At 45.9% G+C, this 114,479-nt stretch carries 125 protein-coding genes (1 of these 125 running past the window's edge); 73 read left to right on the top strand and 52 right to left on the bottom strand.

Features of this window, described 5'->3' with window-relative positions; genetic code table 11:
- On the bottom strand, positions 1-667 hold the 5' portion of the coding sequence (locus tag DB398_RS16740; protein WP_108425604.1) for an ABC transporter ATP-binding protein. 2 nt of this gene lie to the left of the window's left edge; 667 of the gene's 669 nt are visible here — the first part of the coding sequence; the start codon lies at positions 665-667; its stop codon straddles the left edge of the window (only 1 of its three bases is visible, at position 1).
- Between the two features lie 159 nt (positions 668-826).
- Here DB398_RS16740 and msrA point away from each other — a divergent pair, with 159 nt between their 5' ends.
- The 3 genes from msrA to DB398_RS16725 are packed head-to-tail and all read left to right on the top strand — an operon-like array spanning position 827 to position 2,325.
- Positions 827-1,378 (top strand): peptide-methionine (S)-S-oxide reductase MsrA, encoded by a 552-nt coding sequence (msrA, locus tag DB398_RS16735; protein WP_108425603.1) that lies wholly within the window; start codon positions 827-829, stop codon positions 1,376-1,378.
- Positions 1,378-1,977, top strand: a complete 600-nt coding sequence (folE, locus tag DB398_RS16730; protein ID WP_108425602.1) for a GTP cyclohydrolase I FolE — start codon at positions 1,378-1,380, stop codon at positions 1,975-1,977. The genes msrA and folE overlap by 1 nt, the downstream gene beginning before the upstream one ends.
- 42 nt (positions 1,978-2,019) lie before the next feature.
- Positions 2,020-2,325 (top strand): hypothetical protein, encoded by a 306-nt coding sequence (locus DB398_RS16725; RefSeq protein WP_072882028.1) that lies wholly within the window; start codon positions 2,020-2,022, stop codon positions 2,323-2,325.
- 29 nt (positions 2,326-2,354) lie between these two features.
- On the opposite strand, the gene DB398_RS16720 is transcribed toward DB398_RS16725, so the two are convergent.
- The 9 genes from DB398_RS16720 to DB398_RS16680 form a co-directional block, all read right to left on the bottom strand.
- Positions 2,355-4,610, bottom strand: coding sequence for a TonB-dependent receptor (locus tag DB398_RS16720; RefSeq protein WP_234416361.1), 2,256 nt, complete (start codon positions 4,608-4,610; stop codon positions 2,355-2,357).
- A 44-nt stretch (positions 4,611-4,654) separates the two neighbouring features.
- Positions 4,655-4,990 carry a hypothetical protein gene (locus DB398_RS16715; RefSeq protein ID WP_159076482.1) on the bottom strand — a complete coding sequence of 112 codons (336 nt, stop codon included), beginning with the start codon at positions 4,988-4,990 and terminating at the stop codon, positions 4,655-4,657.
- Between the two features lie 53 nt (positions 4,991-5,043).
- Positions 5,044-5,559 carry a DUF6787 family protein gene (locus tag DB398_RS16710; protein ID WP_108425599.1) on the bottom strand — a complete coding sequence of 172 codons (516 nt, stop codon included), beginning with the start codon at positions 5,557-5,559 and terminating at the stop codon, positions 5,044-5,046.
- A 32-nt stretch (positions 5,560-5,591) separates the two neighbouring features.
- Positions 5,592-6,050 (bottom strand): DUF6146 family protein, encoded by a 459-nt coding sequence (locus DB398_RS16705; RefSeq protein ID WP_108425598.1) that lies wholly within the window; start codon positions 6,048-6,050, stop codon positions 5,592-5,594.
- A 68-nt stretch (positions 6,051-6,118) separates the two neighbouring features.
- Complete coding sequence (locus DB398_RS16700; protein WP_108425597.1) at positions 6,119-6,760, bottom strand: DUF937 domain-containing protein; 642 nt, start codon at positions 6,758-6,760, stop codon at positions 6,119-6,121.
- Between the two features lie 77 nt (positions 6,761-6,837).
- Positions 6,838-7,791 (bottom strand): D-2-hydroxyacid dehydrogenase, encoded by a 954-nt coding sequence (locus DB398_RS16695; protein WP_108425596.1) that lies wholly within the window; start codon positions 7,789-7,791, stop codon positions 6,838-6,840.
- A gap of 25 nt (positions 7,792-7,816) precedes the next feature.
- The gene (locus DB398_RS16690) at positions 7,817-8,152 is read right to left on the bottom strand and encodes a four helix bundle protein (protein WP_108425595.1); all 336 of its coding nucleotides are present in this window, start codon (positions 8,150-8,152) and stop codon (positions 7,817-7,819) included.
- 37 nt (positions 8,153-8,189) lie between these two features.
- On the bottom strand, positions 8,190-9,254 hold the full coding sequence (serC, locus tag DB398_RS16685) for a 3-phosphoserine/phosphohydroxythreonine transaminase (RefSeq protein ID WP_108425594.1): 1,065 nt from the start codon (positions 9,252-9,254) through the stop codon (positions 8,190-8,192).
- 70 nt (positions 9,255-9,324) lie between these two features.
- Positions 9,325-10,350 carry an acyl-CoA reductase gene (locus DB398_RS16680; protein WP_234416360.1) on the bottom strand — a complete coding sequence of 342 codons (1,026 nt, stop codon included), beginning with the start codon at positions 10,348-10,350 and terminating at the stop codon, positions 9,325-9,327.
- Between the two features lie 97 nt (positions 10,351-10,447).
- Here DB398_RS16680 and DB398_RS16675 point away from each other — a divergent pair, with 97 nt between their 5' ends.
- From DB398_RS16675 to DB398_RS16650, 7 genes are all read left to right on the top strand, one after another.
- Positions 10,448-10,801 (top strand): 4Fe-4S dicluster domain-containing protein, encoded by a 354-nt coding sequence (locus tag DB398_RS16675; protein ID WP_108425592.1) that lies wholly within the window; start codon positions 10,448-10,450, stop codon positions 10,799-10,801.
- Between the two features lie 50 nt (positions 10,802-10,851).
- The gene (locus tag DB398_RS18640; RefSeq protein ID WP_256621109.1) at positions 10,852-10,980 is read left to right on the top strand and encodes a hypothetical protein; all 129 of its coding nucleotides are present in this window, start codon (positions 10,852-10,854) and stop codon (positions 10,978-10,980) included.
- A gap of 55 nt (positions 10,981-11,035) precedes the next feature.
- Entirely contained in the window at positions 11,036-12,130 is a 1,095-nt protein-coding gene (ychF, locus tag DB398_RS16670; RefSeq protein WP_108425591.1) for a redox-regulated ATPase YchF, read from the top strand.
- Positions 12,131-12,198: 68 nt separating this feature from the next.
- A complete protein-coding gene (locus tag DB398_RS16665; protein WP_108425590.1) occupies positions 12,199-13,101 on the top strand; it encodes a DMT family transporter in 903 nt (300 codons plus the stop codon).
- Between the two features lie 106 nt (positions 13,102-13,207).
- Entirely contained in the window at positions 13,208-15,067 is a 1,860-nt protein-coding gene (locus DB398_RS16660; RefSeq protein ID WP_108425589.1) for a DNA topoisomerase IV subunit B, read from the top strand.
- 25 nt (positions 15,068-15,092) lie between these two features.
- The gene (locus DB398_RS16655; RefSeq protein ID WP_108425588.1) at positions 15,093-17,720 is read left to right on the top strand and encodes a DNA gyrase/topoisomerase IV subunit A; all 2,628 of its coding nucleotides are present in this window, start codon (positions 15,093-15,095) and stop codon (positions 17,718-17,720) included.
- Between the two features lie 68 nt (positions 17,721-17,788).
- Positions 17,789-18,745: a sterol desaturase family protein gene (locus DB398_RS16650; protein WP_108425587.1), complete on the top strand. Its 957-nt coding sequence runs from the start codon at positions 17,789-17,791 to the stop codon at positions 18,743-18,745.
- 13 nt (positions 18,746-18,758) lie between these two features.
- Here DB398_RS16650 and DB398_RS16645 read toward each other — a convergent pair whose 3' ends face one another.
- Positions 18,759-19,136, bottom strand: coding sequence for a DNA topoisomerase IV (locus DB398_RS16645; RefSeq protein ID WP_108425586.1), 378 nt, complete (start codon positions 19,134-19,136; stop codon positions 18,759-18,761).
- A 31-nt stretch (positions 19,137-19,167) separates the two neighbouring features.
- The gene (locus tag DB398_RS16640; protein ID WP_108425585.1) at positions 19,168-19,563 is read right to left on the bottom strand and encodes a helix-turn-helix domain-containing protein; all 396 of its coding nucleotides are present in this window, start codon (positions 19,561-19,563) and stop codon (positions 19,168-19,170) included.
- Positions 19,564-19,843: 280 nt separating this feature from the next.
- On the opposite strand from DB398_RS16640, the gene DB398_RS16635 reads away from it, so the two are divergent.
- The 3 genes from DB398_RS16635 (at position 19,844) to DB398_RS16625 (ending at position 22,061) form a co-directional block, all read left to right on the top strand.
- Positions 19,844-20,947: a M14 family metallopeptidase gene (locus DB398_RS16635; RefSeq protein WP_108425584.1), complete on the top strand. Its 1,104-nt coding sequence runs from the start codon at positions 19,844-19,846 to the stop codon at positions 20,945-20,947.
- 100 nt (positions 20,948-21,047) lie between these two features.
- Positions 21,048-21,527 carry an Lrp/AsnC family transcriptional regulator gene (locus tag DB398_RS16630; protein ID WP_108425583.1) on the top strand — a complete coding sequence of 160 codons (480 nt, stop codon included), beginning with the start codon at positions 21,048-21,050 and terminating at the stop codon, positions 21,525-21,527.
- 18 nt (positions 21,528-21,545) lie between these two features.
- Positions 21,546-22,061 carry a DinB family protein gene (locus DB398_RS16625; RefSeq protein ID WP_108425582.1) on the top strand — a complete coding sequence of 172 codons (516 nt, stop codon included), beginning with the start codon at positions 21,546-21,548 and terminating at the stop codon, positions 22,059-22,061.
- Between the two features lie 19 nt (positions 22,062-22,080).
- Here the strand turns inward: DB398_RS16625 and aroB are convergent, their stop codons facing one another.
- Complete coding sequence (aroB, locus tag DB398_RS16620) at positions 22,081-23,136, bottom strand: 3-dehydroquinate synthase (RefSeq protein ID WP_108425581.1); 1,056 nt, start codon at positions 23,134-23,136, stop codon at positions 22,081-22,083.
- Positions 23,137-23,227: 91 nt separating this feature from the next.
- Here aroB and DB398_RS16615 point away from each other — a divergent pair, with 91 nt between their 5' ends.
- Positions 23,228-24,400 carry a proline dehydrogenase family protein gene (locus DB398_RS16615; protein WP_108425580.1) on the top strand — a complete coding sequence of 391 codons (1,173 nt, stop codon included), beginning with the start codon at positions 23,228-23,230 and terminating at the stop codon, positions 24,398-24,400.
- Here DB398_RS16615 and DB398_RS16610 read toward each other — a convergent pair.
- The 5 genes from DB398_RS16610 to porX form a co-directional block, all read right to left on the bottom strand.
- On the bottom strand, positions 24,397-24,771 hold the full coding sequence (locus DB398_RS16610; RefSeq protein WP_108425579.1) for a hypothetical protein: 375 nt from the start codon (positions 24,769-24,771) through the stop codon (positions 24,397-24,399). The genes DB398_RS16615 and DB398_RS16610 overlap by 4 nt on opposite strands.
- A gap of 6 nt (positions 24,772-24,777) precedes the next feature.
- Positions 24,778-25,977 carry an alanine dehydrogenase gene (locus DB398_RS16605; protein ID WP_108425578.1) on the bottom strand — a complete coding sequence of 400 codons (1,200 nt, stop codon included), beginning with the start codon at positions 25,975-25,977 and terminating at the stop codon, positions 24,778-24,780.
- 42 nt (positions 25,978-26,019) lie between these two features.
- The gene (locus DB398_RS16600; RefSeq protein ID WP_234416359.1) at positions 26,020-26,514 is read right to left on the bottom strand and encodes a hypothetical protein; all 495 of its coding nucleotides are present in this window, start codon (positions 26,512-26,514) and stop codon (positions 26,020-26,022) included.
- 446 nt (positions 26,515-26,960) lie between these two features.
- A complete protein-coding gene (gene tsaE / locus DB398_RS16595; RefSeq protein WP_108425577.1) occupies positions 26,961-27,377 on the bottom strand; it encodes a tRNA (adenosine(37)-N6)-threonylcarbamoyltransferase complex ATPase subunit type 1 TsaE in 417 nt (138 codons plus the stop codon).
- Between the two features lie 7 nt (positions 27,378-27,384).
- Positions 27,385-28,929, bottom strand: coding sequence for a T9SS response regulator signal transducer PorX (porX, locus tag DB398_RS16590; protein WP_108425576.1), 1,545 nt, complete (start codon positions 28,927-28,929; stop codon positions 27,385-27,387).
- A gap of 36 nt (positions 28,930-28,965) precedes the next feature.
- Between porX and DB398_RS16585 the strand changes: the two genes are divergently transcribed.
- The 22 genes from DB398_RS16585 (at position 28,966) to hisIE (ending at position 49,027) form a co-directional block, all read left to right on the top strand.
- Complete coding sequence (locus DB398_RS16585) at positions 28,966-30,192, top strand: HD domain-containing protein (protein ID WP_108425575.1); 1,227 nt, start codon at positions 28,966-28,968, stop codon at positions 30,190-30,192.
- Positions 30,193-30,215: 23 nt separating this feature from the next.
- Positions 30,216-31,256, top strand: coding sequence for a UDP-3-O-(3-hydroxymyristoyl)glucosamine N-acyltransferase (gene lpxD / locus DB398_RS16580; protein WP_108425574.1), 1,041 nt, complete (start codon positions 30,216-30,218; stop codon positions 31,254-31,256).
- Entirely contained in the window at positions 31,237-32,649 is a 1,413-nt protein-coding gene (locus DB398_RS16575; protein WP_108425622.1) for a bifunctional UDP-3-O-[3-hydroxymyristoyl] N-acetylglucosamine deacetylase/3-hydroxyacyl-ACP dehydratase, read from the top strand. Before lpxD ends, DB398_RS16575 begins: the two co-directional genes overlap by 20 nt.
- A complete protein-coding gene (gene lpxA, locus DB398_RS16570) occupies positions 32,650-33,435 on the top strand; it encodes an acyl-ACP--UDP-N-acetylglucosamine O-acyltransferase (protein WP_108425573.1) in 786 nt (261 codons plus the stop codon).
- Positions 33,436-33,439: 4 nt separating this feature from the next.
- The gene (gene efp, locus DB398_RS16565) at positions 33,440-34,006 is read left to right on the top strand and encodes an elongation factor P (RefSeq protein ID WP_108425572.1); all 567 of its coding nucleotides are present in this window, start codon (positions 33,440-33,442) and stop codon (positions 34,004-34,006) included.
- Between the two features lie 3 nt (positions 34,007-34,009).
- Complete coding sequence (locus tag DB398_RS16560) at positions 34,010-34,945, top strand: UDP-3-O-(3-hydroxymyristoyl)glucosamine N-acyltransferase (RefSeq protein WP_108425571.1); 936 nt, start codon at positions 34,010-34,012, stop codon at positions 34,943-34,945.
- A 60-nt stretch (positions 34,946-35,005) separates the two neighbouring features.
- Positions 35,006-35,878, top strand: coding sequence for a succinate--CoA ligase subunit alpha (gene sucD, locus DB398_RS16555; RefSeq protein WP_108425570.1), 873 nt, complete (start codon positions 35,006-35,008; stop codon positions 35,876-35,878).
- Between the two features lie 198 nt (positions 35,879-36,076).
- Positions 36,077-36,826 (top strand): 3-oxoacyl-[acyl-carrier-protein] reductase, encoded by a 750-nt coding sequence (fabG, locus tag DB398_RS16550; RefSeq protein ID WP_108425569.1) that lies wholly within the window; start codon positions 36,077-36,079, stop codon positions 36,824-36,826.
- 5 nt (positions 36,827-36,831) lie between these two features.
- Positions 36,832-38,862: a vWA domain-containing protein gene (locus tag DB398_RS16545; RefSeq protein ID WP_108425568.1), complete on the top strand. Its 2,031-nt coding sequence runs from the start codon at positions 36,832-36,834 to the stop codon at positions 38,860-38,862.
- An 11-nt stretch (positions 38,863-38,873) separates the two neighbouring features.
- Positions 38,874-39,689 carry a prohibitin family protein gene (locus tag DB398_RS16540; RefSeq protein ID WP_108425621.1) on the top strand — a complete coding sequence of 272 codons (816 nt, stop codon included), beginning with the start codon at positions 38,874-38,876 and terminating at the stop codon, positions 39,687-39,689.
- 203 nt (positions 39,690-39,892) lie between these two features.
- Positions 39,893-40,750 (top strand): ATP phosphoribosyltransferase, encoded by an 858-nt coding sequence (gene hisG, locus DB398_RS16535; protein WP_108425567.1) that lies wholly within the window; start codon positions 39,893-39,895, stop codon positions 40,748-40,750.
- Between the two features lie 9 nt (positions 40,751-40,759).
- Positions 40,760-41,209 carry a GNAT family N-acetyltransferase gene (locus tag DB398_RS16530; RefSeq protein WP_108425566.1) on the top strand — a complete coding sequence of 150 codons (450 nt, stop codon included), beginning with the start codon at positions 40,760-40,762 and terminating at the stop codon, positions 41,207-41,209.
- On the top strand, positions 41,193-42,482 hold the full coding sequence (gene hisD / locus DB398_RS16525) for a histidinol dehydrogenase (RefSeq protein WP_108425565.1): 1,290 nt from the start codon (positions 41,193-41,195) through the stop codon (positions 42,480-42,482). Before DB398_RS16530 ends, hisD begins: the two co-directional genes overlap by 17 nt.
- 34 nt (positions 42,483-42,516) lie before the next feature.
- Positions 42,517-43,563, top strand: a complete 1,047-nt coding sequence (hisC, locus tag DB398_RS16520) for a histidinol-phosphate transaminase (RefSeq protein WP_108425564.1) — start codon at positions 42,517-42,519, stop codon at positions 43,561-43,563.
- A gap of 2 nt (positions 43,564-43,565) precedes the next feature.
- Complete coding sequence (gene hisB, locus DB398_RS16515; protein WP_108425563.1) at positions 43,566-44,702, top strand: bifunctional histidinol-phosphatase/imidazoleglycerol-phosphate dehydratase HisB; 1,137 nt, start codon at positions 43,566-43,568, stop codon at positions 44,700-44,702.
- Positions 44,703-44,868: 166 nt separating this feature from the next.
- Positions 44,869-45,453, top strand: coding sequence for an imidazole glycerol phosphate synthase subunit HisH (hisH, locus tag DB398_RS16510; RefSeq protein WP_108425562.1), 585 nt, complete (start codon positions 44,869-44,871; stop codon positions 45,451-45,453).
- Positions 45,454-45,870, top strand: coding sequence for a GNAT family N-acetyltransferase (locus DB398_RS16505; protein WP_108425561.1), 417 nt, complete (start codon positions 45,454-45,456; stop codon positions 45,868-45,870).
- A 3-nt stretch (positions 45,871-45,873) separates the two neighbouring features.
- Positions 45,874-46,605, top strand: a complete 732-nt coding sequence (gene hisA, locus DB398_RS16500; RefSeq protein WP_108425560.1) for a 1-(5-phosphoribosyl)-5-[(5-phosphoribosylamino)methylideneamino]imidazole-4-carboxamide isomerase — start codon at positions 45,874-45,876, stop codon at positions 46,603-46,605.
- A complete protein-coding gene (locus DB398_RS16495) occupies positions 46,598-47,113 on the top strand; it encodes a DinB family protein (RefSeq protein WP_108425559.1) in 516 nt (171 codons plus the stop codon). The genes hisA and DB398_RS16495 overlap by 8 nt, the downstream gene beginning before the upstream one ends.
- 4 nt (positions 47,114-47,117) lie before the next feature.
- Positions 47,118-47,426 (top strand): GIY-YIG nuclease family protein, encoded by a 309-nt coding sequence (locus DB398_RS16490; protein ID WP_234416358.1) that lies wholly within the window; start codon positions 47,118-47,120, stop codon positions 47,424-47,426.
- A gap of 147 nt (positions 47,427-47,573) precedes the next feature.
- Complete coding sequence (gene hisF / locus DB398_RS16485) at positions 47,574-48,329, top strand: imidazole glycerol phosphate synthase subunit HisF (RefSeq protein ID WP_108425557.1); 756 nt, start codon at positions 47,574-47,576, stop codon at positions 48,327-48,329.
- A 101-nt stretch (positions 48,330-48,430) separates the two neighbouring features.
- The gene (gene hisIE, locus DB398_RS16480) at positions 48,431-49,027 is read left to right on the top strand and encodes a bifunctional phosphoribosyl-AMP cyclohydrolase/phosphoribosyl-ATP diphosphatase HisIE (RefSeq protein WP_108425556.1); all 597 of its coding nucleotides are present in this window, start codon (positions 48,431-48,433) and stop codon (positions 49,025-49,027) included.
- A gap of 13 nt (positions 49,028-49,040) precedes the next feature.
- Here hisIE and DB398_RS16475 read toward each other — a convergent pair whose 3' ends face one another.
- The 5 genes from DB398_RS16475 to DB398_RS16455 all read right to left on the bottom strand — a co-directional run bounded on the left by DB398_RS16475 (position 49,041) and on the right by DB398_RS16455 (position 52,835).
- Positions 49,041-49,763 (bottom strand): head GIN domain-containing protein, encoded by a 723-nt coding sequence (locus DB398_RS16475; protein ID WP_159076481.1) that lies wholly within the window; start codon positions 49,761-49,763, stop codon positions 49,041-49,043.
- Positions 49,764-49,947: 184 nt separating this feature from the next.
- Positions 49,948-50,613 carry a hypothetical protein gene (locus DB398_RS16470; protein ID WP_159076480.1) on the bottom strand — a complete coding sequence of 222 codons (666 nt, stop codon included), beginning with the start codon at positions 50,611-50,613 and terminating at the stop codon, positions 49,948-49,950.
- Between the two features lie 74 nt (positions 50,614-50,687).
- Entirely contained in the window at positions 50,688-51,773 is a 1,086-nt protein-coding gene (locus DB398_RS16465) for a DUF4097 family beta strand repeat-containing protein (RefSeq protein ID WP_159076479.1), read from the bottom strand.
- A complete protein-coding gene (locus DB398_RS16460) occupies positions 51,757-52,296 on the bottom strand; it encodes a hypothetical protein (RefSeq protein WP_108425552.1) in 540 nt (179 codons plus the stop codon). The genes DB398_RS16465 and DB398_RS16460 overlap by 17 nt, the downstream gene beginning before the upstream one ends.
- On the bottom strand, positions 52,296-52,835 hold the full coding sequence (locus DB398_RS16455; protein ID WP_234416357.1) for an RNA polymerase sigma factor: 540 nt from the start codon (positions 52,833-52,835) through the stop codon (positions 52,296-52,298). Before DB398_RS16455 ends, DB398_RS16460 begins: the two co-directional genes overlap by 1 nt.
- Positions 52,836-53,019: 184 nt before the next feature.
- On the opposite strand from DB398_RS16455, the gene DB398_RS16450 reads away from it, so the two are divergent.
- From DB398_RS16450 to DB398_RS16435, 4 genes are all read left to right on the top strand, one after another.
- Complete coding sequence (locus DB398_RS16450; RefSeq protein ID WP_108425550.1) at positions 53,020-55,425, top strand: TonB-dependent receptor; 2,406 nt, start codon at positions 53,020-53,022, stop codon at positions 55,423-55,425.
- A gap of 3 nt (positions 55,426-55,428) precedes the next feature.
- Positions 55,429-56,277, top strand: coding sequence for a DUF4249 domain-containing protein (locus DB398_RS16445; protein WP_108425549.1), 849 nt, complete (start codon positions 55,429-55,431; stop codon positions 56,275-56,277).
- Positions 56,278-56,394: 117 nt separating this feature from the next.
- Positions 56,395-57,558, top strand: coding sequence for a vWA domain-containing protein (locus tag DB398_RS16440; protein ID WP_108425548.1), 1,164 nt, complete (start codon positions 56,395-56,397; stop codon positions 57,556-57,558).
- Positions 57,559-57,565: 7 nt separating this feature from the next.
- On the top strand, positions 57,566-59,035 hold the full coding sequence (locus DB398_RS16435) for a MoxR family ATPase (protein WP_108425620.1): 1,470 nt from the start codon (positions 57,566-57,568) through the stop codon (positions 59,033-59,035).
- Between the two features lie 9 nt (positions 59,036-59,044).
- On the opposite strand, the gene DB398_RS16430 is transcribed toward DB398_RS16435, so the two are convergent.
- From DB398_RS16430 to epsC, 3 genes are all read right to left on the bottom strand, one after another.
- Positions 59,045-59,527, bottom strand: coding sequence for a hypothetical protein (locus DB398_RS16430; protein WP_108425547.1), 483 nt, complete (start codon positions 59,525-59,527; stop codon positions 59,045-59,047).
- A 153-nt stretch (positions 59,528-59,680) separates the two neighbouring features.
- Entirely contained in the window at positions 59,681-60,565 is an 885-nt protein-coding gene (gene cysM, locus DB398_RS16425) for a cysteine synthase CysM (RefSeq protein WP_108425546.1), read from the bottom strand.
- On the bottom strand, positions 60,558-61,349 hold the full coding sequence (gene epsC / locus DB398_RS16420) for a serine O-acetyltransferase EpsC (protein WP_108425545.1): 792 nt from the start codon (positions 61,347-61,349) through the stop codon (positions 60,558-60,560). The genes cysM and epsC overlap by 8 nt, the downstream gene beginning before the upstream one ends.
- A 92-nt stretch (positions 61,350-61,441) precedes the next feature.
- Here epsC and DB398_RS16415 point away from each other — a divergent pair, with 92 nt between their 5' ends.
- Positions 61,442-62,122, top strand: coding sequence for a DUF2461 domain-containing protein (locus DB398_RS16415; protein WP_108425544.1), 681 nt, complete (start codon positions 61,442-61,444; stop codon positions 62,120-62,122).
- On the opposite strand, the gene DB398_RS16410 is transcribed toward DB398_RS16415, so the two are convergent.
- Positions 62,111-62,524, bottom strand: coding sequence for a glyoxalase (locus tag DB398_RS16410; RefSeq protein ID WP_108425543.1), 414 nt, complete (start codon positions 62,522-62,524; stop codon positions 62,111-62,113). The genes DB398_RS16415 and DB398_RS16410 overlap by 12 nt on opposite strands.
- Before the next feature lie 165 nt (positions 62,525-62,689).
- Here DB398_RS16410 and DB398_RS16405 point away from each other — a divergent pair, with 165 nt between their 5' ends.
- The 4 genes from DB398_RS16405 to DB398_RS16390 all read left to right on the top strand — a co-directional run bounded on the left by DB398_RS16405 (position 62,690) and on the right by DB398_RS16390 (position 65,734).
- Positions 62,690-63,454 (top strand): 3-keto-disaccharide hydrolase, encoded by a 765-nt coding sequence (locus DB398_RS16405; protein WP_108425542.1) that lies wholly within the window; start codon positions 62,690-62,692, stop codon positions 63,452-63,454.
- A gap of 67 nt (positions 63,455-63,521) precedes the next feature.
- On the top strand, positions 63,522-63,860 hold the full coding sequence (locus tag DB398_RS16400) for a hypothetical protein (protein ID WP_108425541.1): 339 nt from the start codon (positions 63,522-63,524) through the stop codon (positions 63,858-63,860).
- Between the two features lie 220 nt (positions 63,861-64,080).
- Positions 64,081-64,980, top strand: a complete 900-nt coding sequence (locus DB398_RS16395) for a DUF72 domain-containing protein (protein WP_108425540.1) — start codon at positions 64,081-64,083, stop codon at positions 64,978-64,980.
- 343 nt (positions 64,981-65,323) lie between these two features.
- The gene (locus DB398_RS16390; protein ID WP_072881906.1) at positions 65,324-65,734 is read left to right on the top strand and encodes an acyl-CoA thioesterase; all 411 of its coding nucleotides are present in this window, start codon (positions 65,324-65,326) and stop codon (positions 65,732-65,734) included.
- Between the two features lie 3 nt (positions 65,735-65,737).
- Here DB398_RS16390 and DB398_RS16385 read toward each other — a convergent pair whose 3' ends face one another.
- Entirely contained in the window at positions 65,738-67,021 is a 1,284-nt protein-coding gene (locus DB398_RS16385; RefSeq protein ID WP_108425539.1) for a dipeptidase, read from the bottom strand.
- A 128-nt stretch (positions 67,022-67,149) separates the two neighbouring features.
- Between DB398_RS16385 and DB398_RS16380 the strand changes: the two genes are divergently transcribed.
- The gene (locus DB398_RS16380; protein WP_159076478.1) at positions 67,150-67,926 is read left to right on the top strand and encodes a hypothetical protein; all 777 of its coding nucleotides are present in this window, start codon (positions 67,150-67,152) and stop codon (positions 67,924-67,926) included.
- Positions 67,927-67,938: 12 nt separating this feature from the next.
- Positions 67,939-68,292 (top strand): hypothetical protein, encoded by a 354-nt coding sequence (locus DB398_RS16375; protein ID WP_159076477.1) that lies wholly within the window; start codon positions 67,939-67,941, stop codon positions 68,290-68,292.
- Positions 68,293-68,685: 393 nt separating this feature from the next.
- On the opposite strand, the gene DB398_RS16370 is transcribed toward DB398_RS16375, so the two are convergent.
- The gene (locus DB398_RS16370) at positions 68,686-69,549 is read right to left on the bottom strand and encodes a sigma-70 family RNA polymerase sigma factor (protein WP_108425536.1); all 864 of its coding nucleotides are present in this window, start codon (positions 69,547-69,549) and stop codon (positions 68,686-68,688) included.
- Positions 69,550-69,794: 245 nt separating this feature from the next.
- Between DB398_RS16370 and DB398_RS16365 the strand changes: the two genes are divergently transcribed.
- Positions 69,795-71,306: a DEAD/DEAH box helicase gene (locus DB398_RS16365; RefSeq protein ID WP_108425535.1), complete on the top strand. Its 1,512-nt coding sequence runs from the start codon at positions 69,795-69,797 to the stop codon at positions 71,304-71,306.
- 139 nt (positions 71,307-71,445) lie between these two features.
- Positions 71,446-72,684, top strand: a complete 1,239-nt coding sequence (locus DB398_RS16360) for a glycosyltransferase (protein WP_108425534.1) — start codon at positions 71,446-71,448, stop codon at positions 72,682-72,684.
- A 36-nt stretch (positions 72,685-72,720) separates the two neighbouring features.
- On the opposite strand, the gene DB398_RS16355 is transcribed toward DB398_RS16360, so the two are convergent.
- The 7 genes from DB398_RS16355 to DB398_RS16325 all read right to left on the bottom strand — a co-directional run bounded on the left by DB398_RS16355 (position 72,721) and on the right by DB398_RS16325 (position 79,662).
- Positions 72,721-73,761, bottom strand: a complete 1,041-nt coding sequence (locus DB398_RS16355) for an agmatine deiminase family protein (RefSeq protein ID WP_108425533.1) — start codon at positions 73,759-73,761, stop codon at positions 72,721-72,723.
- Positions 73,761-74,648 carry a carbon-nitrogen hydrolase gene (locus DB398_RS16350; RefSeq protein ID WP_108425532.1) on the bottom strand — a complete coding sequence of 296 codons (888 nt, stop codon included), beginning with the start codon at positions 74,646-74,648 and terminating at the stop codon, positions 73,761-73,763. Before DB398_RS16350 ends, DB398_RS16355 begins: the two co-directional genes overlap by 1 nt.
- A gap of 68 nt (positions 74,649-74,716) precedes the next feature.
- Positions 74,717-76,471 (bottom strand): serine hydrolase, encoded by a 1,755-nt coding sequence (locus tag DB398_RS16345; RefSeq protein ID WP_108425531.1) that lies wholly within the window; start codon positions 76,469-76,471, stop codon positions 74,717-74,719.
- 114 nt (positions 76,472-76,585) lie between these two features.
- The gene (locus tag DB398_RS16340; RefSeq protein WP_108425619.1) at positions 76,586-77,200 is read right to left on the bottom strand and encodes an arsenate reductase/protein-tyrosine-phosphatase family protein; all 615 of its coding nucleotides are present in this window, start codon (positions 77,198-77,200) and stop codon (positions 76,586-76,588) included.
- An 87-nt stretch (positions 77,201-77,287) separates the two neighbouring features.
- Complete coding sequence (locus DB398_RS16335; protein ID WP_199913430.1) at positions 77,288-77,887, bottom strand: putative antibiotic biosynthesis monooxygenase; 600 nt, start codon at positions 77,885-77,887, stop codon at positions 77,288-77,290.
- Between the two features lie 129 nt (positions 77,888-78,016).
- Positions 78,017-78,598, bottom strand: a complete 582-nt coding sequence (locus tag DB398_RS16330; RefSeq protein ID WP_108425530.1) for a porin family protein — start codon at positions 78,596-78,598, stop codon at positions 78,017-78,019.
- 176 nt (positions 78,599-78,774) lie between these two features.
- Positions 78,775-79,662 carry an SDR family oxidoreductase gene (locus DB398_RS16325; RefSeq protein ID WP_108425529.1) on the bottom strand — a complete coding sequence of 296 codons (888 nt, stop codon included), beginning with the start codon at positions 79,660-79,662 and terminating at the stop codon, positions 78,775-78,777.
- 131 nt (positions 79,663-79,793) lie between these two features.
- Between DB398_RS16325 and DB398_RS16320 the strand changes: the two genes are divergently transcribed.
- Positions 79,794-80,156 carry a winged helix-turn-helix transcriptional regulator gene (locus DB398_RS16320; RefSeq protein ID WP_108425528.1) on the top strand — a complete coding sequence of 121 codons (363 nt, stop codon included), beginning with the start codon at positions 79,794-79,796 and terminating at the stop codon, positions 80,154-80,156.
- Positions 80,157-80,167: 11 nt separating this feature from the next.
- Here the strand turns inward: DB398_RS16320 and DB398_RS16315 are convergent, their stop codons facing one another.
- The 7 genes from DB398_RS16315 to DB398_RS16285 form a co-directional block, all read right to left on the bottom strand.
- Complete coding sequence (locus tag DB398_RS16315) at positions 80,168-80,410, bottom strand: YgjV family protein (RefSeq protein WP_108425527.1); 243 nt, start codon at positions 80,408-80,410, stop codon at positions 80,168-80,170.
- A complete protein-coding gene (locus DB398_RS16310) occupies positions 80,407-80,886 on the bottom strand; it encodes a MarR family winged helix-turn-helix transcriptional regulator (RefSeq protein ID WP_108425526.1) in 480 nt (159 codons plus the stop codon). The genes DB398_RS16315 and DB398_RS16310 overlap by 4 nt, the downstream gene beginning before the upstream one ends.
- 132 nt (positions 80,887-81,018) lie before the next feature.
- Complete coding sequence (locus DB398_RS16305) at positions 81,019-81,228, bottom strand: helix-turn-helix domain-containing protein (RefSeq protein WP_108425525.1); 210 nt, start codon at positions 81,226-81,228, stop codon at positions 81,019-81,021.
- A 2-nt stretch (positions 81,229-81,230) separates the two neighbouring features.
- Entirely contained in the window at positions 81,231-81,719 is a 489-nt protein-coding gene (locus tag DB398_RS16300) for a DUF2975 domain-containing protein (RefSeq protein ID WP_199913429.1), read from the bottom strand.
- A gap of 204 nt (positions 81,720-81,923) precedes the next feature.
- Entirely contained in the window at positions 81,924-83,378 is a 1,455-nt protein-coding gene (locus DB398_RS16295) for a Gfo/Idh/MocA family protein (RefSeq protein WP_108425524.1), read from the bottom strand.
- Between the two features lie 227 nt (positions 83,379-83,605).
- The gene (locus DB398_RS16290) at positions 83,606-84,211 is read right to left on the bottom strand and encodes a hypothetical protein (protein ID WP_108425523.1); all 606 of its coding nucleotides are present in this window, start codon (positions 84,209-84,211) and stop codon (positions 83,606-83,608) included.
- Positions 84,212-84,388: 177 nt separating this feature from the next.
- Positions 84,389-86,560 carry an endonuclease MutS2 gene (locus DB398_RS16285; RefSeq protein WP_108425522.1) on the bottom strand — a complete coding sequence of 724 codons (2,172 nt, stop codon included), beginning with the start codon at positions 86,558-86,560 and terminating at the stop codon, positions 84,389-84,391.
- A gap of 227 nt (positions 86,561-86,787) precedes the next feature.
- Here DB398_RS16285 and DB398_RS16280 point away from each other — a divergent pair, with 227 nt between their 5' ends.
- Positions 86,788-87,453, top strand: coding sequence for a uracil-DNA glycosylase (locus DB398_RS16280; RefSeq protein ID WP_108425521.1), 666 nt, complete (start codon positions 86,788-86,790; stop codon positions 87,451-87,453).
- A 324-nt stretch (positions 87,454-87,777) separates the two neighbouring features.
- On the opposite strand, the gene DB398_RS16275 is transcribed toward DB398_RS16280, so the two are convergent.
- The 5 genes from DB398_RS16275 to DB398_RS16255 form a co-directional block, all read right to left on the bottom strand.
- Positions 87,778-88,626: a substrate-binding domain-containing protein gene (locus DB398_RS16275; RefSeq protein WP_108425520.1), complete on the bottom strand. Its 849-nt coding sequence runs from the start codon at positions 88,624-88,626 to the stop codon at positions 87,778-87,780.
- Between the two features lie 44 nt (positions 88,627-88,670).
- Complete coding sequence (locus tag DB398_RS16270) at positions 88,671-89,555, bottom strand: nucleoside phosphorylase (protein WP_108425519.1); 885 nt, start codon at positions 89,553-89,555, stop codon at positions 88,671-88,673.
- 3 nt (positions 89,556-89,558) lie between these two features.
- On the bottom strand, positions 89,559-90,491 hold the full coding sequence (locus tag DB398_RS16265; RefSeq protein ID WP_108425518.1) for a DUF1835 domain-containing protein: 933 nt from the start codon (positions 90,489-90,491) through the stop codon (positions 89,559-89,561).
- Between the two features lie 144 nt (positions 90,492-90,635).
- Positions 90,636-90,965, bottom strand: a complete 330-nt coding sequence (locus DB398_RS16260; RefSeq protein ID WP_108425517.1) for a translation initiation factor — start codon at positions 90,963-90,965, stop codon at positions 90,636-90,638.
- A gap of 5 nt (positions 90,966-90,970) precedes the next feature.
- A complete protein-coding gene (locus tag DB398_RS16255) occupies positions 90,971-91,921 on the bottom strand; it encodes an isopenicillin N synthase family dioxygenase (protein WP_108425516.1) in 951 nt (316 codons plus the stop codon).
- Positions 91,922-92,031: 110 nt separating this feature from the next.
- Between DB398_RS16255 and DB398_RS16250 the strand changes: the two genes are divergently transcribed.
- From DB398_RS16250 to DB398_RS16220, 7 genes are all read left to right on the top strand, one after another.
- Positions 92,032-94,008 carry an alpha-ketoacid dehydrogenase subunit alpha/beta gene (locus DB398_RS16250; protein WP_108425515.1) on the top strand — a complete coding sequence of 659 codons (1,977 nt, stop codon included), beginning with the start codon at positions 92,032-92,034 and terminating at the stop codon, positions 94,006-94,008.
- A 133-nt stretch (positions 94,009-94,141) separates the two neighbouring features.
- Positions 94,142-94,585 (top strand): lipocalin-like domain-containing protein, encoded by a 444-nt coding sequence (locus tag DB398_RS16245; protein ID WP_234416356.1) that lies wholly within the window; start codon positions 94,142-94,144, stop codon positions 94,583-94,585.
- A gap of 6 nt (positions 94,586-94,591) precedes the next feature.
- Positions 94,592-95,284 carry a YiaD family glycine zipper/OmpA-like lipoprotein gene (locus DB398_RS16240; RefSeq protein WP_108425513.1) on the top strand — a complete coding sequence of 231 codons (693 nt, stop codon included), beginning with the start codon at positions 94,592-94,594 and terminating at the stop codon, positions 95,282-95,284.
- A gap of 176 nt (positions 95,285-95,460) precedes the next feature.
- Positions 95,461-95,793: a hypothetical protein gene (locus DB398_RS16235; protein WP_159076476.1), complete on the top strand. Its 333-nt coding sequence runs from the start codon at positions 95,461-95,463 to the stop codon at positions 95,791-95,793.
- A gap of 115 nt (positions 95,794-95,908) precedes the next feature.
- Complete coding sequence (locus DB398_RS16230; protein ID WP_108425511.1) at positions 95,909-96,826, top strand: EamA family transporter; 918 nt, start codon at positions 95,909-95,911, stop codon at positions 96,824-96,826.
- Positions 96,827-96,890: 64 nt separating this feature from the next.
- Positions 96,891-97,454, top strand: a complete 564-nt coding sequence (locus DB398_RS16225) for a DUF4251 domain-containing protein (protein WP_159076475.1) — start codon at positions 96,891-96,893, stop codon at positions 97,452-97,454.
- 335 nt (positions 97,455-97,789) lie between these two features.
- Positions 97,790-98,989 (top strand): PQQ-dependent sugar dehydrogenase, encoded by a 1,200-nt coding sequence (locus tag DB398_RS16220; RefSeq protein ID WP_108425509.1) that lies wholly within the window; start codon positions 97,790-97,792, stop codon positions 98,987-98,989.
- 5 nt (positions 98,990-98,994) lie between these two features.
- Here DB398_RS16220 and DB398_RS16215 read toward each other — a convergent pair whose 3' ends face one another.
- Positions 98,995-99,291, bottom strand: a complete 297-nt coding sequence (locus DB398_RS16215; RefSeq protein ID WP_108425508.1) for a hypothetical protein — start codon at positions 99,289-99,291, stop codon at positions 98,995-98,997.
- 462 nt (positions 99,292-99,753) lie between these two features.
- On the opposite strand from DB398_RS16215, the gene DB398_RS16210 reads away from it, so the two are divergent.
- The 3 genes from DB398_RS16210 (at position 99,754) to DB398_RS16200 (ending at position 102,155) form a co-directional block, all read left to right on the top strand.
- The gene (locus DB398_RS16210) at positions 99,754-100,131 is read left to right on the top strand and encodes a hypothetical protein (RefSeq protein WP_108425507.1); all 378 of its coding nucleotides are present in this window, start codon (positions 99,754-99,756) and stop codon (positions 100,129-100,131) included.
- Between the two features lie 21 nt (positions 100,132-100,152).
- Positions 100,153-100,602, top strand: a complete 450-nt coding sequence (locus tag DB398_RS16205; RefSeq protein ID WP_108425506.1) for an HAD domain-containing protein — start codon at positions 100,153-100,155, stop codon at positions 100,600-100,602.
- Positions 100,603-101,234: 632 nt separating this feature from the next.
- Entirely contained in the window at positions 101,235-102,155 is a 921-nt protein-coding gene (locus DB398_RS16200; RefSeq protein WP_108425505.1) for a hypothetical protein, read from the top strand.
- A gap of 50 nt (positions 102,156-102,205) precedes the next feature.
- On the opposite strand, the gene DB398_RS16195 is transcribed toward DB398_RS16200, so the two are convergent.
- Both DB398_RS16195 and DB398_RS16190 read right to left on the bottom strand, forming a co-directional pair.
- Positions 102,206-102,826, bottom strand: a complete 621-nt coding sequence (locus DB398_RS16195; protein WP_108425616.1) for a JAB domain-containing protein — start codon at positions 102,824-102,826, stop codon at positions 102,206-102,208.
- A gap of 131 nt (positions 102,827-102,957) precedes the next feature.
- The gene (locus tag DB398_RS16190) at positions 102,958-105,156 is read right to left on the bottom strand and encodes a transferrin receptor-like dimerization domain-containing protein (RefSeq protein ID WP_108425504.1); all 2,199 of its coding nucleotides are present in this window, start codon (positions 105,154-105,156) and stop codon (positions 102,958-102,960) included.
- A 405-nt stretch (positions 105,157-105,561) separates the two neighbouring features.
- Between DB398_RS16190 and DB398_RS16185 the strand changes: the two genes are divergently transcribed.
- The 10 genes from DB398_RS16185 to DB398_RS16140 all read left to right on the top strand — a co-directional run bounded on the left by DB398_RS16185 (position 105,562) and on the right by DB398_RS16140 (position 113,048).
- Positions 105,562-105,885 (top strand): ArsR/SmtB family transcription factor, encoded by a 324-nt coding sequence (locus tag DB398_RS16185; protein ID WP_108425503.1) that lies wholly within the window; start codon positions 105,562-105,564, stop codon positions 105,883-105,885.
- 2 nt (positions 105,886-105,887) lie between these two features.
- On the top strand, positions 105,888-106,352 hold the full coding sequence (locus tag DB398_RS16180; protein WP_108425502.1) for an SRPBCC family protein: 465 nt from the start codon (positions 105,888-105,890) through the stop codon (positions 106,350-106,352).
- 17 nt (positions 106,353-106,369) lie between these two features.
- Complete coding sequence (locus DB398_RS16175) at positions 106,370-106,756, top strand: DoxX family protein (RefSeq protein WP_108425501.1); 387 nt, start codon at positions 106,370-106,372, stop codon at positions 106,754-106,756.
- A 2-nt stretch (positions 106,757-106,758) separates the two neighbouring features.
- Entirely contained in the window at positions 106,759-107,340 is a 582-nt protein-coding gene (locus DB398_RS16170; protein WP_108425500.1) for a YdeI/OmpD-associated family protein, read from the top strand.
- Between the two features lie 20 nt (positions 107,341-107,360).
- Entirely contained in the window at positions 107,361-107,714 is a 354-nt protein-coding gene (locus DB398_RS16165; protein ID WP_108425499.1) for a VOC family protein, read from the top strand.
- A complete protein-coding gene (locus tag DB398_RS16160) occupies positions 107,711-108,334 on the top strand; it encodes a YdeI/OmpD-associated family protein (protein WP_108425498.1) in 624 nt (207 codons plus the stop codon). The genes DB398_RS16165 and DB398_RS16160 overlap by 4 nt, the downstream gene beginning before the upstream one ends.
- Before the next feature lie 62 nt (positions 108,335-108,396).
- The gene (locus tag DB398_RS16155; RefSeq protein WP_108425497.1) at positions 108,397-109,674 is read left to right on the top strand and encodes an aminotransferase class V-fold PLP-dependent enzyme; all 1,278 of its coding nucleotides are present in this window, start codon (positions 108,397-108,399) and stop codon (positions 109,672-109,674) included.
- Between the two features lie 51 nt (positions 109,675-109,725).
- Positions 109,726-111,738, top strand: coding sequence for a M13 family metallopeptidase (locus tag DB398_RS16150; RefSeq protein WP_108425496.1), 2,013 nt, complete (start codon positions 109,726-109,728; stop codon positions 111,736-111,738).
- A 131-nt stretch (positions 111,739-111,869) separates the two neighbouring features.
- Positions 111,870-112,472, top strand: coding sequence for a YkgJ family cysteine cluster protein (locus DB398_RS16145; protein ID WP_108425495.1), 603 nt, complete (start codon positions 111,870-111,872; stop codon positions 112,470-112,472).
- A gap of 147 nt (positions 112,473-112,619) precedes the next feature.
- Positions 112,620-113,048 carry an FKBP-type peptidyl-prolyl cis-trans isomerase gene (locus DB398_RS16140; RefSeq protein WP_108425494.1) on the top strand — a complete coding sequence of 143 codons (429 nt, stop codon included), beginning with the start codon at positions 112,620-112,622 and terminating at the stop codon, positions 113,046-113,048.
- Positions 113,049-113,115: 67 nt separating this feature from the next.
- Here the strand turns inward: DB398_RS16140 and DB398_RS16135 are convergent, their stop codons facing one another.
- Positions 113,116-113,352, bottom strand: coding sequence for a hypothetical protein (locus DB398_RS16135; protein WP_108425493.1), 237 nt, complete (start codon positions 113,350-113,352; stop codon positions 113,116-113,118).
- Between the two features lie 200 nt (positions 113,353-113,552).
- Between DB398_RS16135 and DB398_RS16130 the strand changes: the two genes are divergently transcribed.
- Both DB398_RS16130 and DB398_RS16125 read left to right on the top strand, forming a co-directional pair.
- The gene (locus tag DB398_RS16130; RefSeq protein ID WP_108425492.1) at positions 113,553-113,759 is read left to right on the top strand and encodes a helix-turn-helix transcriptional regulator; all 207 of its coding nucleotides are present in this window, start codon (positions 113,553-113,555) and stop codon (positions 113,757-113,759) included.
- A 19-nt stretch (positions 113,760-113,778) separates the two neighbouring features.
- A complete protein-coding gene (locus tag DB398_RS16125; RefSeq protein WP_108425491.1) occupies positions 113,779-114,342 on the top strand; it encodes an HNH endonuclease in 564 nt (187 codons plus the stop codon).
- Positions 114,343-114,479 lie beyond the last annotated feature (137 nt).

The following is a 114,479-nucleotide window of genomic DNA, read 5'->3' as shown; positions in this document are numbered from 1 at the left end:
AGTCTTTGGAAACGATCAGACCATCCACCATGGTGAGCTTACGGTCGGCCATATCTGCCAATTCAAGGTTATGGGTCACCAGAACAAAGGTCTGCCCAAATTCATCCCGAAGCTGAAAAAACAGTTTGTGCAGGTTGTCCGCACTTTCAGAGTCCAAATTTCCACTGGGTTCATCCGCAAATACCACGGAAGGACTGTTCATCAAAGACCGTGCGACGGCAACACGTTGCTGTTCCCCCCCGGAGAGTGCATTGGGCTTATGGTCATAGCGATTTTTCAACCCCAAAAAGTCCAATAGCTCTTTGGCCCGCTTTTCGGCCTCTGGTCTCGCTGTTTTTTTGATAAAGGCAGGAATGCAGACATTTTCCAACGCAGTGAACTCCGGTAACAGTTGGTGGAACTGAAAAATAAACCCGATATGCTCATTGCGGAATTGGGCCAGGTTTTTATCGTTCAATCGGTTCACATCGGTATTGTTGATTAACAAGGAGCTTTCCCCTTTGTTGGTAGGGGAGTCCAAAGTACCCAAAATCTGCAATAGAGTGGTTTTTCCTGCACCGGAAGCCCCCACAATGGAAACCACTTCCCCTTTTTGGATTTCAATATCGACCCCCTTCAATACCTTGAGATCGCCGTAACTTTTCTGGATATTTGTAGCCTTGATCATGAAAAACTGCTTCGCTGGGTGAAAGTAAGGATTACTGCTGATTGGACAAAGATTACGTTTTCATAAATAAAGTTTTTCGCCAGTACAACGACTAAGGAGAAAACAATTAATTTCCAAAATAGATCTTTAATTGACTATTTTGTTTAACTTTGGTTAATAATGAATGAACAAAAAGAGGATTCCGTCGAGACCGCCATTTTTGCTGGCGGTTGTTTTTGGTGTACCGAAGCTGTGTTTCAACGACTCAACGGTGTAACAGCAATAATCCCCGGCTACACAGGCGGAAATATCAAAAATCCGGCCTACCGGGAAATCTGTACGGGCAGGACAGGCCATGCCGAAGCGATAAAGATCACTTTTGATCCTTCCCAAGTCTCTTTTGCTACACTTTTGGAGGTCTTTTTTGCCACGCACGACCCTACCACGCTGAATCGGCAGGGGAACGATGTGGGCACCCAATACCGCAGCGAGATTTTCTACACCACCGCGGAACAAAAGCAACTTGCGGAAGAATTCATTGCCCTTTTGGAAAAAGTAGGCATCTTTGCATCACCGATCGTGACCGCCGTATCCGAGGAAAAGCCATTTTATCTGGCCGAGGAGGAGCATCATAACTATTATAACGATCACAGGCAGCAGCCGTATTGCCAGTTCATCATCGATCCAAAGATCAAAAAACTGAATGCCCTACTAGCACAAAAAAGCACCTAATGGCACCATACAGAAACCTTGAAGAATACAACATGGAAGTCACCAATGAGGTAAAGGACCACTTTGCCAAGATCATGGACGATCTTGGGGAGGACGTTACCCGTGAAGGTTTGCTGAAAACGCCAGAACGTGCCGCCAAGGCCATGCTGTTCCTTACCCAAGGCTATAAACAGGATGCCACAGAGATCCTGAAAGGGGCCATGTTCGCGGAAAAGTATGATGACATGGTCATCATAAAGGACATTGAGGTCTATTCCCTTTGTGAACACCACATGCTTCCCTTCTTCGGAAAGGCCCATGTGGCCTACATTCCCAACGGACATATTGTGGGACTGAGCAAGATTCCCCGTGTGGTGGATGTGTTTGCCCGTAGGCTCCAGGTCCAGGAACGATTGACGCATGATATCTTGGAATGCATCAACACTACATTAAAACCCAAAGGTGTTGCCGTGGTGATAGAAGCCTCGCACATGTGCATGATGATGCGTGGGGTGCAAAAACAAAACTCTGTTACGACAACCTCTGGATTTAGGGGCCAGTTCGAGAAAATAGAGACGCGCAACGAGTTCTTGAAGTTGATCAGTGCCGATTTGTCCTAATTTGGATTTTTACAATTCATGGGGAATTCCTATTTTTCCTTTATGGCAGAAGAAAAAGACAACAAGTACCGCAACCTTCTTCTAGGGTTGTTGTTTGATGGTATTGGGATGATATCCTACGCAATACCGGGCATTGGGGAGTTTTCCGATGTGATTTGGGCTCCCGTGGCCGGATGGCTCATGACACGGTTGTACAAGGGCAGGGTAGGACAGGCTGCTGGTTTGATCACCTTTGCCGAGGAACTTATCCCCGGTCTGGATGTGATTCCCACCTTCACGTTGACATGGATCTACACTTATCTCTTGGCTTCAAAGAAAAAAGGCCAACCTAAAAAGATCGACCTTTAATTTCACTATAATTCCCGTTTTGGATTTGTTTACAGCGGAATGCTTAGGTTAAAAGCAATGTTCCTGCCCATGTTGGCAATGCCGTCCGTCTTCAAACGGGACAAATGGGAGATGTAGTTTTTATCAAAAAGGTTGTTTGCACTGATTTTATACCCAATTTTTTGATCAAAAATCCTCACGTCCCCACCAATGCCCATATTGAATAGGTTGTATCGGGATGTTGGTGTTTCAAAATCGGCCACCTTGTTCTGGTCAAAATGGGTCTGAAGGGTCACGAATGCATAGCATCGGTACTGCGAGGCCCTTTTTTTCCATTCCACCCGGAAGGTATTGGTCCATCGGTTGGCAGGAATCAAGGGAAGGTTGGATTTGTCCTCCAATTGCCCATAAACAATATCGTAACTGCTCTCCAAATGGAGCCAATCCAAAGGATGTGGATGCAAATGGAACCCAAATTCCCCTCCATATAAGGTTGCATTCTGTTGCTGAAAGTCATAGATCGGATCTTCCTCCCTAAACTCTCCCGTAGGTTGCAAGTAGATATAATCGTTCACGCCATTGTAAAAGGCATTGACATAGGCCTCAAAATGTTTGTTGTTGTATTCCAGCGCTATATCCACCTGAAAATTTTGCTCACTTTTTAGGTCAGGATTGCCAATCTCCACACGGTTGGCACCACTGTGCAAGCCGTTGGACGTCAATTCTGATAGGTTAGGGGCCCTGAACCCAGTTGCAAGATTGAATCGGCCTATGATATTTGGCGTAAGATCCATACGAATCCCAGCCGATGCATTGAAACTGTTGAAATTCCTGTCGAGTGCACCAATGTAGGTTTCTTCACCGACCAAGCCACTTTCTTCCCCATTGATGGAACGGAGGTCATATCGTATCCCCAATTGCAGGTCACTTCGGTCAAAATGGATGTGAGAGGTGGCCAAAATTCCAAAGTCGTTGGTAATGGCATTCGGAATCAATACTTCTTCCCCAAAGTTTTCATTCTTTTGGTGCATGCCCTGAATTCCAAAAATGGTGGTCATTTTGCCCCAATGTGGATTGAATTGGATGTTGTAATTGAAGGTGCTGAGTTCCATATGCAGTGCGGGGCCTTCCTCTCCATGTTCCTCTTCTTCGTGCTCTTCTCCTTCCTCTTCATGATGATGTTCCTCAAATTCCTTCCTATCATTGAACGTGTATCCGAAGGTGGCCTCCAAACTCGATTTTTTAAAGAAGAAGTTATTCTTGGAGCTAATGATGTGTGTGGAGAGCTCTTGATTGGGCAAAAGTGGGTCCCTGTCGTTATCCTGTACACCGATTTCTTCAGGAATCCCCAAATTGGAAGCATTGTAGTTGTAGCGGAGCTCCGATTTGAATTGTGTGGCTTGATAGGCCAGCCCCGTTTTGAAATCCGTTTCATTGAACCTTGAATTGGTCACACCAGTTCCATCTCCAGTTTCATAATCGGCATTGGAAGTATAGGCCCCACGCGCCAAAAATTTGAATCTCTCCCCTGAAGTCTTGAAACCGGCATTGGCACCATAGCCTAGGGTATTGGTGAAATAGTTCAGGTTGACATCCCCTGAGGTGTTCCCTGGCAGTTCAAAACTTTCCGGATTCAGATACAGAACGCCTCCCAAGGCATCCGAACCGTACAAAAGCGAGGCTGGCCCCTTGATGACTTCCACGCTCGATATCCCGGCATCGTTGATGCCCAGACCGTGCTCACCACCAAACTGTTGATTTTCCAAACGCACCCCTTGGGTATAGACCAACACCCGGTTAAAGCTCAAACCCCGGATGACGGGCTTTCCAATACCCATACCTGTGGAAACGGAAGAAACCCCGGGAATATTGGTGATCCCATCGGCAAGGGTGATGGCACCATTGCTTTTCAGCTCCGCAATGGATTTTTGTTCCACTTTCATCACATTCTCACGTTCCAATTTATGAAAGGGCGTGGAAAGGACCACTTCATCGATCTCAATGGCCGATGCCACCATTTGATACTCAAATTGATTTGCCCCGGAACCGATTTGAAAAGAAGTGGAAAAGGTTTCATAGCCCAGATAAGCAATTACCAATTTGTAGGATCCTTGCGGAAGTCCCTTCAGGGTAAATTCTCCGTTTGCATCGGTCACCGTTCCCTTCTCCAATTGGGGAAAATAAACGGATACCTGCTCCAGAGGACCATTATTTTCGGAGTCCGTTATCTTGCCCGTCAATGTGTTTTGGGCACATATAAATAGAGGTGTCAATGCCAAAAGCATTGAAATATAAAATTGTTTCATTCGAGGATGCTATAGTTTTTGAAATTCAGTAAGGGTATAGGTGGTTATACCATTGGGGGTGCTCTTGAAGCGGAGTGCTTCGCTGAACATGATTCAAAAACTTTGGAAAGGTAAGTGCTGGAATACACAATTTTTGGAACCTCCACAGGGGTGTACACAAAATGGGAGGAAAACAATACTTTGGATGCCAGCGTAAAATCGTGGAAATCACAATCTAAATCTGAACTGTGGATATGGTTTGTTCCGTAGGACACGCATTTCTTCTCCGAATTGTGCCCATGCAAGGCATGTCCCAATTTTATCATGGAAGGGGCCAAAATGGCTACAATCATGACTAGGGAAACAAAGATGCCAATGCGTTTTTGGAGGAACGAGGTCATACCCAACAAAGTAACCAAGCACTTGGCACAATCCATGTTAAAAAAAACATAAACTATGGCAGCAGAAAGCCCAGACCCATTCGTCTGAGCATTTTTTTCTCAAATTCCCAGAAGAATCGGAACTGACCAAAAAGCCAACCCACAATGACCAAGATGATTTTATAAATGGGAAGAATAAGGACAATCCGTGCTGTCCAATACAAAACAGGATGGGTCATTTCACGACCCAGACCCAACAATTCCACCAGTGGACCGGCCAATTTGCCGGAGAGGGAACCGGTAATGGCAAAAACAATGAAAATGGCGATCATTTCCCATTTATAGGTCACTTTCCACTTGTGCTCCAATTTTTGGAAACACCAAAGGAAAAAACGGACCAAGCAATAGGACAATAGGGCGCAAAGAGCAATGATGACAAACCATTCTGTTGTGGTGTTTTCCACACCAAACCATTGGGGAGAGTCCTTGGCAATGAGAAAAGCGACGAAAACGGTCAGCAGAACGCCAAGAACAGGGAAAAGCAACTGCCAGTTTTTCTGGATTTCCCAACGCTTTTTCAATTTTTCCATTGCCTAGAGATAGTTGTCACAAAAATAAGACATTATATCCTAGGAAAGAAAGGGCCTAAGCGTTGGTTATATTTTCGTTGGAAATAGACAAAGTAGTTGTAGAGCTTGTAGTTGACATCATAGCCATAATCGATATTGGGGTCGTAATTGATCTGCATTTCGTACAGATTGGGATTGTACATGGAGGGCTGTAAAACCCGTTGGTTCCAATTGATGACCATAATGGCGTTACGGCTTTCCAAAAAGCTCTGGGAATAGTAGCCTTCCGGTCTTGCAATGGACTGGAGCCATGTGTAAAACCCGGGTTCAATGATAATGATCTCATATTCCGTTTCCTCATCCTTGATCTCCACAGGTTCCTCCTCGGCAGAGTCGAACATGGCCTGCTCTTCATTGGAAATGTTAAGTGCTTCCTTTTGGGCCGTACAGGATATCAGCAGAAATACTCCGGCCACCACGGCCATAAAATGGGATAAAATTCTCTTTTTCATAAGATTAAGATACAAAAAAAGCCATTTGAAAACTCAAATGGCCTTATTAAATCTTCGCTAAAAAAGGCTTACTTTCCAAAGAAACCGCCCAGTAGGCCGCCTAATCCACCCTTTTTAGATCCTCCGCTGTTCAGGACCATTCCGGCCAAATCGTCTATGACGCTGCCATCACCATCGGAATCCAAAAAAGTCTCAATGAGGGATTGCTGTTTTGCAGCCTTTTTGTTTCCGCCCATCAAACCTCCCAAGAGACCATTGAGGCCATCGGGGCTGTTCACTTTTTGTTGGCGGGTCTGTTGGCCCAAATACCCCAATAGGATAGGGGCCGCAATCTTTAAAATCTGGGATATGGTACCTGCATCCAGTCCGGATTTGCTGCTCAGGGCATTTTCCACTTGTGGTTGTTTTGAACCGAGTACATGGCCAAGGATGCCTGCACCATCGTTCACCACACTTTGGTCCACACCGCCCCCGAAAAGTCCACCAAGGTCGCTCAAGATACTCCCGTCATGTTTGGAAGAAAGGGCATCCATCAATCCCTGCGCTCCGCCAGGGGTTGTCGTGTTCTTTTTCATGGCGCCCATCAAAAGTGGTACGGCCATGCTCAAAACGTCGGCGGTCTTGCTTTCCGACTGTCCTGTTTGGTTGGCAACCCCGCTGATCATTTGTCTGCCCACGGGGCTGTTCAATAAATCCAATAATCCTGACATCTTTTAATATGTTAAGGTTAGGCGGACAATGTACAAAAAACTGGGTTTTGGAGTTTCAATCGGACTGTAAAAAGCTACTATTTTAGCAATTTGATCACCTGTTGGGCCAGTTCCACCCCAATTCGCTCCTGGGCCTCAATGGTAGAGGCACCGATATGGGGGGAAAGGGATATTTTTGGATTCATCAAGATTTTGATCTCCGGCTTCGGTTCGGATTCGTACACATCCAATCCGGCAAAGGATAGGTGTCCACTGTCCAAGGCATCCACCAGGGCCACTTCGTCCAGCACGCCGCCCCTCGAGGTATTGATGATTCCTGCCCCATGTTTCATTTTTGCAAGCTCCTTTTTTCCAATGAGGTATTTTTCCTGTGCGGGCACGTGCAGGCTCACAAAATCGGATTGTTTCAGCACGACGTCCAAATCCATCGCTTGCAGTTCAAATTTTACGGATCGTCCATCATGAAAAGGGATTTCCACTGTGGTCTTTGTTACATGATGATCGGTGAAAATGACCCTCATGCCCAGTGCCAATGCCATCTTTGCCGTGGCCTGACCAATTTTGCCAAAACCGATAATACCCAAGGTTTTGCCCCGTAGTTCAATTCCTCCTGCATAGCTTTTTTTCATCTGCTTGAACATGCTGTCCCCATCCAAGGGCATATTCCGGTTGGAATCGTGAAGGAAACGGACCCCGTTGAACAGGTGTCCAAAGACCAGTTCGGCCACAGATTCTGAAGAAGCTTCGGGGGTATTGATGACATGGATTCCCTTGGACTCGGCATGCTTCACATCAATATTGTCCATACCCGCACCACCACGGCCGATCAACTTCAAGCCAGGGCAGGCATTTATGGTTTTTTTATCGACCTCTGTGGCACTGCGCACCAAAAGACCGGTGATTTGATTCTTGTTGATAAAGTTGGCCAGTTGTTCTTGGGCCACCCTTGTGGTGAGGATATCAAAACCTTCGCTTTTCAGTAAATCGATTCCCGATTGGGCCAAGCCGTCATTAGCCAATATGACTTTCATAGTGCTAAATTATAAGATTTAAATTCTAAATGTTTTCTTGACTGGTTTTTACAATTTTGGTCAGAATTTTAATGATTTGGTCAATCTCATCCAAGTAGCTGTTCAGGTCCATGTTTGATAAATTTGCCCGGTCAATCAACCTTAGCCAATATCTGGTTTCTCTGGCTTCCTTCGAAGCAATGGACATCTTGGCTATGAAATCTTTTTTGGATTGTCCTGCACCAGCCTCAACTACATTGGCGCCAATGCTTGTGGACGAACGCAATAATTGATCAGCGAAAACATATTCATTGTTACTTTTCAAGTCTTTGACCAACTTGATGATATTCAAGGAAAACTCAAAACTCCTTTCTTCAATCAAACCTTAAAATTTATAACTGAACATTGAAAATGGATGTTTATCCTTTCTTTTCCAGTTCGCTCATGATATCCACCAAGACCCCTACACTTTCCATGGGAAGGGCATTGTACATGGAAGCCCTGTAACCACCCACAGACCGATGTCCGTTGATTCCACTGATTCCAGCGTCTTTACACATGGTATCAAAAGTATCTTTCAACGCGTCGTCCGTAATGTTGAAGGTGGCGTTCATCAGGGAACGGTCTTCTTTGGCCGCATATCCAGAGAATACGGGGTTGAGTTCAATCTCCGAATAGATCAGGTTGGCCTTGCGCTCATTGATTTCCTCAATGGCAGCAATTCCACCGAGATCCTTGAGCCATTGCATGGTCAGCATGGACACATAAACTGCAAAAACGGGAGGGGTGTTGAACATGCTCTCTTGCTTCACATGGATGGAATAATCCAACATGGAAGGTATTTTTCGGGATACCTTGCCCAGAATATCTTCCTTCACCACGACCAAAGTGGCCCCTGCTGGACCCATATTCTTTTGGGCCCCGGCATAGATCAGGTCAAATTTGGAAAAATCGAGCTGACGCGAAAAAATATCCGAACTCATGTCGCAGACCAATGGCACATTGGTTTCGGGAAATTCCTTTATCTGTGTACCAAAAATGGTATTGTTGGAGGTCAAATGCAAATAGTCTAGGTCCGAAGGCACGGAATATCCCTTTGGGATATAGTTGAAATTTTGTTCTTGGGAAGAAGCGACTTCCACCACATCGCCCAGCAAACGTGCCTCTTTGATGGCCTTTTGGCTCCACGTACCCGTGTTCACATAGCCTGCTTTTTTGTCCAAAAGATTGTAGGCCGTCATCAAAAACTGTAGGCTGGCGCCTCCATGTAGGAAGAGGGCCTGATACCCTTTTCCCTCAAGACCCATTAGCTCCAATGCCAAGGAACGGGCCTTGTCCATTATGTCCACAAATTCCTTACTGCGGTGCGAGATCTCAATGAGTGAAAGACCGATGCCATCCAGTTCCAGAACGGCATCGGATGCCTTTTGCATTACCTCTTTGGGCAAAATGCAAGGGCCTGCGCTAAAGTTGTGCTTTTTCATTTCCTTGGTTTAAGGGGTAAAGGTCTAAAAAAAACTTGGATCAGAAAACGAATCCTGTGGTTAGGATTTCCTAAAGTTTCAAAAGAAAATCCATGGTGTCCACACCATCGGCATAGTCGTGGAGGGCAGGCTTTTGGGTGTCGCCAAAACCGATATCTCCTTTTCCCGAAACAATGCACTGGATCTGTTCTTCCTGTGCGGTCAACTCCTGTTCCAATGTTTCATCCGAATCATAATACGCATAAAAAAGTACCGAAATAGGGGAGGCCTGTCCATCATCTTCCTTCAATATCAAAAAGCCATTGTCTAGGATCTTGAAATCGCTCATTAGGTATACCGCCTTGTTGTAATCGTAATTATTGGCATACTTATGCTGGTCAATGATGTCTTTATACGAGAAAATGGCATTGAAAAAAGGTTCAAAATCATATCCCTTCGGCACATAGATCTTGGACACGTTTCTACATCCCAGACCGTAGTACCTGAAAATATCCTCGCCCAAAGCAGTCAGTTCTTCGGCAGATTCCTTTCCCGTCAATATGGCGACCGAGTTACGGTTCTTTCGGATGATGTTCGGTTTGTTCCCAAAATAATATTCAAAATAGCGGCTGGTATTGTTGCTCCCTGTGGCTATGACGGCATCAAAACCTTCCATTTTGCCTTCCGTAAACTTAATTCGAGTGGCCAGCGAGGGTTCTTGTTGTATCAAATGGTGTGCGAGGTAGGGCAACAACACCTTATCGTTGGACGACAGTTTGGCCAATACGTTGTTTCCAGAAAGCAGTACACACAGAAAATCATGGAACCCTACCAGTGGGATGTTTCCTGCCATTACAATGCCCACCGTTTTCGGAGAAGTGGTTTCCTGAATAGGGTAGCGGGACAGCCAATCCGTAAGGTTTTCTTCAGTCAACAAGGCTCCCCACTGCGCCAGTGCATGTAGGATATTATCTTTGGTGAACCACCCGTTCATATGTCCGGCCCTAATCATGACTTCGTTGAAATCGGCATCCAACGCTATATCATTGTGATAACATTTTTCACAAAAATCCGTTAGGTGTTTTCCGAGTTTAACAAAAGCTTGGATGGTTTCCATATACGGTGTCATTATATTTGTACACTAAATTAGTAGGGTTTATTTTTGTCAAATGTAAGCATGCTGAAAAGAATCAACCCAAAAGGAAAAGAAAATTATGGCAATAATTATAACAGATGAATGTATCAATTGCGGTGCCTGCGAGCCGGAATGCCCCAATACCGCAATATACGAGGGAGCTGACGAATGGAGGTACGGCGATGGAACTTCCTTGGAAGGGGATGTCGTCCTGCCCAATGGAAAAGCAGTGAACGCCGAAGATGTGCAAGAGCCCGTCAGTGACGAAATATATTATATTGTTCCCGATAAATGCACGGAGTGCAAGGGCTTCCACGAGGAACCCCAATGTGCGGCGGTCTGCCCAGTGGACTGTTGTGTGCCAGATGATGACCATGTGGAAAGCGAAGAAGTGTTGCTAGGTAAGCAGCGTTTTATGCATCCGAACGGATAAGCAATAAAAAACTTGTAATTTAGCCCCGAACCTTAGTTCGGGGTTTTTTTATGGAAGAAACAGAAAAAGAATACGGCGGAATTTGGAAACAGGCAGGGTGCATCCTGTCCTTGGTGGCCATTCTGGGGATCATTGCCCTGTTCGGTATCGGCATCTATCTTTTACTGAAAGGATTTTAAGTCCCTATACCAAAACTTCAACTTATATTTGCAGCCTCAAAATAGATAGTATTCAATGAAAGCCGGTATTGTAGGATTGCCCAACGTAGGAAAATCAACTTTGTTCAATTGCCTTTCCAATGCAAAAGCACAAAGTGCCAACTTCCCATTTTGTACCATAGAACCCAACATTGGCGTGGTGAACGTGCCCGACCAGCGTTTGGAAAAATTGGAATCTATGGTCAATCCAGAGCGTGTGGTACCTGCAACGGTAGAAATTGTGGACATTGCCGGTTTGGTAAAAGGAGCCAGCAAGGGTGAAGGTTTGGGCAACCAGTTTTTGGGAAATATCCGCGAAACCGATGCTATCCTACATGTTTTGCGCTGTTTTGACAATGACAATATCGTACACGTGGATGGTTCCGTTAACCCTATCCGTGACAAAGAGACCATCGACATGGAGCTCCAGTTGAAGGATTTGGAAAGTGTGGACAAAAAGCTTGAAAAAGTAAAAAGAGCCGCCAAAACCGGAAACAAGGAAGCCCAAAAGGAAGAAGCCATACTCAACGCCATCAAACAAGGACTGGAAGCTGGAACTTCGGTCCGTGCCATCGAGATCAGTGAAGAAGATCGTGACGAATACGTCAGACCCATGCAATTGATCACCGACAAACCCGTAATGTATGTCTGCAATGTGGACGAAGGTTCGGCCACTACGGGGAATGCGTATGTGGAAAAAGTAAGGGAAGCCGTGGCCAATGAAAATGCGGAAGTGATTTTCTTGGCCGTAGGTACCGAAGCCGATATCACCGAATTGGAAACCTATGAAGAACGCCAGATGTTCTTGGAAGATTTGGGCCTTTCCGAGCCAGGTTCGGCCAAACTGATCCGCGGTGCCTATACATTATTGGATCTTGAAACGTATTTCACTGCAGGTGTCAAAGAGGTGAGGGCGTGGACCATTCCTGTCGGGGCAACTGCTCCCCAGGCTGCCGGGGTGATCCATACCGATTTTGAAAAAGGCTTTATCCGAGCTGAGGTCATTTCGTATGATGACTATATCAAATACGGCAGCGAATCCAAAGTAAAGGAAGCTGGCCGTATGCGGGTAGAAGGCAAGGAATACATTGTGAAAGATGGTGATATCATGCACTTTAGGTTCAATGTGTAAGCACTGACCGTTGTAATTCCATCCATTTCCATTCGCTAAAAAATTTGAACCAAGCATAGCTTTGATACATGTCAAACAAAGGCTTGGGTATTCTCTATGGGATTTTTGGGGTGATTCTCTTTTCCTCAAAGGCCGTCATGGTGAAACTGGCCTACGAATACCATGTGGACACCTTGGATCTGCTCTTGTTCCGGATGCTCTTTTCGCTCCCATTTTATATTTTAATCCTTTTTCTGATCCAGAAGAAAAAACCATCCGTCCAAATCAAACCAAAAGATTATGCTTGGTTGTTCCTTTTCGGGTTTGTGGGCTATTACTTGGCCAGCTATTTTGATTTTTTGGGGCTGAATTACATCAAGGCCGGATTGGAACGGATCATTTTGTTTGTATATCCTACCATTGTCGTATTTCTTTCTTGGCTATTTTTCAAACAGAAAATCACTAGAATCCAAACCATTGCGATCATCATCACCTACCTAGGAGTGGTCATCACCTTTTGGAGTGAATTGGACATCAGCGGGAACGGAGTGCTATGGGGTGGCTTTTTGGTACTGCTGAGCGCCATCACCTACGCTTCCTATTTGGTGGGCAGTGGTTGGCTGATTCCCAAATTTGGGATGTTGCGGTTTACGTGCTTCGCCATGATCGTTTCCACGGGATGCATCTTTCTGCATTACCTCATTGCGGGAAACTGGCAACTTTGGGAATATCCCTTGCCTGTATATCTTTACGGCATTGCCATGGCCATTTTGGCCACTTTGATCCCTTCTTTTCTGGTCTCGGCATCCATTGAACGCTTGGGGGCCTCCAATTTTTCCATATTGGGAAGTTTGGGTCCGGTTTCCACCATACTCTTGGCTTTTGTATTTTTGGACGAAAGATTGACGTATTGGCAATTACTTGGAATGATGGTGGTGATTTTTGGGGTCACCTACCTCTCCATACAGCAAAAAAAGAGGGCTAAGGCTTGATGTATATTAACAATCGAAGGTTTTCATTGTTGATTACTTTCTTGGTTCCAGGCCTTAATTTTTGCCCCTAAATTTTATATTAGCAAGGATTAACCCTTATTGATTCATGGCAGAAACCCAGTATACAGAGGATAATATTCGTTCCCTGGATTGGAAGGAGCATATTCGCATGCGTCCAGGGATGTACATTGGTAAATTGGGCGATGGGTCGTCCGCCGATGATGGCATCTACATATTGCTCAAAGAAGTGATAGACAACTGTATCGATGAATTTGTCATGGGTGCAGGGAAAACCATCGAGATCACCATAAAGGACAATTTGGTGAACGTGCGGGACTATGGCCGTGGCATTCCTTTGGGAAAAGTTGTCGATGTGGTCTCCAAAATGAATACCGGGGGCAAGTACGACACGCGTGCCTTCAAAAAATCCGTCGGATTGAACGGGGTAGGGACCAAGGCGGTCAACGCCCTTTCCACATTTTTTAAGGTGGAATCGAACAGGGATGGACAATCCAAATCCGCTGAATTCCATATTGGAAACCTCGTCAATGAAGAGCTTTTGGACGAAACCTCCCGAAGAAGGGGCACCAAGATCAGTTTTACGCCTGACGATACCATTTTCAAAAATTACAAATACCGGAACGAGTATGTGGAACGCATGCTCAAAAATTACGTATACCTCAATCCCGGACTCACCATTGTTTTCAATGGCGAAAAATACCAGTCCGAAAATGGGTTGAAGGACCTGTTGGAGGACAACAACAACGAGGACGATTTCCTCTACCCGATCATCCACCTGAAAGGAGAGGATATCGAAGTGGCCATGACCCACAGCAAGACCCAGTACAGCGAGGAGTATCATTCCTTTGTGAACGGACAGCACACCACCCAGGGCGGAACGCACCAGGCAGCCTTCCGGGAAGCAGTTGTGAAGACCATCCGCGATTTTTATGGCAAGAACTATGATGCTTCGGATATTCGGAAGTCAATCATTTCGGCCATTTCCATTAAAGTGATGGAGCCCGTGTTCGAAAGTCAGACCAAGACCAAACTCGGTTCCACTGACATGGGAGGCGAACTGCCCACGGTCCGTACCTATATCAATGACTTTTTGGGCACCTATCTGGACAACTACCTGCACAAGAATCAACACACAGCGGAAGCACTTCAGCGTAAAATCGTTCAAGCGGAGCGGGAGCGAAAAGAACTGTCCGGAATTCGGAAATTGGCAAGGGAGCGCGCCAAAAAAGCAAGTCTTCACAATAAAAAATTACGCGATTGCCGTGTCCATCTTCAGGATATGAAAAGCGACCGTCGATTGGAGAGCACCCTTTTCATCACAGAAGGGGATTCCGCTTCAGGATCCATCACCAAATCAAGGGACGTGAACACCCAAGCCGTGTTCAGTCTTCGTGGAAAACCGTTGAATTCCTACGGCATGTCCAAAAAGATTGTGTACGAGAATGAGGAGTTCAATCTGCTGCAAGCCGCATTGAACATCGAAGAATCCATGGAAGATTTGCGATACAACAATATCGTGATCGCTACCGATGCCGATGTGGACGGGATGCACATCCGTTTGTTGTTGATCACCTTCTTTCTGCAGTTCTTTCCAGAATTGATCAAGGAAAACCACCTCTACATTTTGCAGACCCCACTTTTTAGGGTGAGGAACAAAAAGGAGACCATCTATTGCTACAGCGAAGAGGAGAAAAGGAACGCCATCGTAAAATTGACAGGAAAACCCGAAATCACAAGGTTCAAGGGACTGGGCGAGATTTCTCCTGATGAGTTCAAGCATTTTATTGGTGACAATATCCGTCTGGAACCTGTAATGCTAGACAAAGCGATGAGCATAGATAACCTCTTGGAGTTCTACATGGGGAAAAACACTCCGGACAGGCAGGAATTCATCATAAACAACCTTAAAGTGGAACTTGATCTGATTGAAGAAAACCAACTATAGAACAAATAAATGCACACCCTTCTAAATGGAAGAGAACGAAGAATTGAACGATGAAGGCTTAGGGAGCCCCGATAATTCCCAGGACAGCTTGGTGAAGGTAACGGGCATGTACAAAGACTGGTTCTTGGACTATGCCTCCTATGTGATTTTGGAGCGTGCAGTGCCCGCCATCGAGGACGGTTTCAAACCAGTGCAACGAAGGATCATGCACTCCCTAAAGGAATTGGACGACGGGAGGTACAACAAAGTGGCCAATGTGGTAGGCCATACCATGCAGTACCACCCCCATGGTGACGCCAGTATTGCTGATGCCATGGTGCAGATCGGCCAAAAGGACCTGCTGATCGATACCCAAGGAAACTGGGGGAATATCCTGACCGGGGACGGGGCAGCAGCACCTCGTTATATCGAGGCAAGGCTTTCCAAATTTGCCCTGGAGGTCATCTACAGTCCAAAGATCACAGAATGGCAACTTTCTTACGATGGCAGAAAAAAAGAACCCGTCAACCTTCCCGTAAAATTTCCATTGCTGTTAGCGCAAGGAGCCGAGGGAATAGCCGTGGGACTTTCCACCAAAATATTGCCCCACAACTTCATCGAACTCATTGACGCATCCATAAAACACCTAAAAGGACAACGGTTCACCCTTTATCCTGATTTCCCGACTGCGGGAATCATCGATGTCACCAACTACAACGAAGGATTGAGGGGCGGAAAGGTACGCGTCCGGGCCAAAATATCGACCTTGGACAAGAACACCTTGGTCATCAACGAGATTCCCTTTGGGACCAACACCTCCAGTTTGATCGATTCCATACTGAAGGCCAACGAAAAAGGAAAGATCAAGATCAAAAAAATAGAGGACAACACCGCGGCAGAAGTGGAAATATTGGTCCATCTTCCCCCAGGATTGTCCCCGGACAAGACCATTGATGCCCTCTATGCCTTTACGGCATGTGAGTCTTCCATCTCACCGTTGGGCTGTATCATCGAGGACAACAAACCTTTGTTCATCGGGGTCAAGGAAATGCTGGAACGCTCCACCGATAATACCGTAGAGCTACTTAAAGCAGAGCTTGAAATACAGTTGGGTGAACTGGAAGAACAGTGGCACTTTGCGTCCCTCGAACGCATATTCATCGAGAACAGGATCTATCGGGACATTGAAGAAGAAGAGACCTGGGAAGGCGTGATCGCCGCCATTGACAAAGGTCTGAAACCACACACCACACACCTTAAAAGGGCTGTGACCGAAGAAGATATTGTTCGGCTGACCGAGATTCGGATCAAGCGGATTTCCAAATTCGATTTGGAAAAGGCCCAGCAACTCATCGAAAGCCTTGATGAAAAAATAGCCCAGACCAAACACCATTTGGAACATTTAGTGGAGTTTGCGATCGATTACTTCAAGGAACTCAAGAAGAAATACGGTGATGGCAGGGAGCGTAAATCAGAGATCAGGATCTTTGATGACATCGAGGCCACCAAAGTCGTCATCCGCAATACCAAACTCTATGTGAACCGTGAGGAAGGTTTTATAGGTACCTCTTTGAAACGGGACGAATATGTGGCGGATTGCAGCGACATTGACGACGTGATCGTCTTTACCGAAAAAGGGGAGATGATGGTCACTAAAGTGGACTCCAAGGTCTTTGTGGGCAAGAACATCATCCATGTGGCCGTGTTCAAGAAAAAGGACAAGCGCACGGTGTACAATATGATCTACAAAGAGGGCAAAGGCGGCCCCAGCTACATCAAGCGGTTCAATGTCACCAGCATCACCCGCGACAAAATGTATCCTTTGGCCAGCGAAAATGCTTCTTCGGAAGTACTCTATTTTTCCGCAAACCCCAATGGAGAGGCCGAAGTGGTCACCGTGTTGCTTCGCCAATCCGGCAGTATCAAAAAACTGAAATGGGATCTAGATTTTGCCGATGTACTCATCAAAGGAAGAGCATCCAAGGGAAATTTGGTCACCAAGTACCCGGTCAAGCGCATCGAACTGAAGGAAAAAGGCGTATCCACCCTCAAACCCAGAAAGATTTGGTTCGATGACATTGTCAGCCGATTGAACGTGGATGGAAGAGGCGAACTCCTTGGGGAGTTCAAGGGCGATGATCTTTTACTGGTCATTGATCAAAAAGGAACGGTGAAGACCATTCCACCCGACCTGCTCACCCGTTTCAGCGATACTATGGTGGTCCTGGAAAAGTGGAATCCCGACAAACCTATTTCCGTTGTCCATTACGATGGGGAAAAAGAACGCTATTATCTCAAACGCTTTTTAGTGGAAAGCCCGAACAAGGAAGAACAGGTCATCTCCGAAAACCCAAAATCCTTTATGGAAATGGTGACCACGGACTGGAGACCCGTTCTGGAGGTTGAGTTTGTGAAACCGCGTGGGAAAGATGCCAAACCCAATCTGGAAGTGAATGTGGAAGACTTCATATCCATTAAGGGAATCAAGGCTTTGGGCAATCAATTGACCGCGGAAAAAGTAAAGGGCATCAACGTTTTGGATCCATTGCCATTTGAAGAGCCGGAAGAGGTGAGTGCAGAGGACATGGAAGTAGTGGACGAGGAACCAATAGACAATTCTGATGACGATATAACCACAAAGAATGACGGTTCTGACCAAACCTCTTTGTTTTGACGCTTTTTCTGCCTATTTTGTCGCAAGAGTTACACACACATCTAAAACAGACAGTTTAAAACCTCTTTATGGACTTCACTAACCCGCTGGTTTACGGCGTACCCGTTTTTATTGCCTTTATTTTACTGGAATTGACATATAGCAAGGCGCATGGGGACGATCACATTTACAATTGGAAAGATTTGGCCGCCAGTGGTTTCATGGGAGTAGGGTCCGCCATTTTGGGCCCGCTCTTCAAAGTGGCCTTCGCCATAGTCCTGTTCGAAGGGGTTTACGAACTCTGCAATCCTATGGTGAATGGGGTCAGGACCAATTTTTTGGGTTACGAATCCTTTGGTTATGTCTGGTATATTTGGATCATCTGCCAACTGGCCGATGATTTCACTTATTATTGGTTCCACAGGGCCAATCACGAGATCAGGATTCTCTGGGCGGCGCACATCGTACACCATTCCTCTGACAACTTCAATTTAGGGACCGCCGTTCGGAACGGATGGTTCACCATTCTCTACAAACCTTTTTTCTATGCATGGCTGCCTGCTATCGGCTTCCCACCGGAAATGGTAGTGGTCTGTTTGGGTATCGAAGCCTTGTGGCAGTTCCAGCTACATTCCGTCTACGTGCCCAAATTGGGCTTTTTGGAAAAGTTCATGAACACACACACCATGCATCAGGTTCACCATGCCCAAAATGTGGAATACCTGGACAAAAACCACGGTGGGTTCCTCAGTATTTTTGACAAGATGTTCGGTACGTGGAAAGAACTGGATGACGATATCGATGTGAAATATGGCGTGATCCATTCCCCTGACTCCTACAATCCCGTGGTCATCTTGACCCATGAATTCAAGGATATCTGGAACGATGTGAAGAAAGTGGACAAGCTATCCCATAAATTCATGTACATTTTTGGCCCTCCGGGCTGGAGCCATGATGGCAGCACCCTCACCGTGAAACAGCAACAACGGATGTGCAAAAAGCACAAAGAAGCCAACCCTGAACTTTTGTTCCAGCGGCCAAATTAGATCCATTTAAACCTTATTGGGTTTTGTGGGCCGTGCCCTTGAATTTTTTTGTGTCCCCAACAACACCGTATTCAAAAGTATAGGAAGACTCTGTGGTGCTCAAGATTTTGATGTGGATGGATTTTTCCTCCGCCTTGTTCTTTGGGTTCAAATTCTTCAGGACATACTCGCAATCGTTGATCCATCGGATGGAAGATGAGTCCTTTTTTCCTTCAAACTCATCCACTTCAATATCCATGGTCCTATGAAAAGTGGTCGTTTTTTCCTCCCCGTTGATGGTGGCGGTAAAGGTGAACGTGCCTGTTTTAAAATCGGTACAGTTGCGCTGGGGAGCTTCTCCGCAAGCTAAAAAGAAGGTCAGGACGAGTCCAGAAAAGAAATATTTTACCATAACACAAAGAAACGGAAAGAACTCGAACGGGTCAATCTTTTTTGTCCCGATAGGTTTGAAATGTCCCGTCCTCAAACAACAGCACAACGCGATGGGGCGCATTAGGGGTGATTTCCTTCTTAGCTGGTGGTGGAACTTCAACCGGCTGATCAGCCACTTTTTCCTTAGGGAAGACCATTTGATTGCTTTCCGGTTTTACTGAAGTACTTTCAGGAAAGCTGCCCTCGCCCTTTAATAGCCAATACAGGTTTACCTCGGGGTAGGCACCGACCAGTTTCATCACAAAATCCAAACTAGGCTTGTTCCTGCCGCTGAGCAAGTGTGAAATGCTGGAACGTTGCACTCCGATCTCATCAGCAAAAGCAGAGACCGACAAGCCATAGTGGGCGATCACAGCCTGAATCCGGGAAATTATTTCCTCATCCACAAATGTAAATTTTCATTCTTCAAATGTACAAACCAGATTTCAAAAGCGAGAAGAGAATCCTTGATTTATTTTCAATAATTCAAATAAATACATCACATAAGCCAACTTATACTACTGATATTTAATTCATTAAATGAATAACCATTTAAATAATTTACAAATGTGCCCGAATTATAGATTTCACTCCTCAATTGACACACAATTGTAAACTTTTGCAACATCTAATAATTACAATTGTAAAATAATACATGGTTATTTTTGTGGACAAATAACACAAGTAGTGATTGATCATTCAGTATATAAAGAGCTATCGATAAGCGATAGGTACATTACCCAAGAAATGTTGGAAGAAACCTGTTTTTCCAAATTACCCCTTCCTTTAAGGGAAATTGGAAACTCCGTGGCCGGAAAAACCCTTTATGCATTCACTATGGGAAATGGCAGCAAAAAGGTTTTGATGTGGTCCCAAATGCACGGGAATGAATCCACGACCACAAAAGCGGTTTGGGACTTGGTCAATTACCTACAATCCAAGGACCCTATCGCTGAACAGATATTGGAGCGCTGTACACTGATGATTGTCCCCATGCTCAATCCGGATGGTGCCAAGGCGTACACCCGAGTAAATAAGAACGATGTTGACCTTAATAGGGACGCCAAGATGCTCACCCAACCCGAAAGTGTGGCATTGCGACAACTCTTTGAGGAGTTCCAACCTGATTTTTGTTTCAATCTACACGATCAACGAACCCTTTTCAGTGCAGGTACCACGGACAAGCCTGCCACAGTTTCCTTTTTGTCCCCTGCCAGCAATGAAGCTCGGGATGTGACCCCTACGCGTGAGACGGCCATGAAGATCATTGTGTCCATGGACACCTTGCTCCAAAAGCTCATTCCAGGGCAGGTGGGAAGGTACGATGACGGGTTTAACGACAACTGTGTGGGCGACGCCTTCCAGATGACAGGCACACCAACTATTCTGTTCGAGTCCGGACATTTTCCCGGGGATTATGAAAGGGAAAGAACCCGGGAATATATTTTTCACGCCCTCGTCGAGGCATTGCGAACCATTGCTTTGGACCAAATAGAACATTTCAGTTCCGAAGATTATTTCAAAATCCCGGAGAATGATAAACTTTTCTTTGATGTTCTGGTGAAGAATGCTGGCATCCTGAACCCGGAATTTGACGGTGAATTGGTCGGAATTCGCTATAAAGAAGTGTTGGAAGGGAAAAAAATCATTTTTGAACCCGAAATTGTTGAAAGCGGGCCGCTTGAAGGGTTTTACGGACACAAAACCCTAGAATGTGTTGATTCCAAGGATTTTGCTACAGGAATTTCGGACACCAAAATTGTTAATTTACTGCTCCAAACCAAGAAATAAGCAACTATTCATCGAGCATTCTTGCATTTTATTTAAAAAAGCACCATTTTTATTACGTAAATTTCCTCATTTCATTAATTTTGCTGAAAATTTCAAGATAATGAACAAAGTTAAGCTAGACGAAGTCGACCACCAGATATTGGACATGTTGATAGACAACACCCGTACACCCTTTACTGATATTGCCAAGAAATTGTTGATTTCAGCAGGTACGGTCCACGTCAGGGTCAAAAAAATGGAAGAAGCAGGAATCATCCGAGGCTCTTCGCTAACCCTGGACTATGTGAAACTGGGCTATTCCTTTATAGCGTATGTGGGCATTTTTCTAGAGAAGACCCACCAGACGAAATTTGTGTTGGAAAGACTCAATCAGATTCCCTACGTAACCGTTGCACATATCACCACAGGAAAATTCAATATTTTCTGCAAGATCAGGGCCAAGGATACCACCCATGCCAAGAACATCATCTTCAAGATCGATGACATTGACGGTATCAGCAGAACGGAAACCATGATTTCGTTGGAAGAGAGCATCAACGATAAAAAACGTTTGATGCACACCATCTTCAACGAGATGTAATCTACTTGCCAAAGGACCATGTTTCTTTCAGAGTTGCCCACTTCTGATTATAATCCGTATTACCATACCTACATCATGGCATTGGGAGAGGTTTCCCTAATGGATGCTTTGTTGGTAGGTAAGGAGGGTTTTTTGTCCCTTTTGGAGAAAATACCAGAAAGTAAGCTCTCTTTTGCCTACGCCGAAGAAAAATGGTCCTTGGCTGAAGCCTTGGTACATATGATAGACACTGAAAGGATCTTTCAGTACCGGGCGCTCCGCTTTGCCCGAAACGACAAGGTTGATTTGCCTGGATTCGATCAAGATCTGTATGTACCTTATTCCAATGCCGGTTCCAGGACCGTTCAGGATTTGATGGCTGAATACAGGGCCGTTCGGGATTCCACCATCACCCTTTTCAAGTCTTTTGATGATGAGGCGCTCAAGCGGAAAGGGGTTGCCAGTGGGTCCCCTATGAGTGTCAGGGCAATGGGATTCATCATCAGTGGCCATCAGGCACACCATGTCCGGATCATAAAGGAGCGCTACTTGTAAGATCAGGACGTGTTATCCATCATTCTGCGTAGTAGTCGAACGCCTTATGGAAGAGTTCCTCGGGCACTTTGATGTCCGTGACCGCATCACCGATGGATTGAAGGAGTACAAAATTGACATCGCCGTGGGAATTCTTCTTGTCGTATTTCAGGAGTTTCAATATGGCATCGATATCATCCCCATTGAAGTCCACTTTTTCAAAATAGTGCAAAAATGTTTCCTTGATCTCTTCCAATGACAATTTGGGCAATCCCTTGAGCTCATGGGATATGTAACCCTCCAAGATCATTCCGATAGCGATGGCCTCTCCATGAAGAAGGGTTTTCTTCATGGGATTCTCAAGGCAATAGGATTCAATCGCGTGCCCCAAGGTGTGCCCATAATTCAAGATCTTGCGCAATCCTTTTTCTGTAGGGTCTATCAGCACCACATCGTTCTTGATGGCGATGGACTTTTGAATGCTGGAAGCTTCCGAAAAGTTGCTTTTTTGTTTCAAATCGGCCCAGTAGGCTGCATCCCTGATAAGTCCATGCTTTAGCATTTCCGCATACCCGCTGATCACTTGTCTTTTCTCCAGTGTTTTTAGAAATTCTGGGAACACCAGCACCATTTGGGGTTGGTTGATGACTCCGACCTGGTTCTTCAAGACACCAAGGTCAACACCGTTTTTCCCGCCAATGGATGCATCCACCATGGAAAGTAGGGTAGTGGGAATGTTGATGAAATCAATGCCCCGCTTGAATGTGGAGGCCACAAACCCACCAAGATCGGTGAGCACCCCACCTCCAAGATTGATCAAGAGACTCCTACGGTCCCCGTCAAAATTGGACAGAGATTCCCAGACCTGAAGACAAGTGTGGATGTGCTTGTTCTCTTCCCCGGGTTCAATCTCAAAAATGGAATCAATGGGCGCTGTGAACATTTCCTTGAACGCTGGCAGGCAATGTTTCTTGGTATTGGTATCGACCAAGAGAAATATTTTGGAGTAATTCTTTTTGGCAATATGTTGGTTCAGGGCCGCTTGCGCCAACTCCCCGATATGTACTTCGTAACTTTGTGATTTGACCGATTCCATAATTTCAATTTCACCACTAAATAAAGACTATTTTTATAGAAAAGGTTATTGATTCCGTACTTATATTTGGATCTTAAATAGATTACAAATAATGTTGCCGAATTTTGAGAATACCGCAATAGCTTTTGAGCTAAAGACCGACTCCCAATTGGAGCGTGCCTACTTCCTTTTTAAGATGATTGCCAACGAGCCCCTAGTGCGTATAGGTACTGCGGTGACCAACTTTGCCATAAAGGCCCATCTGCCTGTGGAAGGTCTGATACGGGCCACTGTCTTTGACCATTTTTGTGGCGGGGTGAACGAAGAAGATTGTCTTCCCATCATTGATAAAATGTATGAAAAGGGGGTTTGTTCCATTCTCGATTATTCGGCTGAAGGCAAGGAGGTGGACAACCAGTTCGATTTTGCCATGGAAAAGACCTTGGAAGTACTTGATTTTGTCAAGGAAAAGGATGCCATCCCTTTTGCGGTGTTCAAGCCTACCGGTTTTGGTCGATTCAAACTGTTTGAAAAAGTAAGTGCCGGGGATGTGCTGACCGATGGCGAAAAAGCGGAATGGGGCAGGTTGGTGAACCGGTTTGATAAAGTTTGCAAGAAAGCCCATGACCTGGACGTTTCCTTGCTCATTGATGCGGAAGAAAGTTGGATGCAGGATGCTGCCGATGACTTGGTGCTGGAAATGATGCGCAAATACAACAAAGAAAAAGCCATTGTCTTCAATACCTTCCAAATGTACCGCTGGGACCGATTGGGTTATATCCAAAAGCTGAGGGACATTGCCGCTACGGAACAATTCTGTGTAGGAGCCAAAGTGGTGAGAGGAGCCTATATGGAAAAAGAGAACGACAGGGCCAAGGAGAAAGAATACCCGACCCCCATCTGTGCCTCCAAAAAGCAGACGGATGAAAACTTTGATGCCGCCATTGATTATATGATGGAAAATTTGGACCGGTTTGTACTCTTTGCCGGAACCCACAACGAGCAGAGCTGTCTCAAATTGATTTCAAAAATGCAGGAGAAGGGCATAGCGCCTTCGGATAGCAATGTTTGGTTTGGTCAACTCTTCGGGATGAGTGACCACATCACCTATAATCTCGCCGCATTGGGATACAATGCGGTAAAATATGTGCCCTACGGCCCTGTGCGTGATGTAATGCCCTATCTGATCAGAAGGGCAGAGGAAAACACCTCGGTCGCCGGACAGACTTCAAGGGAATTGGCCTTATTGCAAAAAGAACGGAAGCGCAGGAAGTTGGATGTTTAGTCCAATAGGGCTGTATTTTGAATGATCAGTCCTTCTTGACAGTTTCTGATCTGCAGTTCCATATTCCGGTCCGCAATCTTTTTTGAAACATAGTAGACCTTACAGGGTTCTGCCTTGGTGTCACTTTTCCTAAAATCCACATTCCCATCGGCCAAAATGGATTTGACCATCAGGGTGTCCCTATATGCTTCTGGAACGGCATCTCCAAAGGAGATGGGTTTGGAGCGCATGTCCTTCAATACCCTGCAATTGGGAAAATAACAGAAGTCCATGCCTTCTCCCCCGGATTTTTTCTTCAAGAAGAACACCAAAAATACAATTCCAATGGAGAGTCCTACCAAGTACCATCCCAATCGCCTTAAAAATCCCATGCGTGTTTAAAAAATAAGAAAGTTAATATCGTTATAGCTCAGCCCAAACCATTCACCCACCGATTTGTTGGTCAGGATGCCGTGGTACATATAAAGGCCACTGCGAAGGCCCTTATCGAACCGTAGCGAATGTTCCAAGCCGCCATCTTCGCCAATTTTGAGCAGGTAAGGTGTAAAAATATTGCTAATGGATATGGAAGAGGTCCGTGGATAACGGGACGGTATATTGGGCACCCCGTAATGGATGACCCCGTATTTTTCAAAAGTGGGCTTGGTGTGCGTGGTCACTTCCGAGGTTTCAAAGCACCCGCCCATATCTATGCTCACATCAATGATCACCGCGCCTTTTTTCATGTTCTCCACCATGGATTTGCCCACTACGATCGGGGAGCGGTCCTTGCCTCGTGTAGCGCCAATGGCCACATCACAGCGCTTCAAGGACTTTATCAGGTTCTTGGGCTGGATGGTGGAGGTATAGACAGTTCGGTTCAGGTTGGTCTGTAGGTTTCGCAGCTTGCTGATGGAATTGTCGAACACCTTAATGTTGGCGCCAAGACCCAAAGCCGACCGTGCCGCAAACTCCCCAACAGTCCCTGCGCCAATGATCACCACTTCCACAGGAGGCACACCGCTGATGTTCCCGAACATCAACCCATTGCCCTTGCCAGTGGCGGCCATCAATTCCGAGGCAATGAGGATGGAGGAAATACCCGCAATCTCGCTCAGGGAACGCACGGCGGGATAGTTTCCATCGTCGTCCTTGATAAATTCAAAGGCGATTGCCGTAAGCCTTTTTTTGGCCAGCACTTCAAAATATTCTTTTCGTTGGGTCTTTATCTGGAGGGCAGAAATGATGATGGTCTGGGGGTTCATCAAATCGATTTCCGACAGGGTAGGAGGCTCCACTTTTAGGAGGATGGGGCACGAAAATACTTTTTTCACATCCCTTGTGATCTCTGCTCCGGCATTGGTGTAGTCGATGTCCGAAAAATTGGCACCATCCCCGGCCCCTGATTCCATGAGCACCCGATGTCCATGTGCCGTGATGGCATTTACGGCATCGGGGGTAAGGCAGACCCTTTTCTCCTGATATTGGTTTTCCCTGGGGATTCCTATAAAAAGTTCGCCCTTTTGTTTGAGGACCTCTAAAGTTTCTTCTTGGGGCAGCAATTGCTGTTTGCTAAAAGGGGAAGAAGGCTGGTTCATAAGCAGTAAATCTGTTCTTCATACCAAAGGTATTTAACAAATTTACATTTTTTTTGAAAGGGTCTTTTGTCGTAGTTCGAGTTTCTCCCTTTCCTTTCGCAATTCCTCTTTTTCCTTCAGTATTTGAAGTTCGGTGTCCATGGCATCCAAATCAATGCCGTGCACGTGTTTGTCCACCAGTTTCAACCTGATGAAATACACGACAGGGACCACGACCATGGTAACGGCAATCACATAAAGGATTTCATTTTCATCCACTTTTTTAGAAGCAAAGTTCAACGCGCTATAAAGTTGGAAACTATACATCGCAATGGGAATGAGTATGGCATGGTACCACCAGTTCTTTGACGTTACGAACCAAATGACCAACAAGAGCAACGGGACCAGCTTGCTGAAATAATAATAAAATGCGGTACTGACCAGTTGAAATCCATTCTCACCAAACTCAATGCCTAAAAATGTCCAAGAAGTGGCGTTTGGGGGAAGGTATTTGTAGCAATAGAACAGCAAAGGGGTAATAGCAATAAACAATGCCAAAACTCCTTCAATTATAAAGCGTTTTCTGACTGTAGACTTCTCATTCATCATGTTGATAACTGGAAAAGCCTGAATTTATTGTAAAAAAAATCCCTTTTCGAAAAAAGGGATTAATTTTTACTGGAGACCAGAACGATTATAGTTTTATAATCTTGTCCTTGTCGATGCTTGCTGTTTGGTTGCTGTCAGACTTAACAACGTTAGTAGAAACAGCGGTCATTGCCAAAAAAGCAACAGCTAGCAATCCAAAAAAAACTTTTTTAGTGTTCATCGTAAAAGAGTTTTTGGTTAATAAATGAATTCATTCACAGAACAAATGTAGGAAAATATTTCAACCTGACCTACGTTTCATCGATAAAATTGGGTTTTTAACCTAAAAAACATTCCTTTTATCGAATAGTACTTGTTCTGTACAATAATTTCGTTGAAGATAGGTCAATCGAGTTTTAAGAAATATTTAACTCGATTGAGCGCGTGCTTTCATCGATAAAGTGCAAGAATACACCCACAGCGTCTTCAGGAATCAACGACTCGATTTTTTCCGGCCACTCAATGAACACCCAGACACCTTGGGCGAGGTAATCCTCAAATCCCATGTCCAGCGCCTCGCTTTCATCGTTCAATCTGTAAAAATCAAAATGATAGGCGATGAGTTTGTCATTTCCACCTCGATACTCGTTGACCAATCCAAAAGTGGGGCTATTGGCCTCGTCCACAGCACCGAGTTCTTTCATCATGGCCTTGACCAACGTGGTTTTTCCAACACCCATTTCCCCATGAAAGCAAAGGACATTTCCCGGGGCGGTCCCAATGATTTCTTTGGCCACGTCACGGATTTCGTTCAATTGAAAAGTTTTCTTCACTGTTCCATCATTTTGCTTCCAAAACTACAAAAGGAACAATCATTTCTTCCAAGGAAACCCCTCCATGTTGATATGTATTTCGATAATAGCCCACATAATGGTTGAAGTTGTTGGGGTAGGCAAAGAAAAGATCATTTTTTGCAAAGATGAAACTACTGCTCAGGTTGATGTTGGGCAGGTGAATTTCCTGCGGATTTTTGGTAGCCAGCACTTCTTTGTCCTCGTAGGTGAGGCTCTTTCCTGTTTTATAGCGGAGGTTCAGACTGGTTTCCCGATCACCGATCACTTTTGAGGGCTGCTTCACGTTGATGGTGCCATGGTCCGTGGTCAAAATGAGCTTCATGCCCAAGGCCTGTGCCTGTTGGATGATTTCGAGCAAAGGGGAGTTCTTGAACCAACTCAACGTAAGGGAGCGATAGGCCTTGTCATTGGAGGCCAATTCCTTCACCACCTCCATTTCGGTCTTGGAATGGGACAGCATGTCCACAAAATTATAGACCACCACCGTGAGGTCGTTTTCCTTTTGGGATTTGAAGTTCTGGGCCAGTTGCTTGCCCTGTTTCAGGTTGTTGATCTTATGGTATTCCCATTTCAGGTCCAGTCCCAATCGCTTCAGTTGCGCCCCAAGGAACTCGGCCTCAAAAAGGTTCTTGCCCCCATCATCCGTATCATTTTTCCACCAATTGGGATACTGTTTTTCCATGTCCAAGGGCATCAATCCGGAGAAGAGTGCATTTCGGGCATATTGCGTAGCGGTCGGGAGAATACTGAAATAAGCACATTCCTGTTTCTTTTTATAATGTGCGGAAAGAATCTCTTCAAAAGCCATCCATTGGTCGTACCGAAGATTATCGATCACCACCATCAAGGTTTTGCCTTCTTTCAGTTCGGGCTGCACCTTGTTCCGGAACAGGGTATGCGACATGATGGGGGCATTCCCCTCCTTGAACCAGCTTTTGTAGTTTTTGTCCACAAACTTGCCAAACTGCGAATTGGCCTCCACTTTTTGGGACTCCAAGATTTCGAACATCCCGGTATCCTCTATATGTTCCAATTGAAGTTCCCAATAGATCAATTTTTTGTACAGATCTACCCATTCCTCATGGGAGTTGACCATGGAGAGGTCCATGGCTATCTTTCGGAATTCCTGTTGATAATTGGAGGTTGTCTTTTCCGAGATCAATCGGGAGTTGTCCAAACTTTTCTTTAGAGAGAGTAGTATCTGGTTGGGGTTCACGGGCTTGATCAGGTAATCCGCGATCTTGGAACCAATGGCCTCATCCATGATGTATTCCTCTTCACTCTTGGTGATCATGACCACTGGAATGGAAACGTCGTACTTTTTGATTTCTGTCAAAGTTTCCAGACCGGATATGCCCGGCATGTTCTCATCCAGAAAAACAATATCGAAAAATTGTTCCCTGAGTTCCTCCAGGGCATCCTGTCCGCTTTGGCTGGTGACCACTTCGTAGCCCTTGCCTTCCAAAAAAAGTATATGTGGTTTGAGCAGATCTATCTCATCATCTACCCAAAGAATTGTAATCTTGTTCATATAGTGATTATCTTTGTGGGATAAAAACAAAAATCCTTGGTAAAAACCAATAAGCTTAACGTTTTTAACGATCCAATTTACGGTTTTATTGGAACTCCCAACGAACTAATTTTTAGACTCATCTCCCATCCTTATTTCCAAAGGTTGCGGAGAATATCCCAAATGGGCCTTTCCTATTTGGTGTATCCAGGGGCCCATCATACCCGATTTCACCATGCTTTGGGGAGCATGCATTTGATGACAAGGGCGATACAGGTCCTGAAGATGAAAAATGTTGAGATCACGGACGAGGAAGAAAACGGGTTGCTCTGCGCCATATTGCTGCACGACATGGGCCACGGTCCATTTTCCCATGCATTGGAAGGCGTCGTGGCGAAGGACCTGAGCCATGAAAAGCTATCGTTGCAATTCATGAAAGCCCTCAATGATGAATTCGACGGTCAACTGGAAACCGCCATTTCCATCTTTAAGGGCGATTATCCCAAGCCTTATATGAACCAACTGGTGTCCAGCCAATTGGACATGGACCGTTTGGATTACCTGAAGAGGGACAGCTTCTATTCAGGGGTCACCGAAGGCAACATCAATTCCGAGCGACTCATTTCCATGCTCAATGTGGTCGATGGCAATCTGGTGGTAGAGGAGAAGGGCATCTATGCCGTGGAGAAGTTCCTCATGGCCCGAAGGTTCATGTACTGGCAGGTATATCTCCACAAAACAGGTTTGGCTGCCGAACAATTGTTGATACGGGTAATGCAGCGTGCCAAATTATTGCTTGCCAAGGGAGAGGAACTGTCAGCAAGCCAATCGTTGTTGTTTTTCCTGAAACAGGAAGGGGCGATTGTCTTCAACACGGAGATTCTTGAAAAATTTGCCCAGTTGGACGATGTGGACATACTGAGCGCCATAAAATCATGGCAGTTACATGATGATTTTGTGCTTTCCAGAATGTGCCAGATGCTGCTCAACCGGAAATTATTGCACATCAAAATCAAAAAGCGCCCCACCGATCCAGAAAAAATGAACGGAAAATTGGAAAGAATCATGCAAAAACACGATCTTTCACTCGAAGAAGCCTCCAACTTTGTATTTGAGGGAGAAATATCGAACAAGGCCTATAGTATGGAACAACAGGCCATTTACATTCTCAAAAAGAGTGGAAGAATAACCGATGTGCTCAAAGAATCCGATCAGCTCAGTTTGAAGGCACTTTCCAAAACCGTTACCAAATATTACAGCTGCTACCCGAAGGAAGCTGTTTGACAAATTTTGTTACTTTTGCACAAATGAAATTTACAGCTACCCAAATTGCCGGAATCCTAGAGGGGGAAGTTGAGGGAAATCCTCAAATCGCTGTCCATAAATTATCCAAGATCGAAGAAGGGGAGAAAGGGTCGCTGACCTTTTTGGCCAATCCAAAGTACACCTCTTATATCTATTCCACAAAGGCCTCCATAACCATTGTGAACAAAGACTTTGTCCCAGAACAGACCTTGTCCACCACATTGATCAAAGTGGAAGATGCCTACAAGTCGTTCTCCAAACTATTGGAATATTACAACCAAGTGAAGAAGAACAACAAAGTTGGAGTGGAAAACCCTGCTTTCGTATCTGAAAGCGCGGTTTATGGTGAAGGTTTTTACTTGGGTGCCTTTTCCTATTTGGGCGACAATGTGAAGATCGGTGACAATGTGAAGATATACCCCAATGTATATATAGGAGACAATGTGACCATAGGCAACAACGTCGTGGTCTTTGCCGGGGCCAAGATCTATTCGGAATCCTTGATCGGCAACCATTGTGTCATCCATAGTGGAGTCATTATCGGGGCCGATGGTTTTGGATTTACCCCCAATGCCGATGGAGAATATAGCAAGGTTCCCCAGACCGGGAACGTGATCCTGGAGGACAATGTTGATGTAGGCGCAGGAACCACCATAGATAGGGCCACATTGGGCTCCACCATATTGCGAAGAGGCGTAAAGCTGGACAACCAGATACAAATAGCCCACAATGTGGAAATAGGGGAGCACACGGCCATTGCCGCACAGACCGGTATAGCAGGTTCCGCCAAAATCGGCAAACACTGCCTCATTGGTGGTCAAGTGGGCATTGTTGGCCACATCACCATAGGTGATAGGGTGAAAATACAGGCCCAATCGGGAATAGGAAGAAACGTGAAGGACGATGAAGTGCTCCAAGGGTCACCGGCCCTTAATTATGGGGACTTCAATAAGTCATATGTACATTTTAAGAATTTGCCCAAGCTGGTAAATCAAATCTCCAACATAGAAAAAAAGGTTGAAGGTGAGCAAAATAAGCAATAAACAACGCACCATTGCAAAAAAGGTGACCCTACAGGGCGTAGGCTTGCATACTGGGGAGAATGTGACCATGAGTTTTTTACCTGCAAAGGAAAACCATGGATTTGCATTCAAGAGGATAGATCTGGAAGGAGAACCCATCATTGAGGCCGACGCCAATTATGTGGTAAATACACAGCGGGGGACCAATTTGGAAAAAAATGGGGTGAAGATCCACACTTCGGAGCATGTACTCGCTGCATTGGTGGGATTGGACATAGACAACGTCCTTATCGAACTGGACGCACCAGAACCCCCGATCATGGACGGTTCCTCAAAATTCTTTGTGAAGGCGTTGGAAGAGGCCGGTATCGTTGAACTGGAAGAAGAAAGGGAAGAATACATCGTGAAAGATGTCATCTCTTACAAGGACGAAGCTACGGGCAGCGAAATTACGGTTATCCCATCCGATGAGTACCAGATAACCACAATGGTCGATTTTGGGACCAAAGTATTGGGCACCCAGAATGCGACATTGGAAAAAATGAGCGACTTTAAGGAGGAAATATCCGAAGCTAGAACCTTTAGCTTTTTGCATGAGCTGGAAATGCTACTGGAGCATGGCCTTATCAAAGGAGGTGACCTCAATAACGCCATCGTATATGTGGACAAGGAAATATCCGAATCCACCATGAAAAAATTGGAAAAGGCCTTTGACAAGAAAAAACTGTCCGTAAAGCCCAATGGCATATTGGACAACCTTACCCTCCATTACCCCAACGAGGCCGCACGCCACAAGCTGTTGGATGTTGTGGGCGATTTGGCCTTGATAGGTTCGCGGATCAGGGGAAAAGTGATTGCCAACAAGCCGGGACACTTTGTGAACACCCAGTTTGCCAAAAAACTGTCCAAGATCATCAAGATTGAAAAAAGAAACAAAGTACCCACCTACGATCTGAACCAGACCCCATTGATGGATGTCACCCAGATCATGAACATGTTGCCGCACCGGCCTCCGTTCCTATTGGTGGATAAGATATTGGAGCTTTCGGACTCCCATGTAGTGGGGGTGAAGAACGTGACCATGAACGAACCTTTCTTCGTAGGACACTTTCCCGGAGCACCAGTAATGCCCGGCGTCCTTCAAGTGGAAGCCATGGCGCAGACCGGGGGTATCCTAGTGCTGAGCACAGTGCCGGACCCAGAAAACTACTTGACCTTCTTCATGAAGATTGACAATGTGAAGTTCAAGCAACAAGTAGTTCCCGGAGATACCTTAATATTTAAATGCGATTTGATTTCCCCTATCCGTAGGGGCATCTGCCACATGCAGGCCTATGCCTATGCCAATGGCAGATTGGTATCTGAGGCCGAACTGATGGCCCAGATCGTAAAAACAAAAAACACAGACTCGTAGATGAACCAACCTTTAGCATACGTTCACCCAGGGGCCAAGATTGCCAAAAACGTGGTCATTGAGCCCTTTACCACAATCCATAACAACGTGACCATTGGAGAGGGGACTTGGATCGGTTCCAACGTAACCATCATGGAAGGCGCACGGATCGGCAAAAACTGCAACATTTTTCCGGGAGCCATTATATCTGCCATGCCGCAAGACCTCAAATATCAAGGAGAGGAGACCACCGTACATATTGGCGACAACACCACGATCAGGGAATGCGCCACCATTAACAAAGGCACTTCGGACCGTATGAAAACCGTGATAGGCAACAATTGTCTCATCATGGCCTATTGTCACGTGGCCCATGACTGCGTAGTGGGCGATGGTTGTATTTTCAGCAACAACTCCACTTTGGCAGGACATGTCACGATCGGCACCAACGTAGTGTTGGCCGGAATGGTGGCCGTACATCAATTCGTATCCATTGGTAACCATGCCTTTGTGACCGGGGGATCCTTGGTCCGAAAAGATGTGCCTCCCTATGTGAAGGCAGCAAGGGAACCTTTATCCTATGTGGGGATCAACTCCATTGGGTTGCGAAGAAGAGGTTTTGAAGCGGACAAGATCCGGGAAATCCAGAATATCTACCGAATCCTTTATCAAAAAAACTACAACAATTCACAAGCGGCATCCATTATAGAAGCAGAAATGGAAGCCACCCCGGAGCGTGATGAGATCTTACAGTTCATCAAAGACTCGCAAAGGGGTATCATGAAAGGCTATTTCAGTACAAATTAAATATATGGCAAATACTTCTGATATACGAAAAGGGTTGTGCATCCGATACAACCACGATATCTTCAAGATTATCGAGTTTCTTCATGTGAAACCAGGCAAAGGCCCGGCCTTTGTGCGTACAAAACTAAAAAGTGTGACCACGGGAAAAGTCATTGACAATACCTTTTCCGCAGGACATAAAATAGAGGATGTAAGGGTAGAGACACGTACCTACCAATACTTATATCCAGAGGGTGAAACCTTCCATTTCATGAATACGGAGGACTACAATCAAATCTCCTTGCCAAAGGATTCCCTTGATGCACCTGACCTGCTGAAAGAAGGAGAGGTCGTTACCATAATCTTCAATGCCGAGGATAATAGTCCACTGTCCGTGGAAATGCCAGCCAGCGTTATTCTGGAAGTGATCCATGCCGAACCAGGTGTGAAGGGTAATACAGCGACCAATGCCACAAAACCTGCCACAGTGGAGACCGGGGCCAGAATCAATGTGCCGCTTTTCATCAACGAAGGGGACAAGATAAAGATCGACACCGAAAAAGGTGCCTATCTGGAACGTGCTAAAGAGTAGGGGATGAAATTTCCCAGGACCCATTCATTAAAGGAGATTGCCGAAATCATCGGTTCCGAATTTGTCGGGGACGAAACATTTCCGGTTTTGGGGATGAACGAAATCCATGTGGTGGAAGAAGGAGACATTGTGTTTGTGGACCATCCCAAATACTATGACAAAGCTTTGCAGTCCAGAGCCACCGTGGTGCTCATCAACAAAGAGGTGGAATGTCCCGAAGGCAAAGCACTCTTGGTCTCCGATGACCCCTTTAGGGATTTCAATACATTGACCAAGCACTTCAAACCTTTCGAAAGGGCGAACAGTAACGTTTCGGAAAGTGCGGAAATTGGCGAGGGCACCATCATCCAACCAGGCGCCTTTATTGGCAATCATGTCAAAATTGGTAAGAATTGCGTCGTCCATCCCAACGTCACCATTTATGATGGTTGTGTGATCGGGGACTATGTCACCATTCATGCCAATACCGTTTTGGGGGCAGATGCCTTTTACTATAAAAATCGCCCTGAGGGATTTGACAAATTGTTGTCAGGCGGGAACGTTGTCATTGAAAACAACGTGGATATTGGGGCATCTTGTACCATAGACAGGGGCGTGACCGCAGCAACGACCATCAAGGAAGGGTCCAAACTGGACAATCAGATCCAAGTGGGCCATGATACCATTATCGGAAAAAAATGCCTGATTGCATCCCATGTGGGTATTGCAGGTTGTGTGGTGATCGAGGACGAGGTTACCCTTTGGGGACAGGTCGGGATCACCAGTGGGGCTACCATTGGGAAAAAAGCCGTCATCTTGGCCCAAACAGGAGTAGCCAAATCCTTGGAGGGCGGTAAAACCTATTTCGGAAGTCCAGCCGAGGAAGCACGTGAAAAGCTCAAGCAAATGGCCTCGGTGAAAATGATTCCGGAAATCCTTCAAAAACTCAAAAAGAATTAAAAAATCGATAGATTAAAACCATAGCAAACCGTATTTTTGCACCTATTATAAGTTAAACCTATGAGCGTCTTAGTAAACAAAGATTCAAAAATAATTGTACAAGGATTCACCGGTAGTGAAGGAACCTTTCACGCCGAGCAAATGATCGAATATGGAACCAACGTGGTCGGCGGTGTCACCCCAGGAAAAGGTGGCCAAGAACACTTGGGCAAACCCGTTTTCGACACTGTGGAACAAGCCGTTAAGGAAGTAGGTGCCGACACCACAATTATTTTTGTACCACCAGCGTTTGCTGCGGACGCCATCATGGAAGCTGCCAGTGCAGGTATCAAAGTGATCATTACCATTACGGAAGGTATCCCTGTTGCGGACATGGTAAAGGCCAATGACTATATCAAGGGTATGGACTGTACCTTGATCGGTCCCAACTGCCCAGGTGTTATTACCCCAGGAGAGGCCAAAGTAGGTATCATGCCCGGATTTGTATTCAAAAAAGGAAAAGTGGGCATTGTATCCAAGTCAGGGACCCTTACCTACGAAGCTGCGGACCAAGTAGTGCGCCAAGGTTTGGGGATTACCACCGCCATTGGTATCGGAGGAGATCCCATCATCGGCACCACGACCAAAAAAGCAGTGGAGCTTTTGATCAACGATCCTGAGACCGAATGTGTGGTCATGATCGGGGAAATTGGAGGTCAACTGGAAGCCGAAGCTGCAAGATGGTACAAAGAAAGTGGCAGCAAGAAGCCCATTGTTGGTTTTATTGCAGGGGAAACTGCCCCAGCCGGACGTACCATGGGACACGCCGGAGCCATTGTTGGAGGAAGCGACGACACTGCACAGGCCAAAAAAAGGATTATGCGTGAATGTGGCATCCATGTTGTGGATTCACCCGCAGAAATCGGAGCCAAAGTAAAAGAAGTGGTTGGATAACCAACCGTTAAATCCTATACAAATCCCGTTCAATGCGGGATTTTTTTTCGTCTAAACGTAAAACAACCATTATATTTGGCGGACAACCATTCTAACACAAGGGTTGCATAAAACAAGCCATGACCATTGCGGACAGAAACCAAAATAGTTGATAGGCAAATAGCATCTGACCATTTAAAAACAACTAAATAGCAAGAGATGAAACTTTTGGAAGGGAAAAATGTAATCGTTACCGGGGCAAGCCGGGGAATTGGAAAAGGAATTGCCGAAGTCTTTGCAAAGCACGGGGCCAATGTGGCCTTCACCTATAGTTCCAGCGAGGCACCCGCCTTGGAATTGGAAAAAGAACTCACGGCCATGGGCGTAAAAGCCAAGGCCTACAAGAGCAATGCTGCCAACTATGCAGATTCCGAAGCCCTCGTGGCCCAAGTTCTGGAAGATTTTGACGGCCGTATCGATGTACTGATCAACAATGCGGGCATCACCAAGGACAATTTGTTGATGCGCATGGGCGAAGAGGATTTTGATTCGGTGATCGAAATCAACCTGAAATCCGTTTTCAATATGACCAAGGCCGTTCAGCGTACCATGCTGAAACAGCGCAAGGGATCTATCATCAACATGAGCAGTGTGGTAGGGGTGAAGGGCAACGCCGGACAGACCAACTACGCCGCTTCCAAAGCTGGTATGATCGGGTTCACCAAATCTGTGGCACTCGAACTCGGATCTAGGAACATCCGTTGCAATGCGATTGCCCCCGGTTTTATAGAGACCGAGATGACCGATAAATTGGACGAGAAAACAGTTCAGGGCTGGAGGGATGCCATTCCGTTGAAAAGAGGTGGATCTCCCGAAGATGTGGCGAATGCCTGTCTGTACTTGGCGTCCGATCTTTCCGACTATGTTACCGGACAGGTGCTGAACGTGGATGGAGGTATGCTAACCTAGAATGAATGGAGCTATACACGGTGTTCCTTATTGTTCTTGCCGCGATCATCGCGCTAGGCGTCGTATTTTTTCAATACTACTATAGGAACCCCAAAAAAGGTCCACTTAAGATCATATTGGCCGCATTGAGGTTCATTGCCTTGTTTTGCGGCCTTTTACTTTTGATCAATCCCAAATTCGTGGACAATGATTACTATCTGGAGAAAGCGAACCTGATCCTGATGGTGGACCATTCCACTTCCATGAAAGAGGCCACAACGGAGGGAAATCTTTCTGAGGTCTTGGATAAGATCAAGGATAATTCACAGCTTCAAGATCGTTTTTCCATTCATGGGTTTGGTTTTGGCAGTACAGTTGACCAAACCGACTCCATTGTCTTCAACCAACGGAATACCGATATTTCCAAAGCCCTTTCCACGGCCAATGAGCTTTTTTTGAACGGCACCAATGCAGTCGTCTTGATCACGGACGGCAACCAGACGCTGGGAAGGGATTATGAATACCTTAATTTGGGCGAAAACTTATCCGTAAACCCCATTGTGGTCGGTGACACCACCCAGCATGCGGATATTTCCGTAGGGCTCATCAACAGTAATACCTATGCGTTCCTGAAAAATAAGTTCCCTGTTGAAACCACCATTCGCTACCAAGGTTCTGCAGCGGTCTCCAAAACAGTGACCATTTCCATTAATGGAAACAAGGTCCATCAGCAACGCGTGGAACTGGATGCCCTTAAGAACAGCCAGACCCTGAATACACTCATCGAGGCCCAAAGCGTGGGGATAAAGACCATCAAGGTGGAGGTGGGGGCTTTGGAAAATGAAAAGAACACGGCCAACAACGCAAAGGAAACCGCCATTGAGGTGATTGATGAAAAAACCAACGTGGTGATTGTTTCGGATATGCTCCATCCGGACATTGGAGCACTTAAAAAATCCATTGAGGCCAATGAGCAACGATCCGTCTCCATCACCAAACCCACTGGAACCACCCAAAATTTGGAAGAAGCGGATATTCTGATCTTGTACCAACCCAATAGGAACTTCCGTCAGGTATATGATTTTCTACAAAAATCGAAAACCAATTATTTTACCATAACGGGCAGCAAAACGGATTGGAACTTTTTGAACGGGGTCCAGCAAAGCTTTTCGGTGGATAACAGCCAATCCGAGGAAATCCTGCCCATTTTGAACAATGCCTTCGGAATTTTCGGCCTTGGGGATTTCAATGTGGACGGTTTCCCGCCTCTGGTGGGCAATCTGGGAGATATTGAATTGAAAAAAAGTGGGGAAGTCATTTTGTCCCAACAAATCCGAGGGGTGGAACTGGACAAGCCCTTGTTTTCCATCCTTACCGAAGGAAAGCAGCGAGAGGCAGTGTTGTTCGGGGAAAATAGTTGGCGGTGGCGGGCCCAAACCTATCGGAACGATCAGAGTTTTCAAAAGTTTGATGACTTTATGGGAACCCTGATGGTCTATTTGACCTCCAACGACCAGCGAAGCAGATTGGATGTGGACTATGCACTCGTGTTTGAAAATGCCAGCATGGCCAAGATCAGGGCCACTTATTTTGATGAAGGCTATCAGTTTGACCCCAATGCACGCATTTCCATCCAGATTGAGGGATTGGACAACGATTTCACCCGTGAATCGCCCATGTTGTTGAAAAGCAGCTATTACGAAGTGGACCTTAGCGACCTTGCGTCTGGTGAATACCGATTTACCGTTTCCGTGGAAAGCGAAAATCACAAACGTTCCGGGGTTTTCCGAATTTTGGACTTTGATCCCGAAAAGCAACTTACCTCCTCGGACCATATGAAATTGGGACGCTTGGCTGAAAAAAACAGTGGAGAATTGTACTATTTGGACAATGTGGACGCCTTGGTGAACGACCTAGCATCATCCCAGCGGTTTCTCCCTGTCCAAAAGAGCAGGGAGAATGTGGTATCTTTAATAGATTTCCGTATTTTACTCGGACTGATGGTACTCGTCCTCGCAGCGGAATGGTTCATCAGGAAGTACAATGGATTAATGTAAACAACAAACTCATGGATAAATTACCAAAGATTGCATTGCCTGCCATTGCAGGTGTCATTATTCTCATCATATTCATTTCAAAATCGGCAGTGACCATCGGTTCCGGTGAAGCTGGGGTTTTGTACAAGACCTTTGCCGGAGGTGTCGTCACCGATGAGCCGCCACTGGACGAAGGTTTTCATATTGTGGCCCCTTGGAACAAAGTGTTCATTTATGAGGCCCGTCAGCAGGAAAGGCTGGAAAAAATGAACGTGCTGTCCTCCAACGGATTGGACATCAAACTGGAAGCTTCGGTATGGTTTCAGCCCAGATACAACGAATTGGGCAAATTGCACCAGGAAAAAAGCGAACAATATGTAGATCGTGTGCTGTTGCCCGCTATCCGATCCGCTGCCCGTAGCGTGGTGGGACGATACACCCCGGAACAACTCTATTCCAGCAAGCGGGATGCCATTCAACAGGAAATTTTTGAGGAGACCCAGAAAATAGTGGAGGACCAATACATCCAGCTCAACGAAGTGTTGGTAAGGGACGTGACCCTGCCGCCAACCATCAAGGACGCCATTGAACGTAAATTGAAACAGGAACAGGAATCCTTGGAATACGAATTCCGGTTGGTGACCGCCCAAAAGGAAGCCGAAAAGGTACGGATTGAAGCCCAAGGTAAGGCGGACGCCAATCAAATATTGAGCGCATCCCTGACGGATAAAATATTAAAGGACAAGGGAATTGAAGCAACTTTGAAACTTGCCCAGTCGCCAAATGCCAAAGTGGTCGTAGTGGGATCGGGCGATGATGGGCTCCCCCTTATTTTGGGAAATAACTAAATTCCCCTTTTTTGATAAAAAAATATGTTCTACATTTGACACGTAATGAGAAATAACACTGTACATCATCACCATTTTTATACTTGCCCTCAAGCGAGATAGAAGTGTATTGTTGTAACTAAAATATATTCTAACCCGTTTGAGAAATCAAGCGGGTTTTGTTTTTATGCCCATTTGGTTTCTTGAACATAACAGTTGAACTAATGACAAAAATTCGGATTGCTGTACAAAAAAGCGGTCGCTTGAACGAGGATTCCCTTCAGATCTTGAAGGATTGTGGTATTTCCATCGATAATGGAAAGGACCAATTAAAGGCCACCGCCAGAAACTTTCCTTTGGAAGTCTTCTATCTGCGGAACGGGGACATTCCCCAATATTTAAGGGATGGGGTAGTGGACATTGCCATCATCGGGGAAAATGTATTGGTGGAAAAAGGCAATGACATTGCCGTGGCGGAAAAACTGAATTTTTCCAAATGTCGCGTATCCCTTGCAGTACCCAAAGGGGTCAAGTACAATTCGGTCAAGGATTTTGAAGGAAAGAAGGTCGCCACCTCATACCCGCACACGGTGAACGAATACCTCAAATCCAAAGGGATCACTGCCGACCTGCACCTGATCAATGGATCGGTGGAAATAGCCCCCAACATTGGTTTGGCCTATGGTATTTGTGATATCGTGTCCAGTGGCAGTACCCTGTTCAAGAACAATTTGAAGGAAGTAGAGGTGATTTTGCAAAGTGAGGCCGTACTGGCCGTTTCACCCAAAATATCCGAGGAGCGCAAAGAAATCCTGAAAAAAATGCAGTTCAGGATCCAATCCGTGCTCCAGGCCAGACAGAACAAATACATTCTGCTGAACGCCCCAAACGACAAACTGGACGAAATCATTTCCATTTTGCCCGGAATGCGTAGCCCCACAGTATTGCCCCTGGCAGAAGAGGGTTGGAGCTCCGTTCACTCCGTGATCACCCGGGATACTTTCTGGGAGGTCATTGATGAACTGAAGCAAGCCGGTGCCGAGGGTATCTTGGTCTGTCCTATCGAAAAAATGGTCCTTTAGTTTTTGAAGATGGAAACACCCTACACCATACAATGGATTCCGCAGGAAAAACTCAAGGACATTTTGCCCTTGGCGTATATCCTCAATAGAGAAAAAATTCCCCTGGCGGTGTTGGAAAATCGATTAACTGAAATGATCCCGATGGGCTATAAATGCATTGGGGTGTATGACCAAGAGGAATTGATCGGCATTTGTGGGGTATGGGTATTGAACAAACTCTATGCAGGCAAGCATGTGGAACCAGACAATGTAATGATTGCACCAAACTATCAAGGAAAGGGTATCGGTCAGCTTATGATGGACTTTTTGTTCGTCTATGCCAAAGAGATCGATTGTGAAACGGCAGAGGTGAACTGCTATGCAGAGAACACCAGAGGAAAGAAGTTTTGGGAGACCCATGGATATGTCCCCTTAGGCTATCACATGATAAAAAAATTGAAAAATGAACAGAGTCAATAACCCCAAAAGAGAAGACTGGCCCGAGATACTCAGACGGCCAACCCAAACGGTGGCCGATATTGAGAAGATCGTAGAGTCCATTTTTGAGGAGGTGCAAACAAATGGTGATGGGGCCATCAAAAAGTATACAGACCAGTTTGACCGGGTCCAATTAGATACCTTTTTGGTGACAACAGCGGAAATCGAAACGGCAATCGAATCGGTTCCATCCGAATTGAAAAAAGCCATTTCCTTGGCAAAATCCAACATAGAAAAATTCCATGCCGACCAAAGAACAACCAAGGTGGAAATGGAAACCATGCCCGGGGTAAGGTGTTGGCAAGAAAAGAGACCCATCCAAAAAGTGGGGCTATACATTCCCGGTGGCACAGCACCCCTGTTCTCGACCATTTTGATGTTGGCTGTTCCCGCAAAATTGGCGGGTTGTGGAGAAATCATTTTGTGTACGCCGCCGGACAAAAAGGGAAACATAAACCCGACCATCCTCTACGCTGCACAACTGTGTGGAGTGACAAAAATATTTAAAGTAGGTGGTATTCAGGCTATTGCAGGGATGGCGTTCGGAACGGAAACCATTCCCAATGTGTTCAAAATATTTGGCCCTGGGAACCAGTTTGTAACGGTGGCAAAACAATTGGCCACTAAATATGGAGTTGCCATCGATATGCCAGCCGGACCGAGCGAGCTTTTGGTTGTAGCAGATAATTCTGCCAACCCTGCCTTTGTGGCTTCGGATTTGTTGAGCCAAGCAGAGCATGGGACCGATAGTCAAGTCATGCTGGTTTCCACGTCGAAAAAGTTGATTAATGCCGTGGAACAAGAAATTGAATCGCAGATCAAAGAATTACCCAGAGTAGCTATTGCAGAAAAATCGATTGCGAACAGCAAGCTCATCTTGGTGCAGAATGATGAAACAGCCATCGATTTGATCAATGACTACGGCCCGGAACATTTTATTGTCTGTGTTGAAAATGAGGATTTTTACCTCCAGAACATCCAAAATGCCGGTTCCGTTTTCATCGGTAATTATACTCCAGAAAGTGCTGGTGATTATGCTTCTGGGACGAACCATACGCTGCCTACGAACGGCTATGCCAAACAATACAGTGGGGTAAATCTGGACAGTTTTATGAAAAGCATGACCTTTCAAAAAATATCCAAAGAAGGAATGGAAGCCATAGGTCCTTCCATTGAATTGATGGCGGATGCCGAAGGATTACAGGCCCATAAAAATGCGGTGACGCTTCGCTTAAATGCAATAAAACCAAACTAAATATAAGGTCGAAAACAGTCGCGACCTCAAGAATATGACTAAAACCTTCAATATAAATAACATCGTCAGGGAATCTGTAAAGGCCCTAAAACCGTACTCTTCGGCACGGGATGAGTATGTTTCCGATGGATCTACCATGATTTTTTTGGATGCCAATGAAAATCCATTCGAAAATGGGGTCAACCGCTATCCCGATCCGTACCAAAGGAGCTTAAAAGCGGTGCTTGCCGAACAAAAAGGGGTGTCCGAAAGCAACATGCTTTTGGGCAATGGCAGCGACGAAGTGTTGGATTTAATCTACAGGGCCTTCTGTGAGCCCAACCAAGACAATATCATCACCTTGCCGCCAACATATGGCATGTACAAAGTACTTGCAGGGATCAATGCCGTGGAAAACAGGGAAGTGTTGTTGAACAAGGATTTTGAACCCGATGTTCTAGCCATTTTATCGGCTGTGGATAAAAACACCAAACTGATTTTCATTTGTTCTCCCAACAATCCAACCGGTAATTCCTTTAAAAAGGAATATGTGGAAGAACTATTGGAATCCTTCAACGGGCTGGTAGTTATTGACGAAGCGTATATCGATTTTTCAGAGCAGGAAAGTTGGTTGAACAGTTTGAACAACTATCCCAACCTGATCGTAACCCAAACTTTGTCCAAAGCCTATGGCCTGGCTGGAATTCGATTGGGCATTTGCTACGCTTCGGAAGAGATCATTGCCATTCTGAACAAGATTAAACCACCTTACAATGTCAACCAATTGACCCAGCAAAAAGCGTTGCAACGTGTTCTGAATGAAGATGCCGTGCAACAGGAAGTGGTTCAAATTTTGGAGGAACGGGCAAATCTGGAAAAGGCTTTACAGGAATTGGACTTTGTGGAGCAATTATATCCCTCCGATGCCAATTTTGTGCTGGCCAAGGTCGATGATGCCGACAAGCGATATCGGCAATTGCTCGAGAAACATGTGGTGGTGCGAAACCGCAGCACCCAACCCCTGTGCGAAAACACATTACGGTTTACAGTGGGGACACCAACCGAAAACAAAGCATTGATAGCCATTTTAAAGCAACTATAACCATGGGTAAAAAAGTATTATTCATCGATCGTGATGGGACCATCATCAAGGAAACCGTTGATGAGCAGATAGATTCCTTTGAAAAATTGATCTTTTATCCGAAGGCATTCACCTATTTGGGGAAAATCGCCAAGGAACTGGATTATGAACTGGTCATGATTACCAATCAAGATGGTTTGGGTACCGACATTTTCCCAGAGAACACCTTTTGGCCCGTACAGAATTTCATCGTCAACTCCTTTGAAGCGGAAGGGGTGGTTTTCGATAATGTCTTTATCGACAAAACCTTCGCAAAAGACAATGCCCCAACACGTAAACCAGGAACCGGAATGCTCACAGCTTACTTTTCGGAAGACTACGACCTAGCCAATTCCTTTGTGATCGGGGATCGTTTGACCGATGTGGAATTGGCCAAAAACCTTGGGGCCAAAGGTATCTACATCAATGACGAAACCCATTTAGGAACCGGGGAGATCACCGTAAAACGGGAAGAATTAGATTCCTACATCGCCTTGGAGAGCAACGATTGGGAAAAGATCTATGAGTTCCTGAAACTGGAGAACCGCGTTGCCGAGATCAGTAGAAAAACCAACGAAACGGACATTCAAATCAAGTTAAACTTGGATGGTACTGGTAAAAGTGACATCAAGACCGGATTGGCCTTTTTTGATCATATGTTGGACCAATTGGCACGCCACGGACAAATGGATTTGACCATTAAGGTAGATGGAGATCTGGAGGTGGACGAACACCACACCATTGAAGATACTGCCATTGCTTTGGGCGAAGTGTTTGCCAAAGCGTTGGGCAACAAATTGGGCATTGAACGCTATGGGTTTTGTCTGCCCATGGATGATTGCCTGGCACAGGTCGCCATAGATTTTGGAGGAAGGAACTGGCTGATTTGGGATGCCGACTTCAATAGGGAAATGATTGGTGAAATGCCCACGGAAATGTTTTATCATTTCTTCAAATCGTTCACGGACGGAGCCAAAGCCAATTTGAATGTAAGAGCAGAAGGTACCAATGAGCATCATAAAATCGAAGCCATATTCAAGGCCTTTGCGAAATCCATCAAAATGGCAGTAAAACGGGATGTGGAGAAAATGGTATTGCCATCAACAAAAGGAATGCTCTAAAAGTTGGAAGTACCAAACTCGAAGTACGAAGGTCGATGAAAAAAGATTTAAAAGATAGGAGCAGAGCATTTAGCGTAAATTTTCTTCTATAAAAACAGCAAGAACCAATGGTAAGTAATAGTATAGGTAAACAAGTTCGTACTTCGTACATCAAACTTTGTACTTTATGAAGATAGTCATCATCGATTACGGCGCAGGAAACATCCAAAGCATCATCTTTGCCATGAAGCGGTTGGGGTATGATGCGGTGTTGTCCCATGATGCCGAGGAAATCCAAGAAGCGGACAAGGTAATCTTTCCGGGAGTGGGAGAGGCCAGTTCGGCCATGGCAAAATTAAGATCCAGTGGATTGGATACCATCATCCCGACATTAAAACAACCCGTTTTGGGCATTTGTTTGGGCATGCAGCTCATGTGCCGTTCCTCCGAGGAAGGAAACACAGAGGGGCTTGGCATTTTTGACCTTGATGTGAAGAAATTCTCGAATAACGTAAAGGTACCACAGATCGGTTGGAACCAAATCACCAATCTGAAAACCGATTTGTTCAAGGGGATTCCTGAAAAATCCTACATCTATCTGGTACATAGTTTTTACGCCCCATTGGACAAGGAAACCATTGCCAGTGCTGAATACGGATTGGAATATAGCGCCGCCCTTCAAAAAGACAATTTTTATGGGGTACAGTTTCACCCCGAAAAGAGTAGTGACATAGGCAGTACCATTTTAAACAATTTTCTAACGTTTATTTAGATGGAATTCTACATTTCTGAGAATAAGGATAGGTTGGACATCGAAAAAGTCCATAAAGAAATCAAGGCCACCTATTGGGGCGGATACAGAAGTCCGGAAGAAACCAAGCGAACCATTGATAACAGCATTTGCTTTGGACTTTTCAATTCTGATGACGAACAGATAGGTTTTGCCCGATTGTTGACCGATTCCGTGGTATTCGCGTACATCATGGACGTGGTGATATTTGACCCCTACAAAGGTCGGGGATTGGGTAAAATGCTGATCAAGCACATCATGGACAGACCCGATGTACAAACTGTAAAAACGGTTGCGCTAAAAACGAAGGATGCCCACACCTTATATGAGGCATTCGGTTTTGAAAGAGTAGGTAATTCAGAAATGTGGTTGGCCATCGACCGCGCAAAATATGATTAAGGTATGAGGTTGATTCCGGCCATAGACATTATCGAGGGGAAATGCGTGCGCCTTTCCAAGGGGGATTATGGGACCAAAAAAATCTATAATGAAAACCCGTTGGAAGTTGCCAAACAGTTTGAATCGCACGGTATCCAACACCTTCATTTGGTAGATCTGGATGGTGCAAAATCCAAACACATCGTCAACCATAAGATATTGGAGCGCATTGCCTCCCAAACTAGCCTAAAAATTGATTTTGGAGGAGGTCTAAAATCGGACGAAGACTTAAAAATTGCCTTTGAAAGTGGAGCTTCCCAAATTACGGGTGGTAGCATCGCCGTGAAGGACAAGGACACCTTTTTGGGTTGGTTGCAGACCTATGGTCCCGAAAAAATCATTCTGGGGGCCGATGCGAACAACGAAAAAGTGGCAGTTTCGGGCTGGCTGGAAGAATCCGAGCAGGAATTGGTTCCGTTTATCCTGCATTATCAGCAGGAAGGCATTCAGTATGTAATTTGTACGGACATCAGCAAAGATGGGATGTTGCAAGGGCCTTCTTTCGATTTGTACCAAAAAATCCTGTCCCAATCGGCAACAGGTTTGAAATTGATCGCCAGCGGGGGCATTTCAGCCTTTGACGAACTTCCCGAACTGGCCGAAATTGGGTGCGAGGGGACCATTATTGGCAAGGCCATTTATGAAAATAGAATCAGTTTAAAGCAATTGGAACAATTTATTCTTGAAAATGGATAAGGAAAAAGAACTTCAAGATGAACTGACTTGGAACGTGGGCTATCGAATGAACGAGAGCCTTCGCATGATCAAAATCTGCTTGGATAAATTGCCCGAGGACAAAATTTGGCAGAAACCAAACGAGTCCAGCAACAGCATTGGGAATTTGATGCTGCATTTGTGTGGCAACATCACACAATATGGAATCGCTTCCATCAAAAATGAAGAAGACAATCGCAAGCGCGACGAGGAATTTGAAGCCACATCAGGGTATACCAAAGCGGAACTGATCCAAAAACTGTCCGACACCATTGACGAGGCCAAAAGGGCATTTTATGAGGCGCCCTTAGATGAACTACTGCGCAAGAGATTTGTGCAGGGATTCAACTTTTCAGGGGTGGGGAACATCATCCATGTTACGGAACACCTGTCCTACCACACTGGGCAGATTGCGCTTTGGACCAAATTATTGGAAAACAAAGATTTGGGGTTTTATGATGGAGTGGATCTTAATGTGAAAAACGAATAACGTCATGCCGAACCTGTTTCGGCATCGCATAGGAATGGAGCAAAGTTTTGTTTACATCATGACCAATACGTACAGAACAACATTTTATATTGGGGTGACATCTAATTTAACCAAAAGGGTAGTGGAACACCAAGAAGGAAGTGGTTCAAAGTTTACTAAAAAGTACAATCTGACAGATTTGGTGTATTTTGAAGTTTTCTCGGATATTGATCAAGCAATTGCAAGGGAAAAACAATTGAAGAACTGGCACCACGATTGGAAAATTAATTTGATTAAAGAACAAAATCCAACATTAAAAATATTGGATTACTAAAGTGAGACCCTGAAACAAGTTCAGGGTGACGATTGACATTCAAAGATAGTTTTCGAAGAAAACGTCATGCCGAACTTGTTTCGGCATCACATAACATAAATTAAAATCAAACAAGACCCTTATTTTATGCTAGGGTGACGATAAATTATGCTTACAAAACGAATCATTCCCTGTTTGGATATCAAGAACGGACGCACCGTTAAGGGTGTCAATTTTGTGGACCTTCGGGATGCAGGTGATCCCGTGGAATTGGCTTCCATTTATGCCAAGGAGGGTGCGGATGAGTTGGTGTTTTTAGATATTTCCGCTACAGAGGAAAAGCGTAAGACCTTGGCCGAACTGGTCTATCACGTGGCAGAGACCATCAACATACCATTTACGGTGGGCGGGGGTATTTCTTCCGTGGAAGATGTGGATATTTTGCTCAAGAACGGTGCCGACAAAGTTTCCATCAACTCTTCAGCGGTAAAAAGACCAGAACTCATCAACGAGTTGGTGGCGAAATTTGGTTCGCAATGCATTGTGGTCGCCATCGATGCCAAACAGGTTGAAGGCGATTGGAAAGTACACTTGGTTGGAGGAAAAGTTCCAACCGAAATCAATCTATTTGATTGGGCCAAAGAAGTGGAAGAACGAGGAGCAGGCGAAATTCTGTTTACTTCGATGGACCATGATGGTACCAAAAATGGGTTTGCCAATGAAACCTTGGCGAAATTATCGGAATTGGTGAACATTCCCATCATTGCATCGGGAGGTGCAGGGACCATTTCCCATTTTACCGATACCTTTGTAGAAGGAAAAGCGGATGCCGCCTTGGCAGCCAGTGTCTTCCATTTCAAGGAGATTGAAATACAAGATTTAAAGAATGAATTGAAGAAGGAAGGGATTCCTGTAAGAACATAGTTGATGGTCACATCGAGCTGTCATCCTGAACGTTGGTTACTGAGCGTAGTCGAAGTAAGTCGAAGGAGCTGTCGAGATGTGGCATTCAAAAACAATAGCGTATGAAAATAGATTTCGACAAAAACCCAGAAGGCCTTGTACCGGCCATCATCCAAGATGCGAAGACCAAAAATGTGCTCATGCTGGGATATATGGACCAAGAAGCATTCGATACTACCCAAAAAACGGGAAAAGTGACTTTTTTCAGTCGTTCCAAGCAACGGCTTTGGACCAAAGGCGAGGAAAGTGGCCATTTCTTGAACCTGGTCGACCTAAAGGTCGATTGCGATAATGATACCCTTTTGGTCAGCGTAAACCCAGTCGGGCCCACCTGTCACAAAGGAACGGATACGTGTTGGGCGGAAGATAATGCACAAGCTTATGGCTTTTTGTCCACTTTGGAAAACATCATCGAATCCCGAAAAAATGATCCCGACAATCCAGATAGCTACGTGGCATCCTTGTTCCGAAAAGGCATCAATAAAATAGCCCAAAAAGTAGGGGAGGAAGCCGTAGAGACCGTTATTGAGGCCAAGGACAACGACGACGACCTTTTCCTGAATGAAAGTGCCGACCTATTGTTCCACTACCTTATATTGTTGAAGGCCAAGAACTTTAAGCTTAGTGACGTGGTCAATATCCTGGAGGAGCGACACTGACCACGCCAATGATTCAATCTTTTTTGGTGAGATGGGAAGCCCCGGACAGCTCACTTTTCAATATCGTGGCATCACCTTTGTAATTTAAGGTGCTGGCGCCTGAGGCCTTCACACTAAGGGTTTCGTCCACGGAGAGAAATGCGGTACTGGCACCCGAAAGGTCAATGTCCAAATTGGAAATGTCCAACCCAAAATCCAATAGGTCGCTACTCCCTGAAAGCTCCGCATCCAAAAACGAAACGCTCCCGGACACATCAATGGAAGAAGCACCATCAAGGTCCACCTCCAATCGCTCGGCAATCACTTCCCCACTGAAATCTGAAGCCCCGGAAACCTCAATGGTACCGTCCTGAACATCCCACACATTTTCCAAGGTCAGTCTGGACGCCCCGCCCAAACGAAATGCAGAAAGATCCGAGGTGGTGATGTAAGCATTCCTAACGGCCTTACCTTGTATGGAAGTATGGCTTTTCAAACGGATGACCAGCTCGTCCCCGTCTTTTTCGACCACAATTTTTTCATGAAGATTGTCATTGGCCGCAATACGGATTTCTTCTTCAACTTCGGAAAAATTGACATACACTTGGAATGCATCGGAAACCCGCAACCTACTATAACCCTCAATGTCATGGTATACAGAGGTCACCTCGCCATGGGCGTGGATGGTATCGTGGTCACAGGAAGAAAAAAGGGTCAATAGCGCAATGAGCAGTGTGGCACTGATTCGTGTTTTCATTTTTGATTGTTTTTTGATTGATGTGATGACTATTTGAAAATCTACCGATTGATGGATGGGACGGAGACCCATTGAAATGGAATGGCCGACCAGCCTTTTTTTCCATTTTGTGTGAATACTTGTTCGTTTTTTGAAAAGACCCGTAAGGTGTTGATCGGATGGTGGAAGCGATTGAAATTTCCCATCAGTCCAATTGTTTTCGATAACGGTTACGGCCCATGTTGAAGACTCCCAGTTTTACACCGATTCCTCCCGAAAAACCATTGAGGCGTTCTATCGGACTTTGTGCGAGGTCAATCTTACTGGTCATTCTGTACCGCACCCCCGCTTCCAATTGGACATATCGGGACACATTGAACAGAACATTCATGCCGGGTTCCAGTACAAATATGGCGTCGATATCATCATCGTCAAGGTCCACATTTTCATCCCTTCGTACAGCGTCATGGTCCACATAGCCCATCCCGCCACCGCCAATCAGCAATGGAAACGACAGACTCACTCTTGACTTTCCAAAAAGAATGGGTTCCAAATGCAACCCTCCATATACGGCAACAATATCATCGTTGTTGACTGTTCGTGGGTTGAAAATATCCTGCTCGGAATACAGAATGTTGGCCATAAAACCGACCTCGAACTGACGGTTGGCCACATAGGCCACTTTGAGTCCCCCGATGTAGGTATCCTCGCCCTCAATTTCCCCAAAATAGGTAGACAGGCCCAAATAGACCCCATGTACCACGTTCTTGCGATCGTTGAAAGTGATGTATTCCCCATCATTGTCTTGGGCAAAGCCCAAAAGGCCCCAAAGTAGAAAAAGTAGGGGCAATGCCGTTTTTTGATTGATCATGTGCATGCAATTTTTGATTGATTTTTTTTAAAAGACAATACAATTGCCAAAAGGTTGCACCCAATTGGTATTTTTTAATCGTTCAATGTTACAATTCCCTTTTGGCCTTGAATGGAAATGCTTCCTTTTTTGTCCGATCCATAAGTTGCCTCGATCTTTCGGAGCCTGCGTCCCTTGTCCAGCATTTCGGAGTCGACATTCTCAAAGGATTTGGGCAAGCGTACCATCCCTTCCTCCAAGGTAGCCGTAAAACGATGCGAAAAATTGGCAACGGACAGCGTAATATCTGCCGATTCCTGTTCTATGGTGATTTCTGCGGATGGGTTGGTGATCCCAAATAGGCGAAAATCCACAATCTTCAACTTCAGGTCCACTTCCTGCGCCAATCGGTCCAACTTGAACGTGGTGAATTCCATACTCCCGTACAAGGTACCTGCCTCACTCACCGTAATATTGTCTTTGTTGGAATAGATTTCCAATGAACTCACCGCGTGGATATTGATTTCGGTTCCATCACTGCGTAAGCGCAGACTTTTGGAATTTTCCATGTCAAGTTCACCGTTCTTTAGGTCCAGATCGGCATAGTTCAGGTCTTTGGCCCTAATTTTCCCGTACTTCAGGACAATGTTTGCCTTATTCAGGTTTTCCCCGATCCACAGGTCTCCATGCTCTATCAAAGCGGTCAAAGGGCCGTTGCAATTTTCCAATATCACATCCCCGAAGCGATTGGTGATCTTTAACCCGGCTTTTGCGGGGAGATACACTTCATAATCGATCTGCACATGGCTGCGGTCAAAATCGATGGGATTGTTCCGGTTGAAAAAGTCGGCGAACCAGCCCGTATTCTTATTGGATATTTCGGAAACAATGGAAACATAACCGTTGTTCGCCTTCATCTCGGGACTGATGCGCTGCAACAGCTCTTGTGCATTTTCCTTTTTGCGATGGTTGACCGTGATGGAAACTGTTACGGCGACCTTGTTCTGGTCCCATCCCTTCAAGGTCACATTCCCATATTTGTTCTCCAAGTGCAACTCACCGGCACCCGTCAACGGAAAACTCTTCTCTATGGTCTTATATACCTTCTCCTGAGCTTTTCCCACATACACCGAGAACAGCATCAGCACCATCCACAGTGCTTTTTTATAATGTGTACCCATAATCATCATCCACTTTTTTAGAATCGTTCAACTGCCGTAATAAATTCTCAATGAGCTCAATGCGCTTTTTGTAATTGCCCACAATGGCTTCCAACACACGCTCGTTGTCAAGGTTCTTTTGCATTTCTTTCTTCAGGACATCATATTCAGCGTCCAGTTCATCCATGAAGGACAGGAATTCGGCCTTGTCATCCTCGGTGAGTCTGGGATTGTTCTTCACCAACTGGACTTGATAGGAGACCAGGTCCTTGTAATACATGTCTATTTCCATCAATTCTTTGGAAGCATATTGGGTGTGGTCCGCTCCTTGGCCCAATCCCTTCAGCCAGATAAATGAGGTAAGGCCCACCAAGAGCAACACGGAAGCCGCTATTTGGACCATGGGCCTTCTCCAGAGGGGAACCACTTTTGGCTCTTCCTGTTTCAGGTCAGCTGCGATCTTGGCCCACATTTTGGCCCTGTCCGCCCTGTGTTCGTCAAACTGATCCGCATTCTGCCTGATATGTTTTTCAAAATTGTCCATTACAATTCATTGATGATTTCCAATAATTTTTTCTTGGCCCTGTGGTATTGGGATTTGGATGTGCTGGTGGATATACCCAATATTTCCCCAATTTCCACATGATCATATCCTTCAATCAAATACAGATTGATGATCTCCCGATAACCGTCCGGGAGTAGGGCAATGCCCTTTTTCACTTTTTTGATGTCCGTTGCCTCCGCCTCCACGGGCTCCTCATCCGCCAAATGGAACTCGTGTGCCTCCATGGGCACCACGGATATCCGTTTGGTCTTCAGATGGTTGATGCTTTTGTTGATGACAATGCGTTTGAGCCAGGCACCAAAACTACTTTCGTACTTGAAGTTGTCCAGGTTCTTGAAGGCATCCACAAAACTGTCCTGCACAATATCCTCCGCATCTTCCGTATTGCCCAAAAACCGTAGCCCCACGTTGTACATGGCATCCACATAGTAGGAATACAGCTCATACTGCGAGCTGGTACTGCCTGCTTTGCACTGTTCCACTATGGATCTATGCGTAAAACGGATATCTGTTTCCAATGGCTTAGGTTGATGCCTTGTTTGAGCTAAAGACAAATGAACGGACAAAAGGTTGCACCTGAATGAAAAAAAGTTTTTCAAAGTATCAAAAAAGATAGAAATAACGAAATCCGTGCAACCCTTCATTTCCTGATTTGTCTATGGAGATGAACATTAAAAATCACCATCATCAAAACTTCAAAAAATGAACAGAAGAACGCAATTGGGACAAGCAGCCCAAAACACCTTATGGCTGCTGTGGCTTTTCCTTTTGGGTTGTGCGCAGGCCATGGGGCAGGACAGCCACACCGTAAGTGGGACCATTACCGACAAAAGCAACGGGGAAACCCTTTTTGGGGCTTCGGTGCTCTTGGGAGGGACCACGATCGGTGGAGTAACCAATGAATATGGTTTTTATTCCATCACGGCCCCGGCCGGGGAATACACCCTTAGGATTTCCTATATGGGCTACAATGAGATTCAGATGAAGATCAACTTGGTCCAAGACCTGAAAAACGATGTGGAAGTTTCCGAATTCTCCACTGAACTGGACGAAGTCGTGGTCACCGCGGACGAACCGGAACGAGCCTTATTGGGCAAGCCCGAAATGAGCGTGGTGAAGATGAACATGGGTACCGTCAAGCAAATGCCCGTAGTGCTCGGGGAAGTGGATGTGCTGAAATCCCTACAGATGTTGCCTGGCGTCACCAACAATGGGGAAGGTACAGGAGGTTTCCATGTTAGGGGAGGGGCACAGGACCAAAACCTGGTATTGCTCGATGAGGCCATCATCTACAATACTTCGCACATGTTCGGTTTCTTTTCGGTGTTCAATGCAGACGCCATCAAGGACGTGAAACTCTACAAGGGAGGCATCCCGGCCCGTTTTGGGGGTAGGGTCTCCTCGGTATTGGACATCCGTCAAAAGGATGGGAACAACAAAAACTTTGCCCTTACAGGGGGTATAGGGGTCATCTCCAGCAGGCTAACGGCCGAAGGGCCTCTTTTTGGCGACAAGGGTTCTTTTTTGGTTGCCGGTCGTCGTTCCTATGTGGATCTATTGCTCAAAGCTGCAGGGGAAGAAAATAGTGTCAGTTTTTACGACCTGAACCTCAAGACCAATTATGCCATCAATACCAATAACAAACTTTTTCTGAGTGGTTATTTTGGTAGGGATGCCTTTAAACTGGGCAGCAGTTTTGATAGCAGCTACGGCAATGCTTCGGGCAACCTCCGTTGGAACCACATCTTCAATGATCGTTTGTTTTCCAATCTTTCCGCTATTTGGAGTCGATATGACTATGACCTGGAGTTTGCCCAGGATGAATTTGAATGGGTTTCTTCCATCACCAATTACAACCTTAAGTATGACTTCAAATATTATTTGAGCGATGCCTTCAACCTGGATTTTGGAGTCAATGGCATTTACTATGATTTTGACCCCGGGGAAGTGAACCCAACAGCCGATACATCTCCGGTAAACCCATTGAAATTGGACCAAAAAAGGGCATTGGAAAGTGGCATCTACATCAACGCAGAGCATAAACTGACCCCCAGCCTGACCCTACAGTATGGTATGCGGTACAGTGCCTTTTCACGCTTGGGCGGACAGCCCATCTCCGAATATGCGAACGGGCAACCGGTGGTGTACAATTCCCTGCTGGATATTTATGAACGAGGCGAGGCCATAGGGGAAACGGAGTATGCCAAAAGCGAGACCATCAAGACATTCGGTAATCTTGAGCCTAGGGTTTCCTTGGCCTATCTACTCAATGAGGATTCGTCCATCAAGGCCGGATATTCTAGAACGGCACAGTACATTCACTTGCTATCGAACACTTCGTCGGTGACCCCATTGGATGTTTGGACGCCCAGTGGCCCTTTTATCAAACCGCAGTTGTCCAACCAATATGCCTTGGGCTATTTCCGCAACTTTTTGGACAAGGCCTATTCCTTGGAAGTGGAAACCTATTACAAAACAGTGGACAACCGAATCGATTATATAGATGGGTCTGACCTGATCGGCCAGAACACCATAGAAACCGAAATTTTGAATGGCGAAATGCGTGCCTATGGACTGGAACTGCTACTTCGCAAGAATGAAGGTGATTTTACAGGGTGGATTGCCTATACGCTTTCCAAATCAGAACAGCGGACCTTGGGAGGGACTGCGGGAGGTCCGGGCATCAACAATGGCGACTGGTACAATTCCGCTTTTGACCGAACCCACGATATATCCGTTTCCGGGGCCTATCAGTTGAACGATCAATGGAGCTTTGGGACCAATTTGGTCTTTCAAACGGGAAGACCAGTGACCTATCCCAATGGACAATATGTGTACGAAGGTCTGTCCATAGCCACCTATGCACCTCGGAATTCCGACCGGTTGCCAGCCTATCACCGAATGGACGTTTCCGTGAACTACAAACCTCGGAAATATGAGAACAAGCGTTTCAAAGGGGAATGGGTGCTCAGCATCTATAACCTCTACAACCGAAAAAATGCAGCATCGATTTCCTTTGGCCAAAATTTGGAGACCGGGGCCAACCAAGCTACCCGAACAGCCATTTTTGGTATTGTTCCCTCATTGACCTACAACTTTAAATTCTAAACTATGAAAGCAATTAAAAAAATCATATTTGCCGTGATCATCATCGTTTTTGCCTCGTGCGAGGACGTGGTAGATGTAGAGGTCCAAGATGGTCCCACACGATTGGTAGTGGAAGCATCCTTGAATTGGGAAAAGGGAACCGCGGGGGACCAACAGACCATCCGTTTGAGTGAGTCCACTCCATTTTTTGGCACGGGAACCAACACGCAAGTCACTGGTGCCTCTGTGGTTGTGACCAATGATTCAAGCGGCGATGAATTTGTCTTTGTGGACCAAGGGAACGGGGAATATCTTTCCACGACTTTTGAGCCTATTTTGGATCAATCCTATTCCTTACGCATAGAGCACGAAGGAGAGGTGTATACAGCCACCGAGACCATGACCTCCGTGACCGACATCACCGACATTTTTCAAAACCGAGAGGAAGGGTTCAATGACGAGGAATTGGAAGTCCATGTGGTATTTAACGATCCCGAAGAGGAAGGGAATAACTATCTCTTCAAGTTTCACCGGGAGGGTGATCTGCTGCCAAGTCTGGAAGTGGGCGAGGACAGGTTCTTGAACGGAAATGAGATAGATTGGTGGTTCGAAATCGAAGAGGACGAAGATGAAAACATAGAACCTTTTCAGCCCGGAGATGTATTGCAGATTGAAATGTATGGGATTTCACGTCCCTATTACGACTACATCAAGATCTTGGTCGAACAATTGGGCGGCACGGGTCTTTTTGAGTCTACCCCGGTGACGGTTCGGGGAAATTGTGTCAATGAGACAAATCCGGAGAACTATGCCTTTGGATACTTCAGGTTGACCGAGGTGGTAAAGGCCAGTTACACCTTTGTGGAAGAATAGTTTAGGTTGGCTTGATGCCGAAGCGTCGGGTTTCTAGGGCCCGGCGCTTTTTTTATGCCTGCGTTAAGATTTTTCTAAAGCAACGGCCCTTACATAGAAATGTCTTAATTTTATGTAATGGCTATGAACACAAGAAAAGGGTTTCGTTTTACTACCTACGAAGCTCCCGATCAAACCCCGTTCGAAAAACTCTTCGAGATTTTTCAGGAACTTGTCACACACACCTCGGGTGATGTGGAGGAAGCCTTGGACTGGCTCCGAGAATTGGACAAGGAATACGAACTTACCGATGACGATTACACCATCGACGATTTTATAGAAGACCTCAAGGCCAAAGGATACATCCGTGAAGAATTTGACATGGATGGGGAAAAAGGCGGTGATGGGGAAGAAGGTGATGAAAAAGGCGGTGGCGGAAACCTTTCCATTACGGCCAAACTGGAACGCATGTTGCGACAGCGTGCTTTAGATCAAATCTTTGGAAAGATCAAAAGAAGCGGCTCCGGGAACCACAAGACCGGAAAATCGGGCAGGGGAGATGAGCATACAGGCGAGTTTCGGGAATACCGTTTTGGAGATTCCCTGGAACACATTTCCATGACGGAAAGCCTTAGAAATGCACAAGTGAACCACGGATTGGACAATTTCTCCTTGAGTGAGGAAGACCTCGTGGTCGAGGACACCCAGTACAAGGCCCAGATGAGCACCGTACTGATGATCGATATCAGCCACAGCATGATCTTGTATGGTGAGGACCGCATCACCCCGGCCAAAAAAGTGGCCATGGCACTTGCTGAATTGATCACCACCCGTTATCCGAAGGACACCTTGGATATTTTGGTCTTCGGAAACGATGCTTGGCCTATCCCGATAAAGGATTTGCCCTACTTGAGGGTAGGTCCTTATCACACCAATACGGTGGCCGGACTTCAATTGGCCATGGACATGCTCCGCAGAAAACGGAACACCAACAAACAGATTTTTATGATCACCGACGGAAAACCCTCATGCTTGAGGCTTCCCAACGGGGATTATTACAAGAACAGTGTGGGGCTGGATGACTATATTGTGGAAAAATGCTATGCGATGGCCCAACAGGCCAGAAAACTCCACATCCCCATAACCACCTTTATGATTGCCGAAGATCCTTACCTGATGCAATTTGTGCAGGAATTTACCAAGGCCAACAAAGGCAAGGCCTTTTACACAGGACTAAAGGGATTGGGCGAAATGATATTTGAAGATTACGAACAGAACAGAAAACGAAGAATTAAAGGATAAAGACCCTATGAAATTGGATCATACCAACATAAAGACCTTAGGTGAACTGAAATCTGCTGGATATACAAGCAGGAGCATCAAGGATGAATTACGTGAAAACCTATTGGCAAAAATTTCCAAGAAAGAAGAAGTGTTCGAGGGCGTATGGGGTTATGAAAACTCCGTAATTCCAGAATTGGAACGGGCGATTCTGTCGCGACACAACATCAACCTTTTGGGACTTCGGGGACAGGCCAAGACACGCCTCGCCCGCTTGATGGTGCAGTTGCTGGACGAATGGATGCCCATTGTGGCCGGTTCCGAGGTACACGATGACCCCTTGGCTCCCATTTCACGGTATGCCATGGAACTCATCAAAGAAAAAGGGGACAAAACCCCTATAGACTGGATTCCTAGGGACGAGCGTTTCTATGAAAAATTGGCCACACCAGATGTTACCGTGGCCGACCTGATCGGAGATGTGGACCCTATAAAGGCAGCCAACCTGAAATTGTCCTATGCCGATGACCGCGTAATCCATTTTGGGATGATCCCAAGGGCCAACCGTTGCATCTTCGTCATCAACGAATTGCCCGATCTTCAGGCCAGGATCCAAGTCGCCCTGTTCAATATTCTTCAGGAAGGAGATATACAGATTCGTGGGTTTAAATTGCGATTACCGTTGGATATGCAGTTTGTGTTTACGGCCAACCCTGAAGATTATACCAACAGGGGCAGTATCGTGACCCCATTGAAGGATAGGATCGGTTCGCAGATTTTGACGCATTATCCCGAAAGTGTGGACATTGCCAAAAAGATCACCAAACAGGAAGCAAAGTTGGACCAACGACAGTCGGACAAGATCTATGTGCCAGAGATTGCCATGGATGTGTTGGAACAGATCAGTTTTGAGGCCAGAAAAAGTGAGTATGTGGATGCCAAAAGTGGTGTGAGTGCCCGTATGAGCATTACTGCTTTTGAAAACTTGTTGAGTACTGCCGAGCGCAGGGCCGTGTTGGCCGGGGATACCCAAACCGTGGTCCGCTTGAGCGATTTCATGGGTGTCATCCCTTCCATCACCGGAAAAATTGAACTGGTGTATGAAGGAGAGCAGGAGGGAGCCGGCTTTGTTGCCGAAACCTTGATCGAGGAAGCTATAAAATCACTCTTTTCCGAATATTTCCCCAAGATAGACAAGCTCCAACGCAAAGATGCCCAAACGGAATACGATGAGTTGATCAGCTGGTTTTTTGAAGGGGAAGGGTTCGATCTTTTGGATGATGACACCGATGCCGCTTACCGAAGTAAATTGGATGGCATTGCCCCGCTCAACAATTTGATCAAGGAATATCGACCTGAAACCTCCAAAGAGGATTCCTATTTCTTGAAAGAGGTATTACTTTGGGGCTTGGTGGCCCACAACAAATTGAGCAAACACCGATTTGTCCAAGGTTTTCAATTCAAGGATATGTACGGAAGCTATATCCGTGGACTATAAGAAGGTTGCTTATTGCCAAATATTGAGGTTGTCGTTGTAATTTTCAAAATTGTACACGCCAACATATCGTCTTCTTAGCCAGAAGGTATATATTGTCAATATGGGCAGGATACTGTACAACACCAACGTCAGGGTAGCCACGGGCTTGAAGGTCATGGGAATGACGTGTTCTTCATAATATTTCACTGAGCCAAGGACTTGGGCACTATCATAGATCTTGAACACATACACGATCATGATCACGTAGAGCACATACTCGATGTTCCGCATTTTGGGATCGGGAAGCTCTCCCTCCGAAATTTTGAACCATACCACATACAGGTACAATAGGTGCACGGAGGCCAAAACGGGAAATATATAGTTATCGGCTTTTAGGAAATAGAACTTGTTGGTATACACACCATAAAAGTCCAATACGATCAAGACCAACAAAACGGCCAAGGAGGCCAGTATGTTTCTTTTCCAGGTGATGATTTTTGAAATTGTATTCATATCAAACTGAGATTTGGGACTCTAATTTGACATAAAGAACGGGGTTTGAAATGACATTATTTTAAACAGATCGATGAACAGCTGGCAATGTTGGATAATCAGAAAAATCTGATATGAAACCCCAACTATGTGATAGTAAAACGAGTAGGCCCTTTAATCAAAAAGATCTGAGGAAAGGTATCTGTCCCCACGGTCACATACAATGGAAACAATGGTACCACGCTCCAAAGTCTCGGCCAACCTGAAGGCCACGGTAGCTGCACCGCCACTGCTCATCCCGGCAAAAATCCCTTCTTCTTTGGCCAATTTCTTCGCCATGAGCGCGGCATCCGCTTCACTGACCTCCATTACGGTGTCCACTTTTTGCGGATTGAATATTTTGGGAAGATATTCCTCTGGCCATTTGCGGATCCCAGGAATTTTGGAATCGTCCGTAGGCTGCACGCCTACAATCTGGATGTCCGGATTCATTTCCTTCAAAAAGGTAGAAGTTCCCATGATAGTGCCTGTAGTTCCCATGCTCGACACAAAATGGGTAATCTGCCCGTCGGTGTCCCTCCAAATTTCAGGGCCTGTGGTTTTGTAGTGGGCCTTCCAATTGTCTTCATTGGAGAACTGGTTCATCATGATATACCCTTCATTCGCCACTTTGGCCTCCGCATAATCACGGGCACCTTCAATCCCCACATCAGCAGGGGTCAGGGTTACCTTTGCGCCATAAGCACGCATGGTCTGAACTCGTTCTTTGGTTGAATTTTCGGGCATCACCAATTCAATGTCCAATCCAAAAAGGCTGGCGATCATCGCCAGACCAATGCCCGTGTTACCACTAGTGGCCTCGATCAATTTGGAGTCCTTGGAAAAATCCCCACGCTCCAGTCCGCTCTTGATCATGTTGTAAGCGGGACGGTCCTTGACGCTTCCGCCGGGATTGTTGCCCTCCAGTTTGAATAATACTTTTACATTGGGATTGGTGTTCAATACCTTGGCCTCCACCAAAGGTGTGTTGCCAATAAGGTCCAGTATGCTTTTAGACATTGGGTGTTGTCTTTATTTTGATTTCGGGTGTATGATAAACCGTTGAGTTGGGGGGCACCGAAGAAGTAATCCATGCATTTCCCCCGATAATGGAATTTTCTCCCACCACCGTATCGCCTCCCAAGATGGTAGCGTTGGCATAAATGGTGACATTGCTCTTTATGGTGGGGTGCCTTTTCGTCTTCTCCAAGTTCTTGGCCACATAGAGGGCCCCCAGTGTTACCCCTTGATATATTTTTACGTTATCATGGATGATTGCCGTTTCGCCAATGACCACACCTGTGGCATGATCGATGAAGAATGATTTCCCAATCTTGGCCCCAGGATTGATATCCACACCGGTCTGTCTGTGTGCGTATTCGGTCATCAATCTGGGAATCAACGGTACGCCCTGCACATAAAGTTCGTGGGCCAAACGGTAGATGGCAATGGCATAAAACCCTGGATAGGCCATATAAATTTCCTGTAGGGACAATGAAGCAGGGTCACAGTTCAAAATTGCCTCGGCATCCAAGTTGAGTTTTTCCAAGATTTCGGGCAAGTGGGAAACATATTCGTCCCACAATTCAGTGTTGGGCCTTTCGAGTTCCCAACAGGCCATGTCCAACAAGTCGTTGAACTTTTTCTCCAGCAGCTCCAAATTCACAGCCACAGGGGTATTGGAGTCAAAGAGGGTATAAAAAAGGGTATCTGTGAAATCCTCGGTGTCTTGTTTCAATCTGAAATTCAGATAGGGCAGCTTTTTGTGCCGGTTGAGTTCCGAAATTATTTTTTTCTTGTCCATACTGCACTTTCTAGTCTTAAAATTAGATAAATCCTTACCATACGGAGATAGAAAAAACTAACTTTAGTTTAAAAATAACATATTATCAAAATATGGCGGACAATAATACAGTTTCCAAAGCGACTTTCGATTTTTTAGACGAACTGGAAAAGAACAACAATAAAGAGTGGTTCGAGGCAAACAAGGCCACTTTCAAATCCCATGAAACACTGGTCAAATCTTTTTTTGAGGCGGTCAAGGACAAGTTGAGCCATCATGATGATATTGAAAAAATGAAAATGTTCCGCATTTATCGAGATGTACGCTTTTCCAAGGATAAAACTCCCTACAAAAGCCATTTGGCCGCATCCTTTTCCAGATTGGGCGCCCATTTGCGGGGTGGCTATTACATTCACCTGAAACCAGGCGGGTCTTTTTTGGCCACTGGGTTTTGGGATCCCAACAAAGAAGATCTCTTCAGGATCAGGAAAGAGCTGGAAATGGATGCCAAAGAATTCAGAAAGACCATCAACCAAAAAACGTTGAAATCTGTTTGGGGAGACATCCAGGGAGATGCTTTAAAGAGCATGCCCAAAGGTTTTGACAAGGAACACCCCGATATCGACCTCATCAAGCTCAAGCAATTCATCTTTGTCCGAAATTTCAAGGATAGCGAAGTACTTTCAGGGGCATTTTTGGAAGAAGTGGACAAATCTTTTCGTGCCATCCGGCCCTATTTCGACCTGATGAGCAACATCCTCACCACCGACCTGAACGGGGAATCAGTGCTGTAACAGGACCTCATGGTCCAAAAGTTGCACTTGGTCCTTCAACCGTTCGATGACCATGTTCATCATTCGCTTGTTCAGTGCGGAAGAATTGGAGATATAGTCCCGGTATTCCTCGACAGTGAACTGACCAATGATCATCCCTTTGAGCGAGTTCCTGAACTTGATGTCCTTTTGGATTGCTCTTTCGATGTACTGGAACTTTTTTTCAAGGGAGAGGTCGTAAAAAACACCTTTGTGCTTGCCCACATAATTCTTGAAGGCCTCGATCAGCAAATCGTTCTGAATTTTGATCACAGGCCGTAAAGTTTGGTTCTGAAAGCGCTCATCAAAACCCATTTCGCTATTAAAATGTGACTGTTTAACGTCTGGACGAATGTCCAAAAGACTCTTGGATCGTGAATCCATGGCAGAAGTTTTATTAAAGTTACGTATTCAAAAAGTCCACGCTTTTTCAATCCCCAATAGTTGTCAACGATGTTATGAACAGTGCCTTTTGGGTCAACTTTTGATTATGAGTGTCCAATTTGACTATCTTTAGCCAGAACGAAAACAATTGAAAACCAAAAAAACATGCGCATAAAATTTCTTGCCCCCATCATTTCTGTTCTCTTGATCACAGCCTGCAAAAATGACAAGCAGAAACAGGAACCCGAGACTTGGCACACCAAAAAAGTGGCCCTGGAAAATGAAACACACAACCAACTGCTCGACATCGAAAAAGAGCAGGGGTGGGAACTGCTTTTTGATGGAAAAACCTTGAACGGATGGCACCTGTACAACGCACCCGGTACCGATTTGGCCTGGGAAGTGAAAAACGGGGAACTCTACTGCAACGCTACGGATGAAAGCAAACAGCAAGGGGACTTGGTCACGGACAAGGCTTATGAAAACTATGAACTGGTCCTGGAATGGAAAATCTCTGGTCGGGGCAACAGTGGCATCTTCATCAATGTGCAAGAAAAGCCAGAGTTGGGGGCAGCTTGGCAAAGCGGGCCAGAATATCAGATTCTAGATCCTGACCATATGGATCAAAAAATAGAGACCAAACGGTCTGGGTGCCTGTACGGCTTCGCTCCGCAAAAAAATGAAGCTGTCACCAAATCTGGGCAATGGAACGAAACACGCATCAAGCAAGTGGATGGGAAAGTGGAGTTCTACCTGAACGGCACACTTACGGCGGTCCAAGACTTTACTACACCAGAATGGCAAGAAAAAGTGGCCGCTACCCATTTCAAGAACCATCCAGAATTTGGAAAATATACGCAAGGAAAGATAGCCCTTCAGGATTGGTATTTTGAAGCCTGGTTCCGGAATATAAAGATCAGGGAACTGTGATAAGGTTTGGTTTTATAAAGTCAGTCAAAGTATTACCCGCAGTGCTGCTACTTTTGATAAAAACAATATGAAAAGAATTCTGATTTTTCATTTTTTTATACTGGTCATAAGTTGTGCGACTAATTCTAGAATTGAAGAAAGCCAGTCCTTAGCAAATCAATTGAACAACACAAAGTACAAGTTGGCCTTGCCAGATGATTGGCATCCTTTTTTAGATATTCATGGAGAATTAAGCTACAAGCCAAAACAATATTCCAATGAATATCCTGATGTTTATATTAGTATTAGGAATATTCCAACTACGAGACACCAAAATATGCCTTTGGGCAAAGTAGTAGATAGAATGACCACTCCAACAGATTATCTTGAAAACTATTCAAGAAAAAAAAACACTCATACAAACTAAATTTGGGGAAACCTTTGTTGTTGACGAACAATTTAGGTTGAACTCTAAAAATTATATTACTAGAATCATGTATTTTAAACATAGCGGCGAATATCTTTCTTATCATTATGGCGCAAATGCAAGGTCATTTAACAAACATATTGATGATTTTGGTGCAATATTTGAAAAATTAAGGATTGAAGAACAATAACCAGTCAGTTAAGGAACTAAGACCTATTTTATGAAATTCGGAAAGGTAGACCATCCTGAGCTTATTGATTTCACCATCCCGGAAGACCACCCCGATACGGCGGCCCTTCTTTCTAAATATAAGGAGGATGGCGATACCCAGGTCTATGTGGGCTGCGCGAAATGGAACCGTCAGGACCTCAAGAATTTTTACCCTAGGGGCACCAAGGACGAATTGGCCTACTATTCCTCCCAATTCAATTGTATAGAGCTCAACGCTACTTTCTACCGTATTTTTCCTCCGGACACCTACGAAAAATGGTATGAAAAAACTCCGGAAGACTTTAAATTCTTCCCCAAAATGACCAATGAGGTGAGCCACCTTCGTCGTCTCAACGAGCAGGTATATCCCATAGTGGACCGCTATTTGGAAGTGACCGCACTGCTGAAGGAAAAGCTGGGCACCATTTTTTTGCAGATGCACAACAACTTTGGACCCAAAAACTGGGATAGGGTAGTGCGCTTTGTGGAATATTGGCCCAAAGAATTTCCCTTGGCCCTAGAGTTCCGGCATACGGATTGGTTCAATGATGAAAAAGTGGCCGAAGAACTTTATTATTTGTTGCAAGAAAACGGCATTGCCAACGTGCTGGTGGACACGGCGGGCAGGAGGGACCTGATGCACATGCGCCTTACCAACAATGAGGCCTTTATCCGATATGTCGGTGCCAACCACGAATCGGATTTTCCGCGATTGGACGATTGGGCCGAACGTCTCGTCACATGGAAATCACAAGGATTGAAGAACATCCACTTTTTTGTGCACCAAAATATGGAACTGGAATCGCCCTTGCTCTCGGCCTATCTCATCAAAAGGTTGAATCCGGCATTGGGTTGCAATCTGCACATCCCCAAGAATACCTTGAACACCTTGGGGGATTTATTCGGGTAGGTTATTTGGTGATGACTGACTTCGTTATTGGGTTATAGGGTTATTCTGGTATTGAGTTTTGGTGCTTGAACTTGAAACTTGGCACTTGAAACTGGTTTACTTTTGATTTCAATTCCTTACTGAGACACTGGAATTTACCTATTGGAACTCTCCTGTCGGCCGTAAGTGGGTATGTGCTCCCATTATTCACGGATTTTAAAATCTTTGTGGCCAAAATTGCTTACTCCGTACTCCCTGATACTGAAATGTTTCAAATTGGCAATTACGGAAAATTCACTCCCTCGCCAAAGAAAACCTGTATGATATTGCGCTACCTTTGTCCCAAATTTTAAAAGTTTCAACCATGCGATTTCATACAAGGAAGTGGGTAAAACCAGAAGATTTGAACGCCAATGGAACTCTTTTTGGCGGTAGGGTACTGGCCTGGGTAGATGAGGAAGCTGCCCTGTACAGCATCATTCAGTTGGAGAACAAGAAAGTGGTTACCAAATATATGTCCGAAATCAATTTTATGAGCACCGCCGTTGAGGGCGATATCATAGAAATTGGCATCGATGTGATCAAATTCGGAATCACTTCCATCTCCCTGAACTGTGAGGTCAGAAACAAGATGACACACGAAAGCATTGTCACCGTGGACAACATCATCATGGTAAACCTAGATGAAAAGGGAAACCCCAAGCCCCATGGCAAGACTAAGATCGAGTACGTAAAGGACCGATTGGCCAAAAAGGAAAAGGAGGAAAACTCCTGATCCTTACTTGATGGTCTTGGCCACCGCCTGGACTTCGTCCAGAACGCGCAATAGGTTTTCGCCCCATAATTTGGCAATGTCCTCTTCGGAGTAGCCACGTTTCACCAATTCCAAGGTTACGTTGAAGGTCTCGGACGCATCTGACCAACCTTCAATACCACCACCTCCGTCAAAATCGGAGCTGATACCGACATGGTCTATCCCGATCAACTTCACGATGTAGTCGATATGGTCCACAAAGTCGGAAACATTGACTGCGGGAGGAATGTTCGGGTCCTTTTGGGCCAGTTCCTCACCGATCTGCCTTACTTTGCCATAATTGTCAAAAAATACCTGACGCTGTTCCGCTGTCAACGTAGCAAACTGTGAACGTTCGTACCATGCTATGCCAAGGGAATCGGCCACTTTTTTGTACACACCCCTCATGTATTCGGAACGTGCGGCATCCTTCTCGGTGTTCACATAAGAACTAAAGGCCACCGTTTGGACCACACCGCCGTTTTCCTTGAGCTTCAAAAGCTGTTCGTCGTCCAAGTTTCGGCTGTGCCCGCACAATGCCCGCGCGGAGGAGTGGGAGGCAATGATAGGGGCCTTGGAAAGCTCCACCATCTGCATCATGGCCGCTTTGGAAGGGTGGGAAATATCGATCATGATTCCCAATCGGTTCATTTCGGCAACTGCCTGCTTACCCAGTTCACTGAGTCCATTGTGCAACCAGATGCTGTCTTGCTCGCCGGTGTTGGAGTCACTGAATTGGCTATGCCCGTTGTGGGCCAAAGAGATGTAACGTGCACCCAACTTATGGTATTCCTCAAATTTGGACATATCCTCACCGATCGGATAGGCATTTTCGACCCCGATCATCGCCACTTTCTTTCCAGAGGCAACAATCCGTCTCACATCGGCGGAGTTCAGGGCCAGTTCTATTTGGTCCGGGGCAATTTCCTCGCACAGCCTATGGATGGCCTCAAACTTGGAGATCGCATTCTCGGATGCCTTGGCATAACCCTCGGCGTTCAGGGAGTCCTGTCCGGTGTAAACGATCAGCCAGGCCACATCCAATCCGCCCTCTTCCATTTTGGGTAGGTTCACCTGGGTGTCCAAGCGTTGGGTATAGTTGATACTGTCCGTAAAATTGTTGATGTTGATATCATCATGTGTGTCAATAGTGATGACGGAATCATGGATCCGTTGTGCTTTTTCTTCCAAGGTTTCAACTTTTTTGGGTTGTTTTTCCCCACAGGAAATGAATAGGATCAGGCTACAGAAAAGATAAAAGTGTTTCATGGTTGGTTTTTTACACCTACAAATAACGCATTTTGACAACAAAATCCGAACCCTACGGAACAATAAATTGCTGTCCCTTGGTATTATCCTGATTTTTAGTAGGAATATTAACTTTTACCCGTACAATTTTGGGAACACGAGAACTGCTTTCATACTTGGAAAAACTGGAAATAGGATTGAGCTCTTTTTCTTATGAGGAACTGGGCACGGTCGAGGCCGGTGAACTTAAAAAATCTTTTGAAGTATTTAAACATGGGCTGGAAGACAAAGTCTTTGGCGTGAGCGAAATCAAACAGCTCGAAGAAATATGCCAAAGAGCGGGCATCCAAGGATTGGGCGCCCATCCTTCGGACCAACAAAGAATGCCCTCCAAACAGCTTACTCTCATAAAATTGATCAGTGCCCTGGAAAACACCCCGCTGAACAACGAACAACGGGAACTGGTGAAAGCACTGCGAACATTGGCCCAAGACCAAGACAACCCTAAAAATGTAGGAAATCCTATGTCAGCATATTTTCAGACCATAGAAAGAAACCTCGACCCAGCGGCAGATCACAGCATAAGCCTGAAATCTGTTTTGGAGGAATGTATGGGCCAAATGGACCTTATGGAAGAATTGGTCCGGATGTTCCGGCAAAACGTATTGGAATTCATTGGCGGTGCAAACGTGCACATCAAAAACGAAGATCATGAATCCTTGGACCTAGCCTGCCAGAAAGTGGTACCCAACCTTCGGATGATGAAGACCTTCGGCCTATTGGAAACCGTGCAGCAAATGGCCATCCTTTGCCGAACCGACAAGGACATGAAACACCTTTCGTTCCTGTACAACCAGTTTTTGGCGGAGTTCCCGAATGTGGACGAACAAGTGGATTTCGAAATGCAAGTACTCAGAACCATCTAAAAAAACATCACCATGACCGTAAACGGACTTCCAACCTATTTGCAAAGTGTTTTTTACCCTTTGTTCCAGCACGCCAAGGACCTGGAGTGCCGATTGATGCTCATGGACGAAATGTTGGAAGTAGGGGATAAGAAGGAAATCCCGTTCCTTACTGAACTGGAGACCCACGAAGATCCCAAGATCAGCAACAAGGCCTTTGAGGTCAAGTGTGCCCTGTTGTCCAAGTTGGGAATGATCACGGAGAGCGAGCGCAGAAGACTGCCCATGAACCTTTGCTTTATCTATGATGAATTCAACATCAGGCCGAGCAAGGCAGATCCCGATCTTGACTTTGAAGTGGCACTGGATATTTTGCAAACAAAATGAAAACGAATTTTCACAACCATTGTCCCGCATTTCGCCACAAATTGTTGTCGAACCATAATCTTTGAACTAGATTCACGTTATAACCAAAACCCCCAAACCAACGACAGCGATGTTATACGACACCTACGGAGAAGAATACTTGGCATTCCTTCAAGAACTCAACGAGATACTGAGCATCAATGAACTTGCCGAACTTGATTATTTATAATTGACTTAACCCCAACTGTTGATCTATGAAAAATTACAACCAAGAAAACACCGCCTACATTAACTTTATTCGGGATTTAAACGAAATGCTCATTGATTCTGATATCAATCAACTGAGCCACCCATAAGTGTTTATGGATATCATGGAAAAGGGGATGCTGTTCGCATCCCCTTTTCTATTTGTGGTCAACCCAAGTACGATTTTAAGATCTTGCTCTTGGAGGTGTGCCTCAATTTTCGGATGGCCTTTTCGCGTATTTGTCGCACACGCTCACGGGTCAGGTCAAAAGTGGTACCTATCTCCTCAAGGGTCATGGAAGGCTGGTTTCCGATGCCATAATATAACCGCACCACATCAGCCTCACGGGGCGATAGGGTGTCCAGAGCGCGGTTGATCTCCGTGTTCAGGGATTGATGGATCAATCCTTTGTCCGGTTTTGGGGAATCGCCTGCCCTGAGCACATCGTACAGATTGGAAGTTTCCCCTTCCTTTAGCGGTGCATCCATGGACACGTGCCTGCCAGTATTTTTCAAGGATTGTTGGACCTCGGTAACGGTCATGTCCAGTTCCTTTGCGATTTCCTCTGCAGATGGTGGCCGTTCATGGGCCTGCTCCAGATAGGAAAATGTTTTTTTGATCTTGTTGATGGACCCAATTTTGTTCAAGGGAAGCCGGACCACCCTTGATTGCTCCGCAAGGGCCTGAAGAATGGACTGCCTGATCCACCAAACCGCATACGAGATGAACTTGAAGCCCCTGGTCTCATCAAACCGCTTGGCCGCTTTCACCAGCCCCACATTTCCCTCATTGATCAGATCGGGCAGCTTGAGTCCCTGGTTCTGGTACTGCTTTGCCACGGATACCACAAAACGGAGGTTGGCATTCGTCAACTTTTCCAAGGCCAATTGGTCCCCGGCCCTGATCTTTTGCGCAAGTTCCACCTCTTCCTGTGCAGTTATCAAATCAATCTTACTGATGTCCTGCAAATATTTGTCCAGTGATTTGGATTCCCGGTTGGTGACCTGTTTGATGATCTTTAGCTGCCTCATTCCTGTATATGGTTTCTTAGTGTTATAAGCTTACATAATACATTTTTATGCCCTATTTTCCAAACCGTAAATGTTATTGTTATCAAAATGTTATACCCAAAATCATGAATTGGAAGAAATTACCCTTCTAAACCAATTGTTGATAGTATCTTGATAGAAAAGCAAGGTCACTTCTTCCCTAAAGCCCAAAAAACTCCTAATTTTGTAGGGTTTTTTAATTTGGAATCCATCTAACCCATTTTCCTTTGGAGGTAAAGAAAGAAATCAACAAGAAAACCCTATACGATTACCAGCAAGAAGACCTACGAAAGATCTTCAAGCACTTGGATGAGCTCCCGGAAGGGACCAACATCCTGTACCAATTGCCCACAGGTGGGGGCAAAACGGTGGTGTTTTCCGAAATTACCCGAAGGTTTATCCAGAATACTGGCAAAAAAGTGATGGTGCTCACCCACCGAATAGAGTTGAGCAAACAGACCTCCCAAATGCTCCACGGCTTCGGGGTGGCGAACAAGATCATCAATAGCGAGGTCAAGGAACTTCAGGACCAAGCAGACTATATGTGCTTTGTGGCCATGGTGGAGACGCTGAACAACCGGTTACAGGAGGAAAAGGTGAAAATTGACAACATAGGCCTTGTCATCATCGATGAAGCACATTACAATTCCTTCCGTAAACTGTTCAAATACTTTGAAAAATCCACCATTCTTGGGGTGACCGCAACGCCTTTGAGCTCCAATATCAAGCTCCCCATGAAGGACCATTACAAGCACTTGATCATTGGGGAATCCATTAAATCATTGATTGAAAAGAACTTTTTGGCCAGGGCCAACCTATACAACTACGATGTGAGCCTCAAGACCCTCAAACTGGGCATTCACGGGGACTATACCGTAAAATCTTCCGATGAGTTCTATGGCAACCACAGTATGTTGGGCAAACTGCTGTCCGCCTATGAAGAGATTGCAAAGGGAACCAAGACGTTGATCTTCAACAATGGGATCAACACGTCGTTGTATGTATATGAAACCTTCAAAAAGGCCGGATACAACATCCGTCACCTCGACAACAAGAACACCGCAAATGAACGACGGGAGATTTTGGACTGGTTCGCAGAGACCCCAGATGCCATCCTGACCTCAGTGAGCATCCTCACCACAGGTTTTGACGAACCCACGGTGCAGTCCATCATCCTGAACCGGGCCACTAGATCGCTCACGCTCTATTTTCAGATGATCGGACGGGGATCTAGGATACTGCCCAACAAGGACGAGTTCAATGTGGTGGATATGGGGAACAACATCGCCCGTTTCGGACCTTGGGATTCTCCCGTGGATTGGCAGGAAATCTTTCATTTCCCTGATTTCTATCTGGAGAACATCAAGAACGATGAGGACATTGAACGTGATTTTGTCTATGAAATGTCCGATGAACTTCGGGCAAAGTTCAGCAAGTCCGACAACATCACCTTTGACATCAAGGAAGAATACAAAAAAGTATTTGCTGAAGGGAAAAAATCCAAATTGGTGTTGGAGCGCAGCATAGAGCAACATGCCCAGATCTGTGTGGAGAACAGTGAGGATGTGTTCGATGCACGCCTGTTGGCCAAAGAACTCAAGGATGAGATTGCCTATCGGGTGAAGCAGTATTCCTATTGCATTATGAACAACACCAAAAACTACAAAGAGTGGCTGGAGGAAGACTATGAGCGGAAACTGCGTTCCAGTATCTCCCAAAAATTCGCCGCACGCATGTAGTTGGTTATTGGGTTACTGAGTTACTTAGCTATTGGTATTTCTGGTTTGGTTGTTTGTAATTTGAAGCTTGGTATTCGAGAAAATTTGTGCAATTTGTGTCGATACGTAGATTTGGCACTTGTAGTGAAAGTCCTTTTGTATGGCAAAAAAACTTCTCGTCATCGGCCATGTGTGGCCAGAACCAAAGACCACAGCTGCCGGTAGCCGCATGCTTCAACTGTTGGAGAGCTTCATCAGTTTTGGTTATGAGATCACTTTTGCATCCACTGCGGCAAAAACCGGATTCAGTCTGGATTTGACCAGTTTGGGCATAACTGAGGCCACCATAGTGCTGAACCATTCCAGTTTTGATGACTTTTTGGTCAAACTAAAGCCGGATATGGTGATTTTTGATCGTTTTATGGTGGAAGAGCAGTTTGGTTGGCGAGTTGTTGAATTTGCACCCAAGGCTTTGCGCATCCTCAACACGGAAGATCTTCATTCTTTGAGAAAGGCTAGGGAAGAGGCCGCGAAAAAAGACCAGAAGTTTACTTTGGACCAATGGAGAAACCATCCCATGACCCTTCGGGAAGCAAGCAGCATCTATCGGAGCGACATCACCCTGATGATCTCCCCATATGAAATGGACCTCTTGCAACAAGAATTGGCCATTCCCGAAGCTCTCCTGTTTCATTTACCTTTCATGGCAGATGCCATTTCCCCAGAAACTGTCCAACAATGGCCAAGTTTTGAGGAACGGAGCGATTTTGTGTGTATCGGCAACGGGAAGCATGCGCCCAATGTGGATTCCCTTGCCGTATTGAAAAACACCATTTGGCCACTCATCCGAAAGGAACTGCCCTCTGCCAATCTCTACATTTATGGGGCTTACCTGCCACAGATGGTCAAGGACATGCACCATCCCAAAACCGGATTTCATGTGGAAGGCTGGGCCGAAAATGTGGGTGATGTGCTCCAAAAACACAGATTGTTATTGGCTCCTTTACGTTTTGGGGCGGGCATCAAGGGCAAATTGTTGGACGCCATGATTCACGGCATTCCAAGCATCACAACTTCCATCGGTTCGGAAGGCATGCACGCTGGACTACCTTGGAACGGAACCGTTACGGATGATTGGGCTTCTTTTGCAAGAGCAGCGATGGAGCTGTATCAGCACCAAAAACAATGGACGGTCGCCCAAACCAATGGAACCGCTTTGATCAATACCCTATATCAAAAGGAAACCCTCCAAAACAGACTGAAAATACATGTAAGCGAGGTAATAGAAAACTTGGTCCGCCACAGAGACCAAAATTTCATTGGACAATTGTTGCACCATGAAACCTTGACCAGTACAAAGTACTTGGCCAAATGGATCGAGGAAAAGAATAGGAGATAAAGACATCTCTTTAACCTAATTTAATAGGCTTTACATTTATTCCTGTATCTGCTGGCTCAAGCAATGCAAGGTCCCAAATCCCCAAATCAGGTCTATGGCACTGATCCCGATGACCTCCCGATCGGGGAAGACACTTGTCAAAATGTTCAAAGCATCGCGGTCTCGGGCATCATTGAAAGTGGGCACCAACACGGCCTTGTTCAAAATCAAGAAATTGGCATAACTGGCCGGAAGTGATATCCCTTCAAAATCAATCCGTTTGGGCATGGGAAGTGTCACCAATCTGGGCCTTTTCCCATTTTCCAAAACTGCTCCCTCCAATCTTTTCAAGTTGTCCTGAAGTGGTGCATAATTGGCATCTGAAGTGTCCGATTCCACAACGGTGACAATGGTTTCCGCGTCCACAAACCGCGCCAAATCGTCAATATGGCCGTGGGTATCGTCCCCTTTAATGCCATCGCCCAACCATATGGTGTTGGTGACCCCCAGATATTCTTTGAATATGGTTTCGTAATCTTCTTTGGAGAATCCGGGGTTCCGGACCTGTATTTTGGGATCCAGAAGACATTCTTCGGAAGTGATCAGGGTTCCCTTTCCGTTCACATCAATGGCGCCGCCTTCAAGTACCACGGGCTTCCCTTTGTAAGTCACCTGTTCCAAAGGAACGTTCAAAAAGTTGGATACCTTTTGCGGAACATGTCTGTCCAGTTTGTAATTGGCATATTTGGCCCAACCATTGAAATTGAAGTTCAATGCCTTTCGTTGTGTTCCATTCTTTACGATGATAGGGCCGGAGTCCCTCATCCAACTGCGGTTGGTCTTGTGGACGATGAAAGATACCCTATCGGTGTCCACATGCGCCATTTTGAGCATTTCATGGACCTTGTCCTTGAGCGCTTCGGAAGCTACCACAAGGAACACTTCTTCAAAGGTGGCCACTTTTTTGATGAATTCCACAAAGGCCCATTGAATGGCCCCGTACTTACCGGGCCAGTCGTTGCCATTGTGGGGAAAGCACAGTAAAATACCTTGTTGTTTTTCCCATTCTGCAGGAAATCGCCATGATGTTGCCGCCATTAGTCAATAGCTCTTTTGGTGATGGCCCCATACATATCAATACGTCTATCGCGAAGGAAAGGCCAGTTTTGGCGTACATTTTCCTGTAGATCCAGATCCACCTCGGCCATTAGTATTTCTTCTTGATCGGTAGAGGCCTGGGCCAAAATTTCGCCTTGAGGTCCGCAAATGAAAGATGAGCCCCAAAACTCAATACCATTCGTATCGGGAAGGTATTTTTCCAATCCGATCCTGTTGGCTGCGGCCACATAGACCCCATTGGCCACGGCGTGCCCCTTCATCACGTTCATCCATGCACCCTGCTGTTTTTCCCCAAACTCTTCTTTTTCCGCCGGATGCCAACCTATGGCGGTAGGGTAGAAGAGGACCTCCGCACCTTGGAGGGCGGTCAAACGTGCTGCTTCCGGGTACCATTGGTCCCAACAGATGAGCGTGCCCACTTTGCCTTTTTGGGTGGGAATGGTCTTAAAGCCCAAATCCCCTGGGGTGAAATAGAATTTCTCATAAAAATGAGGGTCGTCTGGAATGTGCATTTTTCGGTACAATCCGGCTTCCGACCCATCGGCATCAATAATATAGGCACTATTGTGATACACCCCGGCCATGCGCTTTTCAAAAAAAGGCACAATGATGACCACGCCCAACTCTTTGGCCAAGGCACTAAATGCCTTGAAAGAAGTGCTGTACAAAGGCTCGGCAAGGGCAAAATTTTCCGTGTCCTCACTCTGACAGAAATAATGGCTGCTATAGAGTTCGGGCAGCGAAATGATATCAGCGCCTTTGGCGGCTGCTTTTCTGACCCATTCCGTGCATTTTTTCAAATTGTTCTCGGGGGTATTGTTCAAATTCAATTGGATCACCGAAACGGTGTAGGTATTCTTTCCCATAATCAATGTTCAAACGTTCTTAAAAAACCAATGTAAAGATAGTTTTATTGTTTTCAAAAAACGACCCATTATTTATTGTATGGAATATAGTTTTCCCATTCCCATGGGGTGTACACATCTTGTAGGGTCACCTCGAGCAACTCCTTGAAGATGCTGTTTCCCCGTTCAAAATTGGTCATGATCATGATTCCTTTCCCCGATTCCGGAAAAAGTACGGAATGGTGCACAAACCCACTTCCATGGCCTTCTTTGAACACTGCTTTGCCATAGGGTGTCTCAAAATAACCCCAACCCAGTCCGTAGCCCAAGTTGATGTTGTCGTATTTGTCGGTAAGGGTACTGTCACCTTCATCAAACTGTTTTTTGGACCTGATCCTGATGTGGGGACTAAAAATCTCATCATAGGATCCTTTGCTGATCAACCTTTGGTTGAGCACAGCCGTTAAAAACTTGGTGTAGTCTTCTGCTGTGGTTTCCAATGTTCCAGCGCCCCTTGGCTCATTGTCCTTGTCCTTTTCAAGGGATTCCCCTTTTTCATTGTGCCCAAGGGCAACGTCTTTATCAAACCGACCCTTCCATTCATAGGCCGAGTTTTTCATCCCAAGGGGCCGGAAAATATGCGCTTGGGCCAACTCTTCCAATCCTTTCCCGGTCAGCTTCTCCAAAACCACCTGCAGATAGATCAACCCTTCCCCACTATAGCCAAATTTTGTCCCGGGTTCCCAGTTCACCTTTAATTTTTGATCGTCCTCAAACCATCTGTAATTTTTAAATCCTGTGGTATGGTCCAAGCACATTCTTGCCGTGATCTTTGGATAGAGCGAATCTTTCTTCAGGTCGGAAAAATCGTCGTGCCAACGGGTCTGTGGTTCGTATTCATAAATTTTTTGGGGCAAGTAGGATTCCAACGGCGTGTCCAGGTCTATTACCCCATCTTCCACCAATTTCATCACCAAGACCCCAAAAACTGCCTTGCTGAAAGAGGCCCCATACATATTGGTGGAATCTGTCAACACCTTTTTGTTGGGATAATCCTTGTATCCGAAAACCTTTTGGTACACGGGTTGGTTGTCATTGAATATGGATATGGCCATTCCGTATATTTTTGCATCGGCCATCAACTGGTCAATCTTATGGGTAATGGAATCCTTGGTGATCCTTGAGCCATCCAATCGCTCAATGGTTTCTGGACGTGGCTGGGAACAACTGGTCATGACCGAAAGTCCAACCAAGAGCAGCAATCCAAGGGCCTTATTTTTTTTCAACCTTAAAAAAGGAATGGAAAAAGGGTAGAAGCACTTTTCCTTTTGCAGCACATAAATGATGTTGAAGATCATGATGCAGACACAAATGGGAACCACGGAAATAAAAATAAAGAATCCCCATTTTTCTATCGTCAGCAAGCTGATGAATGAAAAGACGGCTAAAAGTAGGGTAGTGATCTGGAAATTGACCACTTTGATACCGTGCTCGTTATAGATGGGATTGTCTTCCCGTTTATGTATCCAAAGGAATAGGGGCACCAACACATTGAACAATGGAAGGAATATACCCAACAACGGTGTGGCATGCATCAGCAAAAGCCATTTCTTCTTCAGGGTCTCTTCTTTGGGGTCTTGCAAGGGAAGAAGGTCGCTTACCTCGATCTCCAAGGCCGCGGCCAAAAGTTTTACCGTGTTCAAGTGGGGAGACACTTCTTCTCCCTCGATGCGTTGTATGGTGCGTACAGTGACGTTGGTCCTTTGGGAAAGCTCCTCTTGGGAATAGCCTTTGCTCTTTCGTTGGTATTTTAACCGCTCTCCAATTGATGATGTGTTGCTCATGATTTTATGTATTTGATTCATGGACAAAGGTAGCTGGCCCATACTGTCAGCACCACGACATTTGGATGTCACCTTTATGTCATCCCGCTAAGAATCAACCTTGTGAAGTGCAATTTATTGGATCAGACTGAAAACATAGCACATTTCAGTGGCAATTTGCCGACTTCTTTCGCTATATTTTTCAGCTTGTTGTGGAGTGCCGTCAAACGCCTTTGGATCTTCAAAAGTGATCGGGATCCTTTTTTCGGCCCCGGGAACGAAGGGACAAGCTTCGTTGGCAGAATCGCAGGTCATGACGGCCGCAAATCCTGACACTGGGTTGAAGTCGTGATCCAAGGTTTTGGAAAATCCGATCAAGGGATGTGCGCTTTCCGAATACTTGATGTAGTACACCGGATTGTTCCCTTCCGAAAGGGGCTGGACCTCAAAACCGGCATTGCGAAGTGTCTCGGCCACCATAGGGTAGAGGGCAGTTGCCTCGGTCCCGGCCGAATAACACTGTACATTTTTCAACCCAAAATGATGGGCCATGGCCTGTGCCCAGATTTGGGACAGATGGCTGCGACGGGAATTGTGGGTACAGATAAAATTGATTCGCACGTCTTCTGCTCCTTTTGCTTTGTGCTGTACAAAATCGACTAGGGGTTGAAGGACCGATTTTCTTTCTTCAGTGAGGGAGTCCAAGTCCAGATTGGCTACAAATCCTTCCAGTTTTGGGAACAATGCCATAATTTTCATGTTGAGTTAAACTGCTATTTGTTATGTGAAATTTTTGGTTGGGAAGCGAGAATCATGTTCCAGCATTTTCGTGCATGTTCAATTATAAAGCCATTTTTTGATGAGTTTGGTGTAATTGGGCATGATGAGATACACCATAAGGAAAACAATCAATCCTGTCACCAACAAGGAACTCACATATCGGTATTCACTGATTTTCAATTCCTTGAACAAAGGCATCAACACTATCGGAACACCTATGGACAATGGAAAGATAGCGGACCAGGTGATCAGGAACTGTTTCCATTTTGCGGGAGGTTTGTTCTTGTTGCTTTGGGATGCGAACAAAAAATCAAGACCACTGTTTATCTCATAACTATCCTCTTTGGCCAAGAGTGGGCGCACTGCCGAAATCAATTCCTTCCTGGCATGGGACACCATCCAACTTTTAAGGTTGGATACGGTATTGAACCTGATGATCACTGTATAAATGAATGTGAGGTTGGGAATGGGGCGGACAATCTGCCAATCCATAAAACCTTCAGATTTTTGGCACAAAGGACCAATCTCTTTGAGCCATGCCTCGTACTGATCTTGTTTCCCATCAATGATGTGATGGCTGATAACTACTGTTGCTCCTTTTTCTTCCATGGATTTTCCCAAAATTGAAATGCTTCCCATCACTACTTTGTTCTTCACAAAGTTCGGTGATTTTCCCTTAAAAAGGGGACCCCATCTTGGTTGAAAATCCATCGGGACCATAAAAAAACTCCATCATACCGAAGTAGATGGAGCTATTTATCTTCTTTTTAGCAAAGGATCGTTTCCCTAGAACATGAACCCAAGTCCAGCGGAAAATACGGAGTTATGGAGGTCAACATCCTCTATCATCTCGGAGAAACCGTAGGTATACCGTCCTTGGATAAAGAATCCGGAAGGAAATTTATATTCTACACCAGCCGCTCCTTGAAAGTCGAAGCTATTGATGGAATCGGAGTCAAAATCACCAGAATCCTCGCCTGGGTTGAAATCCACTTCCTCGTTTACCTTAAAACCAAATTGTGGTCCTGCCTGAATGTTCAATCCATCCGCGATGTAGAACTTCAAGAGCACTGGTACTTGGATGTAATCTACCTGAAACTGTGCATCAGGGGTATCGGGTTCATCCGTAATATCAAAACCTTGGGCGGAGTAGTAGACCTCGGGTTGCAAGGAGACATGGTCAGACAGAGGGGCTTCGGCCAATAGACCCAAGTAGAAAGAGGTCCTGGAATCCGGGCTATCGAAATCATCCCCCGCCACAGTGGCAAAGTTGGCACCACCGCGCACACCTAATTGTACATTGTTCGTATTCTGGGCATAAGAGGTGAGTCCGATAAACAGCACACCTAACATCATTAATTTTTTCATGATAATGAGATTTTTGGGTTTTAAACTGTCACGAATGTAGAACTAAGCCATGGGGTGGGTTGATGCAAACCATAAAAATCTTGACGCTAAAAATCCAATGTCTTAAAATCCGTTAATGATAAAGAAAAAGCCCAGACGGTGTGCCTGGGCTTTCATAAGTGTCAATCCATTTACTATCAAGCAAATACTTCTTCCAAAAAAGTACTGATGGGTGTTGTTTTTCGGCCCAGAACATTTTCAAGGTCGTCGGTTTTTTGTTCAAATTCCCCATTGGCAATCCCCAAACTGAACATGACCAACATGCCAATGATTTCTTCGGGCAATTGATAGGACGCCATGGTCTGTTCGAATTCGCCCACCTCTGGTGATACATAGGCAATAGGGTGGCCCAATGCCTTGGTCAATATCTTGGAGACCTCTTCAAAACTGGTCTGCTCACTGCCGTTGAATTCCAAAACTTTGTTTTCGTAGTTGGACGGGGCGGCAAGGATGTTCGCCTCGGCCTCTGCAAAATCCTCCCGGGGTACAAACGCGGTCTTGCCGTTCCCTGTGGGCAGGTAAATGGTTTTGGATTGGAGCAATTGCTCTTTGCTGCCCAAGAACATCGGGATCACTTCGGCATAGAGGTTATGACGGAGGATGGTGTAGGTGATGCCTGATTGTTTTACCCAGTTCTCGGTCTGCACGTGGGCATCCACCACTATATGTAAGGGCGCTTCGGATGATTCATCTTTTCTGACCGTGCTGGTGTACAAAATGTGTTTGATGTTTGCCTTTTTTGCGGCTTCCACCACGTTTCTGTGCTGTGGGATACGCTTGCCTATATCGTTCGCAGAAACAAAATAGAGCGTTTCAATACCTTGAAAAGCAGTTGTCAAGCCCTCAAGATTATCGTAATCGCCCAAACGGAGTTCAAATCCTTCGTTGGCCAATGCTTTTGCACTGTCACTTTCGCGATCCCTGACCAACACGGCGATATCCTCGACCGTAATCCTTTCCTTTAAAAATCTAGCTGTAGCACCACCGAGTCCTCCGGTGACCCCGGTTATCAATATTTTAGCCATCTTATAATTTATTATAGTTATTTAATTACTTTTGGTAAGTCAAAGGTAAAAGGGAAGTTACTTTTCCACAAGAACAGACCCAAGGCTCAGTCACTTACCTGAAGGATATTAATATTGATTATGAGTTAATTATGGATGAACAATTGAAAAACTATGCTGATGAGGAGCATTGTCCCGTGCGAAATGTATTGGACAGGTTCGGGGACAAGTGGTCCATGCTTGTGCTGATGCTGTTGAATGATATGGAGGTGTTGCGTTTCAACGAAATCCATAAATACATTGGCACCATATCCCAAAAAATGCTGGCGGTCACCCTCAAGAAATTGGAAGTGGACGGATTGGTCGAACGAAAGGCGTATCCGGAGATTCCGCCACGAGTGGAATATTCCTTGACCAGGCGAACAAGGACCCTGATGCCCATATTGCAGGAGCTGGCCCAATGGGCCAACAAGAACATGGCCGATATCCAAAACTCCCGTAGTAGGGTAGTTTGATCGACAACTTCTCAGACCATATGTGGCCTGTTGTTCCCACCTTTTCGCATCTTACGTAAATGGTAAACGTGGATGATGCAAAAAGCGACACTGGATATGATGAGGGGGCCGGACTCCAAAAAAAAGCCATAGATCACATAAATGGCACTCGATATTAAATGCCAGACACGAAAGCGTGCAATTTCCTTTTTGGTTGCCGCAAAAAATCCGGCTGTGATGGCCAGATATCCAATGATTTCAACAGCGATTTTCACTCATTCAACTTATTAATAATCCGTTGTTTATAGTTTTGTTCCCTCAATTTGGTTTCCACCTTTTCCAGTTCCTCCATAAAATGGGGGCAATCTGACAGCAGTTTGCCTATTTCCGCATTCTGCACCTCCCATATGGATTCAAAGTCCCTCAATTTCACCATGGCCTTTTCGGAAAGCCTTAAAATCTGTTTCCTCTTGTCCGATTTGTCGGAGTAGGTGAGGATGTAGCCCGTCTTTTTCATCTTGTTCACAATCTTGATGACCGCTGGGTGGGACAGTTGTAACCGTTCCGAGATTTCCATGATCGTCAGTTCTTGATACGCTTGCAATAACCTGAAAATCAAGTTCCAATTGGGTTCAATTTCCAGATCTAAGGATTTGTACAGGTCTTTTGTTTCATAGAGCATTGTATCGCTCAGCCTTTTCAACCTGCTGGTCAGTCCTTCAATTTCAAGTGCTTTCAAAAAATCATCCATGATATTTACGTAACTGGTTACGCAAATATAACATCTTTTTTATGTAACTGGTTACGTAAAATGAAAATTTAAGGAATACTTAAAGTGGGAGGGAAGTATTGTTCGTAATACTACAGAGATGGGAAATGATGGTCAGTCACCATCCACGTGCTCCAAAATATCACCGGGCTGACATTCCAACACCTGACAGATGGCCTCCAATGTACTGAATCTGATGGCTTTTGCCTTACCCGTCTTGAGGATGGAAAGATTGGACAAAGTCACCCCGACCTTATCGGAAAGTTCATTGAGGGACATTTTCCGTTTGGCCATTACTACGTCTAAATTTACAATGATGGCCATGATTATACGGTTAATTCGTTTTCTGATTTGATGTCTATCCCATTTTGAAGCAGCTTGAGCAAAACAGCGATGATCACCGCCACAACGAATGGGGCTGCGGCCAGAACCATCCCGATGAGGATGACCCCTGGGGCGTCATCAATCTCACCAACATAATAAATGTAAGGCATGCCACAGGTGAATAACCCGCCCATAACGATTGCTGCTATCTTGATCCGCTTTAAAGTCGCTACGGAAAATTCGGAAAAAGCTTCATTCCTATCCACGCTGACCAACAGTTGGAACGCTTGATATAGCCCATACAAAAAGGGAAAGATGGCTATGCATATGCCCCACAAGATGGGACGGTACATGCCCACACCTTCCGAAGTGATGGAGATGTAGGTTAGAAAAACCAATAAACTGGTGGCGGCGATACCCAAAAATAGGATCACCAACTTTAGGAAGAGGGTGGAACCTCTGTCAATGATTTCCGATATGAAAGTTTTCATTTGTTCGTGTTTTGATTTACACGACAAAGAAACTAAAATTTATTGAAAAACAATAAATATAAATTAATATTTAATAAATATTTTCTGAATATCAATTTCTAAAAGCCTCATGAATACAGGAATTTAGATCGTTGGTTTTCCATGAAACCAAAAAAAGGGCCGCCAATAGCGACCCTCTGTTTTTATACGATTGTTCCAATACGATTACACTTCCCACCCTTCACGATAGGTTCGGGTAACAAATTGATTGGCATCTTCAAAATTGGTGACCTTCATGTTCTCTCCATCCCATAGCAGCTTTTTGCGGCCATAGAATTCAAAATTGCCCTCGGCATTTGGTCTTCTCAACATATAACTGCGGATGGCCAAGTTGCCCATCAACACGGTCTCCGTCATAGGTCCGGCATAATCAAAGGAAGAAGTAAGGTCCAAGTGTTCCTGACTGCCAAAACCGGCTTTACAGGCATCCACCCATTTACGTTGATGTCCGTATTCTGGCTCTGGCATATCCTCTACTTCTGGTCCAAACTCGGTGGCACCATTGTTCAAATAAAGTTTAGGCGTCAATGGTGAACTGTCGTTGATGTTCGTGGAGATCACTCCGTTTTCCCCATGGATCAACACCCCATTGTAACTGCCTGGTCCACCAATGTCACTGTCCGCAGGAATGATCTCTGGGTGGGAGGGACGTATGCCTCCATCGCTCCAGGTCATGATTAGCGGTGCGCCTGTTTTTTCGGTGGCTTCATAGTTCAGGGTAATGAACGATGTGGCCGGACAGCCTTCAGGATGGTAATCGGGGTTCCACATTTGGGAAAACACCGTTCCAACACTACATTCCGCAGCGGTAGGGTAGCCCAGTTTCAAGGTTCGGTATGGAATGTCCACCAAATGGCATCCTACATCGCCCAAGGCCCCGGTTCCATAGTCCCACCAGCCTCGCCAGTTGAACGGATGAAGGTTGGGAATATAGGGTGTCTCGGGGGCGGGGCCCAACCAGAGATCCCAGAACAAATCCTCGGGTTTGCTATCGGGGTTGGGTTCGGGCATGGCGTAGCCTTGCGGCCACACGGGGCGGTTGGTCCAAATTTCCACTTTGGTGATGCGTCCCAATGCTCCGGAATCGACCCATTTCTGTACGAGGCCCAAGAGTGGGTTGGACCCTCCTTGGTTGCCCATTTGGGTCACTACTTTTCTGTCCCTCGCCATCTGTGTCAAGGTCCGTGCTTCGCGGATGTTGTGGGTAAGGGGCTTTTGGACATACACGTGCTTACCGCGCTGCATGGCATAGGCCGCTGCAGGTCCATGCACGTGGTCGGGGGTGCTGATGGTCACCGCGTCGATGTCCTTTTCCTTATCGAGCATTTCTCGATAATCGTTGTACAATTTGGCCTTGGGGAAACGTTCCACCGATTGTTTGGCCGACCCGGAAAAATCCACATCGCAAAGGGCCACTACGCGTTCACGCCCATTTACGGACGCATTGGCAATATCGCTCGCACCTTTACCGCCCGCACCGATTGCAGCTAGGTTCAGACGGTCACTGGGGGCCAAAAAGCCCGGTCCGCCCAACACGTGGCGGGGTACGATAAAGATACTGGAAGCCATTGCAGTGTTCTTCACAAAGTTTCTTCTACTAGAGGATGTTTTTTTCTTCATTTTTTTGTTTACGTTGCCTTAGTTATGAATTGCCAAACAAGATAGGAAAAAAATGGAAGGAGTTGGTTTCAGGTTGGGATGGGATAACAAAATGATAAAGAAAAGTGGGTTTCGTTATCGGTCTATGTAAGAATAGTTGCGTGTTTAAGCTGTCAAGATAGCAAAAGGAAAAAGGTCCGAGGAAAATCCGCATGGTTTTCTGATTAGTAAAGGCCCAGCAATTATTTTTAAACCTTGTTGTAGTGCGTTTTTTTCTTTTTTGAAATAAATATATTTTTTTTGTTAATCAAATAAAATATCGGAAGTATTGTAAGTGTCTGCCAAATTGTAAACATTGTTACTCGGGGTGGAATATCATAATTATATAATAATGTTCCATCTATAATTTCAACAAAAAAATTAGCAACTATTGCAGGAATAAATATTAAAAAAAAGACCTTCTTTAATCTATTAATTTTATAGATGAAACTTAAAACTAACCCTAAGCCCAATGCAGCAACAAATGAACTTAAAACCTTAAATAAAACAGTAACCCCAAATTCCGGAATATCTAACTTCCAACCCAACCACATCGTTAGAAGTCCAATAAGAAATGATGCAACGAAGAAAATAAAAGGTATTAAGAAAATTGAATAAAGTAGTTGCCGAAGTTTGATTTTATCATTGGCCATAAAAATTGATACGGCGAATATAATTAGGAAACCAAGACCAGTTAAAAATCCTTTGTCATTCTTAGTGAACTCATTAGTAACTACACAAAGTATTGCCCAAATTGCAGTAGCAATTCCGTATATATAAATTCCAATTCGCGTTGTTGGATGAATTTTTTTCATTGGTTAGTTAAAATGCACTACAACACTAAAGATATGATTCGTTTTTAAATGAAATATATCCCCGATAACGAAGTTCTCCGAAAAATCGGCAAAAAAACAATACGGTAAGTTGTTGATTTATGAGGAGTTGTCAACACTGAAAAAAGAGATTCCGCATCAAGTGCGGAATAAAAGTGTCTATTTCTTCGCTTCCACCAACTCCAATTGCTCCACACCCACATTGGTAGTGAACATCCCATAGTTCACCACGGCCTTGCCCTTTTCCAGACTATCGATACTGCCCACGGCCTTGCCGTCCATCAAACGGACACGGTCGCCCACCTTAAAGACAGGTCGGGGCTTGTTCTTTTCGGCCTGGACCTCTTTTTTCTTTTTCTCCTTTTTCTCCACCCGCACTTTTTGGATCTTTTGCTCCAGTTCTTGGGCCACCTGTTGCTGCTGTTCCTGCTTTTCCTTGGCTTTTTTGGCCGTGGTCTTTTTCCGCTTGCTGTTCTCGGTCTCCACAATACGGAGCAGTTCTGAGATCAAGGGTCGCTTTTTGTTGTCGATGAAATAGCGTTCCGAAATGGCATTCACTTTGTTTCCCAATTGGATCATCCGCTGGTTGTGGTCATATAGTTCCTGATAGCTCTCCAACTTGGACTTGATCTTGGTGTTGAGCTGTTCCAAACGTTCGGATTCTTCACGGGCCTTGGTTTCCTCTTCTTTGAGCTTGGAGCCGGTCTCCACCATTTTGCTCCGTTCCTTTTGCAACTTGGCAATGGTGGCATCGAACCGGACCTTGCCCCGCTCGATTTTCTTTTTGGCCTTGTTGATCAAGGAGTAGGGGATGCCGTTCTTCTGCGCCACCTCAAACGTAAAGGAGCTACCTGCTTCACCCAGCACCAGTTGGAAGGTAGGCTCCAAGGTCTTGGCGTTGAAGAGCATGTTCGCATTGGTGGCATGGGGCAGTTCATTGGCCAGCGCTTTCAGGTTGGCATAATGGGTGGTGATCACGCCATAGGCCTCACGCTCATAGAACACTTCCAAAAAGGCTTCTGCCAAGGCCCCACCTAGTTCAGGATCACTTCCGGTGCCAAATTCATCGATCAGGAACAGGGTCTCATCATTGCACTTTTTCAGGAACTGGTTCATGTTCTTTAACCGATAGCTATACGTACTCAGATGATTTTCAATGGATTGATTATCCCCGATATCGGTCAAGATCTTATCGAACAGACAGACCGAGCTGCGTTCGTGCACGGGAATGAGCATACCGCTCTGCAACATCACCTGCAAGAGGCCAATGGTCTTCAGGGTAATGCTTTTTCCCCCGGCATTGGGTCCAGAAATCACGATAATGCGGTTCTCCTTGTGCAGTTTGATGGTCTGCGGCCACGTTTTTTGCTGCTTTCGTTTGTTGGATAGGTAGAGCAGGGGGTGGTAGGCATCCCTTAGGAACAGTTCCCGCTCCCCGTTGATCTCGGGTAAAACAGCATTCATGTCCGAGGCGTATTTGGCCTTGGCCGCCGTGATATCCGTATCCACCAAATAGGCCTGATAGGCTTTCAGCAGTTCCAAATAAGGTCTGATCTGGCCTGTCAACTGGTTCAATATTCGTTGGATCTCCTCTTTTTCCTCAAATTCCAGATTGTTCAGCTCACGGGCATAGGTCAATGTCGCTTCGGGAACAATATAGACAATGCTACCTGTTTTTGAGGCACCCATCACACTGCCTTTCACCTTTTTGCGGTGCATGGCCTTCACGGCCAAGACCCTTCGATTTTCCATGACGGATTCCCGGATTTCGTCCAGATAGTCCAGTGATTGGCAACGAGCCAGTGCAGCGCCAAAACTTTGGTTGATCTTGCCCCTGACCTCATTGATCTGGCTGCGGATATGTCTCAGGTCTGCGGAAGCTGAATCCTTGATTTCCCCAAACTTATCGATAACCACATCAATGGCTTCGGAAATCTCCGAATTGGGCTCCAGCCCTTCCGATTTTTGAAAGAGCAATGGATAGTATTCCTTGAACTTTTTCAAGAATTTTTGATGGATGGCCACTGTTTTGCAAATGTTCCCGATTTTTCGGAAACCCATGATCTCCAAGGTACTGTTGTCTATCTTCAACAGTCCAAGTTCTGGATTGATTTGATCAAAACCATGGTTGGGAATGCGGTTGTCGTTGGAAAAAGAGGCAAGGTACTCCGAAGTTTGTCCCAATACATCCATCAATTCCTCCCTGTCATCAATGGGGACAATGTGTAGGGCATGTTCTTTACCGAGTTCTGTGTTGCAGCGGGCCGATATTTGGTTCAAGACCGTTGGAAATTCGAGATCTTGTAGTGTTTTGGGGTGAATGTTGCGCATCTTTTTCCGTTAGCAGAACAAATATAGGATTTTGCAGTTTTTGTTCGGGCCCAAAAAGTAAAACCATAGCAATGCGTACATTTGGCAATATGTCCAATCCTTATCTAAAAACATAGATCATGCGAAATGACCATAGCCTCATTTATGTAATCGCAGGTATTGTTCTGATACATTTTATTATTGGGATTGGGTATTTGATCTATAAATTGACCAAAAAGAAATAGCACATGGATGTTGCCATAGAGCCCAGTTGGAAGACCCATTTACATCAAGAGTTTGAAAAACCCTATTTTCAACAATTGACCCATTTTGTAAAACAGGAATACCAGCAACACACCTGTTACCCAAAGGGTAAGGATATTTTTGCCGCTTTTGACCATTGTCCGTTCCAGGAGACAAAAGTCGTCATCATTGGGCAAGATCCCTACCACGGTCCCGATCAGGCAAACGGCCTCTGTTTTTCCGTAAAGGATGGTATTCCCCATCCACCTTCTTTGGTCAATATTTTTAAGGAAATCAAGACGGACGTGGAAAAACCCTATCCGAAGAGCGGCAACTTGGAACGCTGGGCCGACCAAGGGGTGCTTCTGCTGAACGCTACCTTGACCGTGCGGGCACATCAGGCGGGAAGCCATCAGAACAAGGGATGGGAAACGTTTACGGATGCGGTCATCGGAACGGTATCGGAACAATTGGAAGGGGTCGTTTTTTTACTTTGGGGCGGGTTTGCCAAAAAGAAATCCACCTTGGTCGATCAACGGAAACACCATATTCTGACCTCAGGACACCCCTCGCCCTTAAGTGCCAACCGCGGACTCTGGTTTGGGAACCAACATTTTAGCAAAACCAACCAATTGCTGGCCCAAATGGGCAAGACGGGTATTGAGTGGTAAGGTTAATTGAATTTTCCCACGAAATGTCACTTCGAGCGCAGTCGAGAAGTGGATGTTCGGATTTCGCCAAAAAGGTTTATCCTGAGCGTAGTCGAAGGGCTCGACCTAACACCCTTGATTTAAGTTTGTTTCTAAGCAATCAAGTAGTTTGTCAGTTCGAGTTTTTTCCTTTAGGAAAAAGTATCGAGAACCTGTTGATTGGCAAGAGTAGTTTTGAGTAGCCAGGCCGAACCTTGGATTTCTCGATACAATTTTTTTCGTGCCACTCAAAAAATCACTCGAATTGACAAGGTTCCTACAAAAATACATTATGTGACGATAAACTTATTTCCAAAGAAACCGCGAAGAATCTTTGATTTCTTCAACCAAATTGAGCTCAAATAGGCGGGATTGAATGCCTTCCAAAGTTTTTGGGGTCATCTGTTGTTGCCCCCAACTGGTTTTTCCGAGCCACTCCTGAATATCTTCCAGTTGTTGCCCATATCGATTGGAAAGGGTCCTATCAATACTTGGAATCTCTTTGAATTCCAACGTGTAGGTATTGATGATGTCCAGAATGTGGCCTAGAACTCCGCGATTGTCTTTCAAGAACGAATCGGTGGCTGCAATCACAAAGCAGGGCCAAGGGGTAGGGCAGTCGCCCAAACGTTTAAAGGTCCCATTGTCCACCAAGGGTTTTGTGGTGAAATGTTCCCACATAAAATAAGCATTGGACCCTTCGGTCAGATTTTTTACGGCACCATCCAGGTTGTCCACGATTTCAAATTGGAGCTTTTCCGGGTCCCAGCCCTGGTTTTGGGCATTCACGTAGGCCATCAAATGGCTTCCGCTTCCCATGCGGCTTATGGCCACTTTGTCGTGCTGTACTGAAGCTATGGAGGATCTTTCACTGTCCGCGGCCACATGGATGCCCCAGAGTAGGGGCGATGAGACAAATTCTTGGACGATCTTGCTGGGGTTTCCTTGGGATATGCTCTTGATGATGCCCTCTGTTAGAATAATGGCCATATCGGCCTTTCCGGTTTCCAGCAACTGGCACATTTTTCCTGTGCCTTCGGGGACATCTGTCCAGTCAAGGGCTATGCCCCTGTCCTCAAAAGCCCCATCTTCCATGGCCAAGTGCCAAGGCAGGTTAAAATGTTCCGGTACCCCGACGATGTTCACGTTCTTCATCTCTTCGTTTTGATTGGACAAAAATAAGCGTTCCGCACGGTATTTTATACCGATGGATCATTCACAAGCCGTTCCAGGGCGAATTTGATCAAGGAATCGATGGTCTTGCCACTGTCCGTTGAGAATTGCCCTGTGGCCCGATTGGCCAAAATGGCGTTCAACGACACGGCTTTGTGCCCCATCAATTGGGCAAGTCCGTAAATGCCCGCAGTTTCCATTTCCAGATTGGTGATGTGCTGGCCTTTAAATGAAAATGAAGCCAGTTTGTCCTGGAAATCCAACACTTTTGGAGCCATACGGAGCATTCTTCCTTGGGGCCCGTAAAATCCTGAATTGGTGACGGTTATGCCGGAATGAACGCCTGGTAGAGCGAACAGTTTTTTTAATTGCGCGTCAGAGTCCACGGCATAGGGGATAATGTGGTGTCCGCCCCAACCCAAATGTTCGATGAGCGCCCTTTCCATGGCCTTATTTCTGGGGTCGGCATTCCCATAAAAATGCAGTAGACCATCAAGGCCAACGGCCGAAGTACTCATCAGGAAGGAATCAATGGGAATTTCAGGACGAATGGTGCCCGATGTACCGATTCGTATAATACCAAGCTGTTTTTTTTCACTCTTGACCTGTCGCGAAGCGAAATCGATATTGACCAGTGCATCCAATTCGTTCAGCACAATGTCGATATTGTCCGTGCCGATGCCCGTGGAAATCACGGTGAGGCGTTTTCCTGACAAATGTCCGGTATGGGTCAAAAACTCGCGCTTGCCTTTTCGTATTTCGATACTATCGAAATATTTGGATACTTCGGGAACGCGTTCAGGGTCACCCACCGTGATGATGGTGGTCGCAATATCCTCCGGTAAAAGATTGAGATGGTATATGCTGCCATCAGGGTTCAGAATAAGCTCTGAGCTTCCCAATGAAGACATCAACTAGAGTTTTAAAATGCGATTGGTGTCGGTATTGTATAGGAAGTTATACTTTAAAGAACCACCTAAATACAATTGATTGTCACGTATTTGTGAATAGTAATTTGACTTGTTCTCCAATACTTCCTTCCCCTTTTTTGTCAATTTGACAGGATTGAAGGAATTGAAGAGTGGTTTCAAGGAGGTGATGATCCGATCGTATTGTGTATCCCCAAAACCATAATAGCCCTGATCGGACAGCAACTGCCCCATAAGGGCGTTCCTTGATTCCGGTTTTTGGGTCACCGCGGTTTTCAACACATGGTTTTCCAGTTCGTTGAGGCCATTTTTAATGGTAGGGAAGCGCTTGAGGTGCGTTTTTAGGGCGTCGTTCAGATACTCAAATTGGAAATCGTTGTTGGCCAGTTGATTTTCCAGGCGTATGGGATTGTCGCTGCAATACAGTTGCCAGATGTAATCGGCATATTCAATATCGTCCTGGGAAAGCAGGCTACGGCTTTCATACAACTGCAACAATCTTTCATCGCTTAGCTCATTGAGACCGTACAGTTTGCCACTTTCATCTTCCTTTCCACTACATACCAATGAAATCTCCGCATGTCTCCTGTGCTCCTTCAGCCAACTAAGGACGGCCAGCATATTGATTTGGCAAAAAAGGTCGTATTCAAACCAAAGAACGATATGATCCTGTTGCTTGTGGTTACAAAGGGAACGGTATTCCTTCAGTGTCTTTTCCACAAACCAAGACTTGGTGACTTTGTAATTTTTGTTGAGAAATTCAAACCGGGTCTTCCAGAAAGATTCGCTTCCCACAGCGCAAAGGGTCTTGCCTTCACATAGCATTTCGCGCCATGTGATGATGTCCCCCTTTAGCTGCAAAGATTGCAATCTGGACGTGAAACTGTCCCCGTTGGTAATGTGCAACAGTGATTTCATTTTCAGTTTTAGTTTTTTGTTGGTTAGGAATACTAAAATTAAAACTTATACCAACAACATAAAAATTTTTTCACAAAACATTGGTTTTCAGCAGTTGTTTTTAACACGGAAATGAAATGTGCTTTCATTTTCAGGGAATTTCCATCATCCCCCGACCCGCTTTACTGAAAAACCATTCTCTTTCAGGAACGTCATGATCTTGTCCCTGTAATCTCCTTGGATAATGATGGTGTCTTTCTTGAAACTGCCCCCGACGCCCAAAAATGTTTTCAGGTCCTTGGCCAGTTTTTTGAAGTCGCTTTCGGCCCCGTTGTAGCCTTCCAGAATGGTAATGGGCTTGCCTTTACGCTTTTCATATTTGCAGATAATGGGGTCATCCTGCAACCAATAGGCTGGGGCATCATTGCTTTTTTCAGGTTCCTCTTCGGGCTCGTGGTCGGGAAATAGATTTTTGAGTTGGTCTTTTAGGTCCACAATGCTTATTTTTTTACCAATCCGAGTTCAATGAGCCTTTCGTGCAAAAATTCACCGGCAGTAATATCCTCGTAGGCCTTGGGATGTTCTTCGTCTATACAGTTCTCCAGGCAGTCCAACGGCATTTCACTGATGGGGTGCATAAAGAACGGAATGGAGTATCTGGACGTGCCCCACAATTCCCTTGGCGGGTTTACCACTTGATGGATCGTGGATTTTAATTTATTGTTGGACAGTCTGGAAAGCATGTCCCCCACATTGATCATCAATTGGTCTGGTTTGGCAATCGCATCCACCCATTCCCCTTGGTGATTTTGCACCTGCAGTCCCTTTCCGTGTGCGCCCATGAGCAGGGTGATCAGGTTGATGTCCCCATGCGCCGCCGCCCTGACCGCATTTTTGGGTTCCGAAGTGATGGGAGGGTAGTGGATGGGCCTCAAAATGGAATTTCCGTTTTTGATGAAGTCGTCAAAATACGTTTCCTCCAAATCCAGGTGCAGGGCCAATGCCCTCAACACATATTTGGCCGTTTTTTCCAACATTTGGTAGGTTTCCTTGCCAACAGCGTTGAATTTGGGAAGTTCATCCACCATCACATTGGCCGGATATTCAGCTTCCAGTTTCGGGTTGTCCTCCACATATTGGCCAAAATGCCAAAATTCCTTCAGGTCGCCCTCCTTTTTGCCCTTGGCGTGCTCCTTTCCAAAGGAAGTGTACCCCCTTTGTCCGCCAATACCCTCAATTTCATACTTGTCCTTAATCTCTTGGGGCAGTTGGAAGAATTGTTTGATCTCGGAATAGAGGTCGTCCACCAGTTCATCGGATAAAAAATGTCCGCTAAGGGCCACAAAGCCGATGCCTTCAAAAGCGGCGCCAATTTCCTTGACAAACTTTTCCTTTCGGGCCGGGTCCCCGGAGATGAAATCCTCTAGGTTTACACTTGGAATCGCACTCATATCTAAATGGTTTGTAATAAGGTCAAAAGTAATGAATCTTACCGAAGATTTTTGAAGTTTACCGAAAGATGGGGGCGTTTTACTACTTTTAGACCGTTGAATTTTATCGCATGAGGTATCATATTGGTGATCTGGACCAACAGAAATTGCTAGACCTGTACACGGGAATGCTCAAACCCCGAATGATCGAGGAAAAGATGCTCATCTTGTTGCGGCAGGGCAAAATTTCCAAGTGGTTCAGCGGCATCGGCCAGGAGGCCATTTCTGTGGGGGTGACCCAAGCCCTGAAGGAGAATGAATATATTTTGCCCATGCACCGAAACCTTGGCGTCTTCACCTCAAGAAACATCCCCCTGAACCGATTGTTCGCACAATGGCAGGGAAAACAGAGCGGTTTCACCAATGGCAGGGACCGAAGTTTCCATTTTGGCACCCAGGAGTATAAGATTGTGGGCATGATTTCCCACTTGGGGCCCCAGTTAGGGGTGGCCGACGGCATTGCCCTGGCCGATATGCTCCGACGCAAGAAAAGGGTGACGGCCGTTTTTACAGGCGAAGGGGCAACCAGCGAAGGTGACTTCCATGAAGCGCTCAATGTGGCATCAGTATGGAACCTGCCCGTATTGTTCTGTATCGAGAACAATGGCTATGGACTTTCCACGCCCACCAATGAACAATACAACTGTGAACATTTGGCGGACAGGGCCAAAGGATATGGCATGGAATCCCGCATCATCGACGGCAACAACATTTTGGAGGTATTTGCCAAGGTGGATGAGCTCTGCAGGGCCATGCGAAAAAGGCCGAGGCCCATACTTTTGGAGTTCAAGACTTTTCGTATGCGCGGGCATGAGGAGGCCAGTGGCACCAAATATGTTCCGGAAAAGCTGATGAAGGATTGGGAGAAGAAAGATCCCATTGCCAATTATGAGGCCTTCTTACTGGAAAATGGATTGCTGTCCGAAGAAAAAATAGAACAGCTAAAAGCTGGAATATCAGAAGAAATCGATGAGAATTTGAAACTTGCCTTTGATGAACCAACGATTTCCTTTGATGAAACCAAAGAATTAGGTGATGTTTATCAAGAGTTTGATTATCAAGACGTAAATCCAAAAGAAGAGATAAAAAGCATCCGTTTTGTGGATGCCATTTCGGAAGGACTGGAGCAATCCATGTACCGCCATAATGAATTGATCCTGATGGGCCAGGACATTGCCGATTACGGTGGTGTCTTCAAGATCACCGAAGGTTTTGTGCCCAAGTTTGGAAAGAGTAGGGTGCGGAATACTCCCATTTGTGAATCCGTAATTGTCTCGGCCGCCATGGGGCTTTCCATCAACGGAATGAAAGCCGTGGTGGAAATGCAGTTCGCCGATTTTGTGAGTTCCGGATTCAATCCCATTGTGAACTATTTGGCCAAATCGCATTACCGCTGGAACGAAAAGGCGGACGTGGTAATCCGGATGCCCTGTGGCGCAGGAGTAGGGGCAGGACCCTTCCATTCACAGACCAACGAGGCCTGGTTCACCAAGACGCCCGGACTCAAAGTGGTCTACCCTGCTTTTCCCGCCGATGCGAAAGGCTTGCTCAACACGGCCATCAACGACCCCAATCCCGTGTTGTTCTTTGAGCACAAGGGGCTGTACCGAAGTGTGTACGGCGAGGTCCCTTCCGATTATTACACGATACCTTTTGGCAAGGCCAATTGGGTAAGGAAAGGAGAGGGCATTTCGGTGGTCACCTATGGTGCCGGCGTGCATTGGGCCATCGAAGTATTGGAAAAACATCCTGAAATTGACGCGGATCTCTTAGATTTGCGAACACTTCAACCTCTGGATTTCGATGCTGTCAAAACTTCGTTGAAAAAGACAGGCAAACTGATCATTTTGCAAGAAGACACCCTTTTTGGGGGTATTGCGAGTGACATTTCCGCCATGGTCATGGAAGAATGTTTTGAGTATCTGGATGCCCCGGTCAAGCGAATTGGCAGTCTGGAGACCCCGGTTCCCTTTGCGAAGGAACTGGAAGCGGGCTACCTGCCAAAAAAGCGATTTGAGACGGCATTATTGGAGCTTTATGCCTATTGAAACACAATCATTTAACCATTTTTTTAATGGAGAAAACAACTTTATATTGACCCATTTCGTATCTTTTATTGAACATTAACTTTTAAATCTTATGGTAAAACGATCATTATTATTCGTCGCAATAGCAAGCTTTTTGCTTGTTTCGTGCTCAGTTTCCAAAAGTGTCCGGTCTCAAAGAGACATCTTCAGCGGTACTTGGAATTTGGACAATGTGTACTATGAAAACAATTCTGGCAATTTCAAGTCGGTCATCTTCAACGACGCGGAGGACATCTGCTTCGAGGACAGTGAGTGGTTCTTCAGGGACAACAATAGCACGGGAAGATATACCATCAAACAGAGTTCCCTCTGCCAAGGTGGTGACCGTTTCTTCAGATGGTCCGTGGTGGAACCCACAGCCAATTACTCCAGCCAATTACAATTCAAGTTCATCGATGAAAACCGAAAGGACATTTCTGGAGGTTATGGGTATCGATTGAACATCGTGAGCCTGACAGAACAGGCCATGACCCTCAAATCCAACGTATCGGTGGACGGACAGCCCGTGACCGTAGTCTATGAATTCTCAAGAAAATAAAAAATCATGAAAAATATCCTATTAAAAAGTACAACCGCATTCTTGGCCCTGAGCCTTATCCTGAGCTGTGATGCCATAAAAAATGCAAACAACACCCAAAAAGGTGCTGCTATTGGTGCTGGTGGCGGTGCCGTAATCGGTGGTGTCATCGGTAACAATGTAGGAAAAGGAAATACGGCCCTTGGTGCCATTATCGGTGCCGTGGTCGGTGGTGCTGCCGGTGGCTACATCGGTAACCGAATGGACCGTCAGGCCGAGCGAATCGAGGAAGAAATCCCCGGAGCAGAGGTACAACGGGTAGGAGAGGGCATCAACGTGACCTTCAGTGGAGAAAACGGTGTGTATTTTGACACCAACAAAGCTGATATCAAAGGTGCATCTGCCACTACCTTGGACAAATTGGCCGGAATTTTCAAAGAATACCCAAAGACCAACATTTTGGTAGAGGGCCACACGGATTCCGATGGTGCCGCAGAATACAATTTGGGACTTTCACAGCGTAGGGCCCAATCGGTGACCAATTATTTGGTGAGCAAGGGCATCTCCAGTGGTCGATTCACCACCAAATGGTACGGTGAGGACCAGCCGATTGAAAGCAATGATACAGCTGCCGGCAAAGCCAAAAATAGAAGGGTGGAGTTGGCCATCATCGCCAGTGATGAGTTGAAACAGGAAGCCTACGAGGAAACCAACAACTAATTGATCACGTCGATGACGTTTGATATAAAGCCCCGATGCTCATGCATCGGGGCTTTTTGTTTCTGTTTGGAAAAGTTGATGAAACCTTTAAATGAAAGTTAATCCCGATCCAACTATCCCCATTATTTCGTAATTTAATGGACATAAGCAGTTTCCAATCCCCAAAACACGGAACCATGGACCCAATCAGTGAAAACAGTACATATCAAAAACAGGAATTGCTGATCCGCATGGAACGGAACCACGAGGTCATCCAGCGGTTGTCCCAAAAGCTATGTTCGTATACCTGCGAACCCAAATGTCCCTCCAGTTTTGAGAAATACAACGACCTCAAGCGAAGCTTCAAGCTGTTTGAAAAATACCAAAAGAACCTTATGGGGCTTATCCATAGAAAAAAGGCCGGGGTCATTGAGGGGCTGGAAAAGGAAGTGCAGCTCCATCTGAAGCGTTTTAGGGAATTGGAAGCGGATATTGCCTCTTACCTTCTGGACACCATGGAACATTCCTAAGCTGACCTTTTTGCCCAAAAAGCAATCCGGTCATTTTGCAACAAAAGATGTCCGCCAAGTATTTTTTACTCCTACAAACATCCGTAATATTGCAAGGCCATAAACTTGCGCTGGAATGGGAAAATCCTCTACATCCGTCTTGGTCATCCTTGCTTTTTTTGCCATCTACGTCATCTGGGGATCCACCTATCTCCTGAACAAGATAGCCGTGAAGGAGCTGGAGCCCTTCATGCTGGCCTCTTGCCGGTTCACCACAGCCGGAATCTTGATCTTTATTTTGGCCAAAATCATGGGAATTCCCCTGACCATCACCAAGAAACAACTGTGGAACACCATCATCGCTGGCATCCTTTTTCTCAGTTTTGGGAACGGGGTAGTGGTGTGGGCCCTGAAATATGTGGACAGTGGCTTTGCCGCTCTGGAGATTTCCGCCCAACCGCTCATCATCCTATTGTTGATGCGGGTGCTGCAGGGCAAAAAGATACAGCCCATGTCCGTCATCGGGGTGGTTTTGGGCATTGTGGGCATCTATTTGCTGGTGAGCCAGAAACAGATCATTGCCAAGGAAGAATCCATCATCGGCATGGTCATGATCTTCTTTTGTATGCTGAGCTGGGCCTACGGGAGTCTTTTTGTAGCGAAAGCGGACCTCCCCAACAACTATTTTGTGAACACCGGCTACCAAATGTTCACCGCCGGAATCACCTTGGCCCTGATGAGCCTGGCCTTTGGCGAAACCTGGTCGGCACCGCTCAGTTGGAGTGGGGGCGTGCAGCTCTCCATGGTCCTGCTGATCGTTTTTGGGAGTATTTTGGCCTTCACCTCGTTCAATTACCTGCTCAAAGCGGTCTCCCCGGAAAAAGTGGCCACCTCCACCTACGTCAACCCCATTGTGGCCCTCTTGCTGGGCTGGTATTTTCTGGACGAACAGATCACGGCCCAATCCATTATCGCCGCGACCATTCTGCTCACGGGCGTTTATTTCATCAACACCAAAAAGACGCTCGCCATTTTTGAGCGTTTCAAACGTTAATGTTTTCGGAGGGCTCTGGGAAATGAGCCCGAGAATCCGTATTTTCAACAGGCCTAACGATTTGATGATGAAAACTTGGACAACATATGGCTTTGCCCTCTTGATGCTGCTTGCCATGGCTTGCGCCTCAGGACCTAGGTCACAGGCCACTCCGGCCGAGTTGGCCGCTTTTGAAAAATTGATCTCCGATAAAAGTTTCCAGATAGATGCCAGTTGGGCACAGCCCATGGCCAGCCAAGGGCTGAACAGCATTGCCAATGCAGGTTTGTTGCCCCGGGGCAGCACGGCCGGCAGAATAGACATTGGCGGTTCCGGCGGATACCTTCGGGTCGTGGGTGACAGTGTCGTGGCCGATCTTCCCTATTTCGGGGAACGCCAGATGGGAGGGGCCTACAATCCACAGAAAGGCGGAATTCTATTCAATGGCATTCCCAAGGAATTCACCATAGAACCCAACAAAAAAGGGGACGGAAAAACAATACGTTTCAACATCTCCCAAAACCAAGAAGGGTATCGGGTAATTGCCCAGATCTATCCGTCCAACCATACCACCATCACCATTGCCAGCACCCACCGCACCACCATTTGGTATCAGGGAACCGTTTCCGAATATGAACGGGAGAAGTGAGTTGGTCAAAGTTCAAAGTACCAAATTGTCAAGCACCAAATTCCAAATTGCCAAATCCCAAATGGCAAACTTCCGACATCTGACCTCAAACACAAGTGCAAGGATCAAGTTCAAATAGATCCGTGAACATTTGTGCGATTCCTAGTCCGGAAGACACCAATCCTCCGTTTTCTATGCTCTGTTTTTCTATATTCTGTTATCCAAATCATCAAACTTCCGACTTCCGACTTCCGACTTCGGACATCTGACATCAGACTTCTGCCCCCCGACTTCCAACTTCCATCATTTTGTTATAGCTTTATGGGTTTAGAAACCAAAAACACCTATTCATTCCCATGAAGATGAACCATTTGCCCAAAAGCTCCATTTTTTTGCTGATGCTTTCCCTCGCCGTGCTCTCCTGCAATGGCAAAAAGAAAGGGGACAACGAAGAAAATGCCGATGAAAAGACCCAACAGGAAACAGACACGTCACAATATGAGGCTTCCCTGCCCTTGGACCGCCTAAAACTTCCCGAAGGCTTCCAAATTGAGATTTATGCCGAAGGCATAGACGGAGCCCGATCCATGGCCATGGGCGACAACGGGACCCTTTTTGTGGGCACCCGGAACGAGAACAAGGTCTATGCGCTCCGCGATGAGGACGGCGATTTTAGGGCCGAAAAAGTATTTGAGGTGGACTCGGACCTGGAGCAGCCCAACGGAGTGGCCTTCAAGGACGGGGCCCTATACGTAGGTGCGGTGAGCCGTTTGTTCAAATACCCCAACATTGAGCAACAATTGGCCAGTCCGCCCGAACCCGAACTGATCTATGACGATTACCCCACAGAGTTCCACCACGGATGGAAATACATCGCCTTTGGCCCGGACAACAAACTGTACGTGCCCGTGGGCGCACCCTGCAACATCTGTGACCGCACCAATGACGACGAGCGTTTTGCGACCATCACCCGAATGGATGCCGATGGCAGCAACCGGGAGATCGTGGCCCGCGGCGTGCGGAACACCGTTGGCTTCACATGGCACCCGGACACCAACGAACTATGGTTTACTGATAACGGCAGGGATATGCTCGGCGACGACATCCCCCCCTGCGAACTGAACCGCCTCACCGAGGTGGGCCAACATTTTGGCTATCCATTTTGCCATGGGGGCACCATCAAAGACCCTGAATTTGGCGACAAGCGTCCCTGTTCCGACTTTGTGGCTCCCGTGCAAGCCTTGGGCGCGCACGTAGCACCCCTCGCCGTCAAGTTCGATACGGGTTCCATGTTCCCGGAAAGTTACAAGGGCCATGCCTTTATCGCGGAGCACGGCTCTTGGAACCGCGCTTCCAAATCCGGCTATAGGGTCACTTTGGTGAAACTGGACAACAACAAGGCGGTAAGCTATGAGCCCTTCATTGAAGGATGGTTGGACGAGGAAAGCCAAGAGGCCTTTGGCCGCCCCGTGGACCTGTTGTTCCTGAAAGACGGATCGCTATTGATCTCCGACGATGTGGGCGACGCCATTTACCGCGTCACCTACAAGGGCTAAACGCCTCATAAAAAATCTCCTAAGTACTTGGGAAGTGGCCTTTCCTCCATTTTCCAGGTACTTTTTTGATTGTCTCTGTCCGAGACCTCCAAAAAAATATGGGTCGTGCCATAGTCGCCTTTGGAGACGATGCGCTCCAAGCTGTAGGTGAGGTCGCCATCCTCGAACACATATTCGGCCTTGTCCAGACTGGGACTTTCCGTGCACTTTCCGTTGCGGATCACCAAACAGGGCCTTTGCAAGATCACCCTGGGCTTTTGCCAGCAGAGGTAGCGGATTTCACCGTCCGTGTGTTCATCCACCCTAATGGTATAATGCTGGTTGTGGCACAGGATCAGAAAGCGTTTTATGCTCGGGTCTTGGGAAAGAATGGCTCGGTAGGTTTAAGTTTGGTTTGGGCTTTTATTGAAACGGCCCATACCGTCCCGTATTGTGCTAGATCTTGTTTCTTTTCCACCAGCGGGCCCCGTGGAGGAATCCCAATAGGTAAACAATAAAGGCGATGAGCACCAAGCAGATTTTTTGTAAGAGGTTTATGGTTTCCAGAGTCGTCATTTTCTTAGGTTTTGTGGCTAAGCTAATTGTTGCGTAGGATTTTTACGCATCCAATTGACGGATGACGGTTTTGAATTGACGGATGGGGGGTTTGGGTTGATGGATGGTTTGTTGGGATGGGCAAGCTTTTGTTCTTTTGTTTTTGAAGTTCTGAAATACTACCGCGCATTGTATCAAAAACATATATCGGAACCTTTAATTTGTCCCAAATGCAAGAAATTGACCTGCCTACTGTTCAAAAGTTGTTGAATTCCAATGAATTGGAGCTGACATCGACCCAAAAGGCATTGTGCCTGCCCATCCTACGGCGGATTTATAAAAAAATGAAGCTTGGAATACAGTTTGATGGTGTAAAAGTCAAGAATTCCCGAATTGTGGATGGTCACCACAGATACATTTGTGCCCAACTCGCAGGGGTCCAAATCGAGTATATGGAGTGGGAAATTGCAAAAGGCACAACTGACCATGAATGGCCCAAAATGAGTATAGTGGAGGAAGATTATGAAGATGCCGACCAAATCAAAGAACACCATAAAAGGGATGCTGCGATCAATGGAGTGGACGAAAGTATTTTCAAGGATTTGTGAAATATGGACTAACTTTGCAATATGTTGATATTATTGGACATAGACGGTGTAATGGTCCCCAACAGCAACTGGAAAAGGCCGGAATTTGAAGATGACGGTTTCCCAAGGTTCAGTAGTAGGGCCACCAACAGCCTTCAGAAAATAATTTCTGAAACTGGTGCAGGAATTCTATTGACCACATCGCACAAGTCCAATTATCCCATAAAAACATGGCGGAACATTTTTTCCACCCGGGGATTGGGCAATGTGAACATCCAAAAACTCAGGACAAACACCTTGCAGATGGACCGAAAGGAAGAGCTGATACGATGGTGGAACAACAGGAACGAAGACCACTTTGTGATCATAGACGATGACAAGACCCTGAACAGCCTTCCGGCCCCCATGAAGGCCAAACTGGTACAGCCCAGCGCCACGGTGGGGCTTAATGAGGAGTTGGCCGATACCGCCATACAGATCTTAAGATCCTAAAAAGAACGATGTGCTCGTCCGAGTGCATTTTCACAGCAAGGTGTAGAAAATGTGTATCGAGGACTTTATAGACCCGCTTTTTGGCGGGTTTTTTGTTCCGCCTCAGTAAGCAACCTGATCAAGACCCCTTGGCCATCCGTGTTGTTCATGCCATAATACCCATAATTTGTTGTTGAATAGTATTTAAAAGGGAAGACCCTTCGGCCTTCCCTTTTTTGTAATTTAATTGGCATGCCAAACAGTTGTAAATAGGTGAAATCCTGCCATTAGATTTTAATCATGGCAGTAATAGGAAATATTGTCACAGAAAAAAGCCAAAAAGTCACATTTTGACATTTTGGCTTGGTTTTTGTAGCGTAAATCGCTAATGTTTTGAATAAAATAGGGAAAATATCGCAAATCTTATTTAGAGGCTGACACCCTGTAAATAATAACGATAAAAACCTAAGTTTATTGCGGTATTCAGTTATTTTGGTAGTTAACTGGGTGCAAATGTATGAAATATTTGTTGAAAAAAATGTTAAAAATAAGTCGTCGTAAAAATTCATAATACTGTCGGAGGAAGACCAGCATGTTGTTAAGTTCAAACTTAATTGCTGGCAAGTAACATTTTTAACTTTAAATTTTTTAAGATGACAAATATATCATCATTTTATAAATTGGCTATTCAGCAGCCAAACTTGGACTTCGTAGACGTCAAGTTAAATACTGATAATTTATTATTTATTGACCCTAGACTTATTGAAAATTCCAAAGACCCTATTGCGAAGGAAATGCAAAAAAGGGTTGAGGTTTTTTGGGCAGAACTTATCAAACATGTCAGGGCAAAGGATATCAAGAAAATCTATTATTTGCTTTCTGGTCTTAAAGAACCAAATGAGACACGCCTTGGATATTCATTTAGCAAATGTTTTGGAAATTCCGTGGCAGATAAGCTTAAACCAAAGATTATTGACGCAATACAGAGAAACAAGGCAGTCAAATCTGGGGTTTTAAGCCATTTTGCGGATGTTGAACTCTTTATTGAGGACATTGGTTCCGATAGAATTTCCGACATCACCACCAAAATTATAAAGGACGTTTTAATAGAATACACTCAGCAGCAGTGTAAGCTTTACAAGATTCCCATGAAGGAGGTAATGCAGGATGATATTTTTGACCACACTACTTCAAAGTGGGTGAGAAGGAAAGTTAAACTTCCTGTCTATTTTGGCAAACCAATTCTTTTTGTACCTAAAACCATTGTAAGATTGGAGAATTCGGCTGGTCAGAATGTTTCTTGTTTTTATAGATATGCAATAAGACATTTTATTGTACATGATAAAGAAATGCTGGATGATGTAAGTCCATCAGGAAAAGATGGGAAAATTCTTTTAAGAGATATTAAAGCTGAATACCCCATTTCCAAGGAATCGTTGACAAATTGGGGAATGAAGTATGGTAAGCTCTTAGTTGATTATAAAACGGACCATTTAAATGGCAGATTGAAGCCATTATCTGATGCTGAAATCATGGCCATTGTATATGATAAAGGATTTCTGAAAACAGGATAAACCAATCATTTTTAATTAAAAGCGGGCCAAAATGGCCCGCTTTTTTATTATCAGAGTCCCCCAATCACCTTTAAGCTCAACCCCGTATGCTTTTTTATATCAGCATCGGACATGCCACTTGCTTTTAAAGACTTCGCGATACTAATTGCCTTTTCTTTTTCGGCCCTCTTCCGTTCCGTTTCCAATTTAAAGGCCTCCAGTTCCTGCTTTTCGGGGCCCATGATCTCAAACAGGCCACTTTTGCGCAGTTCGTCCATCACGCCCTGGTCCCCAAAACTGGTGTAGTCGGTCTCGGTGATCACCAAATGGTCCAACACTTCAATCTGGAGCAGTTTGCCCGCCTTTAGCATATGGTCGGTAAAGAGGATATCGGCATCCGTCACCTTGTGGTTGCCGCTGGGGTGGTTGTGCACCAAGATGAGCTGGGAGGCCAGTTTGTAGATGGCCATCCGGAACACGTCGGGCGGGTCGGCGTTCACCCGGTTGTGCGCACCCAGGCCAATGAGCTCCACAAACAGCACCTTGTTGGCATGGTTGAGGCCCACCACCCAAAAATGCTCTTGGTTGCGGCGTATCTTGTTCTCCCGCAGCAACACCTGTTGCATGATCGCATAAATGTCCGTGGAGTTCAGCACTTTGATCCGTTGTTCTTTGGTAAGCCTTACGTTCATGGGTAGGTGTTTGTCATTTTTGGGTCTGGGAAAGGTAATCCAAGCTTTTGAGAAAAACAAAAATGGCCTGGGGGTATAAAAAACCGTCCCCACAAATTACAAGGGACGGTTTTTAGATGGTGACAATACCGTTATTTTGCGATGCTGTTCAATTTCTGCACCTGCGCATCAAAACTCTTGAGGGTGGCGGCCAGCACCCCGATCTGTTCCTGGGCCTCTTTCCAATCTTTCTGCTCAATGGCCTCGCGTACGCCCGGAAGGGTCTTTACCCCATACCCAGTGTAAAATCCCGGGGCATAGATTTGGTGCTTGAACCAGTCCCTTCGGGGGAGTCCCTTATCCTGTAGCAACACCTGCTCCATGCCCATCAGCTCTTGGTTGAGCTGCGCCTTTTTGGCACTGGACAGGGCCATGAGGTCCGCTTTGGAAAAGGTGTCTATGCTTTTCTTGAGGTCAGCGATCACATTTTGCAGGGGCGAGAAGTCCAGATACGGCACTTCGGCCTCCTTTTTCGCGGGTGCCAAGGGCTTTTTGGGATCCATGGTCAACTCGTACACATTTGCCTCTACCTTTTTGTTGTGCTTTTCCACTTCGGAGCGCATGTTTTCCAAGGTCTTCATCACCTCGCCCAAATAGGTCTCAATGGTGCCGTGCCACTGGGTCAGCTCAAACGGCAACACCTCGGCATTGGCCAGGCGTAGGGTAATGCGACCCGCCGTATTGGCCAGGGCCACGCCATACTGGAACCCGGGGTCCTTAAAACGGGTGTAGTGGGTATAGGTATCGTAAATGGTGTGGTATTCCCCGCCGGAGCCTTCGCCACCGTAACCGAGGTTCAACGAGGCAATGCCCGAATGCTGGATGAAGGGGGTGTAATCCGATCCAGAGCCGAGGGCGGATAGTGTAAAGGAATTGTCCCCACCGCGCACTGCATTGGCGGCCTTGCGGCGCTCCGCCACAGACACGCCTTTTTGCGGGTCGGTCACACTATGGGCCACCTGCGACACCATCGCCTGGAGCGAGTGCGACCCTCCTGCACCCAGATACCCACGGCTGTTGCCATCGGTGTTGATGTAGGCCACGGCCTTTTGCTGCAGTTCGTCCCTGTGGTCTTCCACCCATTCCGTGGAACCGATGAGTCCGGGTTCCTCCGCATCCCAGCCACAATAGACCAGGGTGCGTTTGGGTCTTTTGCCCTCCTTGGCCAGTTGACCAATGACGCGGGCCTCTTCCATCAGGGCCACCATGCCACTGACAGGGTCACTGGCGCCGTGCACCCAGGCATCGTGGTGGTTGCCACGCACGATCCACTGATCAGGGAATTCCGAACCCTTTAGGGTCGCGATGAGGTTGTGGGCCGGTTTCAACTGCCAGTCAAACTCTAGTTTCAAATGTACCTTGGCCGGACCGGGACCAATATGGTAGGTGAGGGGCAGGGCACCTCTCCAGTCATCGGGGGCCACGGGACCTTTCAAGGCTTCCAACAAAGGCTGGGCATCTTCATACGAAATGGGCAGCACGGGAATCTTGGTAATGGTCGGGGCCTCCTCACGGTCCAAGCGTTTGGCATCCTTGGTAGCGGCATAGCCGGGGGTGAGTACATCGCCGGGATAAAGGGGCATGTCCATCACGGAGCCACGCTGCACCCCGGTCTTGTTTTTATAGGGGCCTTCGGGATATACATCGCCCTGGTAATACCCATCATCCTTGGGGTCGGAATAGATGATACAGCCAATGGCGCCTTTCTCGGCGGCCAATTTCGGTTTGATGCCGCGCCAAGAGCCATAATATTTGGCAATGACGATTTTTCCTTTCACATCGATGCCCAGTTTTTCCAGTTCCTCATAGTCGCTGGGCACGCCGTAGTTCACAAATACGAGTTCGGCCTCCACATCGCCATCGGTGGAGAAGGCATTGTAACTGGGCAACAGTTTGTCACCCTGCGCGGTGTACGGGTCGCCTTCCACGGGAACGGCCTCGAGGGATGCCGAGTAGGTGGTGGGGGCGGTCAGTTCCAGAACTCGGACCTTGGGGTAGGGGAAAAGCACTTGGTAGGTGTCAATCCGGGTATCATAACCCCAGGATTTGAACTGTTTTTCCATCCACTTGACGTTTTCCTCGCCAAATTTGGTGCCCACCCAATGGGGTTCGGCGGCCATGCGTTTCATCCAATCGTCCAGATTGGTCGCGGAAAGTCGTTTTTCAAATTCAGTTTCGAGCTTCAATTCTTCATCCGAAGCGGTTTTACCAAACCCAATAAGCTGTTCTTGGGCCGATACGCTCAAAATGCTGAGCAACAGGAATAAGGGTAGTAGAGGTCTTTTTCTCATAATTTTTGAATTAGCACTTAAATGTAAGTATTTGTTGGCTAACTGGCGCTAGATGTCAGAGGTCCGAAGCTTGTAGTTTGGGATTTGATGTTTGGCATTTTGAGGGTGGATGTTAAAAGACAGTGTGCAGTACGCGGTCGGCAATAACCCAATAACAAAATAACCCAATAACGGAATGATTAGGGCCTGACACGAATAGCACGAATTGACACGAATATAGCTTGAGCTTGATTCTTGAACTTGTGTTTGGTGCTTCGGATTTGAAGATGGGAAGACAGTCTGCAGTGTGCAGTAAGCAGTGATAAGTAACTGAACAACCCAGTAACCAAATAACCGACAAGTTTTCAAAATAAATTTGCGCAGTCAAATAACTGCATTTATATTCGCAGTCAAATAGCTGCATAAATGGAATTGCGTAGAGATGTATTTCAGGCCATTGCCGACCCCACCCGTAGGGCCATCATTGCCATGGTGGCACTGAACGCCATGACGCCGGGCGCCATAGCCGCGGAGTTCGATTCGTCCCGGCAGACCATTTCAAAGCACATACGTATCCTCACCGAGTGCGAACTGCTGACCCAGGAACAGCAGGGGAGGGAGATCCATTACTACTTCAATCCTGTCAAAATGAAGGAAATAGCAGACTTTATTGCACCATTTAGGGATATGTGGGACGATAGGTTCAACGCTTTGGAGGCCATCATGAAAAAACAACCGCCTAAAAAATAACAATGGAACGAAAAACAAAGGTCCACGCTGAGGACGGAAAACAGGAAATCTGGATCACCAGGGAATTTGAACTGCCGCTGGAATCCCTTTTTAGGGCCTACGAAGACGCTGAGATTGTGGCGCAATGGATGGGCACCAATGTCCTAAAGCTGGAAAACCGCAGACATGGCAGCTATCAGTTCGAGACCACCGACCCCATGGGCAACAAGCACCGGTTCAACGGGACCATACACGAATTTGTACCCAACCGGAAGATCATACGGACCTTTGAGATGGAAAGCGGCCAGTTTCCCGTGCAATTGGAGTTTTTGGAGTTTGAGGCCCTGACCGAGACCACGAGCAAGCTAACCATCCACATGGTCCAGAAATCGGTGGAGGACCGTGATCGCATGCTGAAACTGCCCTTTACGCAGGGCATCAACATGGCGCACGACCGCTTGCAGCACGTAGTACAACACTTAGGATAACCTTTAAAACCTTACAAATGACAAAAAGAAACAAAATCATCTATTGGGTGGCCACGGTTTGGCTGGCTCTGGGAATGGTTTCCACGGGCATTGTGCAACTGATGGGCATGGAAGAGGAAGTGGCCATGATGGACCATTTGGGCTATCCCATCTATTTTCTGACCATAATCGGAATCTGGAAACTTTTGGGCGTAGTGGCCGTATTGATTCCCAAGTTTCCCTTGCTCAAGGAATGGGCATACGCAGGGTTTGTCTTCACCATGACCGGGGCGATAGCATCCCATCTGGCCGTCGGGGATGCCGCTGTAGATCTTTTCGGACCCACCCTGTTATTGGCATTGTCCATAATTTCTTGGTATTTTAGACCTCCAAGCCGAAAGACGATCACCACGCAAAACGCATAAGCATGAACCCAAAAGTCGATTTTTTCTTTGAAAAGCCCTCCCAATGGCAAGATGCCTATCGACAGTTGCGTAAAATTGTTCTGGACACTGGCCTTACCGAGGAACTCAAATGGGGCGTACCCTGCTATACCTTTCAGGGCAGCAACATTGTTTTGATCCACGGTTTTAAGGAATACTGCGCGCTCCTGTTCCATAAAGGGGCATTGCTGAAGGATACGGAGGACATGCTCATCCAGCAGACCAAGAATGTACAATCGGTCCGCCAGATCAGGTTCACCGATGTCAAGGAGATCGTGGACAGAAAAAAAGCACTGACAGCCTATATCCATGAGGCCATTGAAGTGGAAAAAGCAGGTCTGGAAGTAAAAATGAAGAAAACCTCCGAATTTGACATGCCGGAAGAGCTTCAGGACAGATTGGACAGTGATACCGATTTTAAAAAAGCCTTCGAAGCCTTGACACCGGGACGCCAACGCGGGTATATGCTCCATATTTCCCAGGCAAAACAATCCAAGACCCGCATATCAAGGATCGAGAAATCCGTTCCCAACATTTTTGAGGGAAAAGGATATAATGAAATGTAAACCTTATCACAGCATAAACCATGCGAAGAATTGTCCCAAACATCTATTCCGATGACCTAGCAGCGAGCAAATCGTTCTATATCGATTTTTTGGGAATGGATATGGCCATGGACCTGGGGTGGATCATAACGTTCGCCTCAAAGGAAAATCCCACGGCCCAAATCAACATTTTTCAAAACGAAGAGGGCAAAGAGCTGGATAACGCATCCGTTTTCCTTTCCATAGAACTGCCTGATGTGGACCAGATGTACGAGCGGGCAAAAGAATTTGGCCATGAGGTGGTTTATGACATACGAAATGAAAATTGGGGCGTGCGGCGGTTTTTTGTGAAAGACCCGAACGGTGCCACCCTTAACCTTTTGACCCACCTATGAACCCACTCATTGATGCTTATTTGCAGGAAGGCTGTGGCCGCTGCCCTTTGGGCGGCACCCCGGAATGCAAGGTGCACAGTTGGCAGGAAGAATTGAAATACCTCCGAAGGCTGATACTGGAGTGCGGACTTACAGAAGAACAGAAGTGGGGCATGCCCACCTATACCCATAACGGCACCAACTTGGTGATGGTGGCCGCGTTCAAGGACAATTGCACCCTGAGTTTTTTTAAAGGGGCATTGCTGAAGGACGATCACCAAATTCTGGAAAAACCAGGGGAGAACACCCAATCGGGCAGGGTGGTCCGTTTTACCGATGTGAAGCAGATCGTCCAACTGGAACCCGTGTTGAAAAGCTACATCTTTGAAGCCATTGAAGTGAAAAAAGCAGGTTTGAAGGTGCAAATGAAACCGGTTTCGGACTACGACATCCCCGAAGAGTTCCAACAACGATTGGAGGAAGACCCCGAACTGAAAAAAGCGTTTGAAAACCTTACCCCGGGAAGACAAAAGGGGTATCTGCTCTATTTTTCCGGGGCAAAACAATCCAAGACCCGGGAAGACCGTATCGAAAAATACATCCCCAAGATCATGAAAGGTTTGGGGTTTCATGATAGATAACTTCCAGCACAAGGGTTTTGTGTCCAATATTCACTATTTTAGGAGGACCAACCCAAACCGATATGGAACAGCGCAGAAAATTTTTAAAACAAGGGGCCATGGCGATGTTGTCCATGCCCTTGTTGTCCTTTGATTCCCAAAAAGATTGGTCCATTGAACCCCTCAAAAATGCCACTCCCACGGACGAGGCCTATTGGAAGATGGTCCGAAAGCAATTTCCACTGAAAGAAGGGCAGACCTATTTCAACAACGGTACCATGGGCCCAACATCGGGCTATGTGCTGGACAAAATGTTCGACCACATGATGCGCTGGAACGTGGAGGCCGCGACCGTGGACTACAAGAACGGTTCAGGACCCGAACTGCTGACCGGGTACTTTCCCTACGAGGAACTACGAACCAAATTGGCAAAAATCATCAACTGCGATTTTAAGGAAATCTCACTGGTGCAGAACGCCACATTTGGGATGAACTACGTGGGCATGGGCCTCGACCTGAAGAAAGGGGACGAGTTGCTGAACACCAATCAGGAACACGGAGGGGGTTTTGGGGCCTGGCAACTCTTGGCCAAGCGTAAAGGCTGTGTGTACAAGCAGGCCATCCTACCAGAACCCGCCAACGATCCGCAGGCCATTGTGGATGCCATTTTTAAGGAAGTAACCCCGAAGACCAAGGTCATTGCCATACCGCATATCGTTTCTGGGTTCGGGACCGTGATGCCCGTAAAACAAATCTGTGCCGAGGCCAAAAAGAGGGGCATTTTTACCGTTTTGGACGGAGCGCAGTGCGTGGGCCACGTGAACGTGGACGTGAAGGACATTGGTTGTGATGCCTATTATTCCAGTCTGCACAAATGGCTGTTGGCCCCGGCGGGCAGCGGTCTTTTATATATCAATAAAGATGTGGTGGGCGATATTTGGGCCACCATTGCCAGCTATAACTGGGACAACCAAGAAGACCACGGATTCCGGTTGATGCAGAATGGCACTGGCAATGCCGGGCTTGTGGCGGGGTATGATGCCGCTGTGGATTTCTTCAACACCATTGGCCATGATGTTTGGATCGGCAGGATCAAGGAACTGGGCATGCACCTTCGGGATGGCCTGAAACAAATGAAACACGTAACTATCTTTTCATCTACCAATGAAGAACTGGCAGCCGGAATCACTACCTATGGGGTGGAGGGCATGTCAGGGCCAGAACTCCAAAAAACGATGTGGGATCGCGAAAAACTGCAACCCCGATCGGTAGGGGACAAGATGATCCGCCATTCCGTGCACATTTACAATTCCAAGGAAGAAATAGACAGGGCTTTGGACGTTGTGGGAAGCCTGGGATAACATTAATTTAGAAATTTGAAAATACCATTACTCATATATTCTTACAATCACATGAAAAACCTCTCTCTAACTGTACTTTTCGTCTTGCTCTTGGCCTCCTGTAAAAAAGAAGTAAAGCCGACCGAATCCCCCAAAATAGCCTATACCGGAATCACCGAATCCATCAGACCGGGCGATGATTTCTTTATGCGCGTGAACAAGATCTGGTACGATTCCATCCAAATCGCCGAGGATCAGGTAGGAGTGGGGTCCTATAGTTTTTTGAACATTCCGCAGAAAAAATTGCTTCAGAATATCTTGGAAGAAGTTTCCGCCACGGAACATGCAGCGGGAACGGTAGAGCAGAAAGTGGGTGCTTTTTATGCTTCGGGTATGGACACGGCCCAAATCAACAAAAGGGGATATGAGCCCATAAAACCCATCCTTGAAAAAATCGATGGGATTGCGGACACCAAGGCCCTCATGCATTTTGTGACCAACGAGATGCAATCCGGCAACAATTCGTTCATCGGCCTCAGGGTTGGGCCGGACAACAAGAACAGCAGTGTGAACATCCTGCACGCCGGACAATCGGGACTCGGGCTTCCGGATCGGGATTATTACTTCAAGACGGATTCGTCCACCGTGGGCATCCAAAACGCCTATCGGAAATACCTGACCACCCTCTTCGAGCTTACGGAGCAAGAAAATGGGGCCGAAAAGGCGGAAACGGTATATGCCATTGAAAAACAACTGGCCGAGGTGCACAAGACCCGTATCGAACGAAGGGACATTCAAGCCAACTACCACAAACTTTCGGTGGCGGACCTCACCAAGAGCAATCCTAACATCCATTGGGCAACACTGTTGGAACAACTGCAAATGGAAGCCGATTCCATAAATGTTCAGCAACCCACTTACTATGACCAACTGGACCAAATGCTGGCCTCCGTTCCACTGGAGGACTGGAAAACCTATCTCAAGGCCCACACCTTGGAAAATTATGCAGGTTTTCTGAGCACGCCTTTTGAAATGGCGGTTTTTGAGTACAACAAAATACTGCTGGGCCAATCGGAACAACAGCCCCGTGCCCAGTTGATGGTGCAGCAGGTGGACCGTTTGCTCGGTTTTGCGCTGGGGCAGCTCTACGTAAAACGCTATTTTGACGAAGAGGACAAGAAAAGGGTGTCCGACTTGGTGGACAACCTTCAAAAAGCCTTTGAGAACCGGATGTCCCAATTGGACTGGATGAGCGACAGTACCAAGGCCAAGGCCAAGGAAAAACTATATGCCATCACCAAAAAGGTAGGCTACCCCGATGTTTGGAGGGAATATGATGTGACCATGGAACGGGACAACTATTTCGAGAATGTGGTGGCGCTGCGCAAAAATGCTTACGAATATGCCACCAAGGACCTGAACAAGGCTCCCAACAAAGAGGATTGGGGCACTACGCCCTCAACGGTGACGGCCTATTACCGGGCATCTCATAATGAAATCGTCTTCCCGGCCGGGATACTTCAATTTCCCTATTTTGATAAGGAGGCGGACGATGCGGTGAACTATGGCGGCATCGGGATGGTGATCGGACATGAGCTTACCCATGCCTTTGATGACAATGGGTCCCAATACGACAAGGATGGGAACCTGAAAAACTGGTGGACGAAGGACGACCTGGAAAAATTCAAGGCGAAGACCCAACAGCTCATAGACCGTTACAGCACCTTTACCGTGCTGGACACCGTGCACGTGAAAGGGGCGATGACCATTGGGGAGAACACAGCGGACAACGGCGGTATTGCAATTGCCTACGACGCCTTCAAAATGACCGAACAGGGGCAGGACACTACCCGAATTGGCGGCTACACGCCCGATGAACGTTTCTTCATGTCCATAGCCCGAATCTGGAGGGTAAAGGTGAGGGACGAGTTCATGCGGAATTATGTGAACACCAATTCCCATTCTCCGGCCATTTGGCGGGTGAACGGCCCTTTGATGAACTTTACGCCCTTCTACGAAACGTTTGACCTCCGACCAGAAGACGAAAATTATAAACCCGAGGAGGAACGCATCAAGATTTGGTAAAGATAAAATTGTTTAAATCATTGTATTTCAATTAATTAAATTCGAATTTGAATATGCTTGCTGAGCCCTGATTTTTTCAAAAGATTTTTAATCTACGTGTCCAAATTAGATATACCTTCGGTAAAAAATTTGTGACGTTAGAGCAGAAGGTCCGAAGGGTCGAGGAGCTATTCGGACAATTGGAAAAGGAAACCGCCCAGTTTCAGCAAAAGTCAGGTTTGGGCTGTGTTTCGGGCTGTGGAAAATGTTGTAACTACCCTCAAATAGAGGCCTCTCCCTTGGAGTTTTTACCTTGGGCTTTCCATCTTTTTTTACAGGGCGAAGCGGAGACCACTTTGGACACCTTGAACGCGAACCAAAATCCCAACTGCTTTCTCTTCGCGCCCCTTTCCGTGGTAGATCAGGGCCATTGCGGCACCTATCAGTACCGGGGGCTCATCTGTCGTTTGTTCGGCTTTGCCGCCACCCGAGACAAATATGGAAGCCTGCGCTTGGCCACCTGCAAGATCATCCGTGAGGGACAGGCCGAACAGTACCGTACCGTTTCGGAAGCCATCGCCAAAGGGCTGTACGTCCCCGTTTTCACGGATTACTACATGCAACTGAACCAGATTGACTACCAAATGGGCACCAAAATGCTGCCCGTGAACAAGGCGCTGAAAGTGGCCTTGGAAGAAGTGCTGCAATACTACACCTACAGGCCGCTCCCCAATGCAGGGAAGTGGTGTGTTTGATGTTTTAGGCCGATGTAGGGCAGCCCATTCCACAAAATTTTCATAAAAATTACGCTTTTGGGGAAAGCAATGTCCATCGTGTTCGTTGAACCATTTTGTACCCTATATATTTGCAACGATTTGATTATAAATGTATAAAACAGAATTATGAGCAAAGTAAAGGAAAACGACACTGTGAAGGTGCATTACACGGGCAAACTGGTCAATGGAAAGGTTTTTGACAGTTCATTGGAAAGGGAACCCTTGGAAGTCGCCTTGGGGCAGGGTCAACTTATCCCTGGATTTGAAAAAGGACTGATCGATATGGCCGTGAACGAAAAGAAGACCATCACCATAGACAAGCAGGAAGCGTATGGCGAGGTGAACGAGCAGCTTTTTCAGAAAATCTCCAAATCGCAGTTGCCGGACGACCTGAAGCCCGAAGTGGGCATGGGCTTGGTGGGTGCCAATGCCGAGGGGCAACAGCAGCAGTTCCGCGTTGCCAAAGTGGAAGAAAACGATATTATCCTGGATGCCAACCATCCGTTGGCGGGCCAAGACCTGGTGTTTGACCTTGAGGTGGTAGCGATACTTTAAGCGCAGCCATCATATAAAGAACAAAAACGCCCTGTCAGTACGATGGGGCTTTTTTTGGCCCTATGGCCTATGGGGGTAAACATTTTGCCTGCTGAGCCACATGGATGTCCATGACCGCCCCTTTGAGTTCCATAAGCACATGACAAACATTTTGGCGCTCCGTTGCTGAAAAAGCATCCGCAGGAAGGTAATGGAACATATAAATGGCCTTGTCCAACCACAGCGTAAAGGAAAGCAAATCTCCTTCGTGACATTCTTCAAAGTAGGTGAGGAGGGGGAGTAGGTCATTGGGCCGTAAGCTCATTTTGGGACAATTCTATGTGCATTTGGAATATAAATACAGATTATAACAATATAAATATAGGTTTTATTTATAAATCTGAAAATTAAAATCACTGTTTTATTATATATAAATATAATTTAAAACAATGTTTATATAGTTTTCATAAGGAATCTGAAAATCCCAATATTGCCTCAAACATTGATTATGCCTAGTTTTAGGCTATGTCTGAGCGAATAAACAGAATAAAAGAAGTGCTCGTTATAAAGGGAATGAGCCAAAAGGAATTGGCGGTTAAACTTGACCGAAATCCCAATACAATTACTTCGATTTGCAATAATAAGTCCCAACCACATTTAAAAGATTTAAAGAAGATTGCTAAAATTTTGGATGTGGATATTCGGGAACTTTTGGTGCCCACTAAAATTTAATTAACTCAAATCGTCGGAAATGGCAGTATATAATACATCTTCAGATTCTGCAAATACGGCAATTCGTGCTTTTCTAACGAAGGTAGGAGAATATTATTGGGGTAAAAGCTTTAATACAGGTTCTGGAAATTCAAAGAAAATATTTGAGCAAATCAAAAGCGAAGTTTTTGGGAGCAAATGTGCATACTGTGGAGTTCAATCAAACAAATTACAGATTGAACATCTAATCATGTTTAATAGAGCTCAATATGGATTACATCATCCGGGAAATATTGTTCCAGCATGTCAATCATGCAATAAACGACGCAGGGATGATTCAAGTAACTATCTAAATTGGGAAGAACACCTGGAGCAGATTTGCCGCGAAAATGATGATTTAAACTCCTTTTTTGAAAGAAAGAAGAGAATTCAAACTCACATGCAAAAAGGTAAGTTCCGATACCCAGAACTAAATGAGGCTGAACAACATGCAATTAGAGTTATTGCTAACTCGCTATATGAAAACATAAAAACAGAAAATGATAAAGCCCTCAAAATGTATCAAGAATTAGACAGTGCATTTGTAAAAAAGATAACAAGATAAAAATATAAGACACTATCTGACTTCTGATTTTTTTTTAGAAAGCTCAAAAACGTCATTTGCTGTACTATAATTTACATAGAGGTAAAGTAAGTGACATGTAAGCAATTGCTAATATAAATCTTTTCAACCAAAATTAA

It is taken from the genome of Flagellimonas amoyensis, from assembly GCF_003058265.1.
GTDB lineage: Bacteria > Bacteroidota > Bacteroidia > Flavobacteriales > Flavobacteriaceae > Flagellimonas > Flagellimonas amoyensis.
Note: the sequence above shows the minus strand (reverse complement) of the source record. Positions and strands in the feature narration are given on the sequence as shown.

Bases quoted from the DNA above. Each gene is read 5' to 3' on its own strand.
- DB398_RS16330 (WP_108425530.1), bottom strand. From the start codon at position 78,598: ATGAAAAAATTAATGATGTTAGGTGTGCTGTTTATCGGACTCACCTCT.
- DB398_RS16345 (WP_108425531.1), bottom strand. From the start codon at position 76,471: ATGAGCAACACATCATCAATTGGAGAGCGGTTAAAATACCAACGAAAG.
- hisH (WP_108425562.1), top strand. From the start codon at position 44,869: ATGAAGATAGTCATCATCGATTACGGCGCAGGAAACATCCAAAGCATC.
- DB398_RS16285 (WP_108425522.1), bottom strand. From the start codon at position 86,560: ATGCGCAACATTCACCCCAAAACACTACAAGATCTCGAATTTCCAACG.
- DB398_RS16200 (WP_108425505.1), top strand. From the start codon at position 101,235: ATGACAAATATATCATCATTTTATAAATTGGCTATTCAGCAGCCAAAC.
- DB398_RS16340 (WP_108425619.1), bottom strand. From the start codon at position 77,200: ATGGCATTGTTCCCAAAACTGGAAGGATTTGTAGCCAATCTGGACTTG.
- DB398_RS16725 (WP_072882028.1), top strand. From the start codon at position 2,020: ATGGCAGAAGAAAAAGACAACAAGTACCGCAACCTTCTTCTAGGGTTG.
- DB398_RS16190 (WP_108425504.1), bottom strand. From the start codon at position 105,156: ATGAGAAAAAGACCTCTACTACCCTTATTCCTGTTGCTCAGCATTTTG.
- DB398_RS16240 (WP_108425513.1), top strand. From the start codon at position 94,592: ATGAAAAATATCCTATTAAAAAGTACAACCGCATTCTTGGCCCTGAGC.
- DB398_RS16310 (WP_108425526.1), bottom strand. From the start codon at position 80,886: ATGGATGATTTTTTGAAAGCACTTGAAATTGAAGGACTGACCAGCAGG.
- DB398_RS16705 (WP_108425598.1), bottom strand. From the start codon at position 6,050: ATGAAAAAGAGAATTTTATCCCATTTTATGGCCGTGGTGGCCGGAGTA.
- DB398_RS16320 (WP_108425528.1), top strand. From the start codon at position 79,794: ATGGATGAACAATTGAAAAACTATGCTGATGAGGAGCATTGTCCCGTG.
- DB398_RS16295 (WP_108425524.1), bottom strand. From the start codon at position 83,378: ATGAAGAAAAAAACATCCTCTAGTAGAAGAAACTTTGTGAAGAACACT.
- DB398_RS16255 (WP_108425516.1), bottom strand. From the start codon at position 91,921: ATGAGTGCGATTCCAAGTGTAAACCTAGAGGATTTCATCTCCGGGGAC.
- DB398_RS16720 (WP_234416361.1), bottom strand. From the start codon at position 4,610: ATGAAACAATTTTATATTTCAATGCTTTTGGCATTGACACCTCTATTT.
- DB398_RS16395 (WP_108425540.1), top strand. From the start codon at position 64,081: ATGAAATTCGGAAAGGTAGACCATCCTGAGCTTATTGATTTCACCATC.
- DB398_RS16180 (WP_108425502.1), top strand. From the start codon at position 105,888: ATGGAACGAAAAACAAAGGTCCACGCTGAGGACGGAAAACAGGAAATC.
- DB398_RS16175 (WP_108425501.1), top strand. From the start codon at position 106,370: ATGACAAAAAGAAACAAAATCATCTATTGGGTGGCCACGGTTTGGCTG.
- DB398_RS18640 (WP_256621109.1), top strand. From the start codon at position 10,852: ATGGAAGAAACAGAAAAAGAATACGGCGGAATTTGGAAACAGGCAGGG.
- serC (WP_108425594.1), bottom strand. From the start codon at position 9,254: ATGAAAAAGCACAACTTTAGCGCAGGCCCTTGCATTTTGCCCAAAGAG.
- DB398_RS16150 (WP_108425496.1), top strand. From the start codon at position 109,726: ATGAAAAACCTCTCTCTAACTGTACTTTTCGTCTTGCTCTTGGCCTCC.
- DB398_RS16625 (WP_108425582.1), top strand. From the start codon at position 21,546: ATGTTTCTTTCAGAGTTGCCCACTTCTGATTATAATCCGTATTACCAT.
- DB398_RS16475 (WP_159076481.1), bottom strand. From the start codon at position 49,763: ATGAAAACACGAATCAGTGCCACACTGCTCATTGCGCTATTGACCCTT.
- efp (WP_108425572.1), top strand. From the start codon at position 33,440: ATGGCAAATACTTCTGATATACGAAAAGGGTTGTGCATCCGATACAAC.
- DB398_RS16265 (WP_108425518.1), bottom strand. From the start codon at position 90,491: ATGAAATCACTGTTGCACATTACCAACGGGGACAGTTTCACGTCCAGA.
- hisG (WP_108425567.1), top strand. From the start codon at position 39,893: ATGACAAAAATTCGGATTGCTGTACAAAAAAGCGGTCGCTTGAACGAG.
- DB398_RS16405 (WP_108425542.1), top strand. From the start codon at position 62,690: ATGCGCATAAAATTTCTTGCCCCCATCATTTCTGTTCTCTTGATCACA.
- aroB (WP_108425581.1), bottom strand. From the start codon at position 23,136: ATGGAATCGGTCAAATCACAAAGTTACGAAGTACATATCGGGGAGTTG.
- DB398_RS16225 (WP_159076475.1), top strand. From the start codon at position 96,891: ATGATGAAAACTTGGACAACATATGGCTTTGCCCTCTTGATGCTGCTT.
- DB398_RS16375 (WP_159076477.1), top strand. From the start codon at position 67,939: ATGACCGTAAACGGACTTCCAACCTATTTGCAAAGTGTTTTTTACCCT.
- DB398_RS16495 (WP_108425559.1), top strand. From the start codon at position 46,598: ATGGATAAGGAAAAAGAACTTCAAGATGAACTGACTTGGAACGTGGGC.
- DB398_RS16410 (WP_108425543.1), bottom strand. From the start codon at position 62,524: ATGGATTCACGATCCAAGAGTCTTTTGGACATTCGTCCAGACGTTAAA.
- DB398_RS16695 (WP_108425596.1), bottom strand. From the start codon at position 7,791: ATGAAAGTCATATTGGCTAATGACGGCTTGGCCCAATCGGGAATCGAT.
- DB398_RS16445 (WP_108425549.1), top strand. From the start codon at position 55,429: ATGAAAGCAATTAAAAAAATCATATTTGCCGTGATCATCATCGTTTTT.
- DB398_RS16440 (WP_108425548.1), top strand. From the start codon at position 56,395: ATGGCTATGAACACAAGAAAAGGGTTTCGTTTTACTACCTACGAAGCT.
- DB398_RS16165 (WP_108425499.1), top strand. From the start codon at position 107,361: ATGCGAAGAATTGTCCCAAACATCTATTCCGATGACCTAGCAGCGAGC.
- DB398_RS16650 (WP_108425587.1), top strand. From the start codon at position 17,789: ATGGACTTCACTAACCCGCTGGTTTACGGCGTACCCGTTTTTATTGCC.
- DB398_RS16660 (WP_108425589.1), top strand. From the start codon at position 13,208: ATGGCAGAAACCCAGTATACAGAGGATAATATTCGTTCCCTGGATTGG.
- DB398_RS16560 (WP_108425571.1), top strand. From the start codon at position 34,010: ATGAAATTTCCCAGGACCCATTCATTAAAGGAGATTGCCGAAATCATC.
- cysM (WP_108425546.1), bottom strand. From the start codon at position 60,565: ATGTCTAAAAGCATACTGGACCTTATTGGCAACACACCTTTGGTGGAG.
- hisF (WP_108425557.1), top strand. From the start codon at position 47,574: ATGCTTACAAAACGAATCATTCCCTGTTTGGATATCAAGAACGGACGC.
- hisB (WP_108425563.1), top strand. From the start codon at position 43,566: ATGGGTAAAAAAGTATTATTCATCGATCGTGATGGGACCATCATCAAG.
- DB398_RS16290 (WP_108425523.1), bottom strand. From the start codon at position 84,211: ATGAAAAAAATTCATCCAACAACGCGAATTGGAATTTATATATACGGA.
- msrA (WP_108425603.1), top strand. From the start codon at position 827: ATGAATGAACAAAAAGAGGATTCCGTCGAGACCGCCATTTTTGCTGGC.
- DB398_RS16450 (WP_108425550.1), top strand. From the start codon at position 53,020: ATGAACAGAAGAACGCAATTGGGACAAGCAGCCCAAAACACCTTATGG.
- hisD (WP_108425565.1), top strand. From the start codon at position 41,193: ATGAACAGAGTCAATAACCCCAAAAGAGAAGACTGGCCCGAGATACTC.
- DB398_RS16540 (WP_108425621.1), top strand. From the start codon at position 38,874: ATGGATAAATTACCAAAGATTGCATTGCCTGCCATTGCAGGTGTCATT.
- DB398_RS16275 (WP_108425520.1), bottom strand. From the start codon at position 88,626: ATGAAGAACGTGAACATCGTCGGGGTACCGGAACATTTTAACCTGCCT.
- DB398_RS16355 (WP_108425533.1), bottom strand. From the start codon at position 73,761: ATGGCGGCAACATCATGGCGATTTCCTGCAGAATGGGAAAAACAACAA.
- DB398_RS16235 (WP_159076476.1), top strand. From the start codon at position 95,461: ATGGACCCAATCAGTGAAAACAGTACATATCAAAAACAGGAATTGCTG.
- DB398_RS16415 (WP_108425544.1), top strand. From the start codon at position 61,442: ATGGCGGACAATAATACAGTTTCCAAAGCGACTTTCGATTTTTTAGAC.
- DB398_RS16675 (WP_108425592.1), top strand. From the start codon at position 10,448: ATGGCAATAATTATAACAGATGAATGTATCAATTGCGGTGCCTGCGAG.
- DB398_RS16435 (WP_108425620.1), top strand. From the start codon at position 57,566: ATGAAATTGGATCATACCAACATAAAGACCTTAGGTGAACTGAAATCT.
- DB398_RS16300 (WP_199913429.1), bottom strand. From the start codon at position 81,719: ATGAAAACTTTCATATCGGAAATCATTGACAGAGGTTCCACCCTCTTC.
- epsC (WP_108425545.1), bottom strand. From the start codon at position 61,349: ATGGACAAGAAAAAAATAATTTCGGAACTCAACCGGCACAAAAAGCTG.
- DB398_RS16430 (WP_108425547.1), bottom strand. From the start codon at position 59,527: ATGAATACAATTTCAAAAATCATCACCTGGAAAAGAAACATACTGGCC.
- DB398_RS16400 (WP_108425541.1), top strand. From the start codon at position 63,522: ATGAAAAGAATTCTGATTTTTCATTTTTTTATACTGGTCATAAGTTGT.
- DB398_RS16130 (WP_108425492.1), top strand. From the start codon at position 113,553: ATGTCTGAGCGAATAAACAGAATAAAAGAAGTGCTCGTTATAAAGGGA.
- folE (WP_108425602.1), top strand. From the start codon at position 1,378: ATGGCACCATACAGAAACCTTGAAGAATACAACATGGAAGTCACCAAT.
- DB398_RS16185 (WP_108425503.1), top strand. From the start codon at position 105,562: ATGGAATTGCGTAGAGATGTATTTCAGGCCATTGCCGACCCCACCCGT.
- DB398_RS16470 (WP_159076480.1), bottom strand. From the start codon at position 50,613: ATGATCAATCAAAAAACGGCATTGCCCCTACTTTTTCTACTTTGGGGC.
- DB398_RS16655 (WP_108425588.1), top strand. From the start codon at position 15,093: ATGGAAGAGAACGAAGAATTGAACGATGAAGGCTTAGGGAGCCCCGAT.
- DB398_RS16195 (WP_108425616.1), bottom strand. From the start codon at position 102,826: ATGAACGTAAGGCTTACCAAAGAACAACGGATCAAAGTGCTGAACTCC.
- DB398_RS16170 (WP_108425500.1), top strand. From the start codon at position 106,759: ATGAACCCAAAAGTCGATTTTTTCTTTGAAAAGCCCTCCCAATGGCAA.
- DB398_RS16630 (WP_108425583.1), top strand. From the start codon at position 21,048: ATGAACAAAGTTAAGCTAGACGAAGTCGACCACCAGATATTGGACATG.
- DB398_RS16155 (WP_108425497.1), top strand. From the start codon at position 108,397: ATGGAACAGCGCAGAAAATTTTTAAAACAAGGGGCCATGGCGATGTTG.
- DB398_RS16385 (WP_108425539.1), bottom strand. From the start codon at position 67,021: ATGAAACACTTTTATCTTTTCTGTAGCCTGATCCTATTCATTTCCTGT.
- DB398_RS16325 (WP_108425529.1), bottom strand. From the start codon at position 79,662: ATGGCTAAAATATTGATAACCGGGGTCACCGGAGGACTCGGTGGTGCT.
- DB398_RS16665 (WP_108425590.1), top strand. From the start codon at position 12,199: ATGTCAAACAAAGGCTTGGGTATTCTCTATGGGATTTTTGGGGTGATT.
- hisA (WP_108425560.1), top strand. From the start codon at position 45,874: ATGAGGTTGATTCCGGCCATAGACATTATCGAGGGGAAATGCGTGCGC.
- DB398_RS16680 (WP_234416360.1), bottom strand. From the start codon at position 10,350: ATGGAAACCATCCAAGCTTTTGTTAAACTCGGAAAACACCTAACGGAT.
- lpxA (WP_108425573.1), top strand. From the start codon at position 32,650: ATGAACCAACCTTTAGCATACGTTCACCCAGGGGCCAAGATTGCCAAA.
- fabG (WP_108425569.1), top strand. From the start codon at position 36,077: ATGAAACTTTTGGAAGGGAAAAATGTAATCGTTACCGGGGCAAGCCGG.
- DB398_RS16250 (WP_108425515.1), top strand. From the start codon at position 92,032: ATGAGGTATCATATTGGTGATCTGGACCAACAGAAATTGCTAGACCTG.
- DB398_RS16140 (WP_108425494.1), top strand. From the start codon at position 112,620: ATGAGCAAAGTAAAGGAAAACGACACTGTGAAGGTGCATTACACGGGC.
- sucD (WP_108425570.1), top strand. From the start codon at position 35,006: ATGAGCGTCTTAGTAAACAAAGATTCAAAAATAATTGTACAAGGATTC.
- DB398_RS16710 (WP_108425599.1), bottom strand. From the start codon at position 5,559: ATGGAAAAATTGAAAAAGCGTTGGGAAATCCAGAAAAACTGGCAGTTG.
- hisC (WP_108425564.1), top strand. From the start codon at position 42,517: ATGACTAAAACCTTCAATATAAATAACATCGTCAGGGAATCTGTAAAG.
- DB398_RS16135 (WP_108425493.1), bottom strand. From the start codon at position 113,352: ATGAGCTTACGGCCCAATGACCTACTCCCCCTCCTCACCTACTTTGAA.
- DB398_RS16465 (WP_159076479.1), bottom strand. From the start codon at position 51,773: ATGGGTACACATTATAAAAAAGCACTGTGGATGGTGCTGATGCTGTTC.
- DB398_RS16210 (WP_108425507.1), top strand. From the start codon at position 99,754: ATGCAAGAAATTGACCTGCCTACTGTTCAAAAGTTGTTGAATTCCAAT.
- DB398_RS16505 (WP_108425561.1), top strand. From the start codon at position 45,454: ATGGAATTCTACATTTCTGAGAATAAGGATAGGTTGGACATCGAAAAA.
- porX (WP_108425576.1), bottom strand. From the start codon at position 28,929: ATGAACAAGATTACAATTCTTTGGGTAGATGATGAGATAGATCTGCTC.
- DB398_RS16700 (WP_108425597.1), bottom strand. From the start codon at position 6,760: ATGTCAGGATTATTGGATTTATTGAACAGCCCCGTGGGCAGACAAATG.
- DB398_RS16230 (WP_108425511.1), top strand. From the start codon at position 95,909: ATGGGAAAATCCTCTACATCCGTCTTGGTCATCCTTGCTTTTTTTGCC.
- DB398_RS16205 (WP_108425506.1), top strand. From the start codon at position 100,153: ATGTTGATATTATTGGACATAGACGGTGTAATGGTCCCCAACAGCAAC.
- DB398_RS16370 (WP_108425536.1), bottom strand. From the start codon at position 69,549: ATGAGGCAGCTAAAGATCATCAAACAGGTCACCAACCGGGAATCCAAA.
- DB398_RS16360 (WP_108425534.1), top strand. From the start codon at position 71,446: ATGGCAAAAAAACTTCTCGTCATCGGCCATGTGTGGCCAGAACCAAAG.
- DB398_RS16605 (WP_108425578.1), bottom strand. From the start codon at position 25,977: ATGAACCAGCCTTCTTCCCCTTTTAGCAAACAGCAATTGCTGCCCCAA.
- DB398_RS16460 (WP_108425552.1), bottom strand. From the start codon at position 52,296: ATGGACAATTTTGAAAAACATATCAGGCAGAATGCGGATCAGTTTGAC.
- DB398_RS16125 (WP_108425491.1), top strand. From the start codon at position 113,779: ATGGCAGTATATAATACATCTTCAGATTCTGCAAATACGGCAATTCGT.
- DB398_RS16280 (WP_108425521.1), top strand. From the start codon at position 86,788: ATGGATGTTGCCATAGAGCCCAGTTGGAAGACCCATTTACATCAAGAG.
- DB398_RS16160 (WP_108425498.1), top strand. From the start codon at position 107,711: ATGAACCCACTCATTGATGCTTATTTGCAGGAAGGCTGTGGCCGCTGC.
- DB398_RS16645 (WP_108425586.1), bottom strand. From the start codon at position 19,136: ATGGTAAAATATTTCTTTTCTGGACTCGTCCTGACCTTCTTTTTAGCT.
- hisIE (WP_108425556.1), top strand. From the start codon at position 48,431: ATGAAAATAGATTTCGACAAAAACCCAGAAGGCCTTGTACCGGCCATC.
- DB398_RS16610 (WP_108425579.1), bottom strand. From the start codon at position 24,771: ATGGGATTTTTAAGGCGATTGGGATGGTACTTGGTAGGACTCTCCATT.
- DB398_RS16350 (WP_108425532.1), bottom strand. From the start codon at position 74,648: ATGGGAAAGAATACCTACACCGTTTCGGTGATCCAATTGAATTTGAAC.
- DB398_RS16530 (WP_108425566.1), top strand. From the start codon at position 40,760: ATGGAAACACCCTACACCATACAATGGATTCCGCAGGAAAAACTCAAG.
- ychF (WP_108425591.1), top strand. From the start codon at position 11,036: ATGAAAGCCGGTATTGTAGGATTGCCCAACGTAGGAAAATCAACTTTG.
- lpxD (WP_108425574.1), top strand. From the start codon at position 30,216: ATGAAATTTACAGCTACCCAAATTGCCGGAATCCTAGAGGGGGAAGTT.
- DB398_RS16390 (WP_072881906.1), top strand. From the start codon at position 65,324: ATGCGATTTCATACAAGGAAGTGGGTAAAACCAGAAGATTTGAACGCC.
- DB398_RS16305 (WP_108425525.1), bottom strand. From the start codon at position 81,228: ATGGCCATCATTGTAAATTTAGACGTAGTAATGGCCAAACGGAAAATG.
- DB398_RS16715 (WP_159076482.1), bottom strand. From the start codon at position 4,990: ATGACCTCGTTCCTCCAAAAACGCATTGGCATCTTTGTTTCCCTAGTC.
- DB398_RS16545 (WP_108425568.1), top strand. From the start codon at position 36,832: ATGGAGCTATACACGGTGTTCCTTATTGTTCTTGCCGCGATCATCGCG.
- DB398_RS16490 (WP_234416358.1), top strand. From the start codon at position 47,118: ATGCCGAACCTGTTTCGGCATCGCATAGGAATGGAGCAAAGTTTTGTT.
- DB398_RS16270 (WP_108425519.1), bottom strand. From the start codon at position 89,555: ATGTCTTCATTGGGAAGCTCAGAGCTTATTCTGAACCCTGATGGCAGC.
- DB398_RS16615 (WP_108425580.1), top strand. From the start codon at position 23,228: ATGTTGCCGAATTTTGAGAATACCGCAATAGCTTTTGAGCTAAAGACC.
- DB398_RS16220 (WP_108425509.1), top strand. From the start codon at position 97,790: ATGAAGATGAACCATTTGCCCAAAAGCTCCATTTTTTTGCTGATGCTT.